This is a genomic window from Massilia sp. YIM B02763 (genome assembly GCF_030412015.1).
In the GTDB taxonomy this organism is placed as follows: domain Bacteria; phylum Pseudomonadota; class Gammaproteobacteria; order Burkholderiales; family Burkholderiaceae_D; genus Telluria.
Genome location: NZ_JASNRD010000016.1, coordinates 56,117 through 147,469, shown reverse-complemented (window position 1 = coordinate 147,469; position 91,353 = coordinate 56,117). Strand labels below are relative to the sequence as shown.

At 67.2% G+C, this 91,353-nt stretch carries 79 protein-coding genes, 3 tRNA genes and 1 pseudogene (1 of these 83 running past the window's edge); 37 read left to right on the top strand and 46 right to left on the bottom strand.

The features are described from left to right. Positions 1 to 17: 17 nt before the first annotated feature. Positions 18 to 1,337: a tetratricopeptide repeat protein gene (locus QPK32_RS19355; protein WP_290414427.1), complete on the bottom strand. Its 1,320-nt coding sequence runs from the start codon at positions 1,335 to 1,337 to the stop codon at positions 18 to 20. A 128-nt stretch (positions 1,338 to 1,465) separates the two neighbouring features. Between QPK32_RS19355 and tsaD the strand changes: the two genes are divergently transcribed. The 4 genes from tsaD (at position 1,466) to QPK32_RS19335 (ending at position 6,528) form a co-directional block, all read left to right on the top strand. Beyond that, positions 1,466 to 2,503 carry a tRNA (adenosine(37)-N6)-threonylcarbamoyltransferase complex transferase subunit TsaD gene (tsaD, locus tag QPK32_RS19350; protein WP_290414426.1) on the top strand — a complete coding sequence of 346 codons (1,038 nt, stop codon included), beginning with the start codon at positions 1,466 to 1,468 and terminating at the stop codon, positions 2,501 to 2,503. Between the two features lie 207 nt (positions 2,504 to 2,710). Next, the gene (locus QPK32_RS19345) at positions 2,711 to 4,807 is read left to right on the top strand and encodes a bifunctional 2',3'-cyclic-nucleotide 2'-phosphodiesterase/3'-nucleotidase (protein ID WP_290414425.1); all 2,097 of its coding nucleotides are present in this window, start codon (positions 2,711 to 2,713) and stop codon (positions 4,805 to 4,807) included. After that, entirely contained in the window at positions 4,804 to 5,532 is a 729-nt protein-coding gene (locus tag QPK32_RS19340; protein WP_290414424.1) for a sel1 repeat family protein, read from the top strand. The genes QPK32_RS19345 and QPK32_RS19340 overlap by 4 nt, the downstream gene beginning before the upstream one ends. Before the next feature lie 150 nt (positions 5,533 to 5,682). Then, entirely contained in the window at positions 5,683 to 6,528 is an 846-nt protein-coding gene (locus QPK32_RS19335) for an endonuclease/exonuclease/phosphatase family protein (protein ID WP_290414423.1), read from the top strand. Positions 6,529 to 6,567: 39 nt separating this feature from the next. On the opposite strand, the gene QPK32_RS19330 is transcribed toward QPK32_RS19335, so the two are convergent. The 3 genes from QPK32_RS19330 to ybaK form a co-directional block, all read right to left on the bottom strand. Beyond that, complete coding sequence (locus QPK32_RS19330) at positions 6,568 to 7,236, bottom strand: DsbA family oxidoreductase (protein WP_308632607.1); 669 nt, start codon at positions 7,234 to 7,236, stop codon at positions 6,568 to 6,570. Between the two features lie 226 nt (positions 7,237 to 7,462). Continuing rightward, a complete protein-coding gene (gene plsY, locus QPK32_RS19325) occupies positions 7,463 to 8,086 on the bottom strand; it encodes a glycerol-3-phosphate 1-O-acyltransferase PlsY (RefSeq protein WP_290414421.1) in 624 nt (207 codons plus the stop codon). A gap of 86 nt (positions 8,087 to 8,172) precedes the next feature. Continuing rightward, on the bottom strand, positions 8,173 to 8,664 hold the full coding sequence (gene ybaK, locus QPK32_RS19320) for a Cys-tRNA(Pro) deacylase (RefSeq protein WP_290414420.1): 492 nt from the start codon (positions 8,662 to 8,664) through the stop codon (positions 8,173 to 8,175). Between the two features lie 37 nt (positions 8,665 to 8,701). On the opposite strand from ybaK, the gene QPK32_RS19315 reads away from it, so the two are divergent. The 3 genes from QPK32_RS19315 to QPK32_RS19305 all read left to right on the top strand — a co-directional run bounded on the left by QPK32_RS19315 (position 8,702) and on the right by QPK32_RS19305 (position 14,348). Beyond that, entirely contained in the window at positions 8,702 to 9,673 is a 972-nt protein-coding gene (locus tag QPK32_RS19315) for an endonuclease/exonuclease/phosphatase family protein (RefSeq protein WP_290414419.1), read from the top strand. A 337-nt stretch (positions 9,674 to 10,010) separates the two neighbouring features. After that, positions 10,011 to 11,225, top strand: coding sequence for an efflux RND transporter periplasmic adaptor subunit (locus tag QPK32_RS19310; protein ID WP_290414418.1), 1,215 nt, complete (start codon positions 10,011 to 10,013; stop codon positions 11,223 to 11,225). A gap of 3 nt (positions 11,226 to 11,228) precedes the next feature. Continuing rightward, on the top strand, positions 11,229 to 14,348 hold the full coding sequence (locus QPK32_RS19305) for an efflux RND transporter permease subunit (protein WP_290414417.1): 3,120 nt from the start codon (positions 11,229 to 11,231) through the stop codon (positions 14,346 to 14,348). A 91-nt stretch (positions 14,349 to 14,439) separates the two neighbouring features. Here QPK32_RS19305 and QPK32_RS19300 read toward each other — a convergent pair whose 3' ends face one another. The 4 genes from QPK32_RS19300 to QPK32_RS19285 form a co-directional block, all read right to left on the bottom strand. Beyond that, positions 14,440 to 14,616: a hypothetical protein gene (locus tag QPK32_RS19300; protein WP_290414416.1), complete on the bottom strand. Its 177-nt coding sequence runs from the start codon at positions 14,614 to 14,616 to the stop codon at positions 14,440 to 14,442. 76 nt (positions 14,617 to 14,692) lie between these two features. Then, positions 14,693 to 15,598: a site-specific tyrosine recombinase XerD gene (gene xerD, locus QPK32_RS19295; protein ID WP_290414415.1), complete on the bottom strand. Its 906-nt coding sequence runs from the start codon at positions 15,596 to 15,598 to the stop codon at positions 14,693 to 14,695. After that, entirely contained in the window at positions 15,571 to 16,101 is a 531-nt protein-coding gene (locus QPK32_RS19290) for a methylated-DNA--[protein]-cysteine S-methyltransferase (protein WP_290414414.1), read from the bottom strand. The genes xerD and QPK32_RS19290 overlap by 28 nt, the downstream gene beginning before the upstream one ends. A gap of 573 nt (positions 16,102 to 16,674) precedes the next feature. Continuing rightward, positions 16,675 to 17,679 carry a TRAP transporter substrate-binding protein gene (locus tag QPK32_RS19285; protein ID WP_290414413.1) on the bottom strand — a complete coding sequence of 335 codons (1,005 nt, stop codon included), beginning with the start codon at positions 17,677 to 17,679 and terminating at the stop codon, positions 16,675 to 16,677. A 130-nt stretch (positions 17,680 to 17,809) separates the two neighbouring features. On the opposite strand from QPK32_RS19285, the gene QPK32_RS19280 reads away from it, so the two are divergent. From QPK32_RS19280 to QPK32_RS19270, 3 genes are all read left to right on the top strand, one after another. Then, complete coding sequence (locus QPK32_RS19280; RefSeq protein ID WP_290414412.1) at positions 17,810 to 19,807, top strand: ATP-binding protein; 1,998 nt, start codon at positions 17,810 to 17,812, stop codon at positions 19,805 to 19,807. Between the two features lie 33 nt (positions 19,808 to 19,840). Next, the gene (locus QPK32_RS19275) at positions 19,841 to 20,470 is read left to right on the top strand and encodes a response regulator transcription factor (protein WP_290414411.1); all 630 of its coding nucleotides are present in this window, start codon (positions 19,841 to 19,843) and stop codon (positions 20,468 to 20,470) included. Positions 20,471 to 20,593: 123 nt separating this feature from the next. Next, positions 20,594 to 20,974 carry a DUF3052 family protein gene (locus QPK32_RS19270; protein ID WP_290414410.1) on the top strand — a complete coding sequence of 127 codons (381 nt, stop codon included), beginning with the start codon at positions 20,594 to 20,596 and terminating at the stop codon, positions 20,972 to 20,974. On the opposite strand, the gene queG is transcribed toward QPK32_RS19270, so the two are convergent. Next, positions 20,971 to 22,083 carry a tRNA epoxyqueuosine(34) reductase QueG gene (queG, locus tag QPK32_RS19265; RefSeq protein ID WP_290414409.1) on the bottom strand — a complete coding sequence of 371 codons (1,113 nt, stop codon included), beginning with the start codon at positions 22,081 to 22,083 and terminating at the stop codon, positions 20,971 to 20,973. The two genes, QPK32_RS19270 and queG, sit on opposite strands and share 4 nt — an antisense overlap. A 70-nt stretch (positions 22,084 to 22,153) precedes the next feature. Between queG and tsaE the strand changes: the two genes are divergently transcribed. The 3 genes from tsaE (at position 22,154) to QPK32_RS19250 (ending at position 24,919) form a co-directional block, all read left to right on the top strand. Next, positions 22,154 to 22,639 (top strand): tRNA (adenosine(37)-N6)-threonylcarbamoyltransferase complex ATPase subunit type 1 TsaE, encoded by a 486-nt coding sequence (gene tsaE / locus QPK32_RS19260; RefSeq protein ID WP_290414408.1) that lies wholly within the window; start codon positions 22,154 to 22,156, stop codon positions 22,637 to 22,639. Further along, complete coding sequence (locus QPK32_RS19255) at positions 22,603 to 24,018, top strand: N-acetylmuramoyl-L-alanine amidase (RefSeq protein WP_290414407.1); 1,416 nt, start codon at positions 22,603 to 22,605, stop codon at positions 24,016 to 24,018. The genes tsaE and QPK32_RS19255 overlap by 37 nt, the downstream gene beginning before the upstream one ends. Before the next feature lie 82 nt (positions 24,019 to 24,100). Next, positions 24,101 to 24,919 carry a D-hexose-6-phosphate mutarotase gene (locus tag QPK32_RS19250; RefSeq protein WP_290414406.1) on the top strand — a complete coding sequence of 273 codons (819 nt, stop codon included), beginning with the start codon at positions 24,101 to 24,103 and terminating at the stop codon, positions 24,917 to 24,919. Positions 24,920 to 25,060: 141 nt separating this feature from the next. Here QPK32_RS19250 and QPK32_RS19245 read toward each other — a convergent pair whose 3' ends face one another. Both QPK32_RS19245 and QPK32_RS19240 read right to left on the bottom strand, forming a co-directional pair. Then, on the bottom strand, positions 25,061 to 26,230 hold the full coding sequence (locus QPK32_RS19245) for a carbonic anhydrase (protein WP_290414405.1): 1,170 nt from the start codon (positions 26,228 to 26,230) through the stop codon (positions 25,061 to 25,063). A 158-nt stretch (positions 26,231 to 26,388) separates the two neighbouring features. Further along, positions 26,389 to 27,033 (bottom strand): VTT domain-containing protein, encoded by a 645-nt coding sequence (locus QPK32_RS19240; RefSeq protein ID WP_290414404.1) that lies wholly within the window; start codon positions 27,031 to 27,033, stop codon positions 26,389 to 26,391. 180 nt (positions 27,034 to 27,213) lie between these two features. Between QPK32_RS19240 and QPK32_RS19235 the strand changes: the two genes are divergently transcribed. From QPK32_RS19235 to QPK32_RS19210, 6 genes are all read left to right on the top strand, one after another. Beyond that, positions 27,214 to 28,149, top strand: coding sequence for a peptidylprolyl isomerase (locus tag QPK32_RS19235; RefSeq protein ID WP_290414403.1), 936 nt, complete (start codon positions 27,214 to 27,216; stop codon positions 28,147 to 28,149). Positions 28,150 to 28,324: 175 nt separating this feature from the next. After that, positions 28,325 to 30,328 carry a DNA mismatch repair endonuclease MutL gene (gene mutL / locus QPK32_RS19230; RefSeq protein WP_290414402.1) on the top strand — a complete coding sequence of 668 codons (2,004 nt, stop codon included), beginning with the start codon at positions 28,325 to 28,327 and terminating at the stop codon, positions 30,326 to 30,328. Positions 30,329 to 30,342: 14 nt separating this feature from the next. After that, a complete protein-coding gene (gene miaA, locus QPK32_RS19225) occupies positions 30,343 to 31,299 on the top strand; it encodes a tRNA (adenosine(37)-N6)-dimethylallyltransferase MiaA (protein ID WP_290414432.1) in 957 nt (318 codons plus the stop codon). 178 nt (positions 31,300 to 31,477) lie between these two features. Beyond that, positions 31,478 to 31,554, top strand: a tRNA-Met gene (locus QPK32_RS19220). 71 nt (positions 31,555 to 31,625) lie between these two features. Next, positions 31,626 to 31,702 (top strand) — tRNA-Met (locus tag QPK32_RS19215). A 71-nt stretch (positions 31,703 to 31,773) separates the two neighbouring features. Continuing rightward, a tRNA-Met gene (locus tag QPK32_RS19210) sits at positions 31,774 to 31,850 on the top strand. Positions 31,851 to 31,895: 45 nt separating this feature from the next. On the opposite strand, the gene QPK32_RS19205 is transcribed toward QPK32_RS19210, so the two are convergent. The 3 genes from QPK32_RS19205 to QPK32_RS19195 form a co-directional block, all read right to left on the bottom strand. Beyond that, positions 31,896 to 32,324 carry a hypothetical protein gene (locus QPK32_RS19205; RefSeq protein ID WP_290414401.1) on the bottom strand — a complete coding sequence of 143 codons (429 nt, stop codon included), beginning with the start codon at positions 32,322 to 32,324 and terminating at the stop codon, positions 31,896 to 31,898. Positions 32,325 to 32,394: 70 nt separating this feature from the next. After that, the gene (locus QPK32_RS19200) at positions 32,395 to 32,712 is read right to left on the bottom strand and encodes a putative signal transducing protein (protein WP_290414400.1); all 318 of its coding nucleotides are present in this window, start codon (positions 32,710 to 32,712) and stop codon (positions 32,395 to 32,397) included. A gap of 31 nt (positions 32,713 to 32,743) precedes the next feature. Next, positions 32,744 to 34,024 carry a DUF445 domain-containing protein gene (locus QPK32_RS19195; RefSeq protein WP_290414399.1) on the bottom strand — a complete coding sequence of 427 codons (1,281 nt, stop codon included), beginning with the start codon at positions 34,022 to 34,024 and terminating at the stop codon, positions 32,744 to 32,746. Positions 34,025 to 34,257: 233 nt separating this feature from the next. On the opposite strand from QPK32_RS19195, the gene ybaL reads away from it, so the two are divergent. After that, positions 34,258 to 35,964: a YbaL family putative K(+) efflux transporter gene (gene ybaL, locus QPK32_RS19190; RefSeq protein WP_290414398.1), complete on the top strand. Its 1,707-nt coding sequence runs from the start codon at positions 34,258 to 34,260 to the stop codon at positions 35,962 to 35,964. 136 nt (positions 35,965 to 36,100) lie between these two features. On the opposite strand, the gene QPK32_RS19185 is transcribed toward ybaL, so the two are convergent. After that, on the bottom strand, positions 36,101 to 38,062 hold the full coding sequence (locus QPK32_RS19185) for an AAA family ATPase (protein ID WP_290414397.1): 1,962 nt from the start codon (positions 38,060 to 38,062) through the stop codon (positions 36,101 to 36,103). Positions 38,063 to 38,491: 429 nt separating this feature from the next. Here QPK32_RS19185 and QPK32_RS19180 point away from each other — a divergent pair, with 429 nt between their 5' ends. Beyond that, positions 38,492 to 38,899: a hypothetical protein gene (locus QPK32_RS19180; protein ID WP_290414396.1), complete on the top strand. Its 408-nt coding sequence runs from the start codon at positions 38,492 to 38,494 to the stop codon at positions 38,897 to 38,899. Positions 38,900 to 39,028: 129 nt separating this feature from the next. On the opposite strand, the gene QPK32_RS19175 is transcribed toward QPK32_RS19180, so the two are convergent. Next, entirely contained in the window at positions 39,029 to 39,580 is a 552-nt protein-coding gene (locus tag QPK32_RS19175; protein WP_290414395.1) for a DUF1697 domain-containing protein, read from the bottom strand. Between the two features lie 55 nt (positions 39,581 to 39,635). Then, positions 39,636 to 40,244 carry a glutathione transferase GstA gene (gstA, locus tag QPK32_RS19170; RefSeq protein WP_290414394.1) on the bottom strand — a complete coding sequence of 203 codons (609 nt, stop codon included), beginning with the start codon at positions 40,242 to 40,244 and terminating at the stop codon, positions 39,636 to 39,638. 152 nt (positions 40,245 to 40,396) lie between these two features. Between gstA and QPK32_RS19165 the strand changes: the two genes are divergently transcribed. Both QPK32_RS19165 and QPK32_RS19160 read left to right on the top strand, forming a co-directional pair. Next, positions 40,397 to 40,582, top strand: a complete 186-nt coding sequence (locus tag QPK32_RS19165; RefSeq protein ID WP_290414393.1) for a hypothetical protein — start codon at positions 40,397 to 40,399, stop codon at positions 40,580 to 40,582. Further along, a complete protein-coding gene (locus QPK32_RS19160) occupies positions 40,582 to 41,424 on the top strand; it encodes an HDOD domain-containing protein (RefSeq protein ID WP_308632606.1) in 843 nt (280 codons plus the stop codon). The genes QPK32_RS19165 and QPK32_RS19160 overlap by 1 nt, the downstream gene beginning before the upstream one ends. Before the next feature lie 191 nt (positions 41,425 to 41,615). On the opposite strand, the pseudogene QPK32_RS19155 reads toward QPK32_RS19160, so the two are convergent. Beyond that, positions 41,616 to 41,927, bottom strand: a pseudogene (locus QPK32_RS19155) (hypothetical protein); the annotation flags it as partial. Positions 41,928 to 42,570: 643 nt separating this feature from the next. On the opposite strand from QPK32_RS19155, the gene miaB reads away from it, so the two are divergent. The 3 genes from miaB to ybeY are packed head-to-tail and all read left to right on the top strand — an operon-like array spanning position 42,571 to position 45,486. Continuing rightward, a complete protein-coding gene (miaB, locus tag QPK32_RS19150) occupies positions 42,571 to 43,932 on the top strand; it encodes a tRNA (N6-isopentenyl adenosine(37)-C2)-methylthiotransferase MiaB (protein WP_290414390.1) in 1,362 nt (453 codons plus the stop codon). Next, positions 43,929 to 45,032 carry a PhoH family protein gene (locus QPK32_RS19145; protein WP_290414389.1) on the top strand — a complete coding sequence of 368 codons (1,104 nt, stop codon included), beginning with the start codon at positions 43,929 to 43,931 and terminating at the stop codon, positions 45,030 to 45,032. Before miaB ends, QPK32_RS19145 begins: the two co-directional genes overlap by 4 nt. Beyond that, complete coding sequence (ybeY, locus tag QPK32_RS19140) at positions 45,013 to 45,486, top strand: rRNA maturation RNase YbeY (protein WP_290414388.1); 474 nt, start codon at positions 45,013 to 45,015, stop codon at positions 45,484 to 45,486. Before QPK32_RS19145 ends, ybeY begins: the two co-directional genes overlap by 20 nt. Positions 45,487 to 45,594: 108 nt before the next feature. Here ybeY and QPK32_RS19135 read toward each other — a convergent pair whose 3' ends face one another. Together QPK32_RS19135 and QPK32_RS19130 are read right to left on the bottom strand one after the other, a co-directional pair. Next, entirely contained in the window at positions 45,595 to 47,859 is a 2,265-nt protein-coding gene (locus QPK32_RS19135; protein ID WP_374046770.1) for a molybdopterin cofactor-binding domain-containing protein, read from the bottom strand. A 20-nt stretch (positions 47,860 to 47,879) separates the two neighbouring features. Next, positions 47,880 to 48,329 carry a (2Fe-2S)-binding protein gene (locus tag QPK32_RS19130; protein WP_290414386.1) on the bottom strand — a complete coding sequence of 150 codons (450 nt, stop codon included), beginning with the start codon at positions 48,327 to 48,329 and terminating at the stop codon, positions 47,880 to 47,882. A 175-nt stretch (positions 48,330 to 48,504) separates the two neighbouring features. Between QPK32_RS19130 and QPK32_RS19125 the strand changes: the two genes are divergently transcribed. The 7 genes from QPK32_RS19125 to QPK32_RS19095 all read left to right on the top strand — a co-directional run bounded on the left by QPK32_RS19125 (position 48,505) and on the right by QPK32_RS19095 (position 56,603). Further along, on the top strand, positions 48,505 to 49,383 hold the full coding sequence (locus tag QPK32_RS19125) for an HlyC/CorC family transporter (protein ID WP_290414431.1): 879 nt from the start codon (positions 48,505 to 48,507) through the stop codon (positions 49,381 to 49,383). Between the two features lie 81 nt (positions 49,384 to 49,464). Then, a complete protein-coding gene (gene lnt / locus QPK32_RS19120; protein ID WP_290414385.1) occupies positions 49,465 to 51,060 on the top strand; it encodes an apolipoprotein N-acyltransferase in 1,596 nt (531 codons plus the stop codon). Positions 51,061 to 51,236: 176 nt separating this feature from the next. Beyond that, on the top strand, positions 51,237 to 52,160 hold the full coding sequence (gene glyQ, locus QPK32_RS19115; RefSeq protein WP_290414384.1) for a glycine--tRNA ligase subunit alpha: 924 nt from the start codon (positions 51,237 to 51,239) through the stop codon (positions 52,158 to 52,160). Positions 52,161 to 52,185: 25 nt separating this feature from the next. Continuing rightward, complete coding sequence (glyS, locus tag QPK32_RS19110; RefSeq protein ID WP_290414383.1) at positions 52,186 to 54,282, top strand: glycine--tRNA ligase subunit beta; 2,097 nt, start codon at positions 52,186 to 52,188, stop codon at positions 54,280 to 54,282. 10 nt (positions 54,283 to 54,292) lie between these two features. Continuing rightward, positions 54,293 to 54,856 (top strand): D-glycero-beta-D-manno-heptose 1,7-bisphosphate 7-phosphatase, encoded by a 564-nt coding sequence (gene gmhB, locus QPK32_RS19105; RefSeq protein ID WP_290414382.1) that lies wholly within the window; start codon positions 54,293 to 54,295, stop codon positions 54,854 to 54,856. A gap of 38 nt (positions 54,857 to 54,894) precedes the next feature. Next, positions 54,895 to 55,635 carry a 1-acyl-sn-glycerol-3-phosphate acyltransferase gene (locus QPK32_RS19100; RefSeq protein ID WP_290414381.1) on the top strand — a complete coding sequence of 247 codons (741 nt, stop codon included), beginning with the start codon at positions 54,895 to 54,897 and terminating at the stop codon, positions 55,633 to 55,635. A gap of 44 nt (positions 55,636 to 55,679) precedes the next feature. Beyond that, the gene (locus tag QPK32_RS19095) at positions 55,680 to 56,603 is read left to right on the top strand and encodes a M48 family metallopeptidase (RefSeq protein WP_290414380.1); all 924 of its coding nucleotides are present in this window, start codon (positions 55,680 to 55,682) and stop codon (positions 56,601 to 56,603) included. Positions 56,604 to 56,736: 133 nt separating this feature from the next. Here QPK32_RS19095 and QPK32_RS19090 read toward each other — a convergent pair whose 3' ends face one another. From QPK32_RS19090 to QPK32_RS19065, 6 genes are all read right to left on the bottom strand, one after another. Then, on the bottom strand, positions 56,737 to 57,234 hold the full coding sequence (locus tag QPK32_RS19090) for a YcxB family protein (protein WP_290414379.1): 498 nt from the start codon (positions 57,232 to 57,234) through the stop codon (positions 56,737 to 56,739). 103 nt (positions 57,235 to 57,337) lie between these two features. Beyond that, positions 57,338 to 58,612, bottom strand: a complete 1,275-nt coding sequence (gene waaA / locus QPK32_RS19085; RefSeq protein WP_290414430.1) for a lipid IV(A) 3-deoxy-D-manno-octulosonic acid transferase — start codon at positions 58,610 to 58,612, stop codon at positions 57,338 to 57,340. Beyond that, positions 58,612 to 59,592, bottom strand: a complete 981-nt coding sequence (gene waaC / locus QPK32_RS19080; RefSeq protein ID WP_290414378.1) for a lipopolysaccharide heptosyltransferase I — start codon at positions 59,590 to 59,592, stop codon at positions 58,612 to 58,614. The genes waaA and waaC overlap by 1 nt, the downstream gene beginning before the upstream one ends. Positions 59,593 to 59,601: 9 nt before the next feature. Continuing rightward, positions 59,602 to 60,984 (bottom strand): phosphomannomutase/phosphoglucomutase, encoded by a 1,383-nt coding sequence (locus tag QPK32_RS19075; protein ID WP_290414377.1) that lies wholly within the window; start codon positions 60,982 to 60,984, stop codon positions 59,602 to 59,604. Between the two features lie 317 nt (positions 60,985 to 61,301). Further along, positions 61,302 to 61,625 (bottom strand): H-NS histone family protein, encoded by a 324-nt coding sequence (locus QPK32_RS19070; RefSeq protein WP_290414376.1) that lies wholly within the window; start codon positions 61,623 to 61,625, stop codon positions 61,302 to 61,304. An 83-nt stretch (positions 61,626 to 61,708) separates the two neighbouring features. Further along, entirely contained in the window at positions 61,709 to 62,803 is a 1,095-nt protein-coding gene (locus QPK32_RS19065) for a glycosyltransferase family 4 protein (RefSeq protein ID WP_290414375.1), read from the bottom strand. A 319-nt stretch (positions 62,804 to 63,122) separates the two neighbouring features. On the opposite strand from QPK32_RS19065, the gene QPK32_RS19060 reads away from it, so the two are divergent. Further along, positions 63,123 to 63,968 carry a symmetrical bis(5'-nucleosyl)-tetraphosphatase gene (locus tag QPK32_RS19060; protein ID WP_290414374.1) on the top strand — a complete coding sequence of 282 codons (846 nt, stop codon included), beginning with the start codon at positions 63,123 to 63,125 and terminating at the stop codon, positions 63,966 to 63,968. Between the two features lie 109 nt (positions 63,969 to 64,077). Here the strand turns inward: QPK32_RS19060 and QPK32_RS19055 are convergent, their stop codons facing one another. Genes QPK32_RS19055 through QPK32_RS19030 form a run of 6 tightly spaced genes read right to left on the bottom strand, consistent with a single transcriptional unit; the run spans position 64,078 to position 68,706 of the window. Further along, entirely contained in the window at positions 64,078 to 64,830 is a 753-nt protein-coding gene (locus QPK32_RS19055) for a lysophospholipid acyltransferase family protein (RefSeq protein ID WP_290414373.1), read from the bottom strand. 45 nt (positions 64,831 to 64,875) lie between these two features. Beyond that, positions 64,876 to 66,159: a dihydroorotase gene (locus QPK32_RS19050; RefSeq protein WP_290414372.1), complete on the bottom strand. Its 1,284-nt coding sequence runs from the start codon at positions 66,157 to 66,159 to the stop codon at positions 64,876 to 64,878. A gap of 1 nt (position 66,160) precedes the next feature. Then, on the bottom strand, positions 66,161 to 67,126 hold the full coding sequence (locus QPK32_RS19045; RefSeq protein WP_290414371.1) for an aspartate carbamoyltransferase catalytic subunit: 966 nt from the start codon (positions 67,124 to 67,126) through the stop codon (positions 66,161 to 66,163). Beyond that, the gene (gene pyrR / locus QPK32_RS19040) at positions 67,119 to 67,637 is read right to left on the bottom strand and encodes a bifunctional pyr operon transcriptional regulator/uracil phosphoribosyltransferase PyrR (RefSeq protein WP_290414370.1); all 519 of its coding nucleotides are present in this window, start codon (positions 67,635 to 67,637) and stop codon (positions 67,119 to 67,121) included. Before pyrR ends, QPK32_RS19045 begins: the two co-directional genes overlap by 8 nt. After that, on the bottom strand, positions 67,624 to 68,016 hold the full coding sequence (gene ruvX / locus QPK32_RS19035; protein WP_290414369.1) for a Holliday junction resolvase RuvX: 393 nt from the start codon (positions 68,014 to 68,016) through the stop codon (positions 67,624 to 67,626). The genes pyrR and ruvX overlap by 14 nt, the downstream gene beginning before the upstream one ends. A 33-nt stretch (positions 68,017 to 68,049) precedes the next feature. Next, positions 68,050 to 68,706: a YqgE/AlgH family protein gene (locus QPK32_RS19030; protein WP_374046768.1), complete on the bottom strand. Its 657-nt coding sequence runs from the start codon at positions 68,704 to 68,706 to the stop codon at positions 68,050 to 68,052. Between the two features lie 200 nt (positions 68,707 to 68,906). Between QPK32_RS19030 and QPK32_RS19025 the strand changes: the two genes are divergently transcribed. Then, positions 68,907 to 70,355, top strand: coding sequence for a deoxyribodipyrimidine photo-lyase (locus QPK32_RS19025; protein WP_290414368.1), 1,449 nt, complete (start codon positions 68,907 to 68,909; stop codon positions 70,353 to 70,355). Positions 70,356 to 70,449: 94 nt separating this feature from the next. Here QPK32_RS19025 and QPK32_RS19020 read toward each other — a convergent pair whose 3' ends face one another. The 6 genes from QPK32_RS19020 to QPK32_RS18995 all read right to left on the bottom strand — a co-directional run bounded on the left by QPK32_RS19020 (position 70,450) and on the right by QPK32_RS18995 (position 80,125). Further along, positions 70,450 to 75,966, bottom strand: a complete 5,517-nt coding sequence (locus tag QPK32_RS19020; RefSeq protein ID WP_290414367.1) for an Hpt domain-containing protein — start codon at positions 75,964 to 75,966, stop codon at positions 70,450 to 70,452. A gap of 19 nt (positions 75,967 to 75,985) precedes the next feature. Then, positions 75,986 to 78,370, bottom strand: a complete 2,385-nt coding sequence (locus QPK32_RS19015) for a methyl-accepting chemotaxis protein (RefSeq protein WP_290414366.1) — start codon at positions 78,368 to 78,370, stop codon at positions 75,986 to 75,988. Between the two features lie 37 nt (positions 78,371 to 78,407). Beyond that, on the bottom strand, positions 78,408 to 79,022 hold the full coding sequence (locus QPK32_RS19010) for a chemotaxis protein CheW (protein ID WP_290414365.1): 615 nt from the start codon (positions 79,020 to 79,022) through the stop codon (positions 78,408 to 78,410). Between the two features lies 1 nt (position 79,023). Beyond that, positions 79,024 to 79,392, bottom strand: coding sequence for a response regulator transcription factor (locus QPK32_RS19005; RefSeq protein WP_290414364.1), 369 nt, complete (start codon positions 79,390 to 79,392; stop codon positions 79,024 to 79,026). Between the two features lie 41 nt (positions 79,393 to 79,433). Continuing rightward, on the bottom strand, positions 79,434 to 79,832 hold the full coding sequence (locus QPK32_RS19000; protein ID WP_290414363.1) for a PleD family two-component system response regulator: 399 nt from the start codon (positions 79,830 to 79,832) through the stop codon (positions 79,434 to 79,436). Between the two features lie 140 nt (positions 79,833 to 79,972). Next, on the bottom strand, positions 79,973 to 80,125 hold the full coding sequence (locus QPK32_RS18995) for a rubredoxin (RefSeq protein WP_029755924.1): 153 nt from the start codon (positions 80,123 to 80,125) through the stop codon (positions 79,973 to 79,975). Between the two features lie 220 nt (positions 80,126 to 80,345). Here QPK32_RS18995 and QPK32_RS18990 point away from each other — a divergent pair, with 220 nt between their 5' ends. Both QPK32_RS18990 and hemL read left to right on the top strand, forming a co-directional pair. Further along, on the top strand, positions 80,346 to 81,167 hold the full coding sequence (locus tag QPK32_RS18990) for a bifunctional hydroxymethylpyrimidine kinase/phosphomethylpyrimidine kinase (protein ID WP_290414362.1): 822 nt from the start codon (positions 80,346 to 80,348) through the stop codon (positions 81,165 to 81,167). A 9-nt stretch (positions 81,168 to 81,176) separates the two neighbouring features. Continuing rightward, positions 81,177 to 82,469 carry a glutamate-1-semialdehyde 2,1-aminomutase gene (gene hemL, locus QPK32_RS18985; protein ID WP_290414361.1) on the top strand — a complete coding sequence of 431 codons (1,293 nt, stop codon included), beginning with the start codon at positions 81,177 to 81,179 and terminating at the stop codon, positions 82,467 to 82,469. A 144-nt stretch (positions 82,470 to 82,613) separates the two neighbouring features. On the opposite strand, the gene QPK32_RS18980 is transcribed toward hemL, so the two are convergent. The 8 genes from QPK32_RS18980 to QPK32_RS18945 all read right to left on the bottom strand — a co-directional run. After that, positions 82,614 to 83,882 (bottom strand): PepSY domain-containing protein, encoded by a 1,269-nt coding sequence (locus tag QPK32_RS18980; RefSeq protein ID WP_290414360.1) that lies wholly within the window; start codon positions 83,880 to 83,882, stop codon positions 82,614 to 82,616. Between the two features lie 151 nt (positions 83,883 to 84,033). Next, positions 84,034 to 84,999 carry a magnesium/cobalt transporter CorA gene (gene corA / locus QPK32_RS18975; RefSeq protein ID WP_290414359.1) on the bottom strand — a complete coding sequence of 322 codons (966 nt, stop codon included), beginning with the start codon at positions 84,997 to 84,999 and terminating at the stop codon, positions 84,034 to 84,036. 126 nt (positions 85,000 to 85,125) lie between these two features. Then, positions 85,126 to 85,827, bottom strand: a complete 702-nt coding sequence (locus QPK32_RS18970) for a hypothetical protein (RefSeq protein ID WP_290414358.1) — start codon at positions 85,825 to 85,827, stop codon at positions 85,126 to 85,128. Between the two features lie 238 nt (positions 85,828 to 86,065). Then, a complete protein-coding gene (mtgA, locus tag QPK32_RS18965; protein WP_290414357.1) occupies positions 86,066 to 86,818 on the bottom strand; it encodes a monofunctional biosynthetic peptidoglycan transglycosylase in 753 nt (250 codons plus the stop codon). Positions 86,819 to 86,827: 9 nt separating this feature from the next. Beyond that, complete coding sequence (aroE, locus tag QPK32_RS18960) at positions 86,828 to 87,658, bottom strand: shikimate dehydrogenase (protein ID WP_290414356.1); 831 nt, start codon at positions 87,656 to 87,658, stop codon at positions 86,828 to 86,830. Between the two features lie 106 nt (positions 87,659 to 87,764). Further along, positions 87,765 to 88,610 carry a TonB family protein gene (locus QPK32_RS18955; RefSeq protein ID WP_290414428.1) on the bottom strand — a complete coding sequence of 282 codons (846 nt, stop codon included), beginning with the start codon at positions 88,608 to 88,610 and terminating at the stop codon, positions 87,765 to 87,767. Between the two features lie 256 nt (positions 88,611 to 88,866). Continuing rightward, a complete protein-coding gene (locus tag QPK32_RS18950) occupies positions 88,867 to 90,921 on the bottom strand; it encodes a ribonuclease catalytic domain-containing protein (RefSeq protein WP_290414355.1) in 2,055 nt (684 codons plus the stop codon). Between the two features lies 1 nt (position 90,922). Beyond that, a protein-coding gene (locus tag QPK32_RS18945) for a chorismate lyase (protein ID WP_290414354.1) crosses the window boundary here: on the bottom strand, positions 90,923 to 91,353 show its 3' portion. 160 nt of this gene lie beyond the right edge of the window; 431 of the gene's 591 nt are visible here — the last part of the coding sequence; its start codon lies off the right edge, out of view; the stop codon is at positions 90,923 to 90,925.

The window sequence follows — 91,353 nt, the reverse complement described above, 5'->3', positions numbered from 1 at the left end:
ACCTCACACTAAACCGTCTAACAAACCTGGGTCAGTTCACCCGCCCCTGGCCGTTGCCGGAACAAGCGCATCCCCGGATACCACGGCGTATCCTCCCTCCCCTCCAGCCAGCGCCAGTCCGGCAGGTAGTCCGCCAGCAGCACCCAGCACGGCCTGCCCAGCGCCCCCGCCAGGTGCGCGACCGCCGTGTCGACGGCGATCACCAGGTCCAGGCCCGCCACCAGCGCGGCCGTATCGGCGAAATCGTGGATCGCCGGGGCCAGGTCCACCGGGGCGAAACCCTCCACGGCCTCTCCTTCCCCGGCGCCCTTCTGCAGGCTGAACCAGCGCACATTCCCGACGGCGGCGAGCGGCGCCAGCACGGACAAGGAAGGCAGCGAGCGCGCCACGTCGTTCTCGTGGCGCGGATTGCCTTTCCACGCCAGGCCGACTTTCAGCGCGCCCGGCGCGGCCGGCAGCAACGGCGCCAGGCGCGCCGCGCGGGCGGCGTCCGGAACGATGTAGGGCAGCGCCGCCGGCACGTCGTCGACGCGGGTGCCGAACAGCAGCGGCAAGCTCAATGGCGCGACCCAGCAGTCCCAGTCGCCGTCAGCAAGAGGCCGGTCCAGCGCAATGGCCTCGTCCGCACCGCTCAAGCCGGCGAACAGCGCGACGAGGCCCGGCTGGCACAACATGCCCACCCGCGCGGCACCGGCTTCCTTCAGCAGCGCGCAATATCGGCCGAACTGGATCATGTCGCCATGGCCGCCTTCGACGCCGACCACGATGCGCCTTCCCGCCAGCGGCTCCCCCTGCCAGCGCGGCATGGCCAGGTGCCGCTGCAGCGTGTCGATCCATGCGCGCGCGTCCAGGCGCCGCCAGCCTTCCTCCCAGCGGCCCTGGCGCAGCAGCAGGTAGGCGAGGTTGAAGGCGGCCTTGCGGTGGCCGGGGTCGCGCGCCAGCGCAAGGCGGTGATGCTCCTCCGCCTCGCGTTCGCGGCCCGCGCAGGCGAGCGTCATGCCCAGGTTCGCGTGCAGGGCGGGCGTGTCCAGGCCCGCGTCAATGGCGGCCGCATACAGGGCCAGCGCGTCGTCCAGGCGCCGCAGCCCGGTCAGCAGCGCGCCCAGGTTCAGGACATTCTGCGGCTCGTGCGGGTCGAGCGCGATGGCGCGGCGGTAGGCGTCCTCGGCATCGGCCTTGCGGCCGGCGGCGTCGAGCGCGTAGCCGAGGTTGCCCCAGGCCGCGGCGAAGCCGGGGTCGATGTCGAGGGCGGCGCGCAGCAGCGTGGCGGCGCCGTCCATGTCGCGGGCGTCGATCAGGGAGCGGGCCCGCAGGAACAGGAATTCGGTGGATGGCATGGCCAGGCGATTCTAGCCGAACGGGCTGCAACGCTGGACGGCCTGCATTACAATGCTGGATTGCGCGCGGTCCGCTCACGATGTGCGCACGCCTTTCCATTGTCTTCTTCACATTCTTCCAGCATCCCATGATTGTCCTCGGCGTCGAATCCTCCTGCGATGAAACCGGCCTGGCTCTGTACGACACGGAGCAGGGCCTGCTCTCCCACGCGCTGCACTCGCAGGTCGCGATGCACGAGGAGTACGGCGGCGTGGTGCCGGAGCTGGCCTCGCGCGACCACATCCGCCGCGCGCTGCCGCTGCTGGAACAGGTGCTGGCCAAGGCCGACCTGCCGATGGAGCGCATCGACGCCATCGCCTACACCCAGGGCCCGGGCCTGGCCGGCGCGCTGCTGGTGGGTTCCTCGGTCGCCAACAGCCTGGCGCTGGCGCTGGACAAGCCGGTGCTGGGGGTGCACCACCTGGAAGGCCACCTGCTGTCGCCACTGCTGGCCAGCGAGCGCCCGGAATTTCCCTTCATCGCCCTGCTCGTCTCGGGCGGCCACACGCAGCTGATGCGCGTGGACGGCGTGGGCCGCTACACGCTGCTGGGCGAGACGCTCGACGACGCTGCCGGCGAAGCCTTCGACAAGTCGGCCAAGCTGCTGGGCCTCGGCTATCCTGGCGGCCCGGCGATCTCGCGCCTGGCGGAATTCGGCGATCCGGAAGCCTATAAGCTCCCCCGCCCGATGCTGCACTCGAAGGACTTCAATTTCAGCTTCTCGGGCCTGAAGACGGCCGTGCTGACCGTGGCGAAGAACCACGAGGCGGGCATCGCCAATATCTGCGAGCAGGACAAGGCGAACATCGCGCGCGGCTTCGTCGACGCCATCGTCGACGTGCTGACGGCGAAATGCGTGTCCGCGCTGAAGCACACGGGCCTGAAACGCCTCGTGATCGCGGGCGGCGTGGGCGCCAACAAGCAGCTGCGCGCATCGCTGAACGCGGCGGCCGCGAAGAAGAAATTCAAGGTCTATTATCCGGAGCTGGAATTCTGCACCGACAACGGCGCGATGATCGCCTTCGCCGGCGCGCTGCGCCTGGAGCGCAATCCTGGCCTGGCGCAGCGCGACTACGGCTTCAACGTGCGGCCGCGCTGGCCGCTGGACGAGATCGAGCCGGCGTAACGGCTCTCCTGAATGGCCGTTCCTACGCAGGTTGAACGCGTGGACGGGCAACCCGTCCACCCTACCCTGGCGTCGGTATGATCGGTAGGGTGGACGGCTCGCCGTCCACGCGTCCAGGCGGCATGTGCCTATCGTCCGCCTGTCACATCGTTGTCACGGCAACAAGATAAAGTGCGCCCCGTTTTCCTTACCGATCACGGGACCATCTTGAAACGCAACCACGTACTGCTCGCGGCCCTGGCCGCCGCCGGCCTGGCCGGCTGTGGCGAACCCTCCACCCCGGCAGGCGCCATCCCCGAAGGCACCACCGTCACCCTCGCCCTGCTGGAAACCACGGACATCCACTCGAACGTCCTGGGCTACAACTATTATTCGCTGGCCGACGACGCGACGCTGGGCCTGGACCGCGCCTCCACGCTGGTGCAGGGGGCACGTGCCGAAAACCCGAACAACCTGCTGCTCGACGACGGCGACGTCATCCAGGGCACGCTGCTGGGCGACCTGCAGGCCGTGACGAATCCCGTCAAGTGCGCGGACACGCTGGCCGTGCACAAGGCGATGAACGCCATGAAGTACGACGCGGGCGGCCTGGGCAACCACGAATTCAACTACGGCCTGCCGTTCCTGAGCCAGGTCACGAACACGGACTTCGGCATCCCCGGCGTATCGAAACCGGCCGGCAACTGCGGCGCGCCGGCGTTCCCGCTGGTGCTGGCCAACGTCACCGCCGTCGCCACCGGCAAGACGCTGTACGAGCCGTACAAGATCCTCGCGCGCGACTTCACGGCCACGCGCCCGGACGGCAAGCCCATGACCGTCAAGATCGACATCGGCGTGATGAGCTTCGTACCGCCGCAGATCCTGGACTGGGACCAGAAGAACCTGGCCGGCAAGGTCGCCGTCGGCGGCGCCGTCGAAGCGGCCAGGCAGTACGTGCCGGAGATGCGCGGCAAGGGCGCGGATCTGGTGGTGGCGCTGTCGCACGGCGGCCTGGACACCAGCGCCTACAGCCCGAAGATGGAAAACCAGAGCTACCACCTGAGCACCACGGGCATCGACGCCCTGTTGATCGGCCACTCGCACCTGATCTTCCCGAAGGGGAAAGAGACTGGAGCGGCCGCGCTGGATCCGTCGTTCGCGAGCCTGCCCGCCTCGGCCAAGGTCGACGGCATCAACGGCTTCGTCAACGGCGTGCCGACCGTGATGGCGCAGAGCTGGGGACGGCGCCTGGGCATCGTCAAGATGACCCTCGCCTACACCAACGGCCAATGGGTGGTCCAGAAGGACAAGACCACGGTCGAATCGCGCGGCTACAAGTACAAGGACGGCGCCACCAGCGTGGCCGCCGACCCGGCCATCGCCGCCGCCGTGCAGGCCGAGCACCAGGCCACCATCGCCTACGCCAAGCAGCCGCTGGGCGTGTCGACGGACTTCGAGATGTCCTCCTACTTCTCGCTGGTGGGCGACGTGACGGCGATCCAGCTCGTCAACCAGGCGCAGCTCGACTACGTGAAGACCATGATCGCGACCAGCACCGACGCGACGCTGGCGAGCTACAGGAACATCCCCGTGATCTCGTGCAGCGCGCCGTTCAAGGCCGGCCGCAACGGTCCTTCGGACTTTACCGACGTGGCGCCGGGCGCCAGCGGCGCCAATCCGGTCGGCCTGCAGGTGCGCAACCCGGGCGACATCTACCTGTACAGCAACAACAACCTGCAGGCCGTGAAGATCAAGGGGTCCGACCTGAAGGCCTGGCTGGAGACGGCCGCCGGCCAGTACGCCCAGATCGACCCGGCCAGGACCGCCGAGCAGGACCTGGTCCCGTCCTACGGCACCATCTACAACTACGACGTGTTCTACGCCGAGGACAACGCGCTGCAGTACCAGATCGACGTGACCAAGCCGGTCGGCAGCCGCATCGTCAACCTCAGCTACCAGGGCAAGCCGGTGGCGGCCACGGACGACTTCATCGTCGCCACCAACGACTACCGCGCGGGCGGCGGCGGCAACTTCCCGGGCATCGACGGCAGCAAGACCATCATCAAGTCGCCGGACGCGAACCAGGCCGTGGTCAGCAACTACCTGCAGAAGATCGGCGCCACGAGCGGCAAGGTCTCGCTGGCCGCCAACGGCAGCGCGCGCAGCTGGAGCTTCGTCAAGACCGCGACCGCCGGTCCCGTCGTGCTGCGCTCGGCGCCGGGCCACCTGACCCTGGCCAAGGCCAACGGCATCGCCGTCGTCACGGCCGAGGGCGGCCTGGACGCCAGCGGCTTCGCCAAGTACGCGGTCGACCTGTCCAAGTGACGCCGCGCCATGCCTCGATAAGGGCGCCGCTGCTGGCCGCGCTGCTGGCAGCGTTGCTGGCCGCGCTGCTGGCAGGCTGCGGTCGCGCGCCCTCCCCGGCCGAGATCGAGACCGTCTCGATGGCGGCGCTGCAGCGCGGCGACGAAGGGGCCGAGCGGCGCCTGTCCGGCTGGGCCAGGGAGGGCCTGCCCGTCGCCGAGCGCGAACTGGCCCTGCTGTACCGCAAGCGCGGCCAGCAGGAAAGCGCGCGCGGCCTGTTCGAACGGGCCGCGCGCCAGGGCGACGCGCAAGCGGCCTGGGAGCTGGGCGAACTCGCGCGCGAGCGCATGCCCGGCCAGGCCGCCGCCTGGTACCGCCAGGCGGCCGAGCGGGGCCATGCGGGCGCCGCGCTGGCCCTCGCGCTGCAGCTCAAGAACGGCAACGGGGTGCGGCAGGACAAGGCCGCCGCCGCCCACTGGCTGGACGTGGCTGCCACGGCAGGCAACGCCCATGCGATGTTTTTGTTGTCGAATGCCTATGCCGCCGGCGACGGCGTGGCGGTCGACGGGGCCCGCGCACGCGCCTTGCTCGAGCGCGCCGCCGACCGCGAATACCCGGCCGCGCTGCAGCAGCTGGCGCTGGTCATGCAGGCCGGCGATGCCTGGACGGCGCGCGATCCGCACGAGGCCCAGCAACTGTTGAAGGAGGCCGAAGAGCACCGCCGCAGCAACGCGCGGCGCTTCTGATCGCGCCCGCGGGTCCCGTTTGCCGCACCCGCGCGCGGCGGACGGGCCCGATCCTGTTGAACTTGTTAGCTTGACATCGATCCTACCGTGTGACCGTTGTTGCCGAATAGATGGCAAACTCTGACGGTTTTAGTTTTACGGAGGTGATACATGCGCGTGGTTAGCTGGAATATTCACTGGGGCTGTGGCAGGGACGGGCGCATCCGGATCCACGCGATCATCGATGTCCTGCGCAAGCTGAATCCCGACGTCATCTGCCTGCAGGAAGTGGCTGCGAATCATCCTGAACTCGAAGGCAGTGCCAGCGCCAGCCAGTTCAAGCAGCTTGCCGGCGCCTTCGGCGGCTATCACATGATCGACCAGGCCCCGAGCGAAATTTACCGCAACAACCTGCCCCGCCAGTTCGGCAATATCCTGCTGTCCAAGTACCGCATCACCCAGGCCCAGCGCCACATGCTGCCCTGGCCCGTCGATCCCGAGAGCCCGGCCGGCATGCCGCGCGGGATGATCGAAACGGTGCTGGAAGCGCCGGGCGGCAAGATCCGCGTGCTGACCACGCACCTCGAATACTATTCGCCGCTACAGCGGCGCGCCCAGGTGCGCCGCATCCGCGAACTGCACGGGGAAGCCTGCGCCCGCGCCGCCGTCTACCAGCCGGAGCCGGCCCTCGATCCGCCGTTCCAGCTGGGCTTCCGCCCGGGCAGCGCGATCTACTGCGGCGACTTCAATTTTGCCCCGGACTCCGAGGACTACCGGGCCTTGCTGGCCCCGCCGGAAGGAGGCGCCTCGCAACTGCTGGACGCCTGGCGCCTGCGCCACGGCGACATGGCGCGCGCGCCGACGGCCGGCCTGCACGGCTTCAAGTGGCCGGACAAGCCGGACTGCTACGATTATTTCTTCGTCACGGACGACCTGGCGCCGCGCGTCACGGACATGAGCGTGCAGTCGGAGACGTCGGCCTCGGACCACCAGCCGATCGTGCTCGACCTGGCCTGAGCCACCGCCCCCTGAGTGGACAGGGGGCCATGCCGACGACTACGCCGCCGGTTCCTCGTCCTGCTCCAGCACTTCCTCCTGCTGGGCGATCTGGCGCAGCGCCTGCTCGAACACCTCGGGCGGCTGGCCGCCGGAGATCAGGTGGCGCTGGTTGATGACGATGGCCGGCACCGAACGGATGCCGGCGCGCTGCCAGTAGTATTCGAGCTGGCGCACCTCGTCCGCATAGGCGGTCGATTCCAGCACCTGGCGCGCCGCCTCGACGTCCAGTCCCACCTCTCCGGCGACGCGCAGCAGCACCTCGTGCGATGCGGGGCTTTCGCCCTTGGTGAAATAGGCTTCGAACAGCTTTTCCTTGAGGGCGCGCTGGTGGCCCTGTCCTTCGGCCCAGTGCAGCAGGCGGTGCGCGTCGAAGGTGTTGTAGATGCGGCCGCGCTTGGCCATGTCGAAGGTGAAGCCGACCGCCTCGCCGCGCTGGCGGATCATCTCGCGCGACTGCTCCTGCTGGGCAGGCGTGGAACCGTATTTCTCGGCGATGTGCTCGAAGATGTCCTGGCCTTCCGGGGCCATGGTGGGATTGAGCTCGAAGGGCTGGAAATGCATATCGACCGTGATCTCGTCACGCACCTTCTCCAGCGCCTTGTCGAGCGACTTGAGGCCGATCGCGCACCACGGGCACGACACGTCCGACACGAAATCGATTCTCATCTGCTTGTTCACGATTCACCGCCTTCCTGTTCTTTGATTGATGCCACTACCAGATGTTGCGGCAGACGGGCATATGGTGACACATCGCGCAGAAGCCGGCAGCGCGCCAGGCAAATTCGGCAAATCGGCTTGTCCGATGGTGCGTGACGCGCGGACATTGCCCAAAACCGGGCTCTGACCCCGGCTCTGACCCCGGCTCTGACCCCGGCTTGGGGCGACGCAAAGACTAGTTCTTCTTGGCGGTGTCCTTGGCCTTGCTGCCGATGCGCGATTCCTTGCCGGCGATGAGGTTGCCGATGTTGCCGGCGTGGCGGTACAGCAGGAGCAGGCTCATGGCGACGACGGCGAACAGGATCGCGTCCACGCCGAACAGGAGGCCGTAGTAGAACGGCGCGAACACGGCGGCGACCAGCGCGGCCAGCGAGGAGTAGCGGAAGGCGTAGGCGACGATCAGCCAGGTGGCCAGCGTGGCCAGGCCCAGCCAGGGGTTCAGGCCCAGCAGCACGCCCAGCGCCGTGGCCACGCCCTTGCCGCCGACAAAGCGGAAGAAGACCGGCCACAGGTGGCCCAGGAACACGGCGATCGCCACCAGCGCGATGCCGCCGTCGCCCAGGTCGAAGCGCTGGTCGTAGTGCACGGCCAGCCAGACCGCCAGCCAGCCCTTGGCGCAATCGCCGACCAGAGTCGCGATCGCCGCCTTCTTGCTGCCCGAGCGCAGCACGTTGGTCGCACCCGGGTTCTTCGAGCCGTAAGTGCGCGGGTCGGACAGGCCGAAGGCGCGGCTCGCGACGACGGCGAAGGAAATCGAGCCGATCAGGTAGGCTGCGATCGTGAAGATGATGGTGTACATGGGCCTCTTTCTAATATTCCATACGCGCAATGGCGCGCGAGGAATATACACCAGCCCCCGATCCGGCGATAGTTGCCGGTTGTTTTTCAGTCAACGATGGCGCAGTGCACGGGCCGCGCCTGCAGCACGTCGGCCAGCACCTTCGGGGCGATGCCGACGAGAAAGCCGCGGCGGCCGCCGTTGATATAGATCTTGTCCAGCGCCAGGATGCTTTCCTCGACATAGATGGGCATGGCCTTGCGGATGCCGAAGGGCGAGGTGCCGCCGACCAGGTAGCCGGAATGGCGCTGCGCGACGTCCGGCTTGCATGGTTCGACCGACTTGCAGGGAATGGCGCGGGCCAGGTTCTTGGTCGATACCTTGCGGTCGCCGTGCATCAGCACGATGAGCGGGCGGGCCGCCTCGTCCTGCATCACGAGGGTCTTGACGACGGCGTGCTCGTCCACGCCCAGCGCGCGCGAGGAGACCGCGGTGCCGCCGTGTTCCTCGTAGTCGTAGGGGTGCTCCGAAAATGCGACGCCGTGCTTGCGCAGGAACTGTGTCGCCGGGGTTTCGGAGATATGCTCTTTCTTGGCCATCGTGGTACGCTGAATGCAAACGGAGGAGTTGCTTATTATGCAGCAAGAGATTCGCTTTGCCACCTTCAACGTGTGCAACCTGGCCCCGCCCGGGGTCAAGGTCTACGACAACCTGGACCCCAGCACGCCCGAGGAATACGAAGCGAAGATCGCCTGGATCGCGCACCAGGTCGACATGCTGGCCGCCGACGTGATCGGCTTCCAGGAAGTGTTTTCCCAGGCCGCGCTGGCCGAGGCGCTGTCGCGCACGCGGCGCTTCCGCGAGGCGGCGCACGTCGGCTTCGATCCCGATCCCGGCGCCGACAAGCTCACGCCCAGCGTGGCCCTCGTCTCGCGCCTGCCGCTGGCCGACGCGCCCCGTCCTCTTCCCTATTTCCCGTCCGGGATCGCCATGCCGCCCGGAAACCGCGACCCCGAACGCTTCACGCGCGCGCCCCTGCACGCGGCGATCCAGCTGGCGCCCGGCCTCGTCGCCGACGTGCTGGTGGTGCACCTGAAGTCCCGCCGTCCGGACTACCGCGCGGCCGACACGGGCGACGACCCGCAGCTGTTCGCGCTGGCCTCGCTGCGCTCCCTGATCCGGCGCGGCACCGAGGCCGCGGCCCTGCGCGTGCTGATCACGGAGCTGGGACGCGCCAACCGCCGCCCGCGCATCGTGCTGGGGGACTTCAACGACGTCGCCGACGCCGTCACCACCGGCATCGTGCTGGGCATCGGCGCGCCCAGCGGCGACCGCCTGTACGACGCCGTCCAGCTGCAGCGCCGCCAGGACCGCCTGCGCCACGTGGGCTTCTCCAACGTCCACGACGGCCACCACACGACCATCGACCACATCATGGTGTCCGGGGAATTCAATCCCGAGGTGCCGGGGGCGCTGGGCGAGGTGGCGGAAGTGGTGTACCTGAACGACCATCTGGAACTGGGCTTGCCGGAGGCCTCGGACCACGGGCAGGTGCTGGCCAGGCTGCGGCTGTTCGAGCAAGCGGGGACGCCGGCGGGCGACGGCTGAGTCATTCGCCCGTCATTTGCGACCGATATCGTATGCCCGTCGCCCTGCGAAGGCAGGGGCCCAATTGTATGCGAGCGACTACGCGAGTGACATTGGGTCGCTGCCTTCGCAGGGACGACGTGGTGGCTGATCATCATCCGCCCCGGCCTTTTTGCAGTTCATCGCGCCGTTTGCACCGCCCGTCGCATTCCGGTGGCCGCCTGTCTTGACGTTTCTTATCATGCCGTCATGCGCCTGGAGCTCCACTCTGCCCTGCAGAACGGAGCACGCGCGCTTCCCTCAGCGCATCACCCGCAGTACCACCCGCAGCACAACCCGATTTACGAAGAACAACGCCATGAAGATCGAGTCCCTGCCCGTCTCGCCCGATGCCATCCCGACCGCCACACGCCGCCCCGCCCGGAAAGTCGCCCTGGCCCTGCTCGCGCTGGCCCTCGCGGGCGCGGGCGGCTATGCCTACCTGCGCCACGACGCGCCGCCGGCCGCGCCGGCGGCGGCCAGCACGCCGAAGGATCCCGTGTTCGAACTGGCCCCGCGCGACGTCGCGCTGGTCGCCGCGCGTCCGCTGGCCCTCACGCTGCCGCTGTCCGGGTCCCTGACGCCGCTGGCCCAGGCCACGGTGAAATCGAAGGTCTCGGGCGTGGTGCTGGCCACCACCGTGCAGGAAGGCATGCAGGTGAACGCGGGCGACGTGATCGCGCGCCTGGACGACGCCGAGGCCCGTGCCCGCGTCGCCCAGCAGCAAGCGCAGCTGGCCGATGCCGACGCGCGCCTGGCGCTGGCGAAGAAGAACCAGGCCAATAGTGCGGCCCTGCTCAAGCAGAACTACATCGCCCAGCATGCCTACGACACCAGCGCCAACGCCGTCGACCTGGCCCAGGCGGCCGTGGACGCGGCGCGCGCCCAGCTGCAGCTGGCCCGCATCGCCCTGGCCGATACCGTGATCCGCGCCCCGCTGGCGGGCACGGTCAGCAAGCGCCATGCGCAGGCCGGCGAAAAGCTGTCGCCCGACAGCCCCGTGTTTTCCATCGTCGACCTGAAGCACCTGACGCTGGACGCCCAGGTACCCGCCTCGGATATCCCGCGCGTCAAGGTCGGCCAGGAAGTGACGTTCCGCGTCGACGGCTTCGGCGAGCGCGCATTCGCCGGCAAGGTCGTGCGCATCAACCCCGCCACGGAGCCGGGTTCGCGCGCCATGCTCGTGTACATCGGCGTCGACAACGGGGACGGCCTGCTGCGCGCCGGCATGTTCGCCAAGGGCAGCGTGGTCACCCAGAAAACCGAAGCGCGGCCTTTGCTGCCGCTCGGCGCCGTGCGCCAGGACGGGGGCCGCGACGTCGTCTACCGCGTCGACAACGGCAAGGTCGTGGCGCAGCCCGTCACGCTGGGCCTGAGGAACGCCGACGAAGGCCTGGTCGAGGCGCTCGACGGCATCGATGCCGGCGCCGCCGTGCTGGCGCTGCCGCTGGACGGCGTCAAGCCGGGCAGCCTGGTCAAGATGGCCGCCGCGGCCACCGCAGCCAACGAAGCGCCGGCGCAAAAGAAGGGCTGATCCATGTTCATGACCCGCGTCAGCATCAAGCACCCCGTGTTCGCGACCATGGTGATGGTCGGCCTGATGGTGCTGGGCCTGTTCTCCTACCGCGGCCTGGGCGTGGAGAGCATGCCGAACATCGAGATCCCGGCCGTCTTCATCGAGACCCAGTATCCGGGCGCCTCGCCCGAGCAGGTCGAGAACGACGTCACCCGCCCCCTCGAGGAAGCGGCGAACACGGTCGGCGGCATCAAGACCATCCGCAGCAGCTCCTGGGAAGGCCGCTCGGGCGTGGGCATCGAATTCCAGCTCACCACCGACATGGACCGCGCCGTGCAGGACCTGCGCGACCGCATCAGCACCGTGCGCGGCGGCTTCCCGCGCGAGGTCAAGGAGCCGCTCGTGCTGCGGGAGGAAGGCGAGAACCGGCAGCCCGTGATCCTGCTGTCGCTGACCTCGCACGAACGCAGCCTGCGCGACCTGTCCATGCTCACGGACCAGGTGATCGTCAAGCGCCTGCAGTCCGTGGCCGGCGTCGGCCAGATCCGCGTCAACGGCCGCCAGAACCGGCAGGTGCTGGTCGACATCCGCCCGGACCAGCTGCGCAGCCTGAACGTCGGCATCGACGAGGTGATGAACGCGATCACGGCCACCAACGCCAACCTGCCGGCCGGCCGCATCAGCCGCGGCGAGCGCGAGAACCTGGTGCGCATCGAAGGCAAGATGAAGCAGGCGGCCGACTTCAACCGCATCATCGTCGCCAACCGCGCCAACGGCCCCGTCTACCTGCACCAGGTGGCGCAGGTCTCGGACGGCGCCGCCGAGGAAGACTCGATCTCGCGCGTCAACGGCGAGCGCGCCATCTCGCTGGAAATCGCCAAGATCCAGGACGCCAACACGGTCGCGGTGGGCAACGGCGTCAAGGCCGCCATCGAGGCGATGAAGGCCACGCTGCCGAAGGACGTGCGCTTCACCATCCTCGACGACAAGGCGAAGAACGTGCAGGGCCAGCTCGACAACGTCAAGCGCACCATCGTCGAAGGCGCCGTGCTGACCATGGTGATCGTGTTCCTGTTCCTGCACTCGTGGCGCAGCACCGTCATCACGGGCCTGACGCTGCCGATCTCCGTGCTGGCCAGCTTCATCGCCATGAAGTACTTCGGCTTCACGCTGAACTTCCTCACGCTGATGGCGCTGTCGCTGTGCATCGGCCTGCTGATCGACGACGCCATCGTCGTGCGCGAGAACATCGTGCGCCATCTCGGCATGGGCAAGAGCCACGTGCGCGCAGCGGAAGACGGCACCAACGAGATCGGCCTGGCCGTCATGGCCACCACCTTCGCCATCGTCGCCGTGTTCGTGCCGATCGCCTTCATGCAGGGCATCATCGGCCGCTTCTTCCTGCAGTTCGGGATCACCGTGGCGGTGGCCGTGATGGTGTCGCTGTTCGTCAGCTTCACGCTCGATCCCATGCTGTCCTCGGTCTGGCCCGACCCGGCCAAGGACCGTTTCAAGTATGCGCCCTGGCTGGGCCGCTTCATGGCCTGGCTGGACCGCGGCATCGACCGCGTGCACGGCTGGTATGCGCGCGGCCTGTCGTTCGCGCTGGCCTGGCGCAAGTCGACGCTGCTGGCGGCCGTGCTGCTGTTCGCCGCCAGCCTGCTGCTGGTGCCGAAGATCGGCGGCGAATTCGTGCCCCAGGTCGACGACGGTTTCATCCACCTGCGCTTCAAGACCCCGGTCGGCTCCAGCCTCGACTACTCGGATGCGAAGCTGCGCCAGATCGAGGCGGCGCTGGCCGAGTTCAAGGAAATCGAGAGCGTCTCGACCATCGTCGGCGCCTGGGAAGGCCGCAACTACTCGGAAGTGAACCTGAAGCTGACCGACGTGCACAAGACCCACCGCCGCTCGCAGCAGGAGATGGAAAAGGTGATCCGCGACCGCCTGCAATCGATTCCCGGCGTGACGCTCACCGTGGGCAACCGCCCCATCTTCATCGCCATCCTCGGCAACGACGACGAAAAGCTGGACGCCGTCGCCCACCGCCTGATGGACAAGATGCGCGCGATCCGCGGCGTGGCCGACATCGAGTACAGCCAGGAAGGCGCGAACCCGGCCACCATCGTCAAGATCGACCACGAGATGGCCAGCGACATGGGCCTGTCCGTGCAGCAGATCGGCACGGCGCTGCGCCCCTTCGTCGCCGGCGACCAGACCAACCGCTGGCTGGCCCCGGACGGCCAGAACTACGAGGTCAACGTGCAGCTGCCGAAGTCCGGCCGCGAGAAGGTCGCCGACCTGGCCGACCTCTCCGTCGCCTCGAGCCGGCGCGATGCGGCCGGCAACCCGGTCATGGTGCCGCTGCGCCAGGTCGTCGACTTCGTGCCCTCGACCAGTCCGCAGGTATTGAAACGCCAGGCCCTGCAGCGGCGCGTGGCCATCTACGCGGGCCTGGAAGGCCGCCCGCTGGGCGACGTCATGACGGAGGTGAACAAGGCGATGAAGTCGATCGAGCTGCCGGACGGCATCCGCTTCGACGTCGGCGGCGACGCCCAGCAGATGGACGAGACCATGTCCGGCTTCATGGTCGCGCTGGGCATCGCCATCGTCTTCATCTACCTGGTGCTGGCGTCGCAGTTCGGCAGCTTCCTGCAGCCGATCGCGATCATGGTGTCGCTGCCGCTGTCGATGATCGGCGTGCTGGTGGCCCTCTTGATCACGAAGACGACGCTGAACATCTTCTCCGTGATCGGCATCGTCATGCTGATGGGCTTGGTGACGAAGAACGCGATCCTGCTGGTGGACTTCGCCAACCAGCGCCAGCGCGAAGGCAGGCCGCAGTTCGACGCGCTGATGGAAGCGGGCCAGGTGCGCCTGCGCCCGATCCTGATGACGACGCTGGCGATGATCTTCGGCATGCTGCCGATGGCGATCGGCATGGGCGAAGGCGGGGAAACGCAGGCGCCGATGGGCCGCGCCGTGATCGGCGGGGTGATCACGTCGACGCTGCTGACGCTGGTGGTGGTGCCGGTGGCCTATACTTACCTGGACAGTTTCGGCAAGCGGGCGGCGCGCTGGTTCAAGCGCGGGCATGAGGAGGAAGCGGCCGACGCCGCGCCGCTGAAGGAACAGACAACGTAAGCACCGTCGCCCCTGCGCAGGCAGGGGCCCAATTTTTTGACGCAGGCGCGAACTTGGGCCCCTGCCTTCGCAGGGGCGACGGGTTCGGCGATCAAGCCGGATCCTGCTCCTTCTCCGCATCCTCCCCGGACTCTTCCGCCGGCGTCGCGTCGCCCTCGGTGCCCTTGCCCTGCTTGGCCTCCGCCTTGCGCTTGGCCTTCTCTTCCGCCTTGCGCTTCTTTTCCAACTCCCGCTGTCGCTTCTCGTACTGGAAATTCGTCTTGGCCATTGCTTACCTCGCGTGTGTCGTTGGGAAAAATCCTACTGGGCCATTATGGACCAGGTCGGGCCACAAGGTTTGATCGTCAGCCACGCGGATGGTGGTTGGCGTGCAGGTGCTTCAGGCGTTCGCGGGCGACGTGGGTATAGATCTGGGTCGTGGAAATGTCGGAATGGCCCAGCAATAGTTGTACGACGCGCAAGTCGGCGCCGTGGTTCAGCAAATGTGTCGCGAAGGCGTGCCGCAGCGTGTGCGGCGACAACGGCGCCGTGATGCCCGCCCTGGCCGCATGCTTCTTGATGACGACCCAGAACATCTGGCGCGTCATCGGGCCGCCGCGGCCGGTGACGAACAGGGCGTCGTCGACCTGGCCATTGAGGATCACGCCACGCGCCTCCTTCATGTAGCGCTCCAGCCAGTGGCGCGCCTGCTCGCCGAAGGGCACCAGGCGGGTCTTGCTGCCCTTGCCCGTGATGCGCAGCACGCCGTCGTTCAGGCTCAGTTCCACCAGCTTCAGGGCGACCAGTTCCGACACCCGCAGCCCGCTCGCATACATCAGTTCCAGCATTGTGCGCTCGCGCAGGCCCAGCGGCGTCGACACGTCGGGCGCGGCCAAGAGCGCCTCGACCTGGGCTTCGCTCAGCGTGTGCACGAAGCGCAGCGGCTGCTTGGCCGAGGCCATCTTGAGGCAGGGATCGGCGGCGACGTGCTTGTCGCGCAGCGCCAGCTGGTAGAAGCGTTTCAGTACCGACAGGCGACGGTTGGCCGTGCTGGGCTTCGATTCCGGATGGCGGTCGGCGAAATAGGCGGCGATGTCGTGCGGCTCGACGTGGTACAGGCTGGCGCGCTCGGGGCGCTTGACCTCGAGCCAGCGCGCGAACAGGCGCAGGTCGCGCCGGTACGCATCCAGCGAATTCTTCGCCAGCCCGTGTTCCAGCCAGAGCGCGTCGCAGAACGCGTCGATCAGGGGAAAATCGACTGTTGCTGCCATGGCATGTCGGTGGCGAGCGCGCCTTCGTGGCGCAGCAGCCAGCGCTTGACGCCCAGGTGGAAGCCGTTCTCGTCGTCGTGGTTGGCGAAGCCGCCCAGGCCGCCGGCGGCCGTCACGCGGTGGCAGGGAATCACGAGCGGGAACCAGTTGGCGCCGCAGGCCTGGCCGATGGCGCGCGGATGCGATTCCAGCAGCTTGGCCAGCTGGCCATAGGTGCGCACGCTGCCGCGCGGGATCGACGCGATCATGTCCCACACGCGGCGCTGGAAGGGGCTGCCCAGCTCCGCCAGCGGCAGGTCGAAGCGGAAATCGGCATCGGCGAAATAGCGCGCCAGCTGGACGGCGGTGCGTTCGGCCGCGGCGTCGGCGGGCGCCTTCTCGGCATAGTGGGACGGCAGGTAGACCAGCTCGCGCAGCCGCTCGCCCTCGGTACGGATGCCCATCGCGCCGAACGGCGCCGCGATGATCGCGCTGAAGATCTCGCTGCCTTGTTGTGTGCTCATCGACGCAGTGTAAAACCCGGCGCGCATGGCCGCAAGTCCCCTGCTTGCCGACGCGGACAGGTAAAAAAAAAGCGCACCGGGTTGGGTGCGCTTTCAATTTGGTCACATTCCCGGTCGCTCGGTCGTGCCGGCGGCATCTTTAAGAACGTGTGTCTCCTCCAAACTTTTTTCCGGTAATTCGATTACCGCTCTTCTGTACCTCTCCCCAAATTCGTATTCGGTTCTTCTACATGCACCATCGTGGTGCTGAAGATGCTCCATCATAACGCATTCGCATAAACGCAGCGTAGTTTTTTATATACATTCACGAAATATATCTCAGCTATACATGAGGCCGAATACGTATAAAGCGGCCCAGATTGCGTAATTTATTAACAACAGGAAATTCTTATGCGGGTTGCGCCAACAAATTGATTCTTTTAGGAAAATTTTTTGCGACAGCCCTGTTCCAGGATCGTGTCGCATGTCCGCTGCGGCCGGCAGGGATCGTTACCTTACCGAGCCACTGCAGTGTCCGTAATGATGTTAATCAAACGTAAGACATCACGTCGCGCGGATGCTTCCTCACGGGGCTCAGCGCACTTGGGCCGTCACGCGGTTGATCGACTCGATCAGGTCGCGCCCGATGCGGTCGGCCATCTGCCGCTGCACGGGCAGCAGCGCGCGCCGCCACTCGGCCTGCTGCTGGGGCGTCAGCGTATAGATGGTGGTCCGGCCGGTCTTGCGGATGGCGGCCAGGGCGGCATCGTTGTCGCGCTGGGCGATCTGCTTCTCGAATCCGGTCGCCTCGCGCATCGCCTGCTCGAGCTGGCCGCGCACGTCGGACGGCAAGCCCTCCCAGAACTTCTTGTTGACGATGACGGCATAGCCCAGGTAGCCGTGGTTCGACACGGTCAGGTATTTCTGCACTTCGTGCATGCGCTGCGTGTACATGTTCGAGGGCGGATTCTCGGTGCCGTCCACCAGGCCGCTCTGCAGGGCCGGATAGGCGTCCGAGAACGCCAGCGGCATCGGATACGCGCCCAGCGCGCGCATCTGCGCGTCGAGCACCTTGGAGCCCTGGATGCGCATGCGCAGCCCGTGGAAGTCGCCCGGCGCATGCAGGGGGCGGTTGGCCGACATGACCTTGAAGCCGTTGTCCCAGTAGGCCAGGCCGACGATGCCCTTCGGCTCCAGCTTCTTCAGGAGGCTCCTGCCGATCGGCCCTTCGGTGACGGCGTACAGCGCGGCCTTGGTCGGGAAGATGTACGGCAGGTCGAACGCCTCGAATTCCTTCACGCCCAGCGGGCCGAACTTGGCCAGCGAGGGCGCCAGCATCTGCACGGCGCCCAGCTGCAGCGCCTCCAGCTCCTCTTTGTCCTTGTACAGCTGGCTGTTCGGGTAGACTTCGACCCTGACCCGCCCGCGCGTCAGCTGTTCCGCCCTTTCCTTGAACCGTTCGGCGGCCTGCCCCTTGGGCGTGCCGGTGGCGACCACGTGGCTGAACTTGATGATGATGGGTTCCTGGGCAGCGGCCGTCGCCGCGCTGCCCCAACCCAGGGCGAACGCCAGTACGCAGGCCGTGGCGCGGTTGCTCATATGTCGTCTCGTCTCGTTTCGGTGTATGTTGTAGCGGGAAGTCTGCGGAGCTTCCCTGCTGCTCGCCATTGTGGATAACCACAGTCATCAGCTCTCCGTACGGTAACACGCCAGCCCATCAATACAGCGCATGAAGAACGCATTCTCGATTCCCCGTCCCGTCCCCGAAGGCCCCTGGCGCTGGCTGGTGCCCGTGCTGCTGGTGCTGCTGTTCCTGCTCGTGCTGATGTGGCTGCCCTGGCAGGCGCGCCAGATGGAGAGCAACGAGCGCCAGGAACAGCTGATCGCCGACACCCTGTGGGTCGAGCAGACGCTGCGCTTCGAACTGGCGCGCAGCGAGGAAGCGCTGGCCACGCTGGGCAACGACCTGGCCGTCAGCAGCCCGCCGCACGATGCGCTGCAGGCGCGCCTGGCGCAGATGCTCAAGACGGGCCACGAAGTGCTGCGCGTGGTCTGGTTCGACGCCGACGGCAAGGTGCGCGCGATGCGCGGCATGGAATTGCCGGCCGCCGGCCTGACGGAATCCTCGCGCGAGGCCGCCGCCATGTCGCGCACCACGCGCACGGGCCGCTACAGCGACCCCTACGGTGCCACCGGCCTGATGCACGGCCTGGTCGACTTCCACCTGCCCCTGTACCACGGCCGCACCTATGTCGGCAGCCTGGTCGCCACCTACAACCTGCAGATCCTGCTCGACGAGAACGTGCCCTGGTGGTTCGCCCAGGACAACGCCCTGTCCCTGCTCGACCGCGACGACCGCGTGGTGGCGCGCCGCGCCGCCGGCGGCCCCGGGCGCGGCGTCTACACGCACAAGCGCGCGCTCGACCTGCCCGGCGCCTCGATCGTGCTGGCCACCGACAGCGTCAAGGGCGCGCCGCGCCTGCTGCCGAATTTGCTGGTCGGCTCCGTGATCGTGCTCGCGCTGGGCCTGGTGCTGTCGCTGGCCGCGCTGTGGCGCCACATCGCGCGCACCGTGGCCGCGGAAAATGCGCTGCGCCAGCAGATGGCCTTCCGCACGGCCATGGAAAACTCGCTGCTGACGGGCCTGCGCGCGCGCGACCTCGAGGGCCGCGTCACCTACGTCAACCCGGCGTTCTGCCGCATGGTCGGCCTGCCGGCCGAGGAATTGATCGGCAAGCGCCCGCCCATGCCCTACTGGGCGCCGGAAGCGATGGCCGACTACGAATACCGCCTCCGGAAGGTGCTCGAGGGCGACGCCGTGCCCCAGTTCGAGACCGTGTTCCAGCGCCCCGACGGCGAGCGCGTGCCGGTGCTGGTGTTCGAGGCGCCGCTCGTCGACAGCCACGGCCGCCACACGGGCTGGATGAGTTCCATGCTCGACATCACCGACCGCAAGCATGCCGAGGAACTGGCGCGCCAGCAGCAGGAAAAGCTGGAAGCGAGCGCGCGCCTGGCCACCATGGGCGAGATCTCGTCGATGCTGGCGCACGAACTGAACCAGCCGCTGGCCGCCATTTCCAGCTACACGGCCGGCGCGCTGAACGTGCTGGCGCGTGCCGACGAGGGCACCGGGGCCCCGCTCGACACGGGCATGCTGCGGCGCGCGCTGGAACAGGCCAACACCCAGGCGCGCCGCGCCGGCCAGATCATCCGCAGCGTGCACGAATTCGTGAAAAAGCGCGAACCGCGCCGCGAGCGCGTGTCGATCCCCCAGGTGATCGACGGCATCCGCGCCCTCGTCGAGCTGCAGGCGCGCCAGAGCTACGTGACGCTGCAGTTCGCGGTACCCGCCGGCCTGCCGCCCGTGCTGGCCGACCGCCTGCTGCTCGAACAGGTGCTGCTGAACCTCACGCGCAACGGCATCGAGGCGATGCAGGGCAGCGATCCGGAGGGCCGCCTGCTGCGCATCTCGGCGGCGGCGGCCGACGGGCACGTGTCCGTGTCGGTCAGCGACCATGGCCACGGCATCGCCCCCGAGGTGGCCGAACGCCTGTTCTCGCCGTTCTTCTCGACCAAGGCCGAAGGCATGGGCATGGGACTGTCGATCTGCCGCACGGCGATCGAATTCCATGGCGGTACGCTGACCCATGCCGACAATCCCGGCGGCGGCACCGTCTTCACCTTCACGCTGCAGCAAGCCCAGGCCGAACACGCGGCCCTGGGCTAAAATACGGCCGGAAAAACCAAGGAGCCTCCGTTTATGCTGCACATCGTCGACGACGAAGACGTGATCCGCGACGCCCTCGCATGGCTTGCGCAATCGCGCGGCCTGCCGGCGCGCGGCCATGCGGGCGGCCAGGCCTTCCTCGACGCCATCGCCGCCCAGGAGGGAGCGGCGGACGCCGGCGGCACGCAGGGTGGCGCGGAGAGTGGCGCTCATGAGGGCGACTGTGTCCTGCTCGACGTGCGCATGCCCGGCATGAACGGCATCGCCGTGTTCGACCAGCTGGTCGCGCGCGGCCTGCTGGCGCGCCTGCCCGTGATCTTCCTGACGGGCCACGGCGACGTGCCGATGGCCGTCGATTCCCTCAAGCGCGGCGCCTTCGACTTCTTCGAGAAACCGTTCAACGACAACCAGCTGATGGACCGCGTCGAGGAAGCCCTCGCCGCCTCGCGCCAGGCCGCCGCCTCGGGGGCCGTGCGCGCGCGCCTGGCCACGCTGTCGGCGCGCGAGCGCGAAGTGCTCGACCTGATCCTGGCCGGCAACATGAACAAGGTCGTGGCGGACAAGCTGGGCATCAGCATGCGCACGGTCGAAGTGCACCGCGCCCACATCTTCGACAAGATGCAGGTCAAGACGGCCGTCGAGCTGGCGGGCCTGCTGAAATAAGCCTTCATCCTGGCGAACATGGCGGATGCATCCGTGCCCTGCCTTTTCCACGTTCGACGGTAGAATCGTCCCCATCCGCCCATGGCCGGACGGGCCGCATCAAAATTTCTTTAGGGAAGCCAGATGAGCGAAAAGACGATTGCAGACAAGATGTTCCTGAGGACCGCGAAATCGATGCTGATCTTGAACGGGGGCGTCCATCCCGGCATGGTGTCCCAGATGCCCGCGCAGATCGTGAAGAACGAGCAGGACAGGAACGACGTCGTGCTGATGTTCGCGCTGAACCGCAAGGAACTCGAACAATACTTCCCGACGGCCAAGGAACGCATGGGCGACAAGGGCTCGCTGTGGGTGGCCTACCTGAAGCAGACGGCCTCCAAGGCCACCGACATCAACCGCGATTCGATCCGCGCCTATGCGGAGGAAAACGGGATCACGACGGTCGCCATGATTTCCGTCGATGGCGACTGGTCGGCCCTGCGCATGAAGCGCATCGAGGTTTAAGCGCCATGGCGTGACAGCGCCCATATCACATGTTCGCGCACCAGCGCCGATGGATGATCGGCGCGGGCGCGCAGCGCAGCCACGATGGCGGCATCTCCGGGCGCGCGCTCGGCCGCATTGCCCAGGCCGACGGCCAGGTTGCGCAGCCAGCGCTCATGGCCGATGCGGCGGATCGGACTGCCTTCCATGCGCCGGTTGAATTCCTCTTCTTCCCAGCCGAACAATGCCACCAGGCTGGACGTCCCCAGGCCGTTGCGTTCGTCGAAGTCCGTCAGCCGTCCCCGCTGGGCGAACTTGTTCCACGGGCAGGCCAGCTGGCAATCGTCGCAGCCGTAGATACGGTTGCCCATGAGCGGCCGGAATTCTTCCGGGATGCTGCCCTTCAGTTCGATCGTCAGGTAGGAGATGCAGCGCCGCGCATCCAGCCGGCCCGGCCCCAGGATCGCGCCCGTCGGGCAGGCCGGGATGCAGGCGCTGCACTGGCCGCAATGGGCGCCCGTGGCCTCGTCCACCGGGAGCGGCAGGTCGACGAGGATCTCGCCGATGAAGAAGGTCGACCCCGCTTCGCGGCTGAGCAGCAGCGTGTGCTTGCCGCGCCAGCCCAGGCCCGCTTTTTCCGCCAGCGGCAATTCCATCACGGGAGCCGAATCCGTGAATACCCGGTAGCCGTAGTCGCCGACGGCCCCGCGCACGCGCTCGGCCAGCTGCTGCAGGCGGTTCCTGAGCACCTTGTGGTAGTCGCGGCCGCGCGCATAGACGGAGACGACGGCCGCTTGCGGATCGTCCTGGCGCAGGCGTTCGCGCGCGCGCCAGTCGTCCGGCGTGGCCAGCGGCAGGTAATCCATGCGCGCCGTGATGACGCGCACCGTGCCCGGGACCAGTTCGGCCGGCCGGGCGCGCTTCATGCCGTGGCTTGCCATATAATCCATCTCGCCATGGTGGCCGGCGTCCAGCCAGGCCTGCAAGCCTTCCTCGTGGCGCGTGAGGTCGACGTCGGCGATGCGCACGTCGGCGAAGCCCAGCTCGCGGCCCCAGTCCTTGATGGAGCGGGCCAGCGCGGCGAGATCGGCGAGGGACGTGAAAGCGGACGTGGAAGCGGGCGCGGACATGGCAGGAAACAAGAATCGCATCGGCGACAGCGATGCGCAACACGACATTTTATTCGAAGCAGTCCTTCCCATGCAGCCAATCCGTGCCTTTCTTCCCGACGAATCCGCCACCCAGGCCCTGGGCGCCGCCCTGGCCAAGGTGCTCGCGCCGGGCCTCGTCATCTACCTGCACGGCGACCTGGGCGCCGGCAAGACGGCACTGACCCGCGCCCTGCTGCAGGCGGCCGGCCACCGGGGCGCCGTGAAAAGCCCGACCTATACGCTGTCCGAGCCCTACCGCGTCGAGCTGGACGGGCGCCCGCTCAGCCTGATCCACTACGACCTCTACCGCATGTCCAGCCCCGAGGAATTCCTCGACGCGGGCTTCCGCGAGGACTTCGACGGCCGCAACGTGTGCATCGTCGAATGGCCGGAAAAGGGCGAGCCGGTGTTGCCGCCACCCGACGTCCGGATATTGCTGGAAGTCAGCGGTCTCGGGCGTGAGGTAGAATTGCAGGCGTTGTCCGAATTAGGCCTGCTATGCCTCGAACGCCTGCACTTCCCCCCGACTCCCTGATTCCCGGTTCACCCAAGCGCCGCGCGGTGCTGAAAGCCGGCGGCACGCTGCTGCTGTCCGTCCTGTCTCCTCTGCCCGCGAGCGCCGCCCAGATCATGGCCGTGCGCGTCTGGCCCGCCGACGAGTACACCCGCGTCACGCTGGAAAACGACGGCGACCTGAAAGCCAGCCACTTCATGGTGCCCGACCCGCCCCGCCTCGTCGTCGACATCGAGGGGCTGGCGCTGAACGAGACGCTGAAGAGCCTCGTTGCCAAGGTGGAATCGAACGACCCGTACATCAAGCAGGTGCGCGTGGGCCAGAACCGGCCCAACGTCGTGCGCCTCGTGTTCGACCTGAAGGAAGAGGTCAAGCCGCAGGTGTTCAACCTGGCGCCGGTGGCCGGCTACCGCCACCGCCTGATCTTCGACCTGTATCCGACCCGCCCCGTCGACCCGCTGGCGGCGATGATCGCCAAGGAAAACTGGAGCGCCACGCCCGTTCCCGCCGCCCCCGCCACGCCGGCGCCGCCGGCGCAGCCGGGCGAACCGACGGTCGGCCAGGCCGGTCCGGACGCCATCGCCAAGCTGGAAGCGGACGCCGCGCGCGCCGGCCCGACGCCGGCCGCGCCGCAGCCGACCACGCCCCAGCCGCCGGCGGCGAGCAAGCCCGCGCCCGGCCCGAAGGTCGCGCGCATGGTCACCATCGCCCTCGACCCCGGCCATGGCGGCGAGGATCCGGGCGCGACCGGCGCCACCGGCACGCACGAGAAGGACATCGTGCTGGAGATCGCCAAGCGCCTGAAGGTCAAGCTGGAAGCGCTGCCGAACACGCGCGTGATGCTCACGCGCGACGCCGACTTCTTCGTCCCGCTGGGCAAGCGCGTGGAAAAGGCGCGCAACGTGCAGGCCGACCTGTTCGTGTCGATCCACGCGGACGCCTTCGTGCAGCCGACGGCGCGCGGCTCCTCGGTGTTCGTGCTGTCGGAAAAAGGCGCGAGCTCGAGCGCGGCGCGCTGGCTGGCGGACGACCAGAACAAGGCCGACCTGATCGGCGGCGTCAACCTGGGCAGCCACGACAAGCAGCTGGCCAGCGTGCTGTTCGACTTGTCGACGACGGCCCAGATCAACGACAGCATGAAGCTGGGCAAGGCCGTGCTGTCCGAGATCGGCGGCATCAACCGCCTGCACAAGGGCGCCGTCGAACAGGCGGGCTTCGCCGTGCTGAAGGCGCCGGACATCCCCTCGATCCTGGTCGAGACGGCGTTCATCTCGAACCCCGAGGAAGAAGCCAAGCTGAAGGACAGCGGCTACAAGGACCAGCTCGCCGATGCGATCACCAAGGGCATCAAGCGCTACTTCGCGTACAATCCGCCGCTGGCGAAGAGCCGCATGACTTGATGCAAGTCCGGTAGCCCTCCCATGCGCGTCGAACGAATGGCGTGGGCAAAGGTCTACCGGGCATCCTGATGAGGAGCCATTCGTGAGCGCAACGACCATCCAATTCGGGCAACTGCCCGCCCTGCAACTGCGTGCGCCCGACGGCGCCGAAGCCACCATTACCCTGTACGGCGCCCACCTGGTGTCGTGGAAGCCGACTGCCGGCAGCGGCGCGGCGGGACAGGAACGCCTGTTCCTGAGCAGCCTCTCGTCGCTGGACGGCCAGCGCGCGATCCGCGGCGGCGTCCCCGTGATCTTTCCCCAGTTCGCCGAACGCGGCGACGGCCCGCGCCACGGCTTCGCCCGCACCAGCACCTGGCGCGTTGTCGACAGCGGCGAGCAGGACGGCGCCGCCTTCGCCGTGCTCGCCTTGGGTCCGGCCGACCTGGCGCCGCCGATGGCGGCCGCCTGGCCCCATCCGTTCGAACTGCAGCTGCGCGTGTCCATCCAGAAATGCGACCTGGCCATGACGCTGGACGTGCGCAACACGGGCACGCAGCCCTTCCCGTTCGCCGCCGCGCTGCATACCTACCATCTGGTGGAAGACGTCGAGGCCGTGCGCATCGACGGCGTGCAGGGCGAGACGCTGGCCATCACGGACAAGCTGGACCAGGTGTTCGAACGCATCCCCGGCCGGATCGCCTTCGACAACGGCGTCGACCAGCTGGTACTGGAGCAGCAGGGTTTTACGGATGCCGTCGTGTGGAACCCGGGCGCCGCCGACACGGCCGCGCTGGCCGACATGGAAGACGAGGAATACCGCCGCTTCGTGTGCATCGAACCGGCGCTGCTGGGGCCGCAGGTACTGGAGCCGGGCGGCGCCTGGCGCGGGGAGTACCGGATCCGGCCGGCGGTCGCTTGATCCGATGAACGACACCTTCCGATAGCACGTCGTCCCTGCGCAGGCGGGACCCGATTTCGCTTGCGTCGTCGAAACGCTTGCACATTGGGTCCCTGCCTGCGCAGGGACGGCATTCTCACGCCAACGAAGCAGGTGGGCGTCTCAGTTCGACTCCTTGATCAAGCGCCCCGACGTCGGCTGCACGGGCCGCGCATTCAGCGGATACAGGCGCGCGAACAGCGCCATCTGCGCCGGCGACGCCTGGCGCGGCTGCTTGAACACGATCCACAGCACGTTTTCCGTGCACGGCGGCTCGGTCAGCGAGCCCATGTAGGTGAAATAGCCGCGCTGTTCCGGCAGGGCGTCGAGCGGATTGAGCACGACGGCCGGCGACACCACCATGTTCTTTTCCAGCGGCAGGTTGTCCCACACGGTCTGGATCAGGCCGTGCGCCTGGCCGCGCTCGAGCAGCACGGCGACGACCGCGATCTTGCCGTCGTAGCTCTTGTGCACCATGTGCATGACCATTTCCGTGCCCTTGCCGTTGATGCGCTCTTCCGACGGGCGGTGGAAGTGGAATTCCTGCAGTTCGTAGGTCTGGTTGCCCACCGTGATGAAATTGCCGCCGCCGACCGTCACCGAGATCGTATGGCCGTTGTTGATCTCGTTGAACGAGGACGGGTGGTAATCGAAGGCGATCTGCTCCAGGTTGACCTTGAGGCCGTCGCGCAGGTCGATCGGCGACTGGCGGCTGCCGCGGCTGCAGGCGGCCCAGTTGTCGTTGATCTTCGACCAGTTGGCCGGACCGAGTTCGCCCTCGTACGACCACTCGGTGCCGCGCCTGGGCGCGTTGGCGGCAGCCACTGCGGCGGCCGCCGCCGCGGCAGCGGCGCGTTCCTCGTTCCTGCGGCGTGTCTCGGCGGTCTTCTTCGCGCGTTCGGCGGCACTGGCGCGCGCCACCTGGCGCTCGCGCAGCTCGGCCAGGCGCTTGGCGATCTTTTCCGACAGGGCGACTTCGTCCTCTTCTTCGCTGCGGGCACCGGCGGCAGGAGCGGATGCAGCGGCGGCGGAGGCGGCGGAGGCGGCGGACGCAGTGGGCGGCACGCCCAGCTTCTTCGGCGGCACGATGTTGACCGCCGATGCGGGCTTCGCAAGGCTGGCGGCGGGCGACTCGGGCTTCTTTGCCGCCTGCGGCATCGATGCGGAAGCCGGGCGCGACACGGAAGCCGCCAGCTTGGCGGCGGCTTCCGTGGCGCTGGGCTCGTTCGCGCTCGCATCCGCGCCGGTAGTCGCGATGAAGCAGCAGGCGAACAGGGCAATGAGGTTACGCATGGGAATCAGGTTAGTGTGAACTGTCCCTCCATTAACGGCGTGACCGGCAGTAAACTTGAGCGTGGGAACTAAAAATCGATGCTCTTGAGCAACGAGCAATAATGAAAAACGCGCCGGCAAGCGGCGCGTTCATTCGACAGGACGATGCGGCAGCGCGCTTAGCGGCTCAGCACGCGGCGTCCGACCTTGTACAAGCCGCCCAGCGCCAGCGGCACGACGGCGGCGCCGACGCCGACCAGCACGATCGTCGTCAGGTGGTCGCGCACGACCGGGATATTGCCGAAGAAGTAGCCGCCCGTAACCAGGCTCGCCACCCACAGCACGGCGCCCGTCACGTTGTACATCTGGAAGCGCGCATGGGTCATTTCCGAGATGCCAGCCACGAACGGGGCGAAGGTGCGCACCACCGGCACGAAGCGCGCCAGGATGATGGTCTTGCCGCCATGCTTTTCGAAGAACTCGTGGGTACGCCGCAGCGCATCCTTGTTCAGCCAGCGGTAGTCGTGGGTGAACACGCGGTGGCCGATCGCTCCGCCGATATAGTAATTCAGGGTATTGCCGGTGACCGCCGCGATGATCAGGAGGGCCGTCAGCAAGGGATAGCTCATCTCGCCCGTGGCGCAGAAGGCGCCCGCGATGAAGAGCAGCGTATCGCCCGGGAAAAAGAACAGCACCACGAGGCCGGTCTCGCAGAACACGATCGCAAACAACACGATGTAGACATAGACCCCGTATTGGGCGAGCAGTGCGCCCAAGGTTTTATCGACATGCAGGATCATGTCGAAAAATTGCATCAGATCCATAATTATCCTAAACGGTAGCGCAGCATGATACCACCGCTCCAAGCCGGATATGGCAAAACGCGCAACGACAACCGCAGAGAATTTACGGCGCACCCGATGGCCGGACTGGCAGCTTTCCGGATTACAATCTTCGCCACATTAACCACGATGGGTTCGCCGTGCGCGGGCCGGGGAGCATCAATGACGCCTTACCGAACGATCCACCGCATCCTGCTGCTGGGCGCCTGCGCGCTGCTGGCGTCCACGGCCACGGCGGCGGCCAGCGCCGCCGGCAAGGAACTGCCGCCGAAGCCGAGCGTGTCCGACATCGTCAAGGCATCCAAGCCGGCCGACTGGCGTGCGCTCGACCCGGACAACACGCTGTACATGGAGATGCCCTGGGGCCGCGTGGTGATCGAGCTGTCGCCTGTGTTTGCGCCGAATCACGTCAAGAACATCAAGGCCCTGGTGCGCAACCACTATTTCGACGGCCTGGCCATCGTGCGCGTGCAGGACAACTGGGTCGTGCAATGGGGCGACCCGAACGACGAGAACGACAAGGCGCGCCCCGTGAAAGGCGCGCACAAGACCTTGAAAGCCGAATTCACCGTGCCGCTGGCCAACGACAAGCACTTCGTGCGCCTGCCGGACGTCGACGGCTATGCGCCCCAGGTCGGCCATTCGGACGGCTTTCCCGTCGGACGCGACCCGAAGACGGGCGAGACCTGGATCGCGCACTGCTACGGCAGCGTCGCCGTGGCGCGCGACAACGATGCCGACAGCGGCGGCGGCACCGGCCTGTACGCCGTCATCGGCCCGGCGCGCCACCTGGACCGCAACCTGACCGTGGTCGGCCGCGTGATCTCCGGCATGCCCGAGCTGGCGGCACTGCCGCGCGGCCCGATGCCGATGGGCTTCTACGAGAAACCGGAGCAGCAGGTGCCGATCAAGTCGGTGAAGGTCGCCGCCGACGTGCCTGCCGCGGAGCGCAGCAAGTTCGAGGTAATGCGCACCGAAACCGCCACCTTCCAGGCCGTGGTCGACGCCCAGCGCAACCGCGGCGGCCCGTTCACGAAATTCTCGGCCGGCCACATCGACCTGTGCGCCGTGCCGATTCCCGTCCGCGAGCAACCCTGACTTTCCTCAAACCGGGGTCAGAGCCAGGGTCAGAGCCCCGATTTTGGCAACTACCCCGGATTAACTACCCCAGATTAATTTCCGAAAACCGGGCTCTGACCCCGGCTCTGACCCCGGTTTGGGAAAAATCAAACGGGGGCGTTGAGCCTGCGGGGCGTCAAGCTATAATGGCTTGATGAACGCCCCGGTCTCCACCCATCGCCCCATCCAGCAGCTTCCCGATCAGCTCATCTCGCAAATCGCCGCCGGCGAGGTCGTCGAGCGGCCTTCCGCGGTCGTCAAGGAGCTGCTCGAGAACGCCCTCGACGCGGGAGCGACCCAGGTCACGGTCCGCCTCGAGGAAGGCGGCGTCAAGCGCATCGCCATCACCGACAACGGCAAGGGCATCCCGCCCGAGGAATTGCCGCTGGCCCTGGCCCGCCACGCGACCTCGAAGATCGCCTCGCTGACCGAGCTGGAAAACGTGAGCACGCTGGGCTTCCGCGGCGAGGCGCTGGCCTCGATCGCCTCCGTCGCCGCCGTGAAGATCACCTCGCGCACGCGCGACGCCGCCCACGCCTGGGAGATCGTCGGTTCGCACCAGGGCACGGTGACGCCCTCGTCCGGTCCGCACGGCACCACCATCGACGTGCAGGACCTGTACTTCAATACGCCGGCACGGCGCAAGTTCCTGAAATCCGAACAGACCGAATACGGCCACTGCGCCGAGGTCGTGCGGCGCATCGCGCTGGCGCGGCCGGACGTGTCGTTCAGCCTGACGCACAACGGCCGCACGATCGACCACTGGAACGTCAGCGAAGCGGCCAAGCGCAGCGCCCAGATCCTCGGCAACGATTTCGGCGAGGCGCGCCTGCACCTGGACGAGTCGGCCGGCCCGCTGCGCCTGCACGGCTATGTCGGCCTGCCGACGGCATCCAAGTCGCGCGCCGACAGCCAGTATTTCTACGTGAACGGGCGCTTCGTGCGCGACAAGCTGCTCGTGCACGCCGTCAAGGCCGCCTACGAGGACGTGCTGCACGGCGACCGTTTTCCGTCCTACGTGCTGGCGCTGGAGCTCGACCCGGCCATGGTCGACGTCAACGTGCACCCGTCCAAGATCGAAGTGCGCTTCCGCGACAGCCGCGCAGTGCACCAGTTCGTGTTCCACGCCGTGCAGCGCGCGCTGGCGCAGACCTCGGCCACGGCGCACGGCAACGCGCCGGCGCCCGTGAGCGCGGCCGAGATCGCGCCGTCGAGCACCTCGCTGGACCGCTTCGGCGGCCTCGGTAACCTCGGTGGCACCGGCGGCTTCGGCGCCGCCCGCAGCGGTGGCGGCGGTGGCGGTGGCGCTGGAGGTGCCAGCCCGGCCTGGCGCCGCCCGCACGAACAGACCTCGTTCGGCGCGCAATTGTCGCCGACGTTCTCGCCGTCGCCCTTCCCGCCCGGCAGCCGCTGGGATGCGCCGGCCGGCGCCGGCGTGCCGCAGCGCACGGAGAGTTATGGCGCCCTGTTCGCCGATGCCAAGGCCGCCGATGGCGCGAATCCATCCCGTTCGGTGCAGGACATCGCGCTGGCGCCGGCCGTCGCGCCGGCATCGGACGACGACTTCCCGCTCGGCTTCGCCCTGGCCCAGCTGCACGGCATCTATATCCTGGCCCAGAACCGCAAGGGCCTGGTGCTGGTCGACATGCACGCTGCCCACGAACGCATCCTGTACGAAAACCTGAAGAACGCGCTCGACGCCCAGGCCGAGGGCGAGCAGATGCAGGTGCAGCAGATGCTGATCCCCGTGACCTTTTATGCGGACGCGATCGAGGTCGGCACCGCCCAGGAAGAACAGGAAACGCTGAAGGCGCTCGGCTTCGACATCGCCGCCGTCTCGCCGACGACCCTCGCCGTGCGCGCCGTGCCGATCCTGCTGAAGAACGCGGACGCCCAGACGCTGGCGCGCGACGTGCTGCGCGACGTGCGCGAATACGGCGGCTCGCGCGTGCTGATCGAGCGCCGCAACGAACTGCTGGGCACCCTCGCCTGCCACACGGCCGTGCGCGCCAACCGCATCCTGACGACGCCCGAGATGAACGCCCTGCTGCGCCAGATGGAAGCGACGGAACGCGCCGACCAGTGCAACCACGGCCGCCCGACCTGGGTGCAGCTGGAAATCGCCGCCCTCGACAAACTGTTCCTGCGCGGCCAGTAAGACACACGATGACGATGCAAGACAAACCGCTGGCCGTGGCCATCATGGGCCCCACCGCGTCCGGCAAGACGGCCGCTGCCCTGGCGATCGCCAGGGAAATCCCGGCCGAGATCATCTCGGTCGATTCCGCCCTGGTGTACCGCGAGATGGACATCGGCACGGCGAAACCCACGGCCGAGGAACTCGCGAGCGTGCCGCACCACCTGATCGACATCATCGATCCGCTGGAAAGCTATTCGGTGGCCCAGTTCCGCGAGGATGCGATCCGCCTCGTCGGCGAGATCGCCGCGCGCGGCCGGCTGCCGCTGCTGGTGGGCGGCACGATGATGTACTTCAAGGGCCTCGTCGACGGCCTGGACGACCTGCCGACCGCCGACGCGGCCGTCCGCGCCCGCATCGACGCCGACGCAGCCCGCCTGGGCTGGCCGGCCCTGCACGAACGCCTGCGCGCGCTGGACCCCGTCACCGCGGAGCGGCTGGCGCCGAACGACGCCCAGCGCATCAACCGGGCGCTGGAAATCATCGAACTGTCGGGCAAGCCGATGTCCGAATTGCTGGCCCGGCGCGAACGGCCCGAGCTGCCGTTCGACCTCGTCTCGTTCGCGCTCGAACCATCCGACCGCGCCGTGCTGCACCGGCGCATCGCGCTGCGCTTCGACCAGATGCTGGGCACGCGCGACGACACCGGCATCGTGGCCGAGACGGCCCGTCTGCGCGCGCGCGGCGACTTGTCGCCGAACCTGCCGTCGATGCGCTGCGTGGGCTACCGCCAGTCGTGGGAATACCTGGACGGCACGATCGACCGCGCCGGCCTGCGCGAGACAGGCATCGTCGCCACGCGCCAGCTGGCCAAGCGCCAGCTGACCTGGCTGCGTTCGATGCCGGACCGGATCGCGCTCGACTGCCTGGACCCGGATCCAGCCCGCGCCATGCTGGACCGTTTGGCGACGTTGCGCACCCGACACGGGTAGACAGAAACATCCAGACGGGGTAGCCTTGACACTTTCGGGGGCCGGCGGCATAATGCACCCCGCTTTNGCCATGCTGGACCGTTTGGCGACGTTGCGCACCCGACACGGGTAGACAGAAACATCCAGACGGGGTAGCCTTGACACTTTCGGGGGCCGGCGGCATAATGCACCCCGCTTTGGTGATATAGCTCAGCTGGTTAGAGCACAGCACTCATAATGCTGGGGTCGGTGGTTCAAGTCCACCTATCACCACCAGGATTTCTAAAAAAATGGCCTGGCTTTTCAGAGCTGGCCATTTTTTTTTGACAAGTTGTTTGCAGATTAGCGGTGATATAGCTCAGCTGGTTAGAGCACAGCACTCATAATGCTGGGGTCGGTGGTTCAAGTCCACCTATCACCACCAGGATTTCTAAAAAAATGGCCTGGCTTTTCAGAGCTGGCCATTTTTTTTTGACAAGTTGTTTGCAGATTAGCGGTGATATAGCTCAGCTGGTTAGAGCACAGCACTCATAATGCTGGGGTCGGTGGTTCAAGTCCACCTATCACCACCAACAGCGTGAAACGGCTCGCTTCGCAAGAAGCGGGCCGTTTTCATTTCAGCCCCGTCCCGCCTTCTGCAAATCCTTCGGCAACTGGTACACCGGACAATAACGGTACGTCGCGCGCTCGCCCTTGATGACTTGGGTGAAGGTCAGCGCATCCTGCACGACGATCTGCTGGCGCTGCGTGAAGCGCGGCGCGGGACCGGCGCCGGCATCGATGCAGCTCTGGTCGACCGTATAGGTCTTGCCGCGGCGCGAGCGCACGGTGGCCTTGCAGGCGCGGGTGTGGGCCGTGCTGATCCCCTTGCCGTCGTACTGGCGGATGGCGGCATTCGACGGCGAGCCGCAGTCCGTGTTCTGTTCGACGAAGATGCCCGGCTTGAGCTTGTAGACGCCGCCCGGCTTGGGCGAGGTGTCGACGCTGGCGTGGGCGGATGCTGCCGCCGCGAGGACGGCGATGGTGGCGATGTAAAGTTTCCTCAAGATCATTACCTCATGCTTATCATATGACCCGAGTCTAGCCGATCCCGCGCCGCCGCCGCGTTCGCCTGGTTCAGGCGGGACCGACGTCCGCGTCCTCGCCCAGCGCGAATTCGCCGCGCTCGAAGGCGGCCAGCACGGCCTGCGCCTGGTCCAGGTAGTCGCGCGGCGCCAGGATGCGCACGCCGCCCAGCGCAGGCGCCAGCAGCAGGTCGGTCTGCATCAGGTGGGCGTCGGCCAGCACGGCCGGGATGCCCGACGCGACCAGGCAGCCCTGCACCAGGCTGGCCTGCATCGGGATCAGGTAGCGCGCCACCTCGAACAGGTCGCGGCCAGGGATGGCCTCCAGTTCGGGCACGCCGGCAAGCGGCGCAGCGGCTGCTTTGTGCATCGTGGTCTCCTCGTATCGCCAATGGTTCATCTTACCCCGGCCATCGCAGCCAGGCCGGCACGGTCGACAATAAATACAGCACCACGCCGATCATGCCGCCGACGATGGTGCCGTTGATGCGGATGTACTGCAGGTCCTTGCCGATATTGAGCTCCACCTGGTGCGACAGCGCGGCGCTGTCCCAGTGCTTGACGGTGTCGGCGATGTGGCGCGTCAGGAAGCCGGCGAATTCGGGCGCCGCGCCGCGCGCCGCCAGGTCCAGGCTCTCGTTGAGCGAGGCGCGCACCTGCGGGTCGTCGGCCAGCATGCGGCCGACCCAGGCGCCGCTGGCGACGAGGCGGCGGTGCAGGGTCGAATCCTCCTTGTCCAGGTCGGCCTTGATCCAGGCCTTCAGGTCGCCCCACAGCGCGCCGATGTAGCCGTTCAGCGTCTCGTCGCCGACCAGGTAGCGCTTGATCTCTTCCCCCTTTTGCGCGAACGCCGGGTCGGCCTGCAGGCGCGCGATGAAGTCCTCGATAAACGCGTCGAAGCGCTGGCGCAGCGGGTGCGCGGGGTCCTCGTCGACGCGCTTCAGGATGCCGGCGGCCAGGCGCACCGTGATGTCGGCGCCCTTGCGGCCGATGAGTTCGGACGGCAGCATCTTTTCCATGAACGCGTATTCCTCGCGCAGCCAGTCGACGATGCCCTGGGCGATGGCGGCCTGCGTGTCCTCGTTGTCCAGCAGGCGGGCGAGCTGGCGGATGCCTTCGTCGAGGATTTCCTGGTGGCGCCGCTCGCGCGTCAGGCTCTCCAGGATGGTGCCGGCCGTCTTCGACAAATCGACGCCCTCGATCATGCCGTGCACGGCGCGGCGCACGAATTGCTGCACGGGCGCGTCCTCGATGAAGTCCAGGGCCCAGCTGCCCATGCGCACCAGGTAGCTGCCCAGGCGCTCCGTATTGGCGGGCGCCACCAGCCAGTCGGCCACCTTCTGCGCCGGGTCGTGGCGCCGGATCAGGCCCACGATGGATTCCGTGTCGAGGAATTTCTCTTCGACGAAGGCGGCCAGGTTGTCGGCGATGCGCTCCTGGTTGGCGGGGATGATCTCCGTGTGGCGCGACACGAAGGGAATCGGGATGCGCTTGAACAGCGCCGTCACGGCGAACCAGTCGGCCAGCGCGCCCACCATCGCGGCCTCCGCGAAGGCCTCCAGCAGGCCGCTCCACCACGACGCGGGGAGCGCCAGCGCGACGGCGAACAGCACGGTCGCGGCGACGAAGAAGGCAAGCGCGAGGCGCTTGCTGCTGCGCAGTTCCAGTTCCTTGTCCCTCATCCCCTCCACGCGTGTCTCCACTTGGCAACTCTTCCAGTCTCCATCCTAGCCCAGCGCCCGGACGGGAGGCGCACCGGCTTGCTTCATCCACAACAAAGGCACGCAATTCTCGGTCATCCGCGTGTATTTCACGTCGATTTCACGGCAATTTTCAGTTTTTTGGTCGATTTCCGCCCATCCGCAAAGTTCGTCCCTTATACTGAAAAAGTTTATTGACAAGGAGACCACCACGGATGGAACACAACATCAGTTTGATCACCACGATCGCCGCCGCCCTCGGGCTCGGCCTGCTGCTCGGCATGCTGGCCGTGAAGCTGCGCCTGCCGGCGCTGGTCGGCTATCTCGCCGCCGGCGTCATCATCGGTCCGGCCACGCCGGGCTTCGTGGCCGACGTGCAGCTGGCTTCCCAGCTGGCCGAGATCGGCGTGATGCTGCTGATGTTCGGCGTGGGCCTGCACTTCTCGCTCGACGACCTGATGGAAGTCAAGGGCATCGCCCTGCCCGGCGCCATCCTGCAGATCGCCGTCGCGACCCTGCTCGGCATGGGCCTGGCCCATTGGTGGGGCTGGAGCATGGGCGCGGGGCTCGTGTTCGGCCTGGCGCTGTCGGTGGCGAGCACGGTGGTGCTGCTGCGGGCGCTGGAAGACCGCGGCGAGCTCGATTCCTTCAACGGCCGCATCGCGGTCGGCTGGCTGGTGGTCGAGGACCTCGTCACCGTGCTGGTGCTGGTGCTGCTGCCGGCGCTGGCCGGCGTCCTGGGCGGCAAGAGCGAAGGCGGCGGCGGTTCGCTGTGGATGGCGCTGGGCACCACGCTGCTGCAGGTCGGCGCCTTCGTGGCGCTGATGCTGATCGTCGGCCGCAAGCTGTTCCCGTGGTTCCTGTGGCGCGTCGCCAAGACCGGGTCGCGCGAGCTGTTCACGCTGGCCGTGATCGCGGCGGCCGTCGGCATCGCCTACGGCTCGTCGCACCTGTTCGGCGTGTCGTTCGCGCTGGGCGCCTTCTTCGCCGGCATGGTGCTGCGCGAGTCGGAGCTGAGCCACCGCGCCGCCGAGGAGACGCTGCCGCTGCGCGACGCGTTCTCCGTGCTCTTTTTCGTCTCGGTGGGCATGCTGTTCGACCCGCGCGTGCTGGTCGAGAGCCCGCTGCAGGTGCTGGGCGTGCTGGCAATCATCCTGTTCGGCAAGTCGCTGGCCGCCTTCGCCCTCGTGCTGGCGCTGCGCTATCCGCTGAACACGGCGATCACCGTCTCGGCCAGCCTGGCGCAGATCGGCGAGTTCTCCTTCATCCTGGCCGCGCTGGGCATGTCGCTGGGCCTGCTGCCGGAAATGGGCCAGAACCTGATCCTGGCCGGCGCCATCATCTCGATTGCCGTCAATCCACTGATGTTCAAGACGGTGGGCCCGCTGCAGGACTGGCTGCGCAAGCGCTCGCCGCTGGCGCGCCAGCTGGAACGCTCGACCGACCCGCTGGCCGAGCTGCCGATGTCGGTCGAACACGACCGCCTGACGGGCCAGGTCGTGCTGGTCGGCTACGGCCGCGTGGGGCGGCGCATCGCCGACGAGCTCACCCGCGAGGGCGTGCACTTCGTCGTGGCCGAGCAGAACCGCGACATCGTGGAAGAGCTGCGCAAGCGCGACCAGCCGGCCGTCGCCGGCAACGCGGGCGAGCCGGCGGTGCTGATCCAGGCGCACATCGCGCGCGCCTCGATGCTCGTCATCGCCACCCCGGACACTTTCCATGTGCGCGCGATGATCGAGACGGCGAAGGCGCTGAACCCGGCGATCCGCTGCGTGGTACGCACCCACAACGAGGAAGAGGCGCGCCTGCTGCGCGAGGACACGGGGGGCACCGTGTTCATCGGCGAGCACGAACTGGCCAAGAGCATGACCCGGCACGTGATCGAGACGCTGGAGAATGCGCCGGTGGTAGGCGCGCATTGAAATTGCAGAGCGCGTTGGACGCGTGGACGGCAAGCCGTCCACGCGTCAAGCGGCGTAAAAAAAACGGCGGACATCGCTGTCCGCCGCCGCAACCCGGGCGCGGCACGCCCGGGAACCATCAACCATTCGTTCGGCCTTACGCCACCGCCTCCTCGGCGCACAGCGTGAGGTTCACGGCGCGCGGCGCATCCAGGCCGGCGCGCAGCGTGTCTTCGTGTTCCGCCAGCAGCGCGAACACGGCATCCTTCGACAGCACGTACTGGTCCAGCAGCGTGTCCTTGAGCGCCACGATCACCTTCTCGTAGTCGCGGATCGCGTCCAGCGTGTAGCTGTACAGCTCGTCCGACTTTTCCTCGACCTGGCGCAGCGTGTGCTCGCCGCTGGCGTCGTTCTGCAGCTGGCTGTAGTCGATCTTGGCGCGCGAGTACATCGACAGGCGGCCCACCATCAGGTTCAGCATCTTGGTGATCTTCTCGATGTCGTTCTGGCTGCCCACCGAGATGCCGCGCGCGCCGTAGAACAGCTCTTCGGCCGCCACGCCGCCGTACAGGCCGATCACGTCGCGCTCCAGCTCTTCCAGCGTGCGCAGCGACATGTCGTCGCCCGACTGCAGCACGTAGCCCAGCGCGCCGATCTTCGACACCGCTTCCGTGCTGATCTTGAGCAGGTGCGATTTTTCCTTCACTTCGGCCAGGCTCAGGCCCTGGCGCAGGAACGGGTCGATCTGCATGAAGAAGTGGCCCAGTTCGTGCACGGCGATGCGCTCGCGCTGCTTGTGCTTCTCGGCCGTGGTGGCGCGGTCGGTCAGGCCGATGGTGGCGCGCTCGTAGGCACGGAACAGCAGGTCGGTATTGATGATCGCCTTTTCCTGGATCGACAGCATCGACGCGCGCTCGACCACGGTTTCCAGCAGCGCCGGGCTGAGGTTCTGGGTGATTTCGGCGACCTGGTCCAGGTCGAGGTCGTTCCAATCGACGAGGCCATCCTTCTTGCGCGCCAGGAAGCTGCGCAGCAGTTCACGGCGCTCGGCCTTGTTCGGCAGGCGGAAGTTGATCTTCACCGAGAAGCGGCGCAGCATCGCTTCGTCCATCTCGGTCGAGGCATCGTCGAAGTTCGAGGCGACGACCCAGATCACGCCCTGGCCCTTGTCGCTCTTCACGCCGTCCAGCAGGCCCAGCAGGGTATTGGCGGTGTCGTCTTCCCATTTCTTTTCGCTGCGGCCGCGCGGCATGAACAGGCTCTGCGCCTCGTCCAGGAAGATGATGCAGCGGCCCTTGCTCGATGCCTTGCGGTACAGCGCGTTCAGCGCCTTCGAGCCGCCGCCCACGTAGCCCGATTCCAGCGCCGAGCCGGACGCCTGGATCAGCGGGATGTCGAGGCGCTTGGCCAGGTAGCCGACCAGCTTGGTCTTGCCGGTACCCGCGGGACCGGTCAGCATCACGTTGAACGGCTTGTCGATATTGTGTTCCTGGTAGATCTCGCGGTTGCGGATCATGTCTTCCAGGTGCAGCACTTCCTGCTTGATGTCTTCCATGCCGATCAGGTCGTCCAGGCTGCCCTTGAGCTTGTCCGGCGAAATCATCTGGGCACTCGCGCCCATGCCCGGGATGCCGAACTTGATCGCGTACAGGATCACCAGCAGTACGGTGATGTCGAGTGCATGGCGCTTCATGAAGTCGACGGCGTCGGTGCCGAAGTTCTCGCCCTCCTCCTCCAGCACGGCCTTGTGGCTGGCCAGGAAGTCGTCCTTGGCGATCGAGTACGGAATCGCGTTCTTGAGCAGCACTTCGCGCTCGAGCGACAGGTGCGAGGTGCTCGGCACCTTCACCACGTGCAGTTGCGGCGCATCCTTGAACTTGTAGACGTAGCGCGGCGAATCCGACAGCGGCTTGGCGATGAGCAGGTAGTCCAGGCGCTCCTTGCTGGCGGCCAGCTCCGTGATCTCGGCGATGTTCTGCGAATGGACGACCGGCGCCGTGTCCTGGGGCACGTTGGCCTTGTAGATGAACCAGCCGGTCAACATGCCCAGCACGATGGCGGTCAAGATCCGAACATAAACATTCTTGAAGGCAATTTGAAGTTGGGCAAATTTCGGCATATCGATACTCTGCAAAAAACGAAGGGTGTGATGCTCGTGGTCTTGCTTGCCTTCCAAAGTGCCGGATGGACGAGAAAGGCGGGCGGTGCGGAACCGCTTGGGGTATTCAAACGTGTACGTTTGATATTGTTTTGATGCCCTAAGGCAATAGGAATATGGAGACTATACCCGCAAAGAAAAGGAAGGTGTATACCGTGCGGAGAAAAAAACGTACGGCGCAACATCCATGATCAGACTGCCAATGAAAACCTTTGCACTTCAGGTATTTCCGATAAGCGATGGGCAAGAAACGATGCAAATTTTGCTTAATCATCAATCACTTGATGCATCATTGCTTACTTTTGTTTTCTTTCAAAAACATAAAAATTTCCATGGAATTATTAAGCTGTAACAACACGTAACGGGCGCAATGCGGAGCGCATCTTTGCTATGCTGAATATCGGCCGACGCATTCGTAATCGATCTATAAAGCAATTAGTTTCTTTGTTTTATTGGAACCCGATTGCGATGCAATATTCTCGTGCCGAAGCCACGTCACCAGGTTCCGCCAGCTTTGTCGAAGGAATGACCGTGAAACGATATGCACTTGCTTTAACGCTCAGCTTGTTGTTTGGCGGCGCCGCACAGGCGGCCGCCATCGACCTCGACACGACCCATGCGGGCGTTCGCGCCTACCGTGTGGCCGACCTGTCGACGGTGCACCGCACCGAGGTGGTGGCACCACCGCCATCCTCGATGTCCGAACTTCCCGAACCGGAAGTCTTTGCCATGATGCTGGTCGGCCTGATCCTGATCGGCTACCGGGCCAGCCGCGTCAGCAGCGAGAAGTTCAAATAAGGGTGTGAGCAGCAGACAGCTTCCGCCGACCGGCGCTTTCGCATGACGCGCAAGCGGGCCGCAAGGCCGGGTCGATGGAACGGAGAAACGACGGCGCCACTGGCGCCGTCGTCATTTTCGGAAGCTGCCTCAGACAGGGGCCTCGTTGCACAGCGCGTACAGCTTGCTGAGCGTGGCCCAGTTGCGCGAGGTGGTGGCGTCGCCCAGCTCCTTGCCCAGCGTGGCCGCGGCGGCGCTGTCGAGGATGCCGTCCGGGCACCAGACGTAGATCGCGCGTTCGCCCAACGCCACCGCGCCGGGATGCCAGTCGCGCCGGCACAGCGCCTCGATCGCCGCGTGCGCATGGTTGTGGCCGAGGATGAAGATCAGCAGGCGCGCATCGTCGCACGCCATCTCCAGCAGCGGATTGGCGGCCACGATCGCGGCCAGCTCCTCGCTGTCCAGCACCAGCGTGCGCGCCGCCACGCCCAGCTTGAGCACCAGCGCTTCCTCGATCTCCGTCGCGACCGCCTCCTGCGGTTTCGCGGGACCGCTGAAGACCACGTTGCCGCTGTTGAGCACGCTGCGCACCTCGGTATAGCCGAGGTCGCCGATCAGCTTGCGCAGGTCGGCCATCGCCACGCGTTTCGCGCGTCCCACGTTGACGCCCCTGAGCAGGGCAATGTAGCGTTTGCTGGTCATGTGCCATGGTACCGTGCCGGCACGCGGGATGGCGCACCGGGCCGCGGCTTTCTCCTTATTTGACGAGGCCTTCCTCGCGCAGCGCCTGCTGCACGGCCGGGCGCTCCGCGACGCGCTGCATATAGGTCGACAGGCGCGGCCACGGGGACAGGTCGAAGTGCACGAGGCCGGCCCAGGTCAGCACCGTAAACAAATAGGCGTCGGCCACCGAGAACTGCGTGCCGAGCAGATAGTCGCGTCCGTCCAGCTGGCCGGCAACCCATTCCAGGCGCTGGCGCAGCGCGGCGCGTGCGGCTTCCTTCGCTTCCGGCGTCGCGGCCGCGCGGAACAGCGGGGTGAAGCTCTTGTGCAGTTCGGCCGAGATGAAGTTCAGCCATTCGATCAGGCGGTAGCGTTCGAGGGTGCCGTGGGCGGGGGCCAGCTGGCGGTCCGGCGCCAGGTCGGCGACGAACTGGACGATGGCCGGGCCTTCGGTCAGCACGGTGCCGTCCTTCAGCTCCAGCGCCGGCACATAGCCCTTGGGATTGATCGCCAGGAAGTCGGCGCCGGCGGCGGTGCGCTTGCTGCCCAGGTCGACGCGTTCCAACGTGTAGTCGAGGCCGGCTTCGGCGAGGGCGATGTGGGAGGCAAGCGGGCAGGCGCCGGGCGCGAAATACAGTTTCATGTCTTTCCTATCTAATCGTGGCTGATGTCGTGCGATGCCGACGGCAAGGCCCTGGCGAGCATACAATAGAACCATCGGGCAGCGCACGGCCCTGCCGATCGATCATAGCCGAATGGTATGATCCGCCAGATTACAAAAAGGAAAGAAATCGCATGACTGCCACCTTGCCGCCCACCGATCCGGCCGCCGTGCAGGCACGGCTCGACGATCTGTTCCGTAGCATCGACCCCGACGCTCCCGCCGACCGCGCCAGCGCGCTGCTGCGCCGCTACGTCGAGGACTACCGCCTGCAGCGCGACGCCGTCCCGGCGGCCGGCGCCACGCCGGAGGTACCGTGATGAAGCGCATTACCGTGGAGGAACTGGCGGGCGGCGTGCAGGACCTGCCCTCGCTGCCGGCCATCGTCATGGAGCTGCTGGCCAGCATCGAGCAGGAAGACGTCGACATCTCCGTGCTGGCGAAAAAGGTCTCGTACGACCAGGCCTTGACGGCCAATACGCTGCGACTGGCCAATTCCTCGGCCTATGGCCTGCAGGTAAAGGTGACCACGATCCAGCAGGCGATCACCTACCTGGGCTTCCAGAGGATGCGCAACCTGATCACGGTGGCCGCCGTCGGCGGCTGCTTCCCGAGCGGACGCTGCCCCGGTTTCGACGACAAGGCGTTCTGGCGCCATTCGATCGCCACCGCCGCCTGCGCGCGGGCGCTGGCGCGGCGCATGCGCTTCAACCAGGACATCGCCTTCACGGCCGGGTTGCTGCACGACATCGGCCGCCTGGTGCTGGTGACGGGCCATCCGGAAGCCTACGGCGACGTGCTGGCCTGGCGCGCGGCCCACCCGGCCGAGTGGCGCGAGGCGGAATCCGCCGTGCTGGGCGTGGACCACGTCGACGCCGGCCTGGCGCTGGCCGCGCATTGGAATTTCTCTGGCACCATGTGCCAGGCAATCGGTTTCCACCATGCGCCGGACACCCCTGGTGCCGGCTTCCTGGCCACGATCGTGCACGTGGCCGATGCGATCGTCCACGCCCTCGACCTGTCGGGCGAGAAGGATGACGTGGTGCCGCGCCTGTCGAACGTGGCCTGGGATGCGATGGGATTGAATGAAGAAGCCTATCTGCACCTGTTCCGGGAAACCGAAACGCAGCTAGGCGAGATGTCGGCCATCCTCATGGTCTGAGGCTGGCCCGGGTGACGGCGACGGAAACGGTCCGCAAGGACCTTCCGCCGCCGGGTCGCGCCGAAGGCATGACAGGACCGGCTGTCATGCCCACGGCATCAGTGCGCATAGTTGCCGGATTTGCTGCTTGCCTCGTCGGCCTGGGCGCCCTGCTGGGCTTGCGGCTGAGCTGCCTGTTGCGCGGCCTGCTGGGCTGCCTGCTGGGCTGCCTTCTCTTCGGGCTTCGGGCGGCCCTGGGCATCCGACAGGCGGTACTTGGTACGGCGGTCGCCCATCAGGTCGCGCAGGTCGCGGATGCTCATGCCGGTCACTTCGTGCATGCGGATCAGCAGCGAAGCGCCGACCGGCAGGCGGTGGTGACGGATCTTGCTGATCACCGGAGGAGCGACTTCCAGCATGCGCGACAGCGCAGCGTCATTCTTCAGCTGCATCTTGCCCAGCAGGATGTCCAGCAGATGGTTCGGGTTGTAGCTTTCCTGTGATGACAGAGCATGGTGTGCCATGATTTCCTCGTGAGTGGTTAAAATAGTTCTTTTACGAACTGTGTTAATGACTAACTTTCGTCAACATAAGTTCCCGGTACCGTTACCGAACGTTCAAGCAGACTGGTCTGTCTGAACCGCACGGCACGCGCACCGGACCGCGTGCGCTCCCTTGTCGGAAACCCCACCGGACGCTGTGTCCGCCGAAGCTTCCACTTCCCAAGCACACTTGTTTTTCGAACAAATTATCAAACTCATATGTCCGGTCCAACCACGACCTGGACACAGAATTCATTAGCCGAAATCAAGCTATCGCTGGGAAAGCTTGTCACATAGTCATTTCAGCACATGGTGACAGATTGTGGCGCACGCAAGAGTTTTTTTGCGCTAAGTTTGCAATTGCCGGTCAGCAGGAACTATTTGATTTGCTTGAGGAAATTAATGTTGAGCCCTCCTGACAAGGTTAAACATAACATCTGGAAATGAATTTTCAAGAAGACACAATGTAACCAATCGTATCAAAAGATCAGTTTTTATAAATAGCATTGCCATAAGGTATGGAAACCGGTGCCGCGCGCCTCGCTGGGGGGGCGTTTCCGATTTACGGTAAACTGGCCTTCCATTGTCAAAGCATCAGCACCAGCACAGACACCAGAAGCATTCCATGCAGAAAAAAGTATTCATCAAGACCTTCGGCTGCCAGATGAACGAGTACGACTCGGACAAGATGGCGGACGTGCTCGGCGCCGCCGAAGGACTCGTACGCACCGACACCCCGGACGATGCCGACGTCATCCTGTTCAATACCTGCTCGGTGCGCGAAAAGGCGCAGGAAAAGGTGTTCTCCGACCTGGGCCGCCTGAAGGAGCTCAAGCGCAACAAGCCCGGCCTGGTGATCGGCGTGGGCGGCTGCGTGGCGTCGCAGGAAGGCGAAGCCATCGTCAAGCGCGCGCCCCACGTGGACGTCGTGTTCGGACCGCAGACCCTGCACCGCCTGCCGCAGATGATCGAGATGCGCCGCCACACGGGCGCGGCCCAGGTCGACATCAGCTTCCCGGAAATCGAGAAGTTCGACCACCTGCCGCCGGCCAAGGTCGAGGGTCCGGTCGCCTACGTGTCGATCATGGAAGGCTGCAGCAAGTACTGCAGCTACTGCGTGGTGCCCTATACCCGCGGCGAGGAAGTCTCGCGCCGCTTCGAGGACGTGCTGACCGAGGTCGCCGGCCTGGCCGCCCAGGGCGTCAAGGAAATCATGCTGCTGGGGCAGAACGTGAACGCCTACCGGGGCGTCATGGAAAGCGGCGAAGTCGCGGATTTCGCGCTGCTGCTGGAATACGTGGCCGAGATCCCCGGCATCGAGCGCCTGCGCTTCGTCACCAGCCACCCGAAGGAATTCACCCAGCGCCTGATCGACGCGTACGCGAAGATCCCGCAGCTGGTCAACCACCTGTACCTGCCCGTGCAGCATGGCGCCGACCGCATCCTGCAGGCCATGAAGCGCGGCTATACGGGCCTGGAATACAAGTCGATCATCCGCCGCATCAAGGCGGTCCGCCCCGACATCGCGATTTCCTCCGACTTCATCGTCGGCTTCCCGGGCGAGACGGATGCCGATTTCGAGGCCATGATGAAGCTGGTGGAAGACGTCGGCTTCGACAACAGCTTCAGTTTCATCTTCAGCAAGCGCCCCGGCACGCCGGCCGCCAACCTGGACGACGACACCCCGCACGAGGTCAAGCTGGCGCGCCTGCAGCGCCTGCAGGCCCTGATCGACGCCAACACGCGCAAGACCAGCGCCGCCATGGTCGGCACCGTGCAGCGCGTGCTGGTCGAGGGTCCGTCGAAAAAAGGCGGCGGCGAACTGCAGGGCCGCAGCGAGAACAACCGCGTCGTCAACTTCTTCCCGGGCGACCTCGGCGAAGCACTGGTCGGCCAGCTGGTCGACGTGCGCATCACCGAGAGCCTGGATTACTCCCTGCGCGGCGACCTGGTCGCCAGCATTGATACGATTGCCAAAGCCAGTTGAAAACCCAAACGCCCACCCAGCCCTCGTACTTCATCCCCGAGCCGCTCGACAACACGCGGCTTGCCCACCTGTGCGGTCCGCTCGATGAAAACCTGCGCCAGATCTCGGCCGCGCTGGACGTGACCATCTTCCGCCGCGGCGAGAAATTCATCGTCAGCGGAAGCAACGCCGAGCGCGCGGTCGAACTGCTGGAACGCTTCTACGGCGTGGCCGACAAGGTCGTGCCGCTCGAGGAAGTGCAGCTCGCGCTGGTCGAACAGCGCTCCGGCATCAAGCCCAAGGCGGCCGAGCCGGCGCCTTCCGCCAAGGAACCGGGCGAAACGCTCACCGAGGAGGAAGAGCGTGCCGAAGCCGGCGTCGACGACGATCCGGCCGACCTGGTCAGCCCGGTGCTGAAGACGCGCCGCACCGACCTGCGCGGCCGCACCGCGCACCAGATCCGCTACCTGAAGGCCGTGCTCGAACACGACATCAGCTTCGGCATCGGCCCGGCCGGCACCGGCAAGACCTACCTGGCCGTGGCCTGCGCCGTCGACGCGCTCGAGCGCGACGCCGTCAAGCGCATCATCCTGACCCGTCCCGCCGTCGAGGCGGGCGAGCGCCTGGGCTTCCTGCCGGGCGACTTCTCGCAGAAGGTCGATCCCTACCTGCGCCCCCTGTACGACGCGCTGCACGACCTGCTCGGCTTCGACCGCACCCAGAAGCTGTTCGAGAAGGGCGTGATCGAGATCGCCCCGCTGGCCTTCATGCGCGGGCGCACGCTCAACCACGCCTTCGTGATCCTGGACGAGGCCCAGAACACGACGGTCGAGCAGATGAAGATGTTCCTGACCCGGATCGGCTTCGGCAGCAAGGCCGTCGTCACCGGCGACGTCACCCAGGTCGACCTGCACAAGACGCAGAAGAGCGGCCTGGTCGATGCGATGCATGTGCTGAAGGACGTGCGCGGCATCGCCTTTACCCAGTTCTCCAGCGCCGACGTGGTGCGCCACCCGATGGTGGCGCGCATCGTCGACGCCTACGAGAAAGCGGCCGCCATCCAGGAGATCGGCGACCTGTCCAAACCTGCGAGCCCCCGCCATGCAAGAAAAAAACCATAAGCTGGAACTCGACGTCCAGTACGCCGACACCCGCCTCGAAGCCGAGATCACCCCGGAAATGATCGAGCGCTGGGTGCGCGCCGCCCTGCTCGGCCCGGCCGAACTGGCGATCCGCTTCGTCGACGCCGCCGAAGGGCAGCTTCTCAACCGCGACTACCGCGGCAAGGACTACGCCACCAACGTCCTCACCTTCGCCTACAACGAAGGCGCCCAGATCGACGACGACGAGCCGACGCAGGCCGACATCGTCCTGTGCACCGACGTGCTGCAGCGCGAGGCCGAGGAACAGAAGAAGACGGTCGAGGAACACACGGCGCACCTGGTGGTGCACGGCGTGCTGCACGCCCAGGGCTTCGACCACGAGACGGACGAGGAAGCGGAAGAGATGGAGCAGCTCGAGCGCGACATCATGGAAGCGCTCGAGTATCCGGATCCGTACGCGGACAACGAATGATCGGCGGTTCGGTGGGCACGTGGTGCCCACCCTACGATGCCGTTTCGGTACCTGTAACGTTAATGATGCCGTAGGGTGGGCACCACGTGCCCACCATCGCACGCCGCATTACGCTTTCTTCAACTGCTCCCCGATCGGCAGCTTGCGGATGCGCGTCCCCGTCGCCGCGAACACCGCATTCGACAGCGCCGGCGCGATCCCCGCCGTCCCCGGCTCGCCGATCCCGCCCGGCTCGTCGCCGCTCTTGACCAGGTGCACCTCGATGGTCGGCGACTCGTTCATGCGCATCACGCGGTAGTCGGAAAAGTTCGTCTGCTGCACCCTTCCCTTGTCCAGCGTGATCTGGTCCCACAATGCGGCGCTGGCGCCGAACACGATGCCGCCCTCCATCTGCGCGACGATGGTGTCCGGGTTGATGTTCTGGCCGCAGTCGACCGCGCACACGACGCGGTGCAGCTGCACGTCGCCGTCGGGGCCCACCGACACTTCCGCCACCTGCGCCATGTAGCTGCCGAAGGCGAACTGGGTCGAGACCCCGCGCCCGACCTTGCGCCCGGCGATGGGTTTGAGGGGCTTGCCCCAGCCGGCCTTCTCGGCCGCCACGTTCAGCACCGCCAGCGTACGCGGCGACTTCTGCAGCAGGGCGCGGCGGAACGCCACCGGGTCGGTCTTGCTCGCGAACGCCAGTTCGTCGATGAAGCTTTCCACGACGAACACATTGTGGGTCGGCCCCACGCCGCGCCAGAAGGCGGTGGCCAGGCCCGGCGGCTCGTGGCGCACGTATTCGACGCGCATGGCGGGAATCGTGTACTGCAGGTCGGCCGCCGCCTCCACCGCGTCCGGATCGACGCCGTTCTTGACCAGCGGCGGAGCGAAGCGCGCCATGATCGAGGAACCCGTCACGCGGTGGAACCAGGCCGACGGTATGCCCTTCTCGTCCAGCTTGGCCGACATGCGGTCCACGTAATACGGGCGGTACATATCGTGCTGGATGTCTTCCTCGCGCGTCCACACGATCTTCAGCGGGCCCTTGTGCAGCTTGGCGAAGGCCACCGCCTGGATCACGTTGTCGACCTCGAGCCGGCGTCCGAAGCCGCCGCCGAGATAGAAATTGTGGACCTTCACCTTCTCGATCGGCAGGCCGGTCAGCTTGGCCGCCGCGCCCTGGGCCAGCGCCGGCACCTGCGTGCCGACCCACAGGTCGCAGCCGTCCTGGCGCAGGTCGACCGTGCAGTTCATCGGCTCCATCGTCGCGTGGGCCAGGAAGGGCACCTCGTAGATGGCGTCGATGCGCCTGCCGCCGGACGCGTCCAGCACCTTGAGCGCGTCGCCCTCGTTCCTGGCCACGGCGCCCGTGCCCTGCGAGACCTTCATCATGTCGGCCACGATGGATTGCGTGCTGACGGCGGCGTTGGCGCCGTCGTCGAAGCGCGGCGCGGCGGCGGCCAGGCCCTGCTTGGCGGACCAGAAATTGTCGGCCACGACGGCCACCGCGCCCTCGATGCGCAGCACCTGGCGCACGCCCTTGACCGCCATGGCCTTCTGCTCGTCCACGGCCGTGACCTTGCCGCCCATGACGGGCGAGGCGGCCACCGCCGCGATCCCCATGTTCGGCAGGCGCGCGTCGATCCCGAACAGCGCCGAGCCGTTCACCTTGGCGGGGCTGTCCAGGCGCTTGAGCGACTTGCCGATCAAGGTGAAGTCGGCCGCGTCCTTCAGCTTGACGGTGGCCGGGAAGTTCAGCTTGGAAGCGGCGTCGACGACCTCGCCGAAGTGCATGGAGCGGTTCGAGCCGTCGTGGCGGATCGTGCCGGCCACCACCTTCAGTTCGCCCACCGGCACCTTCCACTGGTCGGACGCGGCCTGCACGAGCACCGTGCGCACCTTGGCGCCGGCCTCGCGCAGCGGCTTCCACGCCGCCCGCACCGAGGTCGAGCCGCCCGTCACCTGGCCGCCCAGCATGGGGTCCGCATACAGCGTGTTGTCGGCAGGCGCCTGTTCCAGCTTGACCTTGGTGAGGTCGGCGCCCAGCTCCTCGGCCAGCAGCATCGGCATCGAGGTGAACGTGCCCTGCCCCATCTCGACCTTGTGGATGATCAGCGTGACGATGCCTTCGCGGTCGATGCGGATGAAGGCGTCGTGGGCAAGGCCCGGCGGCTGGTTCGACACGGCCGTCGCGGCCTGGCCGACCGCCTGTTCCGGCGGCGGTTCCTTGCGGTCGCCTTCCGGCTTCTTGCTGCAGCCGAACAGCGAAAAGCCGAACAGCAGCGCGCCGCCACCGGCCGCGCCGGCCTTCAGCAACTGGCGCCGACCCTGCGACTTCGGCGGCTGGGCGTCCTGGGTATCCTGGGTATCCTGGGGTTCCTGGGTCATCTGGTCCATGTCCGGTCTCCTCAGGCAGCCGCGATCTTGATCGCGCGGCGGATGCGGTTATAGGTGCCGCAGCGGCAGATATTGCCCGCCATGGCGCCGTCGATGTCGGCATCGGACGGTTTCGGGGTCGCGTGCAGCAGCGCGGTGGCGGACATGATCTGGCCCGACTGGCAGTAGCCGCACTGCACCACGTCGAGCTGGCGCCAGGCATCCTGCACCTTGGCGCCGACCGGATCGTTGCCGATCGCCTCGATGGTGGTGATCTTCTTGCCGGCGGCGGCCGACACGGGCGTGACGCAGGAGCGGATCGCCTGGCCGTCCAGGTGCACGGTGCACGCGCCGCACAGGGCGACGCCGCAGCCGAATTTGGTGCCGGTGAGTCCCATCACGTCGCGCAGTGCCCACAGCAGGGGCATGTCGTCGGGGACATCGAGGTTGGTGGTGGTACCGTTCACGTTCAGCGCGGGCATGAGGCACTCCTTGTCATGGGGAATTGCCAATATAGACAAAAAAATGTGTGAAGTGGCGCACACATCATGCCATCCCTGTCAAAAGTCCGGCATCGCACGCGGGCTGCATAAAAAACAGGCATGGCGGCTTTTGGTGTATCCTATGGCCCATCGCAACAACGGCTTCATGCCAACTATGCCTGAGCACCCTGCTGACGTCCGAACGGACGCCAAAACCCACCGGTCGCTGTTCGAACGGCTGACCGCGCTGATCTCCCCTGAGCCAGAAAACCGCGCCGAGCTGCTGGAAGTGCTGCACGACGCCCACGAACGCAACCTCATCGACGCCGACGCCCTCTCCATGATCGAGGGCGTGTTCCAGGTCTCCGACCTGTCGGTGCGCGACATCATGGTCCCGCGTTCGCAAATGGACGTCATCGACATCTCCAAGCCGATCGAGGAGTGGCTGCCGATCATGCTGGAAACGGCCCACTCGCGCTTCCCCGCCATCGAAGGAGAGCGCGACAAGGTGGTCGGCATCCTGCTGGCCAAGGACCTGCTGCGCTACTACGCCGAGGAATCCTTCGACGTGCGCAAGATGCTGCGCCCGGCGATCTTCATCCCCGAGTCGAAGCGCCTGAACGTGCTGCTGCGCGACTTCCGCGCGAACCACAACCACATGGCCATCGTCGTCGACGAATACAGCGGCGTGGCCGGCCTCATCACCATCGAGGACGTGCTGGAACAGATCGTCGGCGACATCGAGGACGAATACGACTTCGACGAGGAAGAGGACAACATCCTGTCGATCAAGGAAGGCCAGCACGGCCCGCGCTGGCGCGTGAAGGCGCTGACCGAGATCGAGCAGTTCAACGAGGAACTCGGCGTCGACCTGCCGGACGACGAAGCGGATACCATCGGCGGCCTGGTGGCCAACCACCTGGGACGCATGCCGCACAAGGGCGAGGTGTTCGACCTGGAAGGCCTGCGCTTCGAGGTGCTGCGCGCCGACGCGCGCCAGATCCACGTGCTGCTGGTCGAGAAGCTGCCCGACGTCGACGAGGAACAGGACTGACCCGCAGTACCGCCCCGCCATGCGCCCCTTCCCGGGGCGTTTTCATTGGAACGCCACGCCAGACACGATACGGAATACCGCTTGATCCTCCGCCGCTCCGCCTCAACCCGCGCTCCCGCCCAGGCCCCCGACCCGGCCCTGCGCGGCACCCGCCCCAGCCTCCTTGCCCTGCTCGCCGCCGCGCTGGCCGGCGCGTCCAGCCTGCTGTCGTTCGAACCGTTCGGCTGGTGGCCCGTACAGTTCCTGGCGCTGGCCTGGCTGTTCTACCAGGTCGGCATGGGTAGCTCGGTGCGCCGCGCGACCCTGCTGGGCTGGGCGTTCGGCTTCGGCTGGTCGGTGGCGGGCATGCACTGGCTGTCGATCGCGCTGACGCGCTACGGCCACCTGCCGGCCGTGCTGTCGGCCATCGCGATCTGCCTGCTGGGCCTGTACATGGGCCTGTTCGGCGCCTTCGCCGCGGCGGCGTCGACCTGGCTGAGGAAGCGCTGGGCGCTGCCGGTGCCGGCCTTCCTGCTGCTGGTGTTCCCCACCTGCTGGGGCGTGTCCGAATGGCTGCGCGGCTGGGTGTTCACGGGCTTTCCCTGGGCAGCTTCCGGCTATGCGCACAACACGGCGCCGCTGGGCGGCTTCGCCCCCATCGTCGGCGTGTACGGCATCGGCGTGCTGGCCGCCGTGTGCGCGGCCTGCCTGGTGATGCTGACCCAGCGCCAGCGCATGGGGGCGCTGGCGCTGTTCGGCGTGCTGCTGGTGGCCGGCTCGCTGCTGCGCCAGGTCGAATGGACGCACGCCGTCGGCAAGCCGATCACGGTGCGCCTGCTGCAGGGCGACATCCCGCAGGACGAGAAATTCGACGCCAACCACCTCACCGGCATCCTGGTGCGCTACCGCGACATGATGACGGCCGCGCCGGCCGACCTGACGGCGGCGCCGGAGACGGCGATCCCCATCTTCCCGCAGCAGCTCCCGGCCGGCTACCTGGACATCTTCAAGGACTACGCGGCGCGCACCGGCACGTCCTTCCTGTACGGGATCCCGCTGGCCGACAGCCAGACCGCCTACGCCAACAGCGTGGCCGGCATCGGTCCGCAGGGGCAGGCCTACCGCTTCGACAAGCACCACCTGGTGCCGTTCGGCGAATTCATCCCGACGGGCTTCCGCTGGTTCACGAACATGATGCAGATCCCGCTGGGCGACTTCACGCGCGGCCCGGCCGTGCAGGCGCCGTTCCCCGTCAAGGACCAGCTGGTGCTGCCCAACGTCTGCTACGAGGACGTGTTCGGCGAAGAGATCGCGAAGAACCTGCGCGCAGCGCCACGCCCGGCCACGCTGCTGCTGAACGTGTCGAACCTCGCCTGGTACGGCGAATCGACGGCGATCCCGCAGCACCTGCAGATCTCGCGCATGCGCTCCCTCGAAACGGGACGCCCGATGCTGCGCGCAACCAATAACGGCGCCACCGCCATCATCGACGGCCGCGGCAACGTCGTGCAGCAGATCCCGTTCTACCGGCAGGGCGTGCTGGCGGCCAGCGTGCAGGGCATGGGCGGCGCCACGCCGTACATCCGCTTCGGCAACCTGCTGTTCCTGGGCCTGGGTGCGCTGCTGCTGGCCGGCGCCTGGTTCGCCGGCCGCCGGCGCCGCGGGGGGCCGGGGAGCAGCGCCGATAAAACCGCCTGAGCCCTTCCCTTCGGCGCTGTTCATGAGTAAAGTCTGCCGAAGAAAACTCGTCCAAAAACCGGGCGCTGCGAGATTCGTTTCGAAGCACCCGGCAAAAACCGCTAAAATTGGTGTTTTAGCAAACTCACCGTGTTCGCGCGCCGCGCGCGCGCAGCCACCAGCTCCAAGCCGATAAGATGCTTACTTTCCAACAAATCATCCTGACCCTGCAGACCTACTGGGACAAGCAGGGTTGCGCCCTGCTCCAGCCCTACGACATGGAAGTCGGCGCGGGTACCTTCCACACCGGCACCTTCCTGCGCGCGATCGGCCCGGAGCCGTGGCGCGCCGCCTACGTGCAGCCGTCGCGCCGCCCCAAGGACGGCCGCTACGGCGAGAACCCGAACCGCCTGCAGCACTACTACCAGTACCAGGTCGTCCTGAAACCGGCGCCGGAAAACATCCTCGACCTCTACCTCGGCTCCCTGGAGGCGCTGGGCCTGGACCTGAAGAAGAACGACGTGCGCTTCGTCGAGGACGACTGGGAAAGCCCGACGCTGGGCGCCTGGGGCCTGGGCTGGGAAGTCTGGCTGAACGGCATGGAAGTCACCCAGTTCACCTACTTCCAGCAGGTCGGCGGCCTCGATTGCAAGCCCGTGCTGGGCGAGATCACCTACGGCATCGAACGCCTGGCGATGTACCTGCAGGGCGTGGAAAACGTCTACGACCTGGTGTGGACGGAGTGGGAAGAGAACGGCGTGAAGAAGTCCCTCAGCTACGGCGACGTGTTCCACCAGAACGAGGTCGAGCAGTCGACCTACAACTTCGAGCACTCGAACACGGAGCTGCTGTTCCAGGCCTTCAACAACCACGAGAGCGAAGCCAAGCGCCTGATCGAGCTGGCCCTGACGCTGCCGGCCTACGAGCAGATCATGAAGGCCTCGCACAGCTTTAACCTGCTCGATGCGCGCGGCGCCATCTCCGTCACCGAGCGCGCCGCCTACATCGGCCGCGTGCGCACGCTGTCGCGCCTGGTCGCCCAGGCCTATTACGACTCGCGCGAGAAGCTCGGCTTCCCGATGCTGCCCGCATCGGAACAACCTTCCGCACAAGCCGCCTGAGCCCAGAACAGAAAATAGAACAACCATGAATCAGACTTTACTCGTCGAGCTGCAGACCGAAGAGCTGCCGCCGAAAGCCCTCGTGAAACTGGGCGCCGCCTTCGCGGGCGGCATCGCCAACGGCCTGAAGGCGCGCGACTTCCTCGACGCCGACAGCGTCGTCACCACCTATGCGACCCCGCGCCGCCTGGCCGTGTCGATCACCAGGGTACGCGCCACCTCGCCGGACAAATCGATCCGCGAAAAAGTGCTGCCGGTGACCGTCGCCCTGGACAAGGACGGCAACCCGACCGCGCCGCTGGCCAAGAAGCTGGCCGCGCTGGGCTTCCCGGATCTCCAGGTCGCGGACCTCGAACGCGCCCAGGACGGCAAGGCCGAGAGCTTCTTCCACACCTATACCGCCCCCGGTTCGCAGCTGGCCGCCGGCCTGCAGCCCGTGCTCGAAGAGGCGGTCGCCAAGCTGCCGATCCCGAAGGTGATGAGCTACCAGCGCCCGGACGGCGCCACCGTGCAGTTCGTGCGCCCCGTGCACTCGCTGCTGGCGCTGCACGGCGACGCCGTCGTGCCGCTGACGCTGCTGGGCCTGTCGTCCGGCCGCGGCACGCTGGGCCACCGCTTCCTGTCGAACGGCCAGCCCTTCGACATCCCCCATGCGGACGACTATGCCGCGCTGCTGAAGGACACGGGCAAGGTCGTCGCCAATGCCGAGGAGCGCAAGGAATCGATCCGCACCCAGTTGCTGGCCAAGGCCGGCGCGGACCAGGTGCTGATGCCGGAATCGCTGCTGGACGAAGTGGCGGCCCTGGTCGAATGGCCGGTGGTGTACGAGTGCCGGTTCGAGGAGACTTTCCTCTCCGTGCCGCAGGAATGCCTGATCCTGACCATGCAGACCAACCAGAAATACTTCGCCCTGACGGATAGCGCCGGCAAGCTGCGCTCGCGCTTCCTGATCGTCTCGAACCTGCAGACCGACGATCCGTCCGCCATCGTCGGCGGCAACGAGCGCGTCGTGCGCCCGCGCCTGTCGGACGCCAAGTTCTTCTTCGAGCAGGACAAGAAGAAGTCGCTGGAGTCGCGCGTTCCCCAGCTGGCCAACGTGGTCTACCACAACAAGCTGGGCACCCAGCTCGAACGCACGCAGCGCGTGACGCGCCTGGCCGGCGCCATCGCCAGGCGCCTCGGCTACGACGTGCTGCTGGCCGAGCGCGGCGCCCAGCTGGCCAAGGCCGACCTGCTGACCGACATGGTCGGCGAGTTCCCCGAGCTGCAGGGCATCATGGGCACCTATTACGCCCGCAACGACGGCGAGCACGAGGAAGTCGCGCTGGCCGCCTCCGAACACTACCAGCCGCGCTTCTCGGGCGACGCGCTGCCGTCGACGAACACCGGCCTGGCCGTGGCGCTGGCGGACAAGCTGGAAACCCTGGTCGGCATCTGGTCGATCGGCCTGCAGCCGACCGGCGAGAAGGACCCGTTCGCGCTGCGCCGCCACGCGCTGGGCGTGATGCGCATGCTGGTGGAAAAGCGCCTGCCGCTGGGCATCGACGAATTGCTGGCCGACGCCGCCGCGACGTTCGACACCGTGCCCGCCTTCAAGGATCCGGGCGCGGAAGTGAAGGCCTTCATGCTGGACCGCGTGCGCGGCCTGCTGCGCGACCGCGGCTTCTCGCCGAACGAAGTGGAAGCCGTGCTGGCCCAGGATCCGGACCGCGTCGACGACGTGGTGCAGCGCCTGGAAGCCGTGCAGGCCTTCGCCGCGCTGCCGGAATCCAGCTCGCTGGCCGCCGCCAACAAGCGCATCTCGAACATCCTCAAGAAGAACGAGGAAGCCCTGGCCCAAGCTGGTTCGGTCGATGCCGCCCTGCTGCAGGACGAGGCCGAGAAGAAGCTGCATGCGAGCGTGCTGCGCGTGCAGCCCGAGGTCGATGCCGCCTTCGCGCGCGGCGACTTCACCGGCACCCTGAAGACGCTGGCCCAGCTGCGCGACGACGTCGACGCCTTCTTCAACGACGTGATGGTGATGGCCGAAGACGTCAGGCTGCGCAACAACCGCCTGGCCCTGCTGGCCATCCTGCACCGCATGATGAACCGCGTGGCCGACATCTCCAAGCTGGCGGCATGAGGCAGGCGCGATGAAGCTGATCATCCTCGACCGCGACGGCGTCATCAACCACGACTCGCCCGAGTTCATCAAGTCGCCCGCCGAGTGGATCCCGATCCCGGGGTCGCTCGAGGCGATCGCGCGCCTGAACCAGGCGGGCTACCGCGTGGTCATCGCATCGAACCAGTCGGGCATCGCGCGCGAACTGTTCGACATGACCACGCTGAACGCCATCCACCAGAAGATGCACGGCGCCGCCCAGCTGGTCGGCGCGGACATCGACGCGATCTTCTTCTGCCCGCACGCGGCCATCGACAACTGCGACTGCAGGAAGCCGAAGGCCGGGATGTTCGAGGAGATCAGCAAGCGCTTCAAGCTCAGCCTGAAGGGCGTGCCGACCGTGGGCGACTCGCTGCGCGACCTGCAGGCCGGCTTCATCAGCGGCTGCCTGCCCTACCTGGTCCTGACCGGCAAGGGCCAGAAGACCTTCGAGACCGGCGGCCTGCCGCCCGGCACCCAGGTCTTCCCCGACCTCGCCGCAATGGTCGACGCCTTCCTGAAAACCGCCCCCAGCCCCGCCCCGGCCAACGCATGACCGCTACCACCCATACCGCCGTACCGGAGACTTCGTCCTTGCAAAACGCCTTACTGTTCCTGCGCTCCCTGCTGTTTACCGTCGTCATGGCGGTTGCCACCGTCGTCTGGGCCTGCGTCTGCTTCCTGGCGGCGCCCTTCCCGTACAACACGCGCTTCTGGGTCACGTCGCGCTGGAACGTGTTCGTGATCTGGTGCGCACGCGTCATCTGCGGCATCCGCTACGAGGTCCGCGGCTACGACAACCTCCCCGCGCAGCCGGCGATCCTGCTGTCGAAGCACCAGTCGGCCTGGGAAACCATCTTCATGCTGCCGAACATGCGCCGGCCGCTGGTGTACGTCTTCAAGAAGGAAATCCTGTACATCCCCTTCTTCGGCTGGGGCATGGCCCTGCTGCGCATGATCCCGATCGACCGCAGCAAGGGCAAGCGCGCCTTCGCCCACGTGGTCAGGATCGGCAAGAGCCGCCTTGCGGACGGCCAGTCGATCATCATGTTCCCGGAAGGGACGCGCATCCCTGTTGGCGAAAAAGGACAGTACAAGAGCGGCGGTTCGCGCCTGGCGATCGAAACGGGTGCCAGCGTCGTGCCGATCGCGCATAATTCGGGAGAGTGCTGGCCGAAGAATTCCTTCATCAAGCGCCCGGGCTTGATCACCGTCTCGATCGGCAAGCCGATATCGCCGGAACACCATACCGCCGACACCCTGATGCAAGAGGTCGAAAATTGGATAGAATCGGAAATGCGCGTCATTTCGCCCCACGCCTACAAAGGTATCTGAACGAATTGGGCGCGCTCGCCAAAGCATCTCCGACGCCGCCCACCATGACCTCCCCCAAGACCGACGCGCAACAGCTGGAGCTGTTCGCCCAGTTCGCGGCGCTCGCGCCCTCCGCCGCCGACGCCCCGCAAGCCCCCGCGGCCGCACCGAAATCCGTGCCGCCGGCGCCCCTGTTCAAGGCGCCGCCGGTGCCCACCCGCACCCTGCCCGTGCCGCCGGTCGGTCCGAACGATCCGCCGCTGCGCACGATCCAGCTCGGATCGCACACGGTGCACTACGTGCTGCGCCGCTCCTCGCGCCGTTCCTACGGCTTCATGATCGACGACGACGGCCTGCGCGTGACGGTTCCCAACCGCGCCGTGCTGGCCGACATCGACAGCGCCATCCGCGCCAAGCAGCGCTGGATCCTGACCAAGCTGTTCGAGCGCAGCGAGCGCCACGTGCAGCGCGAAGGCCGCGCGCCCGTCGAATGGGTCGACGGCGCCAAGCTGCCCTACCTGGGCCAGGACATCGTGCTGCGCCTCGCGCCGGCCGAGCGCAGCCGCTGCGTCTACGACGCGGACAGCCGCACGCTGGAACTGGGCGTGACGCCCGGTCTCACGGAGTGGCAGATCCGCGAGCGCGTCAAGCGCTGGTTCCAGGACGAGGCCCGGCGCCTGTTCGGCGAACGCCTGGACCTGTATGCGCCGCAAGTCGGCGTGCAGTACAACAGCTATGCGATTTCCTCGGCCGGCACGCGCTGGGGCTCGTGCACGGTGGCCGGCAACATCCGCCTGAACTGGAAGCTGGTGCACTACCCGCTGGCGCTGCTGGACTACGTGGTCGTGCACGAACTGGCGCACCTGCGCGAGATGAACCACAGCCCGCGCTTCTGGGCCGTGGTGGAATCGGTGTTCCCGGACTACGACGGGGCCAAGGCGGCCCTGCGCAAGCGGTCGATCGAGATGCCGGTGCTGTTCCCGGAGTAGGGTGGACGGCGTCGCCGTCCACGCGTTCAACGCACGTTTGAACACCGCGGTGCCGATTGCGGGTGCGGCGAATCAGGTGGCGGGTATCACCGCGTGGACGGGAGACCCGTCCACCCTGCCTGCAATGCGCGTGCTACGAAGCGCGGAATTGCAGCTCGCCCGCCGCGCGCGCATCCGCGATCCCGCGCATCGCGCTGACCTCGTCCTTGCTCAGGCAGCGGAACGGGATCGGCAGCGTGCCGCGCTTCAGGACCATCATGAAACCCTTCGAATAGGTGCGGATGCGCTGCACGTCGTCCCAGCCGATCAGGCTCACGCCCGTGTCGCTGGTGCGCACGATGCCGTGCTGGTCGATCTGGAATTCGTAGGTGCGGCGCCCGCGCCGCAGCAGCACGAAGTGCATGGCCGCCGACAGCGTGGTCTTCAGGCGCAGGTACAGGCTCATCGGCCAGCGGATGTGGCGGCGCCGGATCAGGTAGCCGCCGTGCTCCCACATGAAACCCGTGTATTCGCCGAGCGTGTAGCGCACCCAGAAATGCAGGTTGTACAAGGCGGCGGGGGGATGCACGACGGGGATCGAGGCCGCCGGCATGGCGTCGGCGCCGAGATCGCTCGTATCGGGCTGGTCCATGAGGGCCGTCCCGCCATCCGCGTTGCCGCCCGCTCGCGTGCGATTAGACCACAACATGCGCATCCCCTTTCGTTTCTTAAGCTAAAGGGAATGGTAACAAAACCTAGTCGATAATCCGTTGCAAGAGTTCAACAGTGCGCACGGTCGCGCCGCGGTGGTGGGCGGCGAAAGCGAGCGCCCGCTCTCCCATCGCGGCGCGCGCGCCGCCGTCCTCCAGCAAGCGCGCCGCCTCCCGCATCAGGGCCGGCGCATCCTGCACGCGCAACGCGCCGCCGGCGGCGATCGCTTCCTCGGTCGCCTGCAGGAAGTTGAACGTGTGTTCGCCCACCAGCACCGGCTTGCCGACGGCGGCCGCCTCGATCAGGTTCTGGCCGCCCAGCGGCATCAGGCTGCCGCCGATGAAGGCGCAGTCGCAGGCCGCATAGTAGGCGAACATCTCGCCCATCGAGTCGCCCAGCAGCACGTCGGCCGTCACCGCGCTCGTTTCTTCCAGGTTCAGCGCGGAACGGCGCGCCAGGCTCAGGCCCCGCTCCTCCACCATGCGCGCGACCTCGTCGAAGCGCTGCGGATGGCGCGGCACCAGCAGCAGGAGCATGCCCGCGGGGCGGTCCGGCAATGCCGTGAAGGCGTTCAGGATCAGCGCTTCTTCGCCCTCGCGCGTCGAGGCGCACAGGAACACGGGACGGCCCGCGCAGCGCGCGCGCAGCAAGGCGCCCGTTTGCAGCGCCGCCTCGGGCGGCACCACGTCGAACTTGATGCTGCCGGTGACCGTCACGTTCGGCGCGCCCAGCGAGGCGATGCGCCGGGCATCCGCGTCGGTCTGGGCGGCGACCAGCGCAATCGCGCGCGCCGCTTCCATCATGATGCCGCCGAAGCGCTGGCCGCGCCGCAGCGAGCGCTCGGACAGGCGCGCGTTCACCAGCGCCACCGGCACCCGATGGCGCGCGCAGGCGCGGATCAGGTTCGGCCACACTTCCGTCTCCATCAGGATGCAGGCGCGCGGCGCGAAATGGCGCAGGAACCTGCCGACCATGAAGCCCGTGTCGTAAGGCAGGTAGGATTGCACGATGCGTTCGCCATGCCTGGCGAACAAGGCCTTGCCGGTGGCGCGGCCCGTCGGCGTCATGTGGGTCAGCAGGATGCGGTGGCCCGGATAGGCGGCCAGCAGCGCGTCGACCAGCGGTTCGGCCGCGCGCGTCTCGCCCACCGACACGGCGTGCAGCATGATGAAGGGACCGCCCGCTGCGACACGGCCATGCAGGCCGAGGCGTTCGCCGACGTGCATGCGGTAGCCCGGTTCGGCCCGCCCGCGCCACCACAGGCGGCCCAGCACCAGCGGCAGCGCCAGCCACCACATCAGGGAATACAGCAAACGCATCAAGCGGTCTCCAGCAGGCGCCGGGCGGCGGCCAGCACGGCAGCGGTATCCGGCGCGGCGCCCGTGTCGCCCAGGTTGACGATGCGCGGCGACCAGTTGCCCTCGGTCTTCCAGCGCGGCGAATCGACGTAGATCTCGACCGTCGGCGTCAGGAAGGCGGCGGCGATGTGGGTCAGGCCCGTGTCGACGCCGACGGCCAGCGCCGCATGGCGCGCCAGTTCCACGGCGTCCATCATCGACAGCTTCGGCAGCACGGCCGCATTCGGCAGCGCGGCGGCCAGGAAGGCGGCATCCTCTTTTTCGCGCAGCGAGCCCCAGGGCAGCAGCACGGGCAGCGGCGCCAGTGCCCGGCCCAGGGCGATCCAGTCGGCCGGCGGCCATTTCTTGGCGTCGCGCGCCGTCCCGTGGAAGAACACGGCATACGGGCCTGCGGGCATCCAGGGCTTGCGCCCGGAGGCATCGGGCGCCGGCAGGCCGAAGTCCGGCGCCGTGTCGACCGTGTAGCCCAGCGCCGCGGCCACCACCTGGCGCCCGCGCGCCACCGCATGGGTGCGCGGTGCGACGGGGATGCTGCGGCTATGGAAGACGCGCGAAATGCCCTCGTAGCCCGAATCCTCGGTGCCGTTGGCCAGGCCGATCTTCTGGCCGCCCGGCTTGACGCGCGCGCAGGCCATCACGATGCCGGTCTTGATCAGGCCCTGGGTGTCGAACACGTAGTCGTAGCGTTCGGCGCGCAGGTCGCGGAAGAAGCCGCGCAGCTCGGCGCGCACGTCCGCCTTGCCCAGGCCCTTCCTCCAGCGGCGCAGCGCGATCGGGATCACCTTGCGCACGTGGGGATTGAGCTTCACGAGGCTGACATAGGCCTCCTCCACCACCCAGTCGACCTGGGCCTGCGGGTGGTGGCGCAGGATGTCTGCCACGATCGGCAGGTTGTGCAGCACGTCGCCCAGGGACGACAGCCGCACCAGCAGGATCTTCAACGGCGGACCTCAGAACGGCAGTTCGGCATCCGGCTTGGCGGCGCGGATCACGCGGGCAAACTCACCCTGGATGCGCGCGAGGGCTTCCGGAGTCTCGCCTTCGAAGCGCAGCACGACGACCGGGGTCGTGTTCGAGCCGCGCGCCAGGCCGAAGCCGTCCGGGTACTCGACGCGCAGGCCGTCGATGTCGTTGATGCGCTCGGAACCGGGGAAGGTCGCTTCGCGGCGCAGCTTGTCGATCAGCGCGAAGTTCTCGCCTTCCTGCAGGTGCAGGTGCAGCTCCGGGGTGCTCGAGGCGATCGGCAGGGAGTTCAGCAGCGCCGACGGGTCGGCCACCTTCGTCAGGATCTCCAGCAGGCGCGCGCCCGTGTACAGGCCGTCGTCGAAGCCGAACCAGCGGTCCTTCCAGAAGATGTGGCCGCTCATTTCGCCGCCCAGCGGGGCGCCGGTTTCCTTCAGCTTGGCCTTGACCAGCGAATGGCCCGTCTTCCACATCAGCGGACGGCCGCCATGCTGCTCGATCCAGGGACCGAGGTGGCGCGTGCACTTGACGTCGTACAGGATCTCGGCGCCCGGGTTGCGCGACAGGACGTCGGCGGCAAACAGCATCATCTGGCGGTCCGGGAAGATGATCTGGCCATCCTTGGTGACGACACCCAGGCGGTCGCCGTCGCCGTCGAAGGCCAGGCCGATCTCGGCGTCGCTGGTGCGCACGGCTTCGATCAGGTCCTGCAGGTTTTCCGGGTGGGCCGGATCCGGGTGGTGGTTCGGGAAGTGGCCGTCCACCTCGCAGAACAGTTCGATGACGTCGCAGCCCATCGCGCGGAACAGGTCGCCCGCAAAGGCGCCGGCCACGCCGTTGCCGGCATCGACGGCGATCTTGATCGGACGGGCGATCTTGACGTCCGCGGCGATGCGTTCGATGTAGGCGTCCTTGATGTCATGGGTCGAATACTTGCCCGCGGCGGCGGCCGGCTGGAAGTCGCCGCGCTCGATGGCCGCGTGCAGGCCCAGGATGGCGTCGCCGTAGATCGCGTCGCCCGCCAGCACCATCTTGAAGCCGTTGTAGTCCGGCGGATTATGGCTGCCGGTGACCATGATGCCCGAACGCGCTTCCAGCACATTGGTGGCGAAGTACACCATCGGGGTCGCGACCATGCCCAGGTCGATCACGTCGACACCCGCTTCCTGCAGGCCGGCGGCCAGGGCCTCGGCCAGGCCCGGGCCGGACAGGCGGCCGTCGCGGCCGATGACGACGGTGCGCTCGCCCTTGGCCAGCGCGGCGGCGCCGAAGGCCTGGCCGATCTTGCGCGCGATGCCGGCGTCCAGCGTCTTGTCGATCACACCGCGGATGTCATAAGCCTTGAAAATCGTTTTCGAGAGAGGGACCATGGAATTTACCTTGATGGCTGCACGGACGGCGCTCACGCGGCGTCGCGGGCGTGATGGAAAGGATGATAAAAAGGCTATTGTAGCGGCAAGCCGGAGCGATGGGAATTTCATGCGTGCATTAGTGCATCTGCATGAGATTCGCATTGGACGGAAATCGAAACAAGGGAAAAACGGTCGGGAACGGCGAACGCATTCCACGAAAATGGCGCAAACCAGACGCGGACATCAGAAGCGGCGCATCGCGTCAATGCAGCCGGGCGGCCGGAGCCGCCCGCCGGAAGCAGCGCGCGCTTCCGGACGAATCGGCTGGAATCGAATCAGACGCGCAGCTGGTCGATCGATTTACCGCCTTCGACCCATTCCTTGACCCATTTCGGCTGGCGGCCGCGGCCGGTCCACTGCTGCGATGCATCGTCCGGGTGGCGATAACGGACGGCGACCGAACCGGTGCCGCCTGCCGCCGCCTTGGCGCCGCGGCCGGAAGCGATCAAGTCTTTCAGCGGAACGCCGACGCTTTGCGCGATAGCCAGGATCTGCTCGCGTGCCTTTTGCACTTCCTGATGCTCACGCTTCTTCATTTCCTGCTTGATCTGCTCCTGCAGGTTACGCAAATCGCCCAAGGACATATTCGACAGATCCATCTCGATTCCTTATAAGTAGTTTAAAAACGAATTTTATCCAATTCTCACCAATTGTCGCAATATACACCATCCAGGATTTTTTGTTAGTCTTTCTTGTGCCAAATGAGCCAGCGTGGCGACTTGAATCGAACAATACGCGCGTAAAGCCACACGTAACTGATAATGAACAACAAACAGAAGAATATCAAGACTTCCGTATTCCGCCAGAACACGGTTGCAGGAATAACCGCGGTAAGCGAAAACAGCCACAAGTAAGGCGAGGTGCGCGCATTCCGTTTCATCAGTGCGCGCGCCTCCTTGCGCCCTACCGTCCATTGTGCGATCCGGCGGAAAATCAGGCTGTGCAGGTGAATTCCGTCGGGCATGGTCGGCGATTTCCCGCGCACGAACATTCGACGGTAAACGGAAAATATGGTTTCGAATGCCGGATAAATCAGCAGCAATGCCGCATACCAGGTCGATACCTGGGGATTGCGCATCACCAGCAGCAGCGCCAGTTCGCCCAGCATGAAGCCGATGAAATAGGCGCCGCCGTCGCCGAGGAAAATCAGGCCCGCCGGGTAATTCCAGATCAGGAAACCGGCGGTCGCGCCCGCCACCGTCAGGGCCGACACCAGCACGAACATGTCGCCCACCTGCCAGCCGACATAGGCCAGCGACAGCAGCATGAAGATCGTGACCACGCTGGCCAGGCCATTGAAGCCGTCGATGATATTCACGGCATTCGCGATGCCGGCCACCGCCAGCACCGTCAGCGGCAATACCAGCCAGAGCGAATCGAGGTGCCAGCTGACAAACGGCATGTCCAGGCGTGCGATTTTCGCATCCAGCACCAGATAACCGAGCACGGCCGCAGCCATCGTCAGCACCAGGCGCCGCGACGGCCTGACGGTGCCCGTATAGTCTTCCACGATACCGCCGCCAAAAGCGATCGACGAACATGCGAGCAGCGCCGCCAGCCAATAACCAAGGCTGGGCTCGCGCAACACCGATATACAGGCGGTCAGCGTCACGGCCAGGAAAATCGGTAATCCGCCGATACGCGCGACTGCGTGCTGATGCACCTTTTGAACGCCGCCGAAATTACTGTCGAGGGCGGGTCCATGTAATTTCGCATGCTTGATGACCAGCAGGGTCAGCAATGCAGACGCCACGAAGCTCACGAGGAAAGAAAACATTTATTATTCTTTGAATGCAATAGCCGTGTGGCTGGATGGGCCATGCCGGTGAATAGGCAAAGCACTTTTCGATTCGATTGGCGCGCAGCTCGGCCATTGTACCGGCGCATTGTACTAGATGACGTGCCGGGCCCGAAGCCAGGCCGTTTACCTGGCTCACACCGATCCGATTGACAAACCGGGAATTGTCCGCGCGGCGATCGTGAACAGCGAGACAATTTACATTTAGAAATGAACGTTCAGGCCGGCGAATCCTTCGCCACGGCCGGCGCGGTATCATTCCCCGAAAGGCGCATTCGCGCGCAATGGAAAATAGACGATGAAAACCTATGTGATTGGCGACCTGCAGGGTTGCGCCCATGAAGCGGGCCTGCTGCTCGACCGTATCGATGCCGACGCCCGCGGCGACGCCCGCATCCTGTTCGTCGGCGACCTGATCAATCGCGGCCCGGAATCGCTGGAAGCGCTGCGGCGCATGAAGACGCTGTCCGACACGAGCGGCGGCCGCGTCGACGCCCTGCTCGGCAACCACGACCTGCACCTGCTGGCGGTGGCCGCCGGCGTCCAGAAGGCGAGCCGCTCGGACACGCTGGACGAGATCCTGGCCGCCCCCGACCGCGCCGCCCTGATCGAATGGCTGCGCCGGCGGCCGCTGGCCATGTTCGTGGATGCCCATTTGCTCGTGCATGCGGGCGTGGCGCCGCAGTGGGATGCGGCCCGGACGATGGCGCTGGCCGCCGAGGTCGAGACGGAGCTGCGCAGCGAGCGCTGGGTCGATTTCCTGGGCCAGATGTACGGCAACGAGCCGGACCGCTGGGACGACGGCTTGACCGGCATCGCGCGCCTGCGCTGCATCGTCAACGCCCTCACCCGCATGCGCCTGTGCTGGCCGGACGGCAGGATGGACTTCGCGCACAAGGAAAGCGACAAGGGACCGGAAGGCAGCGGCCTGGCGCCCTGGTTCGACCTGCCGGACCGGAAGACGAACGACGTGACCGTCGTGTTCGGGCACTGGTCGGCGCTGGGCCTGGTGCTGCGGCCCAACCTGGTGGGACTGGACAGCGGCTGCGTGTGGGGCGGCAAGCTCACGGCCGTGTGCCTGGACGACCGCTCGCTGCTGCAGGTGGATTGTCCGGAGTATCGGGAGCACGGCGGGAAGAAATAAGCTGTCCGTCACGGTGGAACGTCGTCCCTGCGAAGGCAGGGACCCAATTTCTTCCAGCGTCGTCGATACGCATGCAACATTGGACCCCTGCCTTCGCAGGGGCGACGGTTTATCGCAGCGGAGTCTCCACGGCCCCCAGCGCCACCCTGATCGCCTCCTGCGCCCGCTGCGCCAGTTCCCTGCGGTGCGTCCCCGGCCCGGCCGGGATCGGCGCCAGGCTCGCCAGCCGCGCCGTCACGGGTTCGCCGCCCAGGATGCGCAGGATGCTCTGCACGAACGTGGTATCGCCCGTGTAGTCGACCGCCGCATGCCAGCCGCCGCGCGCGTCGAGGTAGGCCAGCGCGTACGGCTGCACCGGCACCCCGGCGTCGATCGCGGCCTCGAACAGGTTGGCGTGGAACGGCAATAGCTGGCCCTGGGCCGCCACCGTCCCCTCGGGGAAGAAAGCGACGCGCTGGCGCTGGCCGAGGGCGTCGACGATGCCCTTGAAGATATGGCGCAGCTCGCGCCGGTTGCCGCGCGCGATGAAGACCGTGCCCGCCTGCGCCACCAGCCAGCCGACCACGGGCCAGGCGCGGATCTCGGCCTTGGCGACGAAGCGGCTGGGCAGCAGCGCATTGATGACGAAGATGTCGAGCCAGGAGATGTGGTTCGAGACGATCAGCGCGTGTTCCAGCGCAGGGCTGGCGTCAAGGCGCTCGACGCGCACCCGGCAGATGCCGAGCAGGCGTGCCGACCAGCGCCGCACCAGGCGCTCGCGCAAGGGCGCGCCGGCCCATGGAAAGACCAGCGCGCAGGTGGCGAGGCCCTGGACCAGGTGAATGATGACGCGCGCCAGGCGCCACGCGAGCCGAATGTTCACGAGACGGTTCCGTCGAAGGCGCCGCAAGCGCGGCGCCGTCCGGGATCAGCGTTCGAATGCGACGTGGCCGGACACGATGGTGGCCTTGACCTGCCCCGCCAGCTCGTAGCCCAGGAAAGGCGTGTGCTTGCCCTGGCTGGCCAGGTTCGAGGCCTGCACGGTCCAGCGCGCGGCGGGGTCGAACAGGACCACGTCCGCCTGCGCGCCCGGCGCCAGCGTGCCGGCGGCCAGGCCGGCCGTGCGCGCCGCGTCGATCGTGATGCGGGACAGGGCCCGTGCCAGCGCATCCTTGCCGCCATGCTGCTCGTCGGCGAACTTGAGCATCAGCGCCAGCAGCAGCTCCAGGCCGGTGGCGCCGGGAGACGCCTCGGCGAACGGCAGCAGCTTTTCGTCGTCGTCGACCGGCGTGTGGTCCGAGCAGACGGCATCGACGGTGCCGTCGAGGACGGCGGCGCGGATCGCCTCGCGGTCGCGCTGGCTGCGCAGCGGCGGGGTCAGGCGCGCGTTCGGGTCGAAGAAGCCGATGTCGGCATCCGTCATGTGCAGGTGGTGCACGCCGACGTCGCAGGTGACCGGCAGGCCTTCCTTCTTGGCGGCGCGGATCAGGTCCAGCGCGGCGGCCGACGAGATGCGGCACAGGTGCACGCGCGCGCCCGATGCGCGCATCAGTTCGAAGATCGTGTGCAGGGCGATGGTCTCGGACATCACCGGCACACCCGACAGGCCCAGGCGCGAGGCCAGCGGGCCGCTCGCGGCCACGCCGCCGCGGCCGATGTGCGGATCCTGCGGGCGCAGCCAGACCGTGTAGCCGAAGGTTTTCGCGTACTGCATGGCGCGCAGCAGCACGGTGGTGTCCTCGATCGGCTCCTCGGCGTGCGAGAAGCCGATGCAACCGGCCTCGGTCAGTTCGGCCATCTCGGTCAGCGCCTTGCCCTTCAGGCCCGTGGTCAGCGCGCCCAGCGGGTGCACGTTGGCCTGGTTCAGCAGGCGCGCGCGGTGCTTGAGCATCTCGACCAGGCCCGGCTCGTCCAGCACAGGGTCGGTATCCGGCGGGCACACCAGCGTGGTCACGCCGCCCTGCACGGCCGCCTGCATCTCGGATTCCAGCGTGGCCTTGTATTCGTAGCCCGGCTCGCGCAGGCGCGCCGACAGGTCCACCAGGCCCGGCGCCACCACCAGGCCGCTCGCGTCGATGGTGCGCGCGGCCGTGAAGCCGGCCGGCGCGCTGCCCACTGCGGCGACCTTGCCGTCGGCGATGAAGAGGTCTTGCACGGCGTCGATGCCGTTGGCCGGGTCGATCACGCGGCCGTTCTTGATATGCAGATTCATGTTATGCGTGGGTCCCTGCCAGAATGCTCATTACCGCCATGCGGACTGCGATGCCGAAGGTCACCTGCGGCAGGATCACGGCCTGCTTGCCGTCCGCGACCTTGGAGTCGATCTCGACGCCGCGGTTGATCGGCCCCGGGTGCATCACGATGGCATCCGGCTTGGCCAGCGCCAGGCGTTCCGGCGTCAGGCCGTAGCTCTTGAAGTACTCGCCGGCAGAGGGCAGCAGCGCGCCCGTCATGCGCTCGTTCTGCAGGCGCAGCATGATGATCACGTCGACGTCCTTCAGGCCTTCTTCCATGTTCGTGAACACGCGCACGCCCATCTGCTCCAGGCCGCCCGGCAGCAGCGTGTGCGGGCCGATCGCCCGCACTTCCGGCACGCCCAGCGTGGTCAGCGCGTGGATGTCCGAGCGCGCCACGCGGCTGTGCAGGATGTCGCCCACGATGGCCACGCGCAGGTTGGTGAAGTCCTTCTTGTAGTGGCGGATCGTGTACATGTCGAGCAGGCCCTGGGTCGGGTGCGCGTGGCGGCCGTCGCCCGCGTTCACCACGTGCACGTGGTTCTGCTGCGTGTCGTTCAGGTGCTTGGCGATCAGGTAGGGCGCGCCCGACTGCGAGTGGCGCACGACGAACATGTCGGCGTGCATGGCCGACAGGTTGTCGATCGTGTCCAGCAGCGATTCGCCCTTGGTCGTCGAGGAGGCCGCGATGTTCAGGTTGATCACGTCGGCCGACAGTCGCTTGGAGGCGATCTCGAAGGTGGTGCGGGTGCGCGTCGAGTTCTCGAAGAACAGGTTGAACACGCTCTTGCCGCGCATGAGCGGCACCTTCTTGACTTCGCGGTCGGAGATGCCGACGAAGCTCGACGCCGTGTCCAGGATGTGGTTGATGATGGACTTGGGCAGCCCCTCGATGGTGATGAGGTGCTGCAGCTCGCCGTTTTTGTTCAGTTGCGGGTTATGCATTGTCGTCTTCGATCGTGAGCGAGAGTTGGCCGCCGGCGCGGCCCAGGGACAGCGACTGGCCGGGCGCCAGCGCGGCGCGGGCGCCGACGAAATCGGCGGCCACCGGCAGTTCGCGTCCGCCGCGGTCGGCCAGGGCCGCCAGCATGATGCGCTGGGGACGGCCGAAGTCGAACAGCACGTTGATCGCCGCGCGCACCGTGCGTCCGGTGTACAGCACGTCGTCGACCAGCAGGATGGTCGCGCCGTCGACGTTGAATTCGATGCGGGTCGGCTTCACGTCCGGGTGCAGGCCCTTCTTCGCATAGTCGTCGCGGTAGAACGAGACGTCGATGAAGCCCAGGCGTTGCGGCAGGCCGAGGTCGGCGGCGAGCCGCTCGGCCAGCCAGGCGCCGCCCGAGTGGATGCCCACGATGGCGGCATCGTTCACGCCGGACAGGCCGGCGCGCACCTGCTCGAGCAGGTCGCGGTACAGCGCCTCGGCGTCGAAGGCGTCGTTATCAGGAGTTGGCATGGTCGTCAAAATATTGTTGCAAAATGATGGCGGCGGCCTTGGCGTCGATGATCTCGCCGCGCTTGGCCGGGATGACGGCGGAGGAATAGCGCTCGTCGACCAGCTCGACGGGCAGGTTGAAGCGGCCGTGCAGCTGGTTGGCGAAACGGCGCGCGCGCAGCGTCATGTCGTGCTCGGCGCCGTCCGGATGGCGCGGCTCGCCGACGACGAGGCGCGCGGGACGCCATTGTTCGATCAGTTCGCCGATGGCGGAAAAGCGCGTCGCATTGTCGACGGCCTTGATGACGGACAGGGGCTGCGCCTGTCCCGTCAGGGTGTTTCCCATGGCGATGCCGATACGCTTGATGCCGAAGTCGAAGCCTAGAACGATGTCGACCATTACCTGCCTGGTCTCCGCAGGAATCCACGCATCTCACGCATGACCGGCCTCGCTCGCGAGCATCAAGGGATCGATGCCCAGCAGCTTGATGGCGGCGTTGTAGCGTTCCTCGATCGGCAGGTCGAACAGCACGTGGGCGTCGGCGCCCACCGTCAGCCAGCCGTTGCGGGCGATCTCTTCCTCGAGCTGGCCCGGGCTCCAGCCGGCATAGCCGATCGACACCAGCATGCGCTGGGGACCGGTGCCGCTGGCGACGGCCTCCAGCACGTCGATCGACGTGGTGAAGGCGACGTCGTCGGTGACGCTCAGCGACGAGGAATAGCGTCCGCCCGGCGAATGCAGCACGAAGCCGCGGTCGTCCTGGACGGGGCCGCCGAACATGATCGGCTCGTTCACGACGCTGGCGCGCAGGCCTTCGGCCACCTTCAGGTCGATGCGGTCGAACAGCACGTCCATGGTCATGTCGGTGGGCTTGTTGATGACGACGCCGAGCACGCCCTTGTCGTTGTGTTCGCAGATATAGACCACGGTGCCGCCGAAGATCGGATCGTTCATCGATGGCATGGCGATCAGGAAATGGTTGGCCAGGTTCAGCTGCGGCTGAACGGCGCCGATCTGGCCCAGGGGCGACACGTCTTCCTGCGGCATCCCGGGCATGGGTAGAGGCTTGCCGACCTTACTTTTTTTCATGCTCATACTCTCTGTTGGCTCACTCTCTTCATTACCGCGGTATCAACTTGAAAAGCTTGGGCTTTTCGCTAGTTTACACCCATTTGCTCACGCGGCCATGGAAGCGGCGTTGTTGACCGATCGCAAAACGTGGATCGGCGGCAAATCAGAGGAATGGTAGACAGTAAAATGCGTCCTGCTTTTGACTCCGCACACAGAAGATGACATTGAGAAACTCTTTAGTCTGGTTCCGGCGCGACCTGCGGACGGACGACCATGCGGCGCTGCACCATGCCCTGCTTTCCTCGCACAGGGTATTTGGCGTCTTCGTCTTCGATACCGACATCCTGGCCGGCCTGCCACCGGACGACCGGCGCGTGCAGTTCATCCACGCCAGCCTGGCGGAACTCGACGCGCGGCTGCGTTCAATGGGAGGTTACCTCATCGTGCGCCATGGGCGCGCCGCGGACGACATCCCCCGCCTCGCCGCCGAGCTCGACGCCGAATCCGTGTTCGCCAACCACGACTACGAACCGCAGGCGATCCGGCGCGACCGCGCCGTGCTGGACGCGCTGCGCCGCGCCGGCCGCAGCCTGCAGACCTTCAAGGACCAGGTCGTGTTCGAGCGCGACGAGGTATTGACGAAGACCGGCGGCCCGTTCTCCGTGTTCACGCCCTACAAGAACGCCTGGCTCAAGCGCCTGGCGGCCGAGCCGCACGCGGTCGATGCCTGGGAGACGGCGGCGCATGCCGGCGCGCTGGCCCCGGCCCCGGCCGGCCACGCGCTGCCCACGCTGGAAGATCTCGGCTTCTGCGCGCCGGCCACCCCGCTGCCCGCGGCGGGCATGGCGGGCGCCGAGCAGCTGCTCGACGCCTTCCTGGAGCGCATGGCGCGCTACGACCACGAGCGCGACTACCCGGCGCTGGACGCCACCTCGCGCCTGTCGCTGCACCTGCGCTTCGGCACGCTGAGCGTGCGCCGCCTGGTGCGCCTGGTGCGCGCGCGCATCGATGCCGGCCAGGGTGGTCCCGGGGCCCCCGTCTGGCTGTCCGAACTGATCTGGCGCGAGTTCTACATGATGATCCTGGCGCGCCATCCGCGCGTGGTGACGGACAACTTCAAGCCCGCGTTCGACGCGCTGGCCTGGGACGAAGGGGAAAACGCCGACGCCCTGTTCGCGGCCTGGTGCGAAGGCCGCACCGGCTACCCGCTGGTGGACGCCGCCATGCTGCAGCTGAACCGCACGGGCTTCATGCACAACCGCCTGCGCATGGTGACGGCGAGCTTCCTCACCAAGGACCTGGGGATCGACTGGCGCCGCGGCGAAGCGTATTTCGCGCGCAAGCTGGACGACTACGAGCTGTCGTCGAACAATGGGGGCTGGCAATGGGCGGCGTCCACCGGCTGCGATGCGCAGCCGTGGTTCCGCATCTTCAATCCGGTGACGCAATCGAAGCGCTTCGATCCGGACGGGACCTTCATCCGGGAATGGCTGCCGGCACTGGAGAAGCTGGACAAGGCGGCGATCCATGCGCCGTGGCTGGCCAAGGGGGCGGCGCTGGACAAGGCGGGGGTCGTGCTGGGGCGGGATTATCCCTTGCCGGTGGTGGACCATGAACAGGCGCGGGCGAGGACGCTGGCGCGGTTCAAGAGGTTGAAGGCAGACTAGCCCGTCGTCCCTGCGCAGGCAGGGACCCAATTTTGCATGCGTTGCGACAACGCGAGCAGAAATTGGGTCCCCGCCTTCGCGGGGACGACGGTATTCACAATAGCGGTTCCTTACCCAACAACCGCGCAATCTCCGCCAGCAACGCATCCTCCTGGAACGGCTTGCCGAAATACGCATCCACGCCCAGGTCGCGCGCATAGTTGCGGTGCTTGTCCGCCGTGCGCGACGTGACCATGACGATGGGCAGCGAGCGCGTGGCGTCGTTGCCGCGCACGTTGCGCGCCAGGTCGAAGCCGTCCATGCGCGGCATCTCGATATCGACCAGCATCAGGTCCGGCCGCGTCTCCTGCATCTGTTCCAGCGCGTCGACGCCGTCCTTGGCCAGCAGCACGCGGTAGCCTTCGCGCTCGAGCAGGCGCTGCGAGACCTTGCGCACGGTGAGCGAATCGTCGACGACCATGATCGTGGCCACGCGCGCCGGCACGGCCGGCTGCGCGGCGGCGAGCGCGTCGCCGTCGGGCAGGCGCACGCCCGGCCCCGACAGCAGCACCGGATCGAGGATCAGCACGATCTCGCCCGAGCCGAGCACGGTGGCGCCGGCGATGCCGGGCATGCGCGCCAGCTGCGGGCCGATGTTCTTGACGACGACCTCGCGGTTGCCTTGCACCTCGTCGACCTGCAGCGCGATGCGCAGGGCGCCGTTCCTGAGCACCAGCACCGGGTAGGAGCGCTGGGCGCCCAACCGGGCGCCGCTGCCGCCCGGCTCGCGCAGCAGCGCCGGCAGGTAGTGCAGCGGCAGCGGCTCGCCCTGCACCGTCAGCGTGCCCTGCGCGCGCGCCGCATCCAGGTCGGCCTCGCGCACCTGCAGCACCTGCTCGACCAGGGTCGCCGGCAGCGCGTGGGTGCGGGCCCCGGCCGCCACCAGCACCACCTGGGTGACGGCCAGCGTCAGCGGCAGGTGGATGGTGAAGGCGGCGCCCTGGCCCGCCGTGGTCTCGACGTCCACGCGGCCACCCAGCGCGCGCGCTTCGGAGCGCACGACATCCATGCCCACGCCGCGGCCGGCCAGCTCCGTCAGGGTGTCGGCCGTCGACAGGCCCGGCTCGAACACCAGCTCGGCCGCATCCTGGTCGGCGATCTCCTCGTCCGCCGACGCCAGGCCCGATGCGCGCGCCCGTGCGCGGATGCGTTCCAGGTCCAGGCCCGCGCCGTCGTCGGCGAAGCGCAGCGCGACCTCGTTGCCCTGCTGGCTGACCTGCACCAGCAACTCTCCCGTCTCCGGCTTGCCGGCGGCGGCGCGCGCCGCGCGGTCCTCGATGCCGTGCACGATGGCGTTGCGCAGCAGGTGCTCGAACGGCGCGGCCATGCGTTCCAGCACGCTGCGGTCGATTTCCACGGCGCCGCCGCGGATGTCGAGGTTGACGCGCTTGTCGGTTTCCTTGGCCGTCTGGCGCGCCACGCGGAACAGGCGCTCCGACAGGCTGGCGAACGGCACCATGCGCACCCGCATCAGGTCGCGCTGCAGGTCGCGCGTCAGGCGCGCCTGCGCGGCCAGGTCGGCGCCGGCGGCATCCACGGCGCGTGTCATGCCGTCCTGGAACGAGGCCACGTCGTCGACGCTCTCGGCCAGCATGCGCGTCAGTTCCTGCAATCGCGTGAAGCGGTCGAACTCGAGGGGATCGAATTCGCGCTCGCCGGCGATCGACAGGCGCGAGGCGATCTGCGACTCGGCCTGCATCTCGATCTCGCGCAGCTGGCGGCGCAGCCGCGCCACGTTGTCCGAGAAATCGGACAGCGCGCCCTTGAGCGAGCCGACCTGGGTCTCCAGCTTGGAGCGCGTGATCGACACTTCGCCGGCCTGGTTGACGAGGCGGTCGAGGATGTCGGCGCGCACCCGCACCAGGGGCGCCGGCGCGGCCTGCGGACGCTCGGCCGCAGCCGCAGGAGCGGCGGGAGCGGCGGGAACGCCATCCGGCGCGGCGCCGGCTGCGCCATCCGGCAAGGCCGCGCCGGCAACGGCGGCGGGCTGCTGCAGCTGCTCGAACAGCAGCTGTGCCTGGTCGTAGTTGGCCAGCAGTTCGTCGAAGGCCGCCGGATTCGTGGTCCCGGCGTGCAGCATGTTCTCGACCTGGGTTTCCAGCGCGTGCACGTGCTGGCCCAGGCGCATCGCGCCGGCCATGCGCGCGCTGCCCTTGACCGTGTGCAGGGCGCGCAGCAGGCCGTGGGCGACGCCGGCGTCGTGCGGGTCCTGCTGCCACTGGCGCAGGTCCTGGCCGATCCGCGGCAGCAGGTCGGCCGCTTCCTCGATGAACACGGGCAGCAGGTCCGGATCGAGCTCGTCGACGAACACGGGTTCCGTGGCCAGCGCGGGCGCTTCCTCCTCGGCTTCCGCTTCTTCTTCCGCTTCTTCTTCCGCTTCTTCTTCGACCTCCTGCGCCGGCACACCGAGCGGCGGCGCGGGTTCGTCGACCGCCGCAGCCGGCTCAGGCTCGGGCTCGGGCTCAGGCTCGGGCGCAGGCTCCGGTGCGGGCGCCGGCGCGAACAGCGCATCGACGTCGATCTCGTCTTCCGCCGGCCCCGCCGTGTCGGCCTCGTGGGCCGGTTGCGGTTCCGGCTGCGCCTGTTCCAGCGCCGGTGCCGGCGTGGCGAACGGGTCGTCGAAATAGGTGTCGAACAGGTCGTCGACCTCGGCCACGGCCGGGTCGGGCGGGCGCGCCTCCACCGCGCGCGGCGCGAGTTCGGTGGCGGCCGGCAGCGGCAGCGCGCCGGTCAGCGGCGGCTCGGCCAGGATGCTCGCGTAGGTGGCGGCGAACAGCGCGTCGAGGCGCGCGGCGAGTTCCGGTTCCGCGCCGCCCATGACGGCGTCGGCGCGCCGGCTTCCCAGCTCGTCGCGCAGCGCTTCCAGGCGCGCCAGCAGCTCCGGCTGGGCCGGCGCCGGCTCGCCCAGCGCGAACACCTGGCGCATGATGCGGATGCGCTCGAGCGCCTCGTCCAGCAGGTCGAACTGGACGGCGTCCAGCGGCGGCAAGGCCACCTGCAGCACGTCTTCCAGCACATTGGCCAGCGCGCGCAGCGCGTGGAAGCCGACCGTGGCCGAGGTACCGCCCAGCGTATGGGCCGCCTTGAGGGCGGCGGGCGAGACGGCGCGCTCCGGCTCCTGGCGCCAGGCGGCGACGTCCTCGCCCAGCACGCGTACCAGCTCCGCGCTTTCCCCGAGGTAGATCTCGTACAGCGGCAGCGGGATCTCGAGGTCGCCGATGCGCTTGACGGCGGTTTCCTGCGCTTCGGGCTCGGGCTCGGGTTCGGGTTGTGGCTCGGGTTCGGGTTGTGGCTCGGCCTCCGGCTGCGCCGCAGTATCCGTATCCGGCGCGAATGTCCCGCCTTCCTGCACGCGCGCGGCGGCGGCGGCCAGAGACTCGCCGTCGCGCGCCGTGCCGCCCTGCGCCGCCAGCTCCTCGACCCAGGCCGACAGCTCGGCATGGGCCGCGTCCAGCAGCGCCAGCAGGTCCGGCGTGGCGGCGCGCTCCTCGGCCAGCCACATATTCATCGTCTTCTCGACGGCGGCGGCGGCGAGCGCGAACTGCTCCAGGCCCACCATGCGGCCGCTGCCCTTGAGCGTGTGGAAGGAACGGCGCAGGCGCGCCAGCCCGTCCTGGTCGGCCGGGGCCGCGCGCGCGGCCGGCAGCGCCGCACCCACCGACTCCAGCACCTCGCGCGCCTCGCCGATGAAGATCTCCAGCAGCTCCGCCTCGACGGCGCCGTCATCCTGCGGCACGAGGGGCGCCTGCTCGGGCTCGCGCTCGCGCTCCATCTGCGGCTGCGGCTGGGCCGCGGCGGCCGGCTCCTCCGGCGGCAGCGCCACCGGCACGGCATCCTGCAGCGCCTCGAACGGCAGCTCGCGGAACAGGCGCTCCTCGCGGTCGAAGCGGAAGCGGCGGCGCGCGTTGTCGACATTCTGGGCCAACGCGTCGACGAAGAAGCCGAGCGCGCCGATATTGCGCGCCAGGTTGTCCAGCGTGGCGGCGCGCGACTCCGCGCCGGCGTCGCCGGCGGCCAGGCCGCGCAGCGCCGCGCGCACGTGATCGACGGTGCTCGTGGCCTCGTGCTGGTCCAGGATGGCCAGCGCGCCCTGCAGCTGGTGCAGCAGCGGATCGGCGCGGTCCAGGGCCTCGGTATGCTCCGGGTGCTGGTGGTAGTCCTCGACCAGCTTCTCGACCTGGCGCAGCGCCGTGCGGATCTCGCCCGCCAGCACGGCCACCGTCTGGCCCTGCTGCAGCTCGCGCGCCAGTTCGCCCTGCCACTCGGGCGCCTCGGGCGGCGTCTCGCCCTGCGCCAGCGCCAGCAGGCGCTGGCCGACCGCCTCGGCGTGCTGGCCGAAGTCGTCCGGCAGCTGGCGCACCTGGTCCAGGCCATGCTCGACGAACAGCATGGCCTGCGCCATCTCCATGCCGAACCGGTCGCTGGCGCTGCCCGCCACCGACTTGCCGGCCGCCTCCCCCAGCTCGCGCAGCAGCTGCGCCAGCGCCGGCGCGCCCAGTTTCTCGCTGGCCCCGGCCAGCTTGGCCAGCGCGGCGTCGAAATCGCTTTCCGGGAGATCGCCGCCCTCGCTGGCGATGCGATCCCAGCCTTCCTTGGTTTCCTGCAGCGCTTCCTTGGCATCCTTCAGCGCGCCCGGGTCGATGCGCCCGTAGCGGCGTTCCAGGTAATCCGGCGGCACCTGGCCGTCCAGGCGCCAGGCGGCGCGCAGCGCGCGCGCGGCGGGCGTGGGTTCCGGCGCCTGCGCCACCAGGAACAGGGCGTCGCGCAGGAGCGTCTCGGACAAGCCTTCCTGGCCCTGCGCCAGGCGGCGCAGCTGCAAATTGACCTGGCCGAACAGCTGCTTCAGGTGCAGGTCGTTCTCCAGCTGACCCTGCGCCGCGAGGTCGGCCACCGCCTGCAGCGCCAGCCAGAAGGCGTGCAGCTGCGGATCGCGCTGCGCCGCCGCGACGGGAGCCAGCGCATCGCGCATCGCTTCGGCGTGGGTGCGGCGCGCTGCATCGTCGGCGGCGCGCATGAACGGCAGCAGCGCCTTCTCGAAGCGCGCGCGGCAGGCGGCATAGTCCGGCACCTCATCGCTTTCGCGGGGCGCGGGCGGCAGCAGTTCCGGCGCCAATTCGAGGTCCAGCAGCGCGCCCGGATGCGCGCGCTCGGCGCCGAGCAGCTCCTGCAGGCTGCGGTAATAGGGGAACAGCCGCAGCGGCTGGGGTTGGGACCGGGTGCCGTCCAACAGTTCTTCCAGGTAGTCGACCAGCGCCCGGTAGGCCTCGTCCACGACCGCGATGGCGTCGTCGCCCAGCGCCAGCGTGCCGTCCTTGAAGCGGTCGATCGCGTGTTCCGCGCCCTGCGTCAGCGGGCCCACGCCCTTGACGTCCACCATCTGCAGGGCGCCGTGGGCCTGGTGCAGGTGCGACTTGGCGTGCAGCAGCAGGGTCGGGCGCGCGTCCGGGGTGCGCGCGGCAGCGTCGCGCAGGGCATCGGCCGAACGCGCGAGGGCATCGCGGATTTCCCCGATCACCCAGGACAGGGGACCGGCGTCGAAGTGCGGCGCAACCGCCGGCGAAAACTGGGTCATTGAATGCCTTAAAGAGTCCTCAAGCAGCAGACACGCGGAAGCGCGACACCGAGTCCTTCAGCTCCTGCGCCAGCGCGGCGAGCTGGCGGATCGACTGGGCGGTGTGCTGCGTGCCGCCCTGGGTCTGCTCGGTGATCGCCAGGATGTGCTGCATATTATGCGCCACGCCGTTGGCCGCCGTCGCCTGCTGGCCGGCCGCCGTCGCCATGCCCTGGATCAGTTCGGCCAGGCGGTTCGACACGCCCGAGATGTCGGCCAGCGCGGCGCCGGCCGCGTCGGACAGGCGCGCGCCCTCGACCACGCCCTGGGTCGATTTTTCCATGGCCGCCACGGCATCGTGGGTATCGGTCTGGATGGTGCGCACCAGGGCGCCGATCTGCTTGGCCGCCTCGGCCGAGCGTTCCGCCAGGCGCTGCACCTCTTCCGCCACCACCGAGAAGCCGCGTCCGGCCTCGCCGGCCGATGCCGCCTGGATCGCCGCGTTCAGCGCCAGCACGTTGGTCTGCTCCGTGATGTCCGAGATCAGCTCGGTGATCTCGCCGATCTCCTGCGAGGATTCGCCCAGGCGCTTGATGCGCTTGGAGGTTTCCTGGATCTGCTCGCGGATCTCGCCCATGCCCTTGATGGCGTTCTGCACGGCGGTGGCGCCCTGCTCGGCCGCCGCCACCGACTGGCGCGCCACCTCGGCCGATTCCTTCGCCGAGCTCGACACCTCGGTGATCTCGCCGGCCATGCGCAGCACGGTGGCCGAGACGTCCTGGATCTCGCGCGACTGCTGGCCGGCCGCGACCAGCAGTTCGCTGGAGACGTCCTGGGCCTGGCTGGACGCGCCGCCCACCTGCTCGGCCGTGTCGATCACGCGCACCACCAGGCCGCGCAATTCCTCGACCGTGTAGTTGACCGAGTCGGCGATGGCGCCGGTGATGTCCTCGGACACGGTGGCGGCCACGGTCAGGTCGCCGTCCGCCACTTCCTGCAGTTCGTTCATCAGGCGCAGGATCGCGGCCTGGTTCTGGTCGTTGGTGGCCTTGGCCTCCTCTTCCTTGGCCTGGGCCAGCAGGCGCATCGCTTCCGCTTCCTGGCGGCGCGCATCGGCGCCGCGGGTGCGGTTGCGCGAATCCTGCAGCATCACGCGCGAGATGCAGCCGGCCGTGGCCAGCGTGAACACGGAGGACGCGACCAGCAGCCAGAACCAGGGGCTGGCGCCCTCGCCGGCGCGCAGCGCGGACTGCAGGCTGCCCAGCTGGGCGCGCAGGTCTTCGTTGTCGTGGAAGATCGCCTGCTCGGCGGCCTTGGCGGCCGTCAGGTCGGACAGGTGGCCGAGGAAGCCGGCGATCAGTCCCTGGCACACGTCGAACTTCGCCTGCACCTCGCCCAGCTTGATGCGCAGGTCGGGCTCGCGCACGGCGGACAGGCCCAGCTGGGTGCTGCCGGCCAGCAGGCCGTCGACGGTGGCGCGGAAAGTGGTGGTGTCGCGGCCCATCTGGAACGCGGTTTCGGGGGTGATGCCGCCCGAGGTGAGGAATTCGTTGGCGCTGCGCGACAGGCGCTGGGTCAGCATCATCATGCGGCCGAGGGCGGCCAGTTCGCGCGGGCTGCCGCCGCGCGCGCTGCGCTCGGTCAGGATGCTCTCGGTCAGCGCCAGCATCTCCGGCGCGAGGATGTCGAGCTGCTTGAGGTTCTTGTCGAAGCCGACCAGCTCGCGCTTCATCTTGAGGATGCTGAACGCGCCGGCGTCGGACGCCGCCCATTTCTTGCGCACGGCGGCCAGCTGGGCCGCCAGGTCGCCCGTCGCGGCCGGGATGTCCCGGCCGTTGTAGATGCCGCCCCGCGCCAGCAGGTCGAGGTCGCGGCCCAGTTCGCGGCGGCTGTCCTCGAGCTGGGCGAAGGCGGCCGGCACGCCCTGCATGGCGTTCGGCGCCGCCTTGCCGACGCGCTGGGAATGCATCAGCGCCTCGCTGGCGATCTGGGTCTGGCTGGCGGCGACGGCGCCGCTGCCGGCATTCTTCCACATTGCCAGGATGGTGAGCAGGATGCCGGCCGCGCAGGCCAGCATCAGGATGCGCAGCTGGCGCGGCAGCGACAGGTGGCCGATCAGGGGCAGGCGCAGGTCGTCGTCCGCCGGCACGGCGTCGGCCGCCATGGCGGACGCGGACGCGTGCGCCGCATCGCCGCGGCGGCGCCGGCGCAGCAGGCTGCCCAGGCGCAGCGCGGCGGCGCTGGCCGATCCCGCCGGCGCGCCCGCGGCGGCCGGAGCGGGGCCGGAAGCGGCAGCGGCAGCGGCGCCTCCGAGGTTGAACTGGGTGTCCGGGGACGCCAGCACGGTCGCGCCATCGGCGTCGTCGGCGCGCTCGCCCTTGTCCTTGGCGAGAAAATTCAGCGGCAGTTTGGATGCGAATCCCATTCCAGCTCCAGTACAGACTTGGTTGTGATTGTCCGGCTCACGCGCCGGAGTGCGGCTTGCCGCTCGGGTCGTCTTGCAGGCCCTCATGCAGGCCCTCATGCAGGCCAATCTGCAGGAAGCGTTCCTCGCGCACCAGGCCGGCCAGGGACAGCGGGATCCACTCCCGGCCGTCCGCATCGCGCAGGCCGCTGCCCTCGGGCGTCATGGCGGCAGGCGTCATGTCGGCAGCCTGGCGCAGGCCGACCACGCGGTCCACCAGCAGCGCGCACGGAAAGCCCAGGCCTGCGGCGAAGGTCACCAGGCGCGGATTGCCGATGGGCGGCGCGCCTTTCTGCTCCAGGTAGCGCGCCAGGTCGATCACGCCGACCAGGTTGCCGCGCACGTTGGCCAGTCCCAGGTACCACTCCTGCGTCAGCGGCACCGGGGCGACCGCGGGCAGCGGCACGATTTCTCCCGCCTCGAGCAGGTCGAGCAGGTAGCGCTTGCCGCCGATCTCGATGCCCAGCTGGTGCGCGTGCGCGCCGCTGCTGGTGCGCGCGGCGAGCATGCGTTCGAGCAGCTGCTCCTGGTACTGGCGCAGGCGCGTGCGGCGCGCGGCGTTGGCAGCGGCGGCGCTGCCGCCCGTGCCCGCGAGGTCGTCGGTGCCCGCCATCTCAGGCGCCGAGCGCGGCGATGCGCGCCAGCAGCTGGCCTTCGTCGACCGGCTTGACGAAATAATCCTTGGCGCCCTGGCGCATGCCCCAGATGCGGTCGGTTTCCTGGTTCTTGCTGCTGCAGATGATCACCGGCACGGCCGCCAGCTCGGGATCGCGCGCGATCGCGCGCGTGACCTGGAAGCCGTTCGCGCCGGGCATCACGACGTCCATCAGGATCAGCTGGGGGCGCTCGGCGCGGATCTTGGCCAGCGCATCCTCGCCGTTGTCGGCGGTGGCCACGGAAAAGCCGTTGCGCACCAGGATGTCGGTCAGGTAGTAGCGTTCGGTCGGGGAGTCGTCGACGATCAGGATTTTTTGTATGGTCATGGCGGGCTGCGCATGTGCATCGGGCGTGCCGATAGGTGTACTTACGGGCGTGTGGGTTCGTCGGCCGGGGCGGTGTGCTCGCGCACCACGGCCAGCAGGCTGTCCTTGGAAAACGGTTTGGTCAGATAGGCGCTGGAACCGACCATCGCGCCGCGCGCGCGGTCGAACAGGCCGTCCTTGGACGACAGCATCACGACCGGGGTCGCATGGAATTTCGCGCTCTTCTTGATCAGCGCGCAGGTCTGGTAGCCGTCCAGGCGCGGCATCAGGATGTCGCAAAACACCAGCGCCGGATGGTGGTCGTTGATCTTGGCCAGGGCGTCGAAGCCGTCGTCGGCGAGCACCACCTGGTAGCCGGCCTGGTGCAGGAAGATCTCGGCCGATCGACGGATGGTATTGCTGTCGTCGATCACCATGATCGTCAGGCCTGTCGCTTGCATCGTCATATTCGTTTCACTTCAGCATGAAAACGCACGATAGCATAGGCAACCGTCGCTGTGCGCGATGCGTTGCTATGGAGCAACCAGCCAGGCCGGAAAGGGTTGACGGGGTGTCAACACCCTTATTGGACAGGCAAGAATCAGATGGCGGTCATCTCGAAATCGTCCTTGCGCGCGCCGCACTCGGGGCACGTCCAGTTCATCGGCACGTCGGCCCAGCGGGTGCCGGGAGCGATGCCGTCGTCGGGCGCGCCGGCGGCCTCGTCGTAGACCCATCCGCAGATCAGGCACATCCAGGTCTGGTAAGGCTGCGTATCATTACTCACGTTGTCGTTCCTTATGGTTTGATGGAACCTCGAAGGGCCGTAGCGAGCGGCGGCAATGGTGGCCGAGAAGCGCAGCTGTACGAGGAGTACAGCGAGCATCGCAGGCCGCCAGTGCAACGCGCAGTAGGCCATTCGTGGTTCACTCTAGTAGAATGCGATTGAAAGTCAGGATCTTAATCTACGCGCTGTGCAAAACCAACCGTCTCCACTCATTCTCACGTTCGGCCCCGCCGATCCGGTCGGCGCCCTGGGTGTCCATGCGGACCTGAACGTCTTCGCCATGCACGGTTGCCATGGCCTGTCCGTGGTCACCGGCCTGCTGGTGGCGGATTCCGCGCGCGTCGACGACTTCCAGCCGGTCGACCACAGCCTGGTCGTGCACCAGGCCCGCATGCTGCTCGAGGACATGCCGATCGCCGCCATCAAGGTCGGCACGATGGCGACGCTGGAGCAGGTGGCGGCGGTCGCCGAAATCGTGTCCGACTATGCCGACGTGCCCCTCGTACTGGATCCGTTCACCAGCAGCCTGCCCGACTGGGGCGTGCGCGACGACGACCTGCTGACGCTCCTGCACCAGCTGCTGGTGCCGCAAGCCAGCGTGCTGATGCTGTCGCAGCCGGAACTGGCGCGCTTCGCCGACTGCTGGCGCGACCCCGCCAGCGAAGCCCCGCTGCAGGACGACGTCGACGAACTGACGGCGCTCGGCTGCGGCCACGTGCTCGTCACCGGCATCGGCGGCGGCGACGGCGTGCGCGCCAACCACCTGTACGACCGCGACGGCCTGGCCGCCGGCCTGTCCTGGAGCCAGCATTTGTCGGGCCCGTTCGTCGGCGCCGGCAATACGCTGTCGGCCGCGCTGGCCGCCGGCATGGCGCGCGGCGCGACGGCCGCCGACGCCCTCGCCGCGGCCCAGGACTACACCAACGGCGCCCTGCAGCATGCCTGCCGCTTCGGCATGGGCCGCCTGATTCCCAATAAACTTTATCGCGCCCCCGGCGGCGCCTGCTGATAGCTCTCCATGAACGATTCCACTTCGAAAAACGACATCCTGTTCGCCCGCGCCCAGAAGACCACGCCGGGCGGCGTGAACTCGCCGGTCCGCGCCTTCCGTTCGGTCGGCGGCACGCCGCGCTTCATCACCCGCGCCGAGGGTCCCTACTTCTGGGACGCGGACGGCAAGCGCTACATCGACTACATCGGTTCCTGGGGCCCGGCCATCGTCGGCCACGCGCATCCGCAGGTGATCAAGGCCGTGCAGGATGCGGCCGCGCGCGGCCTGTCGTTCGGCGCCCCGACCGAGGGCGAGATCGAGATCGCCGAGGAACTGTGCCGCCTGGTGCCGTCGATCGAGCAGGTGCGCCTGGTCTCGTCCGGCACCGAGGCGACCATGAGCGCGCTGCGCCTGGCGCGCGGCGCCACCGGCCGCGACAAGATCGTCAAGTTCGAGGGCTGCTACCACGGCCACGCCGATTCGCTGCTGGTGAAGGCCGGCTCGGGCCTGCTGACCTTCGGCAACCCGACCTCGGCCGGCGTGCCGGAAGACTTCGTCAAGCACACGCTGGTACTGGACTACAACAACATCCCGCAGCTGGAAGACGCCTTCCAGTCGATGGGCGACACCATCGCCTGCGTGATCGTGGAAGCCGTGGCCGGCAACATGAACCTGATCCGCGCCACCCCGGAATTCCTGCGCCGCATGCGCGAGCTGTGCACCGAATACGGCGCCGTGCTGATCTTCGACGAAGTGATGTCGGGCTTCCGCGTGGGCATGGGTGGCGCCCAGGCGCTGTACGGCATCACCCCGGACCTGACCGCGCTGGGCAAGGTCATCGGCGGCGGCATGCCGGTGGCGGCCTTCGGCGGCCGCGCCGACCTGATGGAAAAGATGGCGCCGGTCGGCCCCGTGTACCAGGCCGGCACGTTGTCCGGCAACCCGGTCGCCGTGGCGGCCGGCATGACCACGCTGAAGCTGGTGCAGCAGCCGGGCTTCTACGAGAAGCTGTCGGCCCAGACGGCCAAGCTGGTCGACGGCCTGACGGCGGCCGCGAAGGAAGCGGGCATCGATTTCTGCGCCGACGCCGTGGGCGGCATGTTCGGCATGTACTTCTCGGCCACCGTCCCGTCCAGCTACGGCCAGATGATGGCGGGCGACAAGAACCGCTTCAACAGCTTCTTCCACGGCATGCTGGAAGAAGGCGTGTATTTCGCGCCGGCCATGTTCGAGGCGGGCTTCGTGTCGGCGGCGCATGACGATGCGGTGATTGCCGAGACGGTGGAAGCGGCGCGCCGGGTCTTCGCGCGCCTGGTCTAAGTAGTAGCTCCCAAAAAAACCGTCGCTCCCGGCATTGCCGGAAACGACTCCCTGCGAAGGCAGGGACCCAAGTTGCACGCGCTGCGATAGCGCCAGCATTAATTGGGTCCCTGCCTGCGCAGGGACGACGTCGTTGTATGTTGCCTATGCCTGATGCACCGCCGCGTGCCGCTGCGCCACCGCCACCCGGCGCGAGGCGCGCTTGCGCCACCAGATGATCACGCCCGTCACGCTCAGCATGGCGACGACGACGCCCATCGCCGAGATCAGGATCCGTCCCGGCAGGCCCAGGATGCGGCCCGAATGCAGGGGGAACTGGGCCTGCACGAAAATGTCGGCGGCCGTGCCCTTCCACGGCTGGCGGTCGCCCAGCAGGCGGCCGTCGGTGCCGTCGTAGTACAGGAGCGCGGGACCGACGCCGCCCGTGCCGTGGTCGTCGCCCGGCTTGTACAGGCTGACCATGTAGATGCCGAATTCCTGGGAATAATAGATGCTGCCGACCGGCTCGCTCCAGCCGCGCGACTTCGCTTCCCGGCCGGCGCGTTCGATCACGTCGGCGAAGGGCTGGCGCGGCACGACGTAGTGCTGCTTGTCGGCCATCGGGCGGGTGTCGAACGGGGTCGGCGTCACCTGCGACACCTTGCGCATCACCGGATAGAAGACTTCGTTGTACAGGTTCAGCGAGAACGCCGTGAACGCGAGGATGAACAGCAGGATCCAGGTCCACAGGCTGAAGGCGCGGTGCAGGTCGAAGTTCAGCTTGCTGCTGCCACCGTTCCAGCGCACCTTCCACGCCGGCTTCCAGCGCTGCCACCACGACTTGCCGGTCGCCGGCGCGCGCGCTTCCAGCGCGTTCTTCCTGCGGCGCACGGGCAGCGTCAGGTAGAAGCCGACGAAGCTGTCGACCATCCAGATCATCGCGATGCCACCCATCAGCCACAGGCCCCAGCGGTCGATGCCCCACATCTCCGGGATGTGCAGCGTGTAGTGCAGGCGGTACAGGAAGGAGACGAAGGTTTCCTGCGTGATCGGCCACACGGCGCCCCACTCGCGCTTGCCCAGCTCGACGCCGCTGACCGGGTCGACGAAGACCTGGTTGAAGCCCGGCTTGGTCAGGTCCTGGGTGACGGGATCGAAGCGTGGCGACACGCCCAGCGCCAGCGATTCGCCCGGTTCCACGCTCAGGGGGATGTAGGACACGCGGATCTCGGGATAGCGCGCCTCGACCTGGCGCGCCAGCTCCAGCGGGGACTGCGGCTTGCCGGGCGTGTTCGCTTCCATCAGGTGGGGATTGAGCACGTCGTCCAGCTCGTGGTCCCAGGAGATGATGGCGCCGGTGACGCCGCTGACGAACAGGAAGGCTGCCGTGAGCAGGCCGAGGTAACGGTGGATCAGTGTCCAGAAGGCACGCATGTCGACCTGTAAGGGGATTGATTGGAAACGCAAATAATAACAATTCTCATTTACATGTCAACAGGTGACGAGACTATTTGCGTATCCAGGCGCGACGGCGGGCGAATTGTGGAGAAAACGCATCGCCGGCCACGGGCCGGCGACGGGATGCTTACTTGAGCCAGCCGCGATGGCGGAAGTACAGGAAGGGCGCGATGGCGCTGACGACCATCAGCGACAGCGACCAGCCGTAGCCGAACTTCCAGTGCAGCTCGGGCAGGAATTCGAAGTTCATGCCGTAGATGCTGGCGATGAGGGTCGGCGGCAGGAAGGCGACCGAGGCCACCGAGAAGATCTTGATGATCTTGTTCTGGTTGATGTTGATGAAGCCGACCGTGGCGTCCATCAGGAAGTTCACCTTGTCGAACAGGAAGGACGTGTGGTTGTCCAGCGATTCGATGTCGCGCAGGATCTGGCGCGCCTCGTCGAACTGTTCCGAGTTCAGCAAGCGGCCGCGCATCAGGAAGCTGACGGCGCGCCGCGTATCCATCATGTTGCGGCGGATGCGGCCGTTCAAGTCTTCCTCGTGGGCGATGGCGTTCAGCGCGGCGGCCGCGTCCTGGTCGGTGAATTCCTTCTGCAGCACGCGCTGGCTGACCGCTTCCAGGCTCTCGTAGATGCCCTCGAGCGCATCGGCCGAGTATTCGGCGTCGGTCGCGTACAGGTCGAGCAGCACGTCCATGTAGTCCTCGATCGAGCCGGGACGGGAGCGCGCGCGCAGGCGCACGAGGCGGAACACGGGCAGGTCCTCGACGTGGACCGAAAACAGCACCTTCTTCGACAGGATGAAGGCGACGGTCAGGATGCGCGACGGCCCGTCCTCTTCCTCGCGCAGGAAGTCGGTGCGCAGGTGCAGGTCGCCGTTCTCGCCTTCGTAGTAGCGCGCGGATGCCTCGATGTCCGAGACCTCGTCCTCGCCGGGCAGGACGACGTCGTACTTGGCCTTGACCCAGGCGCGTTCTTCGTCGGTGGGATCGTTCAGGTCGACCCAGACTGCCTCTACATTCTCCAGATCGGCGCGCGAAGCGATCGGTACCTGGTTCAGTCGGCCATTTTGTAGGACAAATACGTTGATCATGCGCTCTTTCTGGGCCGGATTCGGAAACAGCGCAAGTGTACTAGCAAGGACCGGACGCGGCCACCCCAAAACGACATTTCGCGAGGCGGCACGCGGGCTTGCCGACGTTTATTCGCCAAAACCCGTTCAGGCGGGCGGGATCAGGTGGCGGAACGTGGGTTCGATGTGCTTCGCATGCAGGAAGCGGACGATGTCTTCCAGCGTGGCGTCCTTGAGCAGCAGGTCGTCCGGGAAGGCGCCGGGCTGCCTGGACACGGGGGCCGGCGCCGGGGCGGGTGCCGCTGCCGGGGCAGTCGCCGGCACGGCCGCATGCATCTGGCGCAGGGCCGCCAGCGCCGCCTGGAACTGCGCCGGCGCGATGCGTTCCAGGCCATCGACGAAGCCCAGCTGGCCGGCCGCGGGCGGCTGCATGTCCAGGCCCGATTCGTCGGCGAAGGAGGCGCCCATGCCCGGGTGGATGAAGGCGGACCAGGTGCCGGTGGACGCATCCAGGTGCGGCGGCAGGTCGACCGGCATGCCGACCTCGTCGGCCGGCAGCGCCATGTCCGGATGGGCGAGTCCCAGCAACCGCACGAACTCGCGCGCCTGATCGACCGGCACGGCCTCCTCCAGCGACAGCCACAGCACGTAGCCGCCGCGGGCGGCCACGCTCACGGCCGGCGCCGGGAAGCCGTAGTCGGCCTGCAGCGCATTGGCGATCGCGCACAAGTCGTCCCAATGCCGCGCTTCGGCGCCCGCCGCCTTGCGGAACGGGATGGTGATGCCGCGCACCTGTTCGCCGTGCAGCGGCAGATACAGCCTGGTCAACTCCGCATCCAATCTATCCATCTATTTCCTCACTTCGGGGTCAGGTCCCGATTTTTTCAATATTCGGGGTCAGAGCACTTTTTGTGGCAATGGCCTGTCCGAACTCTTTCTGCCTTTACGCCACGGTTTCGCGACGAAGCCGGAGAACCGGCGGCGACATGGCGCACAGATACGGGATTCCAATATGTGCTCTGACCCCGAATTCCCCCAATAATGTGCTCTGACCCCGAATTCCTGCCCCCGAATTTGGGGGGCGGATTCAGGGCAGTTCGGCGGCGTTCATGCGGCGCTGGATGATCGCCGTGCGGCGCGCCAGGTAGTTGGTGTCGCGGTGGCGGTCGTAGTAGCGCGGGTTCGGCAGCATCACGGCCAGGCGCGCGGCCTGGGACGGGGTCAGGTTGGCGGCCGCCGTGCGGTAGTAGTGGCGCGCGGCCGCCTCGGCGCCGAACACGCCGCGGCCGAATTCCACCACGTTCAGGTAGATCTCGAGGATGCGCTGCTTGCTCATCACCGCTTCCAGCATGTAGGCGATGACCAGTTCCTGGCCCTTGCGCAGGTAGTTGCGCGAGCCGGACAGGAACAGGTTCTTGGCCAGCTGCTGGGTGATCGTCGATCCGCCGCCGACGACCTTGTGGCGCTTGTTGTTACGCTCGTAGGCGCGCTCCAGCGCATCCCAGTCGACGCCGTCGTGCTCGAGGAAGTTGCCGTCCTCGGAGGCGATCACGGCGCGCTTCAGGTGGTTCGAGATGCGGTTGTAGGGCACCCAGGCCTGTTCCAGCTTCGCGTTCGGGTTCTGTTCGCGCAGCGCGGACAGCTGCTGGCGCATCATGCTGGTCGACGAGGGATTGAACTGCGTCCACCAGCAGACCATCAGGAAGAAGTACAGCTGCACCAGCAGCACGGCCAGCAGCGGGCCGAGGACGAGCCATTTGAGCCAGCGCCGGCCGCCGGGCTTCGCCTTGGATTTGGGTTTGGGCTTCGCGGTGGCCGCGGCCTTGAGCGCATCGAGCATAAGTCGTTATCAGGTGGAGCGCATCCGTTCGAGGACGGCCGTGGTATCCGGCCGCACGCCGCGCCAGCCGGCGAAGGCTTCGGCGGCCTGCTCGACCAGCATGCCCAGGCCGTCGCGGGTCGCCGCGCCATGCGCGGCGGCGAATGCCATGAACGGACTCGGCGCTTTTCCGTACATCATATCCAATGCCAGCGTGCCTTGGCAAAAGGCGGCGGCCGGCACCGGCGGCATGGCGGCGGCCAGGCTCGCCGACGTCGCGTTGACGACCACGTCGAACGGGCCGGCGACGCCCTTGCCAACGTCGTCGAAGCCGCAGGCGGTCACCTGTCCCGGCGCCGCGTGGCCCGCGAAGTGGGCCACCAGCGCGTCGACCGTGGCGCGCGTGCGGTTGGCGATGACGATCGCGGCGGGCCCCTGCTGCAGGAACGGCAGGATGACGCCGCGCGCGGCCCCGCCCGCCCCCAGCAGCAGCACGCGCTTGCCCACCAGCGGCACGCCGGCATTGCGCACGATGTCCGCGACCAGGCCCGGGCCGTCCGTGTTGTCGCCGACGATCTCGCCGCCCTCGAAGCGCAGCGTGTTCACGGCGCCGGCCAGGCGCGCGCGCTCTTCCAGCCGGGTGGCGACGGCCGCCGCTTCCAGCTTGAACGGCACGGTGACGTTGGCGCCCTTGTAGCCGGCCGCCACGAGTTCGCGCACGGTCGCCGCGAAGCCGTCCAGCGGCGCGAAGCGGCGTTCGTAGGCGATGTCCTGGGCCGTCTGCGCCGCGAAAGCGGCGTGGATCTCGGGCGATTTGCTGTGGGCGATCGGGTTCCCGATCACGCAGTATTTGTCTGTCATGGTGTCGAATGCATCAAACCGGGGTCAGAGCCGGGGTCAGAGCCCGGTTTTTGGAAATTGAACTTGGGCACGCGCCTGCGCGGGTGCGACGCATGCTCCCATGGACCTATCCACGCAGTTCCGCCTGCAGCGTTTCCTCGCGCGTGAACCGGAAGCGCGTGATCACGATCCACAAGTCGTCCTTGTCCGTCGAGCGCATATTCGCCGGGAACTTGCCGAACGGCGCCGCGCGGCGCACGATGGCCAGTGCCGCGCGGTCCAGGGCCGGGTTGCCGGAACTGCGCTCGATGCGCGGGCCGCCTTCCTTGTCGTAGATGCTGCCGTCCTGGAAGATCGGGATGTACACGACCAGCTCGCCGTACAGCTTCTTGCCGTCCTGCTGGGGGAAGTTCAGCGTGCCCGTCTCTTCGACGCGCTTCTGCATCTCCTTGTAGTACATGGCGTAGCCCACTTCGCGCGTGCTGGGGCTGATGAAGGTCTTGCGCGGGCGCTTGTTCTCGTCGTTGATGCGCTGGGTGATCTCGGCCGTCATGCGCGCGATGGCCTTGGCCGAATCGACGTCGTCGGCGCCCGTGCGGCGCGGGTCGGGCCTGGCCTGCTCGGCGGTCGGCGCCGTGTTGAAGCTCGAGGCGCGCGTGCGCGTCAGCATGTTCTTCTGCTGCTGTTCCAGTTCGGCGATGCGGCGCTGCAGCGCCTTGATGCTGTCGCCATCCTCGACCTTGCGCAGGTCCGGCAGCGGCGACTGGGCCCGTCCCGCATCGGCCTTGCCGCCGCCATCCAGGTTGGCCTGGGCCAGCGCCTCGGCCTTCAGCGGGGCGCGCTGGTGCTTGGCGTTGACGAGGATGACTTCCAGTCCCGGGTCGGCCGGCTGCAGCCGGAACGTGTCCGGGGCGGCGAAGCGGATCGCCAGCAGGCAGGCATGCGCCAGCACCGAACAGGCGATGGCGATCATCAGGGGACGGTTGTGGCGAAGGCTGTTCACGCGCTGCGGGGTGGGACGGTTGGGGTCATGAAACTCCCCATTCTACCGTGCTGCGCGCGGACTTTGCGAGGTTCGCGGGAAAGTATCGGTCTTGCATGCAACATGGGATTGTCGCGCATTCAAGAGCCGTTGATGAGGTGGCAACGGTCAGGTGGGCATGTGATGCCCACCCTACCGTGAGGCGGTGCGCACGGGCGCGTGGACGGCGGAGCCGTCCACCCTACGGTCAAGCCGCCGGCTCCGCCGGCACATCCGTCTGCGTTTCCGGATCGACCACGGTGACGCTGCCCTCCGCTTCCGCGCTTTCCGTCGCTGCCGCTTCTCCCGTATCGGCGCCCTCTTCCTCTTCTTCCAGCTCGAGTTCCGCCCCTTCCGGCGCCACGGCCGCCACTTCGAGCAGGCGCGCTTCCAGCGCCAGGTCGACCTCGTCCCAGCGCACGATGTCCAGGCGCACCTGGGCGCCGCGCGCCACCTGGGGCATGCCCGGCAGGCGGATCACCAGCGGGATCTCGACCAGGCGCAGCACCTCGTCCTTCAGCACCACGGCATCGACCTGCTTGGCGTGTTCCTGGCCCAGCCAGCGCAGGCACCAGTAGCGTTCCATGTTCTGCTGGAAGTCGTTATAGGCCGCATAGGCGGCGTCGAAGGCCGAGACGATCGAGAACAGGGTCGCGTCGCGGTGCTTGAACGGCGCGACCAGCGGCGCCGTCACGCCATTCGTGGCGCAGGCGATGATCTGCCACTGGTTGACGAGGTCCGTGTAGCGGCGCAGCGGCGACGTGCTCCAGGCGTACTGGTCGACGCCCAGGCCCTGGTGCGGCGCCGCGTGGGTGACCATGCGCACCTGCATCTTGGCGGCCCAGCCGCCCGCGCCCGGTCCTTGCGAGCGGTAGATGCCCGGCACGCCGCAGTCGTGCAGCAGCTTGCCCCAGGTGCTGTTGGCGAAGATCATCAGTTCGGCCACGATCTTGTCCAGCGGCGCCCCGCGCTTGCGGCGCACGATGGTGACGACGTCGTCCTCGACATAGAAATTGAAGTCGACGCGATTCGCCTGCTCGGGCTTCAGGCCGAAGGCTTCGCGCTTCTGCATGCGGCCCGCCTCGAGCTTGAGCGCCCATTTCCACAGCAGGCCCAGCTCGGCCTTGTGCGGATACTCGCCTTCTCCGCTGGCCAGCGTCTCTTCGTTGACCAGCTCGTCCAGGTCGTTGTGGCGCAGGTTGTTCTTGACCGGCACGCGCTCGGCGCGGGTCTCGGTCGAGACGACGGACCAGTCGTCCGGATTCAACACGGCGTACAGCGACAGCGCCGGGCAATCGTTGCCCTCGGCCAGCGTGAACGCATTGACGACCTCGTCCGGCAGCATCGTGATCTTGTCGCCCGGCATGTAGACCGTCGACATGCGCGCGCGCGCGATCTTGTCGATGGCATCGTCCGGACGGATGCCCAGGCCCGGCGCCGCGATGTGGATGCCCACGCGCACGGTGCCGTCGTCCAGTTCCTGGACGGAAAACGCATCGTCGATCTCGGTGGTCGTCACGTCGTCGATCGAGAACGCGGCCACATCCGCCAGCGGCAGGTCGGCCGGGGCCGACGGGACCGCCACGGGCGGGAAGCCGGCGCCGCGCGGGAAGTGCTCGAACAGGAAGCGGGACATGTGCAGGTCCTTGGCCGAGGCGATGCCCTTGGTGGCCAGCATCAGCCGCTGCGGCGTGGTCTGCAGTTCGCTGGCGGCCGTGTCCAGCGCCTTGAATTCGATGCTGTTCTTGTCCGGCTTGAACAGCAGTTGCTGCACCAGCGGCTGCATCGACGCGGGCAGCCTGCCCGCCTTCAATTCCTCGACATAGGATGCCTGGACGATGGCTTGCTGCTTCTTCTTTTCGATGCCGGCCAGCGCCGCGCGCAGCGACTGTTCCGGCGCCGCCTTGTAGCGCCCGCGCCCTTTTTTATAGAAATAGATCGGCGCGCCATGCAAGGCCAGCACCAGGCCGGCCGCTTCCGCCGGCAGGGGCGCGTGGCCGAAGTATTCGGCGCCCAGTTCCGCGAAACCGAACTCGTCCTCGCCCGCGACTTCCCACAGGAATTCGAGATCGACGTCGCCGGCGATCGCCTTGGCCTGGTCCAGCAGCGTGGCCGCGTCCGGCTTGTCGAACTGCAGCATCACGTCCTTGGACTTGACCTTGGTACGCTTCCCGCTCGGCATTTCGACCTGGTAAGCCTCTCCCGCTTGCGACAGCACGGTGCCGACCTTGAAATCGCCGGACTCTTCGAAAAATACGTTCATCTTATTTGGACTTGGTTGATGTACAGGCCAGCTTCAGCACCGCGGGCAAGAATACCTCGGTGACCAGCAGCAGGCCTTGACGGCGGCGATAGACGCAGCGCCGGGCAAAATAATCGGCATCCGCGGCGAACGGCACGTCGTTCTCCAGCAAGGCGGCGCGCACGCGCGCGCGCAGCGGATGGCCCGGACGGATCCGGGCGTATGCAAGCTGGCCACGCTCCACCAGCGGATCGTAAAACAGCGTCGTGCCGAGCGAACGCTCGCCCAGCGCGGAAAACAGCGGCCAGTCGCTGGCCGTGGCGGTCAGCGGCACCACCGTGTGGCCGTACACGACGGGACGGCCGTCGCAGCGCAGCAGCACTTCGCGCTCCCACACGCGCAGCGGGCGCGGCAGGCCGATGGCCCCCGCCTCGTCGGCCAGGCAGACGTTGC

Bases quoted from the DNA above. Each gene is read 5' to 3' on its own strand.
- QPK32_RS19355 (WP_290414427.1), bottom strand. From the start codon at position 1,337: ATGCCATCCACCGAATTCCTGTTCCTGCGGGCCCGCTCCCTGATCGAC.
- tsaD (WP_290414426.1), top strand. From the start codon at position 1,466: ATGATTGTCCTCGGCGTCGAATCCTCCTGCGATGAAACCGGCCTGGCT.
- QPK32_RS19335 (WP_290414423.1), top strand. From the start codon at position 5,683: ATGCGCGTGGTTAGCTGGAATATTCACTGGGGCTGTGGCAGGGACGGG.
- QPK32_RS19330 (WP_308632607.1), bottom strand. From the start codon at position 7,236: ATGAGAATCGATTTCGTGTCGGACGTGTCGTGCCCGTGGTGCGCGATC.
- plsY (WP_290414421.1), bottom strand. From the start codon at position 8,086: ATGTACACCATCATCTTCACGATCGCAGCCTACCTGATCGGCTCGATT.
- ybaK (WP_290414420.1), bottom strand. From the start codon at position 8,664: ATGGCCAAGAAAGAGCATATCTCCGAAACCCCGGCGACACAGTTCCTG.
- QPK32_RS19315 (WP_290414419.1), top strand. From the start codon at position 8,702: ATGCAGCAAGAGATTCGCTTTGCCACCTTCAACGTGTGCAACCTGGCC.
- QPK32_RS19310 (WP_290414418.1), top strand. From the start codon at position 10,011: ATGAAGATCGAGTCCCTGCCCGTCTCGCCCGATGCCATCCCGACCGCC.
- QPK32_RS19305 (WP_290414417.1), top strand. From the start codon at position 11,229: ATGTTCATGACCCGCGTCAGCATCAAGCACCCCGTGTTCGCGACCATG.
- QPK32_RS19300 (WP_290414416.1), bottom strand. From the start codon at position 14,616: ATGGCCAAGACGAATTTCCAGTACGAGAAGCGACAGCGGGAGTTGGAA.
- xerD (WP_290414415.1), bottom strand. From the start codon at position 15,598: ATGGCAGCAACAGTCGATTTTCCCCTGATCGACGCGTTCTGCGACGCG.
- QPK32_RS19290 (WP_290414414.1), bottom strand. From the start codon at position 16,101: ATGAGCACACAACAAGGCAGCGAGATCTTCAGCGCGATCATCGCGGCG.
- QPK32_RS19285 (WP_290414413.1), bottom strand. From the start codon at position 17,679: ATGAGCAACCGCGCCACGGCCTGCGTACTGGCGTTCGCCCTGGGTTGG.
- QPK32_RS19280 (WP_290414412.1), top strand. From the start codon at position 17,810: ATGAAGAACGCATTCTCGATTCCCCGTCCCGTCCCCGAAGGCCCCTGG.
- QPK32_RS19275 (WP_290414411.1), top strand. From the start codon at position 19,841: ATGCTGCACATCGTCGACGACGAAGACGTGATCCGCGACGCCCTCGCA.
- QPK32_RS19270 (WP_290414410.1), top strand. From the start codon at position 20,594: ATGAGCGAAAAGACGATTGCAGACAAGATGTTCCTGAGGACCGCGAAA.
- queG (WP_290414409.1), bottom strand. From the start codon at position 22,083: ATGTCCGCGCCCGCTTCCACGTCCGCTTTCACGTCCCTCGCCGATCTC.
- tsaE (WP_290414408.1), top strand. From the start codon at position 22,154: ATGCAGCCAATCCGTGCCTTTCTTCCCGACGAATCCGCCACCCAGGCC.
- QPK32_RS19255 (WP_290414407.1), top strand. From the start codon at position 22,603: ATGCCTCGAACGCCTGCACTTCCCCCCGACTCCCTGATTCCCGGTTCA.
- QPK32_RS19245 (WP_290414405.1), bottom strand. From the start codon at position 26,230: ATGCGTAACCTCATTGCCCTGTTCGCCTGCTGCTTCATCGCGACTACC.
- QPK32_RS19240 (WP_290414404.1), bottom strand. From the start codon at position 27,033: ATGGATCTGATGCAATTTTTCGACATGATCCTGCATGTCGATAAAACC.
- QPK32_RS19235 (WP_290414403.1), top strand. From the start codon at position 27,214: ATGACGCCTTACCGAACGATCCACCGCATCCTGCTGCTGGGCGCCTGC.
- mutL (WP_290414402.1), top strand. From the start codon at position 28,325: ATGAACGCCCCGGTCTCCACCCATCGCCCCATCCAGCAGCTTCCCGAT.
- miaA (WP_290414432.1), top strand. From the start codon at position 30,343: ATGCAAGACAAACCGCTGGCCGTGGCCATCATGGGCCCCACCGCGTCC.
- QPK32_RS19200 (WP_290414400.1), bottom strand. From the start codon at position 32,712: ATGCACAAAGCAGCCGCTGCGCCGCTTGCCGGCGTGCCCGAACTGGAG.
- QPK32_RS19195 (WP_290414399.1), bottom strand. From the start codon at position 34,024: ATGAGGGACAAGGAACTGGAACTGCGCAGCAGCAAGCGCCTCGCGCTT.
- ybaL (WP_290414398.1), top strand. From the start codon at position 34,258: ATGGAACACAACATCAGTTTGATCACCACGATCGCCGCCGCCCTCGGG.
- QPK32_RS19185 (WP_290414397.1), bottom strand. From the start codon at position 38,062: ATGCCGAAATTTGCCCAACTTCAAATTGCCTTCAAGAATGTTTATGTT.
- QPK32_RS19180 (WP_290414396.1), top strand. From the start codon at position 38,492: ATGCTGAATATCGGCCGACGCATTCGTAATCGATCTATAAAGCAATTA.
- QPK32_RS19175 (WP_290414395.1), bottom strand. From the start codon at position 39,580: ATGACCAGCAAACGCTACATTGCCCTGCTCAGGGGCGTCAACGTGGGA.
- gstA (WP_290414394.1), bottom strand. From the start codon at position 40,244: ATGAAACTGTATTTCGCGCCCGGCGCCTGCCCGCTTGCCTCCCACATC.
- QPK32_RS19165 (WP_290414393.1), top strand. From the start codon at position 40,397: ATGACTGCCACCTTGCCGCCCACCGATCCGGCCGCCGTGCAGGCACGG.
- QPK32_RS19160 (WP_308632606.1), top strand. From the start codon at position 40,582: ATGAAGCGCATTACCGTGGAGGAACTGGCGGGCGGCGTGCAGGACCTG.
- miaB (WP_290414390.1), top strand. From the start codon at position 42,571: ATGCAGAAAAAAGTATTCATCAAGACCTTCGGCTGCCAGATGAACGAG.
- ybeY (WP_290414388.1), top strand. From the start codon at position 45,013: ATGCAAGAAAAAAACCATAAGCTGGAACTCGACGTCCAGTACGCCGAC.
- QPK32_RS19135 (WP_374046770.1), bottom strand. From the start codon at position 47,859: ATGACCCAGGAACCCCAGGATACCCAGGATACCCAGGACGCCCAGCCG.
- QPK32_RS19130 (WP_290414386.1), bottom strand. From the start codon at position 48,329: ATGCCCGCGCTGAACGTGAACGGTACCACCACCAACCTCGATGTCCCC.
- QPK32_RS19125 (WP_290414431.1), top strand. From the start codon at position 48,505: ATGCCTGAGCACCCTGCTGACGTCCGAACGGACGCCAAAACCCACCGG.
- glyQ (WP_290414384.1), top strand. From the start codon at position 51,237: ATGCTTACTTTCCAACAAATCATCCTGACCCTGCAGACCTACTGGGAC.
- glyS (WP_290414383.1), top strand. From the start codon at position 52,186: ATGAATCAGACTTTACTCGTCGAGCTGCAGACCGAAGAGCTGCCGCCG.
- gmhB (WP_290414382.1), top strand. From the start codon at position 54,293: ATGAAGCTGATCATCCTCGACCGCGACGGCGTCATCAACCACGACTCG.
- QPK32_RS19095 (WP_290414380.1), top strand. From the start codon at position 55,680: ATGACCTCCCCCAAGACCGACGCGCAACAGCTGGAGCTGTTCGCCCAG.
- QPK32_RS19090 (WP_290414379.1), bottom strand. From the start codon at position 57,234: ATGGACCAGCCCGATACGAGCGATCTCGGCGCCGACGCCATGCCGGCG.
- waaA (WP_290414430.1), bottom strand. From the start codon at position 58,612: ATGCGTTTGCTGTATTCCCTGATGTGGTGGCTGGCGCTGCCGCTGGTG.
- QPK32_RS19075 (WP_290414377.1), bottom strand. From the start codon at position 60,984: ATGGTCCCTCTCTCGAAAACGATTTTCAAGGCTTATGACATCCGCGGT.
- QPK32_RS19070 (WP_290414376.1), bottom strand. From the start codon at position 61,625: ATGGATCTGTCGAATATGTCCTTGGGCGATTTGCGTAACCTGCAGGAG.
- QPK32_RS19065 (WP_290414375.1), bottom strand. From the start codon at position 62,803: ATGTTTTCTTTCCTCGTGAGCTTCGTGGCGTCTGCATTGCTGACCCTG.
- QPK32_RS19060 (WP_290414374.1), top strand. From the start codon at position 63,123: ATGAAAACCTATGTGATTGGCGACCTGCAGGGTTGCGCCCATGAAGCG.
- QPK32_RS19050 (WP_290414372.1), bottom strand. From the start codon at position 66,159: ATGAATCTGCATATCAAGAACGGCCGCGTGATCGACCCGGCCAACGGC.
- QPK32_RS19045 (WP_290414371.1), bottom strand. From the start codon at position 67,126: ATGCATAACCCGCAACTGAACAAAAACGGCGAGCTGCAGCACCTCATC.
- pyrR (WP_290414370.1), bottom strand. From the start codon at position 67,637: ATGCCAACTCCTGATAACGACGCCTTCGACGCCGAGGCGCTGTACCGC.
- ruvX (WP_290414369.1), bottom strand. From the start codon at position 68,016: ATGGTCGACATCGTTCTAGGCTTCGACTTCGGCATCAAGCGTATCGGC.
- QPK32_RS19030 (WP_374046768.1), bottom strand. From the start codon at position 68,706: ATGAAAAAAAGTAAGGTCGGCAAGCCTCTACCCATGCCCGGGATGCCG.
- QPK32_RS19025 (WP_290414368.1), top strand. From the start codon at position 68,907: ATGACATTGAGAAACTCTTTAGTCTGGTTCCGGCGCGACCTGCGGACG.
- QPK32_RS19020 (WP_290414367.1), bottom strand. From the start codon at position 75,966: ATGACCCAGTTTTCGCCGGCGGTTGCGCCGCACTTCGACGCCGGTCCC.
- QPK32_RS19015 (WP_290414366.1), bottom strand. From the start codon at position 78,370: ATGGGATTCGCATCCAAACTGCCGCTGAATTTTCTCGCCAAGGACAAG.
- QPK32_RS19010 (WP_290414365.1), bottom strand. From the start codon at position 79,022: ATGGCGGGCACCGACGACCTCGCGGGCACGGGCGGCAGCGCCGCCGCT.
- QPK32_RS19005 (WP_290414364.1), bottom strand. From the start codon at position 79,392: ATGACCATACAAAAAATCCTGATCGTCGACGACTCCCCGACCGAACGC.
- QPK32_RS19000 (WP_290414363.1), bottom strand. From the start codon at position 79,832: ATGCAAGCGACAGGCCTGACGATCATGGTGATCGACGACAGCAATACC.
- QPK32_RS18995 (WP_029755924.1), bottom strand. From the start codon at position 80,125: ATGTGCCTGATCTGCGGATGGGTCTACGACGAGGCCGCCGGCGCGCCC.
- hemL (WP_290414361.1), top strand. From the start codon at position 81,177: ATGAACGATTCCACTTCGAAAAACGACATCCTGTTCGCCCGCGCCCAG.
- QPK32_RS18980 (WP_290414360.1), bottom strand. From the start codon at position 83,882: ATGCGTGCCTTCTGGACACTGATCCACCGTTACCTCGGCCTGCTCACG.
- corA (WP_290414359.1), bottom strand. From the start codon at position 84,999: ATGATCAACGTATTTGTCCTACAAAATGGCCGACTGAACCAGGTACCG.
- QPK32_RS18970 (WP_290414358.1), bottom strand. From the start codon at position 85,827: ATGGATAGATTGGATGCGGAGTTGACCAGGCTGTATCTGCCGCTGCAC.
- mtgA (WP_290414357.1), bottom strand. From the start codon at position 86,818: ATGCTCGATGCGCTCAAGGCCGCGGCCACCGCGAAGCCCAAACCCAAA.
- aroE (WP_290414356.1), bottom strand. From the start codon at position 87,658: ATGACAGACAAATACTGCGTGATCGGGAACCCGATCGCCCACAGCAAA.
- QPK32_RS18955 (WP_290414428.1), bottom strand. From the start codon at position 88,610: ATGATCGCCATCGCCTGTTCGGTGCTGGCGCATGCCTGCCTGCTGGCG.
- QPK32_RS18950 (WP_290414355.1), bottom strand. From the start codon at position 90,921: ATGAACGTATTTTTCGAAGAGTCCGGCGATTTCAAGGTCGGCACCGTG.